Origin of the sequence: Devosia ginsengisoli (assembly GCF_007859655.1) — a bacterium.
Classification (GTDB): domain Bacteria; phylum Pseudomonadota; class Alphaproteobacteria; order Rhizobiales; family Devosiaceae; genus Devosia; species Devosia ginsengisoli.
On record NZ_CP042304.1, the window covers coordinates 2091379 to 2203359 of the forward strand.

Annotated in this window: 110 protein-coding genes and 2 pseudogenes (2 of these 112 cut by a window edge); 52 read left to right on the top strand and 60 right to left on the bottom strand. The window is 64.1% G+C overall.

Features of this window, described 5'->3' with window-relative positions; translation table 11 throughout:
• On the top strand, positions 1 to 48 hold the 3' portion of the coding sequence (locus tag FPZ08_RS10240) for a tRNA (cytidine(34)-2'-O)-methyltransferase (protein WP_246132850.1). The gene continues 450 nt to the left of window position 1, outside the view; the window shows 48 of its 498 coding nt (coding positions 451–498); the start codon falls outside the window, past its left edge; it ends in the stop codon at positions 46 to 48.
• A 5-nt stretch (positions 49 to 53) separates the two neighbouring features.
• On the opposite strand, the gene FPZ08_RS10245 is transcribed toward FPZ08_RS10240, so the two are convergent.
• Positions 54 to 854, bottom strand: a complete 801-nt coding sequence (locus FPZ08_RS10245; RefSeq protein ID WP_146289922.1) for an alpha/beta fold hydrolase — start codon at positions 852 to 854, stop codon at positions 54 to 56.
• Between the two features lie 274 nt (positions 855 to 1128).
• Between FPZ08_RS10245 and hemF the strand changes: the two genes are divergently transcribed.
• From hemF to FPZ08_RS10265, 3 genes are read left to right on the top strand one after another with little or no spacing between them, the layout of a single operon-like run.
• On the top strand, positions 1129 to 2001 hold the full coding sequence (hemF, locus tag FPZ08_RS10255; RefSeq protein WP_210246872.1) for an oxygen-dependent coproporphyrinogen oxidase: 873 nt from the start codon (positions 1129 to 1131) through the stop codon (positions 1999 to 2001).
• Between the two features lies 1 nt (position 2002).
• A complete protein-coding gene (locus tag FPZ08_RS10260; RefSeq protein WP_146289925.1) occupies positions 2003 to 3175 on the top strand; it encodes an AAA family ATPase in 1173 nt (390 codons plus the stop codon).
• Between the two features lie 56 nt (positions 3176 to 3231).
• Complete coding sequence (locus FPZ08_RS10265; RefSeq protein WP_146289926.1) at positions 3232 to 3429, top strand: DUF1059 domain-containing protein; 198 nt, start codon at positions 3232 to 3234, stop codon at positions 3427 to 3429.
• A 148-nt stretch (positions 3430 to 3577) separates the two neighbouring features.
• On the opposite strand, the gene FPZ08_RS10270 is transcribed toward FPZ08_RS10265, so the two are convergent.
• The 3 genes from FPZ08_RS10270 to FPZ08_RS10280 all read right to left on the bottom strand — a co-directional run bounded on the left by FPZ08_RS10270 (position 3578) and on the right by FPZ08_RS10280 (position 6140).
• Entirely contained in the window at positions 3578 to 4762 is a 1185-nt protein-coding gene (locus tag FPZ08_RS10270; RefSeq protein WP_146289927.1) for a CCA tRNA nucleotidyltransferase, read from the bottom strand.
• Positions 4759 to 5385 (bottom strand): CoA pyrophosphatase, encoded by a 627-nt coding sequence (locus FPZ08_RS10275; RefSeq protein ID WP_186767293.1) that lies wholly within the window; start codon positions 5383 to 5385, stop codon positions 4759 to 4761. The genes FPZ08_RS10270 and FPZ08_RS10275 overlap by 4 nt, the downstream gene beginning before the upstream one ends.
• A gap of 197 nt (positions 5386 to 5582) precedes the next feature.
• Positions 5583 to 6140 carry a GNAT family N-acetyltransferase gene (locus FPZ08_RS10280; protein WP_146289929.1) on the bottom strand — a complete coding sequence of 186 codons (558 nt, stop codon included), beginning with the start codon at positions 6138 to 6140 and terminating at the stop codon, positions 5583 to 5585.
• 349 nt (positions 6141 to 6489) lie between these two features.
• Here FPZ08_RS10280 and FPZ08_RS10285 point away from each other — a divergent pair, with 349 nt between their 5' ends.
• Complete coding sequence (locus FPZ08_RS10285; protein ID WP_146289930.1) at positions 6490 to 7449, top strand: glutathione S-transferase family protein; 960 nt, start codon at positions 6490 to 6492, stop codon at positions 7447 to 7449.
• A 134-nt stretch (positions 7450 to 7583) separates the two neighbouring features.
• Here FPZ08_RS10285 and FPZ08_RS10290 read toward each other — a convergent pair whose 3' ends face one another.
• Positions 7584 to 8060 (bottom strand): NUDIX domain-containing protein, encoded by a 477-nt coding sequence (locus tag FPZ08_RS10290; protein WP_246132851.1) that lies wholly within the window; start codon positions 8058 to 8060, stop codon positions 7584 to 7586.
• A 111-nt stretch (positions 8061 to 8171) separates the two neighbouring features.
• Between FPZ08_RS10290 and FPZ08_RS10295 the strand changes: the two genes are divergently transcribed.
• Positions 8172 to 9065 carry a metallophosphoesterase family protein gene (locus tag FPZ08_RS10295; RefSeq protein WP_146289931.1) on the top strand — a complete coding sequence of 298 codons (894 nt, stop codon included), beginning with the start codon at positions 8172 to 8174 and terminating at the stop codon, positions 9063 to 9065.
• 3 nt (positions 9066 to 9068) lie between these two features.
• Here FPZ08_RS10295 and FPZ08_RS10300 read toward each other — a convergent pair whose 3' ends face one another.
• The gene (locus FPZ08_RS10300; RefSeq protein ID WP_146289932.1) at positions 9069 to 9491 is read right to left on the bottom strand and encodes a YciI family protein; all 423 of its coding nucleotides are present in this window, start codon (positions 9489 to 9491) and stop codon (positions 9069 to 9071) included.
• A gap of 17 nt (positions 9492 to 9508) precedes the next feature.
• Positions 9509 to 9931 carry a YciI family protein gene (locus FPZ08_RS10305; RefSeq protein WP_146289933.1) on the bottom strand — a complete coding sequence of 141 codons (423 nt, stop codon included), beginning with the start codon at positions 9929 to 9931 and terminating at the stop codon, positions 9509 to 9511.
• A 146-nt stretch (positions 9932 to 10077) separates the two neighbouring features.
• Between FPZ08_RS10305 and FPZ08_RS10310 the strand changes: the two genes are divergently transcribed.
• From FPZ08_RS10310 to FPZ08_RS10320, 3 genes are all read left to right on the top strand, one after another.
• A complete protein-coding gene (locus tag FPZ08_RS10310) occupies positions 10078 to 11409 on the top strand; it encodes a MurL-like N-terminal domain-containing (RefSeq protein ID WP_146289934.1) in 1332 nt (443 codons plus the stop codon).
• Positions 11399 to 12688: a UDP-N-acetylmuramoyl-L-alanine--D-glutamate ligase gene (murD, locus tag FPZ08_RS10315; RefSeq protein ID WP_146289935.1), complete on the top strand. Its 1290-nt coding sequence runs from the start codon at positions 11399 to 11401 to the stop codon at positions 12686 to 12688. The genes FPZ08_RS10310 and murD overlap by 11 nt, the downstream gene beginning before the upstream one ends.
• A gap of 81 nt (positions 12689 to 12769) precedes the next feature.
• The gene (locus FPZ08_RS10320) at positions 12770 to 13102 is read left to right on the top strand and encodes an SMR family transporter (protein ID WP_146289936.1); all 333 of its coding nucleotides are present in this window, start codon (positions 12770 to 12772) and stop codon (positions 13100 to 13102) included.
• Here FPZ08_RS10320 and FPZ08_RS10325 read toward each other — a convergent pair.
• Positions 13099 to 14814 carry a hypothetical protein gene (locus tag FPZ08_RS10325; RefSeq protein WP_146289937.1) on the bottom strand — a complete coding sequence of 572 codons (1716 nt, stop codon included), beginning with the start codon at positions 14812 to 14814 and terminating at the stop codon, positions 13099 to 13101. The two genes, FPZ08_RS10320 and FPZ08_RS10325, sit on opposite strands and share 4 nt — an antisense overlap.
• Before the next feature lie 280 nt (positions 14815 to 15094).
• On the opposite strand from FPZ08_RS10325, the gene FPZ08_RS10330 reads away from it, so the two are divergent.
• Positions 15095 to 15541, top strand: coding sequence for an ANTAR domain-containing protein (locus FPZ08_RS10330; protein WP_146289938.1), 447 nt, complete (start codon positions 15095 to 15097; stop codon positions 15539 to 15541).
• A gap of 543 nt (positions 15542 to 16084) precedes the next feature.
• Here FPZ08_RS10330 and FPZ08_RS10335 read toward each other — a convergent pair.
• From FPZ08_RS10335 to FPZ08_RS10345, 3 genes are all read right to left on the bottom strand, one after another.
• Entirely contained in the window at positions 16085 to 16570 is a 486-nt protein-coding gene (locus tag FPZ08_RS10335; protein WP_146289939.1) for an MgtC/SapB family protein, read from the bottom strand.
• 28 nt (positions 16571 to 16598) lie between these two features.
• A complete protein-coding gene (locus FPZ08_RS10340) occupies positions 16599 to 17111 on the bottom strand; it encodes a GNAT family N-acetyltransferase (protein WP_146289940.1) in 513 nt (170 codons plus the stop codon).
• 152 nt (positions 17112 to 17263) lie between these two features.
• Entirely contained in the window at positions 17264 to 18310 is a 1047-nt protein-coding gene (locus FPZ08_RS10345) for an NAD(P)-dependent alcohol dehydrogenase (protein ID WP_146289941.1), read from the bottom strand.
• A 188-nt stretch (positions 18311 to 18498) separates the two neighbouring features.
• Here FPZ08_RS10345 and FPZ08_RS10350 point away from each other — a divergent pair, with 188 nt between their 5' ends.
• Positions 18499 to 20715 (top strand): putative bifunctional diguanylate cyclase/phosphodiesterase, encoded by a 2217-nt coding sequence (locus FPZ08_RS10350; RefSeq protein ID WP_186767294.1) that lies wholly within the window; start codon positions 18499 to 18501, stop codon positions 20713 to 20715.
• 74 nt (positions 20716 to 20789) lie between these two features.
• Here FPZ08_RS10350 and FPZ08_RS10355 read toward each other — a convergent pair whose 3' ends face one another.
• Positions 20790 to 21884 (bottom strand): DNA topoisomerase IB, encoded by a 1095-nt coding sequence (locus tag FPZ08_RS10355; protein WP_146289943.1) that lies wholly within the window; start codon positions 21882 to 21884, stop codon positions 20790 to 20792.
• Complete coding sequence (locus tag FPZ08_RS21930; RefSeq protein ID WP_186767295.1) at positions 21884 to 22042, bottom strand: hypothetical protein; 159 nt, start codon at positions 22040 to 22042, stop codon at positions 21884 to 21886. The genes FPZ08_RS10355 and FPZ08_RS21930 overlap by 1 nt, the downstream gene beginning before the upstream one ends.
• Positions 22043 to 22162: 120 nt before the next feature.
• On the opposite strand from FPZ08_RS21930, the gene ade reads away from it, so the two are divergent.
• Together ade and FPZ08_RS10365 are read left to right on the top strand one after the other, a co-directional pair.
• The gene (gene ade / locus FPZ08_RS10360; RefSeq protein ID WP_146289944.1) at positions 22163 to 23872 is read left to right on the top strand and encodes an adenine deaminase; all 1710 of its coding nucleotides are present in this window, start codon (positions 22163 to 22165) and stop codon (positions 23870 to 23872) included.
• Positions 23873 to 23875: 3 nt separating this feature from the next.
• Positions 23876 to 25498 carry a CocE/NonD family hydrolase gene (locus FPZ08_RS10365; RefSeq protein ID WP_146289945.1) on the top strand — a complete coding sequence of 541 codons (1623 nt, stop codon included), beginning with the start codon at positions 23876 to 23878 and terminating at the stop codon, positions 25496 to 25498.
• Positions 25499 to 25640: 142 nt separating this feature from the next.
• On the opposite strand, the gene FPZ08_RS10370 is transcribed toward FPZ08_RS10365, so the two are convergent.
• From FPZ08_RS10370 to uraH, 11 genes are all read right to left on the bottom strand, one after another.
• Positions 25641 to 27800: a malate synthase G gene (locus tag FPZ08_RS10370; RefSeq protein WP_146289946.1), complete on the bottom strand. Its 2160-nt coding sequence runs from the start codon at positions 27798 to 27800 to the stop codon at positions 25641 to 25643.
• A gap of 63 nt (positions 27801 to 27863) precedes the next feature.
• The gene (gene guaD / locus FPZ08_RS10375) at positions 27864 to 29159 is read right to left on the bottom strand and encodes a guanine deaminase (RefSeq protein WP_146289947.1); all 1296 of its coding nucleotides are present in this window, start codon (positions 29157 to 29159) and stop codon (positions 27864 to 27866) included.
• Positions 29156 to 30382, bottom strand: coding sequence for a urate hydroxylase PuuD (locus FPZ08_RS10380; RefSeq protein ID WP_146289948.1), 1227 nt, complete (start codon positions 30380 to 30382; stop codon positions 29156 to 29158). Before FPZ08_RS10380 ends, guaD begins: the two co-directional genes overlap by 4 nt.
• Before the next feature lie 184 nt (positions 30383 to 30566).
• Positions 30567 to 31652: a BMP family ABC transporter substrate-binding protein gene (locus FPZ08_RS10385; protein ID WP_146289949.1), complete on the bottom strand. Its 1086-nt coding sequence runs from the start codon at positions 31650 to 31652 to the stop codon at positions 30567 to 30569.
• 52 nt (positions 31653 to 31704) lie between these two features.
• Complete coding sequence (locus tag FPZ08_RS10390) at positions 31705 to 32628, bottom strand: ABC transporter permease (RefSeq protein WP_146289950.1); 924 nt, start codon at positions 32626 to 32628, stop codon at positions 31705 to 31707.
• Entirely contained in the window at positions 32629 to 33711 is a 1083-nt protein-coding gene (locus FPZ08_RS10395) for an ABC transporter permease (RefSeq protein ID WP_146289951.1), read from the bottom strand.
• Positions 33695 to 35227 carry an ABC transporter ATP-binding protein gene (locus FPZ08_RS10400; protein WP_146289952.1) on the bottom strand — a complete coding sequence of 511 codons (1533 nt, stop codon included), beginning with the start codon at positions 35225 to 35227 and terminating at the stop codon, positions 33695 to 33697. The genes FPZ08_RS10395 and FPZ08_RS10400 overlap by 17 nt, the downstream gene beginning before the upstream one ends.
• Before the next feature lies 1 nt (position 35228).
• Positions 35229 to 36089: a xanthine dehydrogenase accessory protein XdhC gene (xdhC, locus tag FPZ08_RS10405; RefSeq protein WP_146289953.1), complete on the bottom strand. Its 861-nt coding sequence runs from the start codon at positions 36087 to 36089 to the stop codon at positions 35229 to 35231.
• Between the two features lie 175 nt (positions 36090 to 36264).
• Entirely contained in the window at positions 36265 to 38595 is a 2331-nt protein-coding gene (xdhB, locus tag FPZ08_RS10410) for a xanthine dehydrogenase molybdopterin binding subunit (RefSeq protein WP_146289954.1), read from the bottom strand.
• Between the two features lie 289 nt (positions 38596 to 38884).
• Positions 38885 to 40348: a xanthine dehydrogenase small subunit gene (gene xdhA, locus FPZ08_RS10415; protein WP_146289955.1), complete on the bottom strand. Its 1464-nt coding sequence runs from the start codon at positions 40346 to 40348 to the stop codon at positions 38885 to 38887.
• A 1-nt stretch (position 40349) separates the two neighbouring features.
• Positions 40350 to 40706, bottom strand: a complete 357-nt coding sequence (gene uraH, locus FPZ08_RS10420) for a hydroxyisourate hydrolase (protein WP_146289956.1) — start codon at positions 40704 to 40706, stop codon at positions 40350 to 40352.
• Between the two features lie 185 nt (positions 40707 to 40891).
• On the opposite strand from uraH, the gene puuE reads away from it, so the two are divergent.
• Entirely contained in the window at positions 40892 to 42307 is a 1416-nt protein-coding gene (gene puuE / locus FPZ08_RS10425) for an allantoinase PuuE (RefSeq protein ID WP_146289957.1), read from the top strand.
• 382 nt (positions 42308 to 42689) lie between these two features.
• Here puuE and FPZ08_RS21935 read toward each other — a convergent pair whose 3' ends face one another.
• Genes FPZ08_RS21935 through FPZ08_RS10435 form a run of 3 tightly spaced genes read right to left on the bottom strand, consistent with a single transcriptional unit; the run spans position 42690 to position 43756 of the window.
• Positions 42690 to 42866, bottom strand: a complete 177-nt coding sequence (locus FPZ08_RS21935) for a hypothetical protein (protein WP_186767296.1) — start codon at positions 42864 to 42866, stop codon at positions 42690 to 42692.
• Between the two features lie 26 nt (positions 42867 to 42892).
• Positions 42893 to 43255: a VOC family protein gene (locus FPZ08_RS10430; RefSeq protein WP_146289958.1), complete on the bottom strand. Its 363-nt coding sequence runs from the start codon at positions 43253 to 43255 to the stop codon at positions 42893 to 42895.
• 9 nt (positions 43256 to 43264) lie between these two features.
• Positions 43265 to 43756, bottom strand: coding sequence for an SRPBCC family protein (locus FPZ08_RS10435; RefSeq protein WP_425457585.1), 492 nt, complete (start codon positions 43754 to 43756; stop codon positions 43265 to 43267).
• Between the two features lie 50 nt (positions 43757 to 43806).
• Between FPZ08_RS10435 and FPZ08_RS10440 the strand changes: the two genes are divergently transcribed.
• The 8 genes from FPZ08_RS10440 to FPZ08_RS10475 all read left to right on the top strand — a co-directional run bounded on the left by FPZ08_RS10440 (position 43807) and on the right by FPZ08_RS10475 (position 50779).
• Positions 43807 to 44142 (top strand): ArsR/SmtB family transcription factor, encoded by a 336-nt coding sequence (locus tag FPZ08_RS10440; RefSeq protein ID WP_146289959.1) that lies wholly within the window; start codon positions 43807 to 43809, stop codon positions 44140 to 44142.
• A gap of 51 nt (positions 44143 to 44193) precedes the next feature.
• Entirely contained in the window at positions 44194 to 44877 is a 684-nt protein-coding gene (locus tag FPZ08_RS10445) for a glutathione S-transferase (protein WP_146289960.1), read from the top strand.
• A gap of 16 nt (positions 44878 to 44893) precedes the next feature.
• Entirely contained in the window at positions 44894 to 45715 is an 822-nt protein-coding gene (locus tag FPZ08_RS10450) for a bifunctional allantoicase/(S)-ureidoglycine aminohydrolase (protein WP_146289961.1), read from the top strand.
• Between the two features lie 2 nt (positions 45716 to 45717).
• Positions 45718 to 46206 (top strand): ureidoglycolate lyase, encoded by a 489-nt coding sequence (locus FPZ08_RS10455; protein ID WP_146289962.1) that lies wholly within the window; start codon positions 45718 to 45720, stop codon positions 46204 to 46206.
• Positions 46207 to 46384: 178 nt separating this feature from the next.
• Positions 46385 to 47161 (top strand): META domain-containing protein, encoded by a 777-nt coding sequence (locus FPZ08_RS10460; protein ID WP_146289963.1) that lies wholly within the window; start codon positions 46385 to 46387, stop codon positions 47159 to 47161.
• Positions 47162 to 47435: 274 nt separating this feature from the next.
• Positions 47436 to 48194: a trehalose-phosphatase gene (otsB, locus tag FPZ08_RS10465; protein WP_146289964.1), complete on the top strand. Its 759-nt coding sequence runs from the start codon at positions 47436 to 47438 to the stop codon at positions 48192 to 48194.
• A gap of 22 nt (positions 48195 to 48216) precedes the next feature.
• Positions 48217 to 49629 (top strand): alpha,alpha-trehalose-phosphate synthase (UDP-forming), encoded by a 1413-nt coding sequence (locus FPZ08_RS10470; protein WP_146289965.1) that lies wholly within the window; start codon positions 48217 to 48219, stop codon positions 49627 to 49629.
• Between the two features lie 304 nt (positions 49630 to 49933).
• Entirely contained in the window at positions 49934 to 50779 is an 846-nt protein-coding gene (locus FPZ08_RS10475) for an intradiol ring-cleavage dioxygenase (RefSeq protein WP_246132852.1), read from the top strand.
• 177 nt (positions 50780 to 50956) lie between these two features.
• On the opposite strand, the gene FPZ08_RS10480 is transcribed toward FPZ08_RS10475, so the two are convergent.
• Both FPZ08_RS10480 and FPZ08_RS10485 read right to left on the bottom strand, forming a co-directional pair.
• Positions 50957 to 51847, bottom strand: a complete 891-nt coding sequence (locus FPZ08_RS10480) for a 2-dehydropantoate 2-reductase (RefSeq protein WP_146289967.1) — start codon at positions 51845 to 51847, stop codon at positions 50957 to 50959.
• A 92-nt stretch (positions 51848 to 51939) separates the two neighbouring features.
• Entirely contained in the window at positions 51940 to 53451 is a 1512-nt protein-coding gene (locus FPZ08_RS10485; RefSeq protein WP_246132853.1) for a DEAD/DEAH box helicase, read from the bottom strand.
• Between the two features lie 489 nt (positions 53452 to 53940).
• On the opposite strand from FPZ08_RS10485, the gene FPZ08_RS10490 reads away from it, so the two are divergent.
• Positions 53941 to 54882 carry an ABC transporter substrate-binding protein gene (locus FPZ08_RS10490; RefSeq protein ID WP_146289969.1) on the top strand — a complete coding sequence of 314 codons (942 nt, stop codon included), beginning with the start codon at positions 53941 to 53943 and terminating at the stop codon, positions 54880 to 54882.
• A gap of 141 nt (positions 54883 to 55023) precedes the next feature.
• Here FPZ08_RS10490 and FPZ08_RS10495 read toward each other — a convergent pair whose 3' ends face one another.
• From FPZ08_RS10495 to FPZ08_RS10505, 3 genes are all read right to left on the bottom strand, one after another.
• A complete protein-coding gene (locus FPZ08_RS10495; protein ID WP_146289970.1) occupies positions 55024 to 55812 on the bottom strand; it encodes a molybdopterin-dependent oxidoreductase in 789 nt (262 codons plus the stop codon).
• Positions 55809 to 56657 (bottom strand): cytochrome b/b6 domain-containing protein, encoded by an 849-nt coding sequence (locus FPZ08_RS10500; protein ID WP_146289971.1) that lies wholly within the window; start codon positions 56655 to 56657, stop codon positions 55809 to 55811. Before FPZ08_RS10500 ends, FPZ08_RS10495 begins: the two co-directional genes overlap by 4 nt.
• A gap of 85 nt (positions 56658 to 56742) precedes the next feature.
• Positions 56743 to 57117: a hypothetical protein gene (locus tag FPZ08_RS10505; RefSeq protein ID WP_146289972.1), complete on the bottom strand. Its 375-nt coding sequence runs from the start codon at positions 57115 to 57117 to the stop codon at positions 56743 to 56745.
• A gap of 194 nt (positions 57118 to 57311) precedes the next feature.
• Between FPZ08_RS10505 and FPZ08_RS10510 the strand changes: the two genes are divergently transcribed.
• Together FPZ08_RS10510 and FPZ08_RS10515 are read left to right on the top strand one after the other, a co-directional pair.
• Positions 57312 to 57836: a sigma-70 family RNA polymerase sigma factor gene (locus tag FPZ08_RS10510; RefSeq protein WP_186767315.1), complete on the top strand. Its 525-nt coding sequence runs from the start codon at positions 57312 to 57314 to the stop codon at positions 57834 to 57836.
• Entirely contained in the window at positions 57833 to 58465 is a 633-nt protein-coding gene (locus tag FPZ08_RS10515) for a DUF1109 domain-containing protein (protein WP_146289974.1), read from the top strand. Before FPZ08_RS10510 ends, FPZ08_RS10515 begins: the two co-directional genes overlap by 4 nt.
• Positions 58466 to 58599: 134 nt before the next feature.
• On the opposite strand, the gene FPZ08_RS10520 is transcribed toward FPZ08_RS10515, so the two are convergent.
• The 3 genes from FPZ08_RS10520 to FPZ08_RS10530 are packed head-to-tail and all read right to left on the bottom strand — an operon-like array spanning position 58600 to position 60384.
• Positions 58600 to 59247: a ThuA domain-containing protein gene (locus FPZ08_RS10520; RefSeq protein WP_146289975.1), complete on the bottom strand. Its 648-nt coding sequence runs from the start codon at positions 59245 to 59247 to the stop codon at positions 58600 to 58602.
• A 46-nt stretch (positions 59248 to 59293) separates the two neighbouring features.
• Entirely contained in the window at positions 59294 to 59926 is a 633-nt protein-coding gene (locus FPZ08_RS10525) for a class I SAM-dependent methyltransferase (RefSeq protein WP_146289976.1), read from the bottom strand.
• Positions 59923 to 60384, bottom strand: a complete 462-nt coding sequence (locus FPZ08_RS10530) for a GtrA family protein (protein WP_186767297.1) — start codon at positions 60382 to 60384, stop codon at positions 59923 to 59925. Before FPZ08_RS10530 ends, FPZ08_RS10525 begins: the two co-directional genes overlap by 4 nt.
• Positions 60385 to 60694: 310 nt before the next feature.
• On the opposite strand from FPZ08_RS10530, the gene FPZ08_RS10535 reads away from it, so the two are divergent.
• On the top strand, positions 60695 to 62302 hold the full coding sequence (locus tag FPZ08_RS10535) for a bifunctional metallophosphatase/5'-nucleotidase (protein WP_146289978.1): 1608 nt from the start codon (positions 60695 to 60697) through the stop codon (positions 62300 to 62302).
• 260 nt (positions 62303 to 62562) lie between these two features.
• Here the strand turns inward: FPZ08_RS10535 and FPZ08_RS10540 are convergent, their stop codons facing one another.
• Positions 62563 to 62814: a GlsB/YeaQ/YmgE family stress response membrane protein gene (locus tag FPZ08_RS10540; RefSeq protein ID WP_146289979.1), complete on the bottom strand. Its 252-nt coding sequence runs from the start codon at positions 62812 to 62814 to the stop codon at positions 62563 to 62565.
• Between the two features lie 186 nt (positions 62815 to 63000).
• Here FPZ08_RS10540 and FPZ08_RS10545 point away from each other — a divergent pair, with 186 nt between their 5' ends.
• Positions 63001 to 63477, top strand: a complete 477-nt coding sequence (locus tag FPZ08_RS10545; RefSeq protein ID WP_146289980.1) for a hypothetical protein — start codon at positions 63001 to 63003, stop codon at positions 63475 to 63477.
• A gap of 147 nt (positions 63478 to 63624) precedes the next feature.
• On the opposite strand, the gene FPZ08_RS10550 is transcribed toward FPZ08_RS10545, so the two are convergent.
• The 6 genes from FPZ08_RS10550 to FPZ08_RS10575 form a co-directional block, all read right to left on the bottom strand.
• Positions 63625 to 64668: a Gfo/Idh/MocA family protein gene (locus FPZ08_RS10550; RefSeq protein WP_146289981.1), complete on the bottom strand. Its 1044-nt coding sequence runs from the start codon at positions 64666 to 64668 to the stop codon at positions 63625 to 63627.
• A gap of 176 nt (positions 64669 to 64844) precedes the next feature.
• Positions 64845 to 65627, bottom strand: coding sequence for a ThuA domain-containing protein (locus FPZ08_RS10555; protein ID WP_146289982.1), 783 nt, complete (start codon positions 65625 to 65627; stop codon positions 64845 to 64847).
• A 176-nt stretch (positions 65628 to 65803) separates the two neighbouring features.
• Entirely contained in the window at positions 65804 to 66811 is a 1008-nt protein-coding gene (locus FPZ08_RS10560) for an ABC transporter ATP-binding protein (RefSeq protein ID WP_146289983.1), read from the bottom strand.
• Positions 66812 to 66822: 11 nt separating this feature from the next.
• Complete coding sequence (locus FPZ08_RS10565) at positions 66823 to 67668, bottom strand: carbohydrate ABC transporter permease (RefSeq protein ID WP_146289984.1); 846 nt, start codon at positions 67666 to 67668, stop codon at positions 66823 to 66825.
• Positions 67668 to 68648 carry a carbohydrate ABC transporter permease gene (locus FPZ08_RS10570; RefSeq protein ID WP_146289985.1) on the bottom strand — a complete coding sequence of 327 codons (981 nt, stop codon included), beginning with the start codon at positions 68646 to 68648 and terminating at the stop codon, positions 67668 to 67670. Before FPZ08_RS10570 ends, FPZ08_RS10565 begins: the two co-directional genes overlap by 1 nt.
• Positions 68649 to 68738: 90 nt before the next feature.
• Entirely contained in the window at positions 68739 to 70007 is a 1269-nt protein-coding gene (locus FPZ08_RS10575) for an ABC transporter substrate-binding protein (protein ID WP_146289986.1), read from the bottom strand.
• Positions 70008 to 70022: 15 nt separating this feature from the next.
• Between FPZ08_RS10575 and FPZ08_RS10580 the strand changes: the two genes are divergently transcribed.
• The 3 genes from FPZ08_RS10580 (at position 70023) to FPZ08_RS10590 (ending at position 72992) form a co-directional block, all read left to right on the top strand.
• Positions 70023 to 70292, top strand: coding sequence for a hypothetical protein (locus tag FPZ08_RS10580; protein ID WP_146289987.1), 270 nt, complete (start codon positions 70023 to 70025; stop codon positions 70290 to 70292).
• A 214-nt stretch (positions 70293 to 70506) separates the two neighbouring features.
• Positions 70507 to 71529, top strand: a complete 1023-nt coding sequence (locus tag FPZ08_RS10585) for a substrate-binding domain-containing protein (protein WP_146289988.1) — start codon at positions 70507 to 70509, stop codon at positions 71527 to 71529.
• A gap of 47 nt (positions 71530 to 71576) precedes the next feature.
• Positions 71577 to 72992: a pyridoxal phosphate-dependent decarboxylase family protein gene (locus tag FPZ08_RS10590; protein WP_146289989.1), complete on the top strand. Its 1416-nt coding sequence runs from the start codon at positions 71577 to 71579 to the stop codon at positions 72990 to 72992.
• Here the strand turns inward: FPZ08_RS10590 and fabV are convergent.
• Both fabV and FPZ08_RS10600 read right to left on the bottom strand, forming a co-directional pair.
• A complete protein-coding gene (gene fabV, locus FPZ08_RS10595; protein WP_146289990.1) occupies positions 72989 to 74158 on the bottom strand; it encodes an enoyl-ACP reductase FabV in 1170 nt (389 codons plus the stop codon). The genes FPZ08_RS10590 and fabV overlap by 4 nt on opposite strands.
• Before the next feature lie 98 nt (positions 74159 to 74256).
• Positions 74257 to 75138: an aldo/keto reductase gene (locus FPZ08_RS10600; RefSeq protein WP_246132854.1), complete on the bottom strand. Its 882-nt coding sequence runs from the start codon at positions 75136 to 75138 to the stop codon at positions 74257 to 74259.
• 79 nt (positions 75139 to 75217) lie between these two features.
• Here FPZ08_RS10600 and FPZ08_RS10605 point away from each other — a divergent pair, with 79 nt between their 5' ends.
• Entirely contained in the window at positions 75218 to 76108 is an 891-nt protein-coding gene (locus FPZ08_RS10605; protein ID WP_146289991.1) for a LysR family transcriptional regulator, read from the top strand.
• Here the strand turns inward: FPZ08_RS10605 and FPZ08_RS10610 are convergent.
• Both FPZ08_RS10610 and FPZ08_RS10615 read right to left on the bottom strand, forming a co-directional pair.
• On the bottom strand, positions 76105 to 76977 hold the full coding sequence (locus tag FPZ08_RS10610; RefSeq protein ID WP_146289992.1) for a sugar phosphate isomerase/epimerase family protein: 873 nt from the start codon (positions 76975 to 76977) through the stop codon (positions 76105 to 76107). The genes FPZ08_RS10605 and FPZ08_RS10610 overlap by 4 nt on opposite strands.
• Positions 76974 to 77384 carry a MerR family transcriptional regulator gene (locus tag FPZ08_RS10615; RefSeq protein WP_146289993.1) on the bottom strand — a complete coding sequence of 137 codons (411 nt, stop codon included), beginning with the start codon at positions 77382 to 77384 and terminating at the stop codon, positions 76974 to 76976. The genes FPZ08_RS10610 and FPZ08_RS10615 overlap by 4 nt, the downstream gene beginning before the upstream one ends.
• 68 nt (positions 77385 to 77452) lie before the next feature.
• On the opposite strand from FPZ08_RS10615, the gene FPZ08_RS10620 reads away from it, so the two are divergent.
• Positions 77453 to 78100, top strand: coding sequence for a cation efflux transmembrane domain-containing protein (locus FPZ08_RS10620; protein ID WP_146289994.1), 648 nt, complete (start codon positions 77453 to 77455; stop codon positions 78098 to 78100).
• A gap of 18 nt (positions 78101 to 78118) precedes the next feature.
• Here FPZ08_RS10620 and FPZ08_RS10625 read toward each other — a convergent pair whose 3' ends face one another.
• A complete protein-coding gene (locus tag FPZ08_RS10625) occupies positions 78119 to 78406 on the bottom strand; it encodes a putative quinol monooxygenase (RefSeq protein ID WP_146289995.1) in 288 nt (95 codons plus the stop codon).
• A gap of 10 nt (positions 78407 to 78416) precedes the next feature.
• Positions 78417 to 78806, bottom strand: coding sequence for a nuclear transport factor 2 family protein (locus tag FPZ08_RS10630; protein ID WP_146289996.1), 390 nt, complete (start codon positions 78804 to 78806; stop codon positions 78417 to 78419).
• A 68-nt stretch (positions 78807 to 78874) separates the two neighbouring features.
• On the opposite strand from FPZ08_RS10630, the gene FPZ08_RS10635 reads away from it, so the two are divergent.
• Positions 78875 to 79450 (top strand): TetR/AcrR family transcriptional regulator, encoded by a 576-nt coding sequence (locus FPZ08_RS10635; RefSeq protein ID WP_146289997.1) that lies wholly within the window; start codon positions 78875 to 78877, stop codon positions 79448 to 79450.
• Positions 79451 to 79503: 53 nt separating this feature from the next.
• On the opposite strand, the gene FPZ08_RS10640 is transcribed toward FPZ08_RS10635, so the two are convergent.
• The 5 genes and pseudogenes from FPZ08_RS10640 to FPZ08_RS10660 all read right to left on the bottom strand — a co-directional run bounded on the left by FPZ08_RS10640 (position 79504) and on the right by FPZ08_RS10660 (position 85639).
• Positions 79504 to 80406: an alpha/beta fold hydrolase gene (locus FPZ08_RS10640; protein WP_186767298.1), complete on the bottom strand. Its 903-nt coding sequence runs from the start codon at positions 80404 to 80406 to the stop codon at positions 79504 to 79506.
• A 155-nt stretch (positions 80407 to 80561) separates the two neighbouring features.
• On the bottom strand, positions 80562 to 81596 hold the full coding sequence (locus FPZ08_RS10645) for a DUF1513 domain-containing protein (protein WP_246132855.1): 1035 nt from the start codon (positions 81594 to 81596) through the stop codon (positions 80562 to 80564).
• A gap of 60 nt (positions 81597 to 81656) precedes the next feature.
• Complete coding sequence (locus tag FPZ08_RS10650; protein ID WP_146290000.1) at positions 81657 to 82724, bottom strand: imelysin family protein; 1068 nt, start codon at positions 82722 to 82724, stop codon at positions 81657 to 81659.
• Positions 82724 to 84189, bottom strand: a pseudogene (locus FPZ08_RS10655) (di-heme oxidoreductase family protein). The gene FPZ08_RS10650 and the pseudogene FPZ08_RS10655 overlap by 1 nt, the downstream one beginning before the upstream one ends.
• Before the next feature lie 187 nt (positions 84190 to 84376).
• On the bottom strand, positions 84377 to 85639 hold the full coding sequence (locus FPZ08_RS10660) for an imelysin family protein (RefSeq protein ID WP_146290001.1): 1263 nt from the start codon (positions 85637 to 85639) through the stop codon (positions 84377 to 84379).
• 579 nt (positions 85640 to 86218) lie between these two features.
• Here FPZ08_RS10660 and FPZ08_RS10665 point away from each other — a divergent pair.
• The 5 genes from FPZ08_RS10665 (at position 86219) to sseA (ending at position 91314) form a co-directional block, all read left to right on the top strand.
• Positions 86219 to 87322 carry an ABC transporter substrate-binding protein gene (locus tag FPZ08_RS10665; RefSeq protein ID WP_425457600.1) on the top strand — a complete coding sequence of 368 codons (1104 nt, stop codon included), beginning with the start codon at positions 86219 to 86221 and terminating at the stop codon, positions 87320 to 87322.
• 268 nt (positions 87323 to 87590) lie between these two features.
• Positions 87591 to 88451: an ABC transporter permease gene (locus tag FPZ08_RS10670; RefSeq protein WP_146290003.1), complete on the top strand. Its 861-nt coding sequence runs from the start codon at positions 87591 to 87593 to the stop codon at positions 88449 to 88451.
• On the top strand, positions 88448 to 89239 hold the full coding sequence (locus tag FPZ08_RS10675; protein ID WP_146290004.1) for an ABC transporter permease: 792 nt from the start codon (positions 88448 to 88450) through the stop codon (positions 89237 to 89239). Before FPZ08_RS10670 ends, FPZ08_RS10675 begins: the two co-directional genes overlap by 4 nt.
• A 2-nt stretch (positions 89240 to 89241) precedes the next feature.
• The gene (locus FPZ08_RS10680) at positions 89242 to 90297 is read left to right on the top strand and encodes an ABC transporter ATP-binding protein (RefSeq protein WP_146290005.1); all 1056 of its coding nucleotides are present in this window, start codon (positions 89242 to 89244) and stop codon (positions 90295 to 90297) included.
• A gap of 183 nt (positions 90298 to 90480) precedes the next feature.
• On the top strand, positions 90481 to 91314 hold the full coding sequence (gene sseA, locus FPZ08_RS10685) for a 3-mercaptopyruvate sulfurtransferase (protein ID WP_146290006.1): 834 nt from the start codon (positions 90481 to 90483) through the stop codon (positions 91312 to 91314).
• A 3-nt stretch (positions 91315 to 91317) separates the two neighbouring features.
• Here sseA and FPZ08_RS10690 read toward each other — a convergent pair whose 3' ends face one another.
• Positions 91318 to 92367 (bottom strand): MraY family glycosyltransferase, encoded by a 1050-nt coding sequence (locus FPZ08_RS10690; RefSeq protein ID WP_146290007.1) that lies wholly within the window; start codon positions 92365 to 92367, stop codon positions 91318 to 91320.
• A 160-nt stretch (positions 92368 to 92527) separates the two neighbouring features.
• Here FPZ08_RS10690 and FPZ08_RS10695 point away from each other — a divergent pair, with 160 nt between their 5' ends.
• Positions 92528 to 92770: a type II toxin-antitoxin system Phd/YefM family antitoxin gene (locus tag FPZ08_RS10695; protein ID WP_146290008.1), complete on the top strand. Its 243-nt coding sequence runs from the start codon at positions 92528 to 92530 to the stop codon at positions 92768 to 92770.
• Positions 92767 to 93153, top strand: a complete 387-nt coding sequence (locus tag FPZ08_RS10700; protein WP_146290009.1) for a type II toxin-antitoxin system VapC family toxin — start codon at positions 92767 to 92769, stop codon at positions 93151 to 93153. Before FPZ08_RS10695 ends, FPZ08_RS10700 begins: the two co-directional genes overlap by 4 nt.
• Positions 93154 to 93235: 82 nt before the next feature.
• Here the strand turns inward: FPZ08_RS10700 and mmsB are convergent, their stop codons facing one another.
• The 3 genes from mmsB to chvE form a co-directional block, all read right to left on the bottom strand.
• On the bottom strand, positions 93236 to 94519 hold the full coding sequence (gene mmsB, locus FPZ08_RS10705; protein ID WP_146290010.1) for a multiple monosaccharide ABC transporter permease: 1284 nt from the start codon (positions 94517 to 94519) through the stop codon (positions 93236 to 93238).
• Entirely contained in the window at positions 94516 to 96048 is a 1533-nt protein-coding gene (gene mmsA / locus FPZ08_RS10710; protein ID WP_146290011.1) for a multiple monosaccharide ABC transporter ATP-binding protein, read from the bottom strand. Before mmsA ends, mmsB begins: the two co-directional genes overlap by 4 nt.
• A 107-nt stretch (positions 96049 to 96155) precedes the next feature.
• A complete protein-coding gene (gene chvE / locus FPZ08_RS10715) occupies positions 96156 to 97184 on the bottom strand; it encodes a multiple monosaccharide ABC transporter substrate-binding protein (RefSeq protein ID WP_186767316.1) in 1029 nt (342 codons plus the stop codon).
• Between the two features lie 491 nt (positions 97185 to 97675).
• On the opposite strand from chvE, the gene FPZ08_RS10720 reads away from it, so the two are divergent.
• From FPZ08_RS10720 to FPZ08_RS10770, 12 genes and pseudogenes are all read left to right on the top strand, one after another.
• Positions 97676 to 98449 carry a FadR/GntR family transcriptional regulator gene (locus FPZ08_RS10720; protein WP_146290013.1) on the top strand — a complete coding sequence of 258 codons (774 nt, stop codon included), beginning with the start codon at positions 97676 to 97678 and terminating at the stop codon, positions 98447 to 98449.
• Between the two features lie 64 nt (positions 98450 to 98513).
• Positions 98514 to 99472: pseudogene (locus FPZ08_RS10725) on the top strand (sugar-binding transcriptional regulator).
• Between the two features lie 157 nt (positions 99473 to 99629).
• Positions 99630 to 100940 (top strand): ABC transporter substrate-binding protein, encoded by a 1311-nt coding sequence (locus FPZ08_RS10730; protein WP_146290014.1) that lies wholly within the window; start codon positions 99630 to 99632, stop codon positions 100938 to 100940.
• Between the two features lie 309 nt (positions 100941 to 101249).
• Complete coding sequence (locus FPZ08_RS10735; RefSeq protein ID WP_146290015.1) at positions 101250 to 102122, top strand: carbohydrate ABC transporter permease; 873 nt, start codon at positions 101250 to 101252, stop codon at positions 102120 to 102122.
• 175 nt (positions 102123 to 102297) lie between these two features.
• Positions 102298 to 103128, top strand: a complete 831-nt coding sequence (locus FPZ08_RS10740) for a carbohydrate ABC transporter permease (RefSeq protein WP_146290016.1) — start codon at positions 102298 to 102300, stop codon at positions 103126 to 103128.
• Positions 103129 to 103302: 174 nt separating this feature from the next.
• On the top strand, positions 103303 to 104307 hold the full coding sequence (locus FPZ08_RS10745; RefSeq protein WP_146290017.1) for an ABC transporter ATP-binding protein: 1005 nt from the start codon (positions 103303 to 103305) through the stop codon (positions 104305 to 104307).
• Positions 104308 to 104512: 205 nt separating this feature from the next.
• Complete coding sequence (locus FPZ08_RS10750) at positions 104513 to 105988, top strand: mannitol dehydrogenase family protein (protein ID WP_146290018.1); 1476 nt, start codon at positions 104513 to 104515, stop codon at positions 105986 to 105988.
• Positions 105989 to 106048: 60 nt separating this feature from the next.
• Complete coding sequence (locus FPZ08_RS10755) at positions 106049 to 107638, top strand: FGGY-family carbohydrate kinase (protein WP_146290019.1); 1590 nt, start codon at positions 106049 to 106051, stop codon at positions 107636 to 107638.
• Between the two features lie 133 nt (positions 107639 to 107771).
• Positions 107772 to 107933, top strand: a complete 162-nt coding sequence (locus FPZ08_RS21940) for a hypothetical protein (RefSeq protein WP_186767299.1) — start codon at positions 107772 to 107774, stop codon at positions 107931 to 107933.
• 41 nt (positions 107934 to 107974) lie between these two features.
• Entirely contained in the window at positions 107975 to 108133 is a 159-nt protein-coding gene (locus FPZ08_RS10760; RefSeq protein WP_146290020.1) for a DUF3309 family protein, read from the top strand.
• 186 nt (positions 108134 to 108319) lie between these two features.
• Positions 108320 to 108682, top strand: coding sequence for an ElaB/YgaM/YqjD family protein (locus FPZ08_RS10765; protein ID WP_146290021.1), 363 nt, complete (start codon positions 108320 to 108322; stop codon positions 108680 to 108682).
• Positions 108683 to 108684: 2 nt separating this feature from the next.
• The gene (locus FPZ08_RS10770; RefSeq protein WP_146290022.1) at positions 108685 to 109128 is read left to right on the top strand and encodes a hypothetical protein; all 444 of its coding nucleotides are present in this window, start codon (positions 108685 to 108687) and stop codon (positions 109126 to 109128) included.
• Here the strand turns inward: FPZ08_RS10770 and FPZ08_RS10775 are convergent.
• The 3 genes from FPZ08_RS10775 to FPZ08_RS10785 form a co-directional block, all read right to left on the bottom strand.
• Positions 109125 to 110648: a sensor histidine kinase gene (locus tag FPZ08_RS10775; protein WP_146290023.1), complete on the bottom strand. Its 1524-nt coding sequence runs from the start codon at positions 110646 to 110648 to the stop codon at positions 109125 to 109127. The two genes, FPZ08_RS10770 and FPZ08_RS10775, sit on opposite strands and share 4 nt — an antisense overlap.
• Positions 110649 to 110733: 85 nt before the next feature.
• The gene (locus tag FPZ08_RS10780) at positions 110734 to 111651 is read right to left on the bottom strand and encodes a diacylglycerol/lipid kinase family protein (RefSeq protein WP_146290024.1); all 918 of its coding nucleotides are present in this window, start codon (positions 111649 to 111651) and stop codon (positions 110734 to 110736) included.
• Positions 111652 to 111666: 15 nt separating this feature from the next.
• A protein-coding gene (locus FPZ08_RS10785; RefSeq protein WP_186767300.1) for a sensor histidine kinase crosses the window boundary here: on the bottom strand, positions 111667 to 111981 show its 3' portion. The gene runs 1089 nt beyond the window's last position; only the last 315 of its 1404 coding nucleotides appear in the window; the start codon falls outside the window, past its right edge; the stop codon is at positions 111667 to 111669.

Sequence of the window (111981 nt, forward strand, 5' to 3'; positions counted from 1 at the left end):
CTCGGGGAAGCCAGGCGGCAGACCGGCGGATTCGCCGGCCTGCGCTGACGGGCCTATTTCGCGAGGAAGGCGTTGGCATAGTCCGTGGCGCTTTTGGTCGCCTTGAGCATCAGGTCATAATGGGTGGTGTCGGGAATGATCGCGAGCTGGTTGGACGTCGGCCGCAGCGCGCCATCGACACCGGCATCACGCGTGCCGCCACCGAACAGCTTGTAGATTTCCACGATATGCTCGGGATGCATCATGTCGGCATCCGAAAAGATCAGCAGCGTCGGGGCGGTGATCCCCGCGATATCGGCGGACCAGTCATAGCTATGCTGGTTCATCTCGCCGGTCTTGCGGAAGATGGTTTCCCAGTCGGCATCGGGATAGAGCGCGCCAAGCGGCGACTGGGCGACACCCTGCGCGATCTGGGCCGCCATATCAGGCATGGCCTCGAACGCCGCCTCGACCTCGGGGAAATTGCCGTTGTTCCGTACATTCATCGAGATGGCGATGAGCTTGCCCACCCGCTCGGGATGGCGGATGGCCAGTTGATAGGCGACGCCACCACCCAGCGACCAACCCATGACGTCGATCTTGTCGATGCCCAGTGTGCCCAGCAGAGCATCGACGTCATCGGCCATCTGTTCGTAGCTCCAGGGGGCGTCGCTGTCGGTGCTGAAACCATGGCCGCGCATATGGATGGCGATGACCTTGTGGGTCTTGGCCATTTCGGCCAGCGGCGCGCCGAACATGTCGGACGGGTTGACGCCGCCATGCAGCATGACCAGCGGCGAACCTTCGCCGTGGATTTCGTAATACAGCTCGACGCCGTTGACGGCGACGCGATCGGTGGTCGTGGGGGTGCTCATTGTGGTTTCTCCCTGGGCGATGGATGGGGTCGCAACCGCTAGGGCCGCGACGAAGGAAAGGGTGGTCAGCAATTGCCTGAACATGATTGGCTCCTCGTTCGTAACTAAATAGCTATATAACCTTTTAGTTATGGTCAAGGGGGTTTTGTGTACCAATCCGAAATTCGCTTGCGCTGGATCAACGCGCTGGAAGCAGTGACGGCTATGCTGGGGACAGAAAAACGCCGAGCAACAGCTTTACAGGGCTCACATGACGGTCCATTTCACTGACACTATGACACTTCCAGACGACATCGTGGCCAAGCAGGCCACTGCCCAGACCTGGTTCCGCGCCCTGCGCGACCGGATTTTTGCCGCCTTCGAGAGCATCGAAGCCGACGTGGAGGGGCCCAATGCCCATATGCCGGCAGGCCGGTTCGAGATCACGCCATGGGATCGCACCGCCGGCGGTGGCGGGGAAATGGGCATGCTGCATGGCAGGGTGTTCGAAAAGGCGGGCGTGCATATCTCGACCGTTCATGGCGAATTCTCGGCCGATTTCGCCAAGCAGATGCCGGGCACCGAAGAAGGCGCCAAATTCTGGAGTTCGGGCATTTCGCTGATCGTGCATCCGTGGAACCCGCATGTGCCGGCGGTGCATATGAACACGCGCATGATCGTGACGGGCAAGCAGTGGTTCGGCGGTGGCGCCGACCTGACCCCGGTGCTGGATCGCCGTCGGGTGCAGGACGACAAGGACACCGTGGATTTCCACGCCGCCATGCGCGCGGCCTGCGAAGGCCGACCCGGCGTCGACTACCAGCGCTACAAGGACTGGTGCGACGAGTATTTCTTCCTGCCCCATCGCAACGAGCATCGCGGCACGGGCGGGATTTTCTACGACCACCACAATTCGGGCGACTGGGACGCCGATTTCGACTTCACCAAGGCGGTGGGCGAGGCCTTCCTCGGGATTTATCCCGAACTGGTGCGGCGCAATTTCGAGACGGAATGGACCGAAGCGGACCGGCATGAACAGCTGGTGCGTCGCGGGCGCTATGTGGAATTCAACCTGCTCTATGACCGGGGCACCACATTCGGGCTCAAGACCGGGGGCAATGTGAACTCGATCCTCTCCTCCATGCCGCCGGAAGTGCGCTGGCCGTGACATGCCCCTCTCTGCCGTCGAGATCATCGGCTATCGTTCGGTCCGCAAGATCCGGTTTCCGGTGCGGCAATTGACGGTGCTGGTGGGCGGCAATGGCGTGGGCAAGACCAACCTCTACCGCTCGCTGGAATTGCTGCAGGCGGCGGCGCGCGGCACGCTGGCCGACGAAATCGCCCGCGAGGGCGGGCTGGCTTCGATCTTCTGGGCGGGTGGCAGGAACCTGTCGCCCGACGGCAGTTTCGATCCGATGTATCGCACCGACGGCTATCGCAAGGACGAGGGCAACAAGCTGCGGCTGGCCGCCAGTTTCGCCGATCTGGGCGATGGCAGCTTCGATCCGACCTATCGGCTCGAAGCGGGCTTCCCCGCCAAGACGGAAGCGGCCTTTCCGGGCGAAGCACAGGTGCGGACCGAAAGCCTCGACTGGCAGCAGCGCGGCAAGACGGTCAGCCTGATGGAGCGCAAGGGCGGCGTGGCCTGGGCGCGCGACGCGAGCGGGCGCCGCGAGGTGGCCAATGACGACCTGCTGGCCAGCGAGACGGCCTTGGCCGCTTTGTCCGGACGCTCCGAGATTGCGCTGGTGCGCGATGGGCTGGTGGCGTGGCGGTTCTTTCACGGTTTCCGCACCGACGCCGAATCCGCCTTGCGCCGGCCATCGCGGGCGGTGACGGCGCCTTCGCTGGCCTCGGACGGCAGCAATCTGGGCGCCGTGCTGGCGACACTGCACCATATCCGGGGCGACCGGATCGACCTCGACCGGGCGATCGAAGATGCCTTTCCCGGCGCGGAACTGGTCATCCCTGAGGTCGGCGAATTCGCCAGCTTCGGCATGCGCTATGCCGAAATGCCCAAGCGGGTCTTCGAACCGCACGAGCTTTCCGACGGCACGCTGCAATTCCTCGCTTTGGCGGGCGCCCTGCTCTCCTATCGACTGCCGCCTTTCATCGCGCTGAACGAGCCAGAAAACAGCCTCCATCCCAATCTGTTGCCGATGCTGGCGCGGCTGATCGTCAAGGCGGCCGAGCGCAGCCAGGTCTGGGTGGTCACCCATGCCCGCGACCTGGCCGACGCCATCGCCGCCGAAAGCGGCGTGCTGCCGCGCGAAGTGGTGCGCGACGACAACGGCACCTGGCTGGAAGGCCTGGGCAATCTGGGCGAGTTCGCCGACGACTGAGGGGGAACCCCTGCCCTGCCGCGGGCGTTGTGCCTTGGCACAAAGGAGGGAAAGACATGAAACGCTTTGAATCCAGTTCCCTGATTCCCGGCGCCACTTGGCATGCCGAAGCGGAAAGCGAGGCCGAAGTGGTGCGCCGCGCGGTGGAAAACCTTCGGACCTATCACGGCGAAACCGAGGTGCGGCCCGACATGATCGAGCGCATCAAGGAGCGTATCGTCGATGTCGGTGCGGGCAAGGCGACCAAGCACTAAGGGCAAAGACCTCATGGTGAGCTTGTCGAACCACGAGGTCGAGCGAGTGGAGGCTGCAATGCCACGCCCTCGTGGTTCGACAAGCTCACCATGAGGGCTACTGGGCTACCTCACAACGAGGTACCACCTCACCATGAGGGCTGCTGGACTACCGGGATTTCGATCCCGCGTTGACCAGCGCCAGTAGCTCGGCTTTGCCGAGCGTGAAACCACTCTCGATCCAGGCCCCTTCGAGACGGACCAGTTCCTGGCCAAGGGCCGGTCCCGGCGCCATGCCGAGGCCGGCAAGATCGTGTCCGGTGACGGGGAAGGGCGGCACGACAGTGGCGCCCAGCACACGGGCGGTTTCGGCCAGCCGGGCTGGCCCCCAATGGTTGAGGGACGCGGCAGCCGCGAGGCCTTCGACGGCCTGTTCGCCATGGCGGTAGGCGGCTTCGGCGGTCCTGTCATCGGATAGCAATTCGGCAGCGCGGGTGATGGCGCGGACCGTGGCCAGCATCTCGTTGGAAAGCCGCCAGGCCGATTGCAGGGCATCGAGATCGTCGCCGCCGATCAGCGCCAGCCGTGTGGCGGGGCTTTGGCCGCCAATGCTTTCATAGGCCACCAATGCGCGCTGGGTGGCGTCGCCAAGCGGCAGGAGGCGGATTTCCGACATCACCGCCAGCGTCAGCGCGATTTTCGGCAAAGCCAGCATGCGCAGCATTTCGCTGCCGACGCGCTCCCGCGACAGATGGGCGAGTTGGCCCACGGCGGCAGCGCAGGCGGTGAGGCCATCGGGGTCCAGCCGTTCGCCGCCATGGCTGGCCGACAGGCGGAAGAAGCGGTAAACGCGCAGCCCGTCCTCGGCGATGCGCCGGGCCGGGTCGCCGATGAAGCGGATGGTGCCGTTGCGCGCATCCTCGACGCCATTAAGCGGGTCGTAAAGCGTGCCGTCGGCGGCGCAATAGAGCGCGTTGAGGGTGAAGTCGCGGCGGCCGGCATCCTCGACCCAATCGGTGCCGAAGGCCACCACGGCATGGCGGCCATCGGTCTCGACATCGCGGCGCAGGGTGGTGACTTCGGCCAGGGTTTCGCCCAGCCGCAGCGTCACCGTGCCGTGGTCGATGCCGGTGGGGTAGCAGGCGATATCGGCGGCTTTGGCCCGCGCCATGACCTCGTCGGGCAGGAGCTCCGTGGCCATGTCGATATCGCCGCTATGCGGCCGGCCCATGATCGTGTCGCGCACCACCCCGCCCACGGCGCGGGTACGGCGCCTGTCGCCGTCGAGTGCGGCGAAGATGGCCTGTACCTCGGGGCGATTGAGCCATTCGGCATCGCGCAGTGGATCGCTCATGGCACGGCCTCGCTCATCGCCAGTTCGCGGAAGCGGCGGGTGAGATTGGCGGTGATGCCCCAGATGCGGTGGCCATCATGGTCGATCTGCCAGGTGCGGTGTTCCTGGCCATTGCGCTTGATGCGGAACTGGCCATAGGCCTCGTTGGCGAGAATGCGCTGCAGCGGCACTTCGAACACCGAATGCACTTCGCCCGGATTGGGCACGAAGGGGCCGCTGGGCTCGACCGTGGCGACAACAGGGGTGATGAGATAATTGGTGCCGGTGAAATAGGTCGGCATGAAGCCGAGCACAGTCGCGTCCGCGCGCTCCATCCCCACTTCCTCGAAGGCCTCGCGCAGGGCGGCGGCCGCGACGTCAGCATCATCGGCATCCACCTTGCCGCCGGGAAAGGCCACCTGGCCGGAATGGGCCCGGAGATCCGGCGAGCGCTCGGTATAGAGCACGGTATGACCCTCGGGCCGCCGAATCAGCGCGATCAGCACCGCCGCCGGCGTAGGCGGGCGGCTGAACGGCTCCTCCGGCGCCCAATCCGGCACGAGCGCTTCCGCCGCCGGCCAGGGCGGTGGGGCAGTCAGCAGGCGCGTGGCCAGGCGGGTGATGATGGCGTCGTCGGACGACAAGGAGGCACCGGAAAAGGGTTCGGGAGGGGGAGGATAGTGCAGTTCGGGAGGAAATGGCTACCCGAAGGGGGTACCCCCTCCTAGCCTCCCCCTGATAGGGGGAGGAACAGATTGAGTTTGCGGCACAATATTGCCAAGACCACCGCGCGGCTCCTCCCCCTATCAGGGGGAGGTTGGGAGGGGGTATCCGCTAAAAATTACCCCTGGATCCACGCCGCAATCGGGCCGCTCAGCGCGGTGGCGAGGCTTTTGTCTTCGGCGAAGACCAGCACGCGGGTGGGGTCGACCGGGCCGGGGAATTCGATATTGCCCAATGCGGTCGGCTCCCAGCCCAGCGGGCAGTAATAGTCGCGGTCGCCCACCAGCATGACGAACTGGCCGTCACCGCGCGCCAGGGCGCGTTTGGTGACTTCGCGGGCCAGCAGCTTGCCGGCGCCCAGCTTGCGGAAATTGGGATGGGTGGCCAGCGGGCCGAGCATCCAGCCATTGATGCCGCCGATGGAAATCGGCGTCATCCACACCGAGCCGCAGGCCGTGCCATCGACTTCGGCAACGAGGCTCAGACTCGGATCGATGGGAAAGCGCTCGCGGATGCGATAGGCGGTTTTGGAAAACCGGCCGGGACCGAAGGCAATAGCCTGCAACTCCTCGATGAAGGCATCATCGGCGGAAGTGGCGGGACGCACGGTGGGCACACGCAAGGGCGAGGCGGAGACAGCAGCGGCAGCGGCCGAGGGCGCAGTATCGAGGGTCATGACGATGATCCAGAATGAGGATGCGTAAGTGAGACCGGCACCCCTATGGGTACCGTTTCGAAAGACCGCTTACGGTCGTCGTGTCACCAGCAGAACCTTCACCATCCTGGGCGCCTCCACGCCTGAAATTCGCTTAGCACCACAGGGGCTTCGCGTAAAACGAAAAGTCATGGCGGACACCCCGATTTTCAAGAGGCGCAGGCGCCTGTGTCTGAAATGCACAACGGTTCGTTACTCCAGAGCCGCCTTATCGCTCGCGTCGGCAAGGACTATGTGTCAGGCAACGCAACTGACGCTGGGGGATTTGACCCCGACAAGGCGTCGACAACATGACGGAAAGGGCGCGATCATGGGACAATTGATCGACGGAAAATGGTCCACCCAGTGGTATGACACCAAAAAGACCGGCGGCGAATTCAAGCGCAGCCAGGCCGGCTTCCGCAATTGGATCACCGCCGATGGCAGCCCCGGCCCATCCGGCACTGGCGGCTTCAAGGCCGAAGCGGGGCGCTACCACCTCTATGTGTCGCTGGCCTGTCCCTGGGCGCATCGCACGCTGATTTTCCGCAAACTCAAGGAGCTCGAAAGCCTGATCTCGGTCTCGGTGGTTTCGCCGAAAATGCCCGATGAAACCGGCTGGAGCTTCCGTCAGGACGAGGGTTCGACCGGCGACGCGCTCTTCGGCAAGGATTACCTGTGGCAGGTCTATGCCCAAGCCGTGCCGGACTATACCGGCCGCGTGACCGTGCCGGTGCTATGGGACAAGCAGACGGGGCAGATCGTTTCCAATGAAAGCTCGGAAATCATCCGCATGTTCAACTCGGCCTTCAACGAGCTGACCGGGAATACGGACGACTATTATCCCGAGGCCCTGCGCGGCCAGATCGACGAGATCAATACCCGCGTCTATGACGACATCAACAATGGCGTCTACAAGGCCGGCTTTGCCACGACGCAGCAGGCCTATGACGGGGCGGTGGCAAAACTGTTCGAGGCGCTGGACTGGGTCGAGGGTCTATTGGGCGAAACGCCCTATCTGACCGGCAACACCATTACCGAGGCGGACTGGCGGCTGTTCACCACGCTGGTGCGGTTCGATGCCGTCTATGTCGGGCATTTCAAATGCAACCGGCAGCGCATCGCCGACTACAAGAATATCAGCCATTATCTCAAGGCACTCTACGAGGTGCCTGGCGTCAAGGAGACGGTCGATCTCGACCACATCACGACGCATTATTACTGGAGCCACATCACGATCAATCCGACACGGATTATTCCGATCGGGCCGGATCTGCCGTTTTTGAAGTAGAAGCGCCACGCCCTCGTGGTTCGAGGCTCGCGAAGAGCTCGCACCTCACCATGAGGGCTACTGAAACACCGCACCAAGAGTAGCCCTCATGGTGAGGTGCGCTTCTTTAGCGCCTCGAACCACGAGGGCGTGCCTCAATACCCCCAAATCTCGCGCTTGGGGGCGCCGTCGAAATATTCGTCGATCCGCTGGCTGGTGGCCGGCGTCACCTTTTCGGGCAGGGTGCGGCGATCGAACCAGCCGACTTCGGCAATCTCCCGGTCGGGCTTGCGCTCGAAGGCATGCTCGAAGCTCTTGGCCACGTAGAAGGCGACATGGTCGCGATCGGTGACCGTGCTGGCATTGTGGTAGACGCCGAACAGCTCCATCGGCCCCACGACACGATAGCCGGTTTCTTCCAGCGTTTCGCGGGCGCCGGCATGTTCGAGCGTCTCCCCCGGGCTGACACCGCCGCCGGGAAACTGCCAGCCCGGCACATAGGTGTGCCGGATCAACAAGACCTTGTCGCCATCGACCACCATGACGCGCGCGCCCAGCGTCATGCGATGCCACAGGCCCTTGAGGGTCAGGAACACCTTGGCCGTCAGCCGCTGCCTGCCATTCATCTGCATCGGAAATACTCCTTCTGGGCCTACCGGTAGCAGAGACTTGATGACGACAAAATTGAGTGTTGCGGCGATTGACCGTTTTCTTGCCCGTTTCCTTCTGGCATTACGCCCCCGATGATCACCCTCGCCCACATTTCCGACATTCACCTGTCACCCATGCCCGACGTCGGTTGGCGCGACCTGCTGGGCAAGCGGCTCACCGGCTATCTCAACTGGAAACTGCGCCGCCATGACGAGCTCAACAGCGAGACGCTGACCAGCCTGGTCGCCCATCTGCGGGCGCAGAATCCCGATTTCATTGCCGTTACCGGCGACCTGGTCAACCTGGCTTTGCCCTTCGAGATCGACCGCGCTGCCCAGTGGCTGCAGGCGCTTGGCGGCTCGGACAGGGTGGCCGCCTGCCCCGGCAATCACGATGCCTATGTGCCCGGCGCGCTCGAGTCGGCGCAAAAGAGCTGGGGCGAATACCTGCAGGGGGAAACCCTTGACGACGCCGCCTTCCCCTTCGTGCGCCGCGTGGGGGAGCTGGCCATCATCTCGTGTTCAAGCGCCGTGCCGACGCGGCCCTTCCTGGCCGTGGGCCGGTTCGACGAGAAACAGGCCGAGCGGCTGGGCCGGATTTTGCGGCTGATGGGCGAGGCCGGCTATTTCCGCACCGTACTGATCCATCACCCGCCCAATCCGGAACTGCAGCACCCCTCTTTCGGCCTCAAGGGGCACAAGCTGTTCCGCCAGGTCATTGCCGAGCATGGGGCCGAACTGATCCTGCACGGCCACACGCACCGCTCCTCGATCCATTCCATTCCCGGCAAGGACAAGGAAGTGCCCGTGGTCGGCGTCGCCGCCGCCAGCGCCGCGCAGGGTGGCACGCTGGACGACCCGGCGCGCTATAACCTGTTCCGCATCGAACGGACGGGCGATGGCAACTGGAGCTGCACCATGCGCGAATACGGCTTCCAGCGCCTGGGCAGCGATATCGTCATGCGCCTGCAGATGCGGATCTGCTGAGGGCTACCGCCCCTCCTCCTTGTCCCGCACCCGGTTGTGGACCGCTTCGGCTTCCGGGGTCATTGTCTCGGCGAAGTCGCTCATCTCGAAAATCGGGCGGATTTCGATCACGCTTTCTCCGAACATCGGATCGGGGCTGCGCTTGACCCAGGCCACGGCCTCGTCCATGTCGCGCACCTCCCATATCGCATAGCCGGCCACCAGTTCCTTGGTCTCGGCGAAGGGTCCGTCGATGACAGTCCTTGCCATGCCGTCAAAGGCAACCCGCTTGGCCTGCGAGGACGGCTTGAGACCGCCGCCGCTCTGCATGATGCCGGCATCGACCAGTTCCTCATTGTACTTGCCCATGGCCTCGAGCAGGTCGCTGCCCGGCATGACATCGGCCTCGCTCTCCGGCGTGGCCTTCACGAATACCATTACGCGCATGGCTTGCCCTCTGCCGGCTAGCGCCGCTGTTCCTTGTCCCGCACCCGATTGTGAATCTCTTCGGCTTCGGGGGTCATGGTCTCGGCAAAGTCGCTCATTTCGAAGACCGGGCGGATTTCGATCTCGCTCTTGCCCAGCATCGGATTGGGGCAGCGCTTGACCCAGGCTACGGCCTCATCCATGTCGCGCACTTCCCAGATCCAGTAGCCGGCCACCAGCTCCTTGGTTTCGGCGAAGGGCCCGTCGATCACCGTGCGGCCCAGGCCATCAAAGGCCACGCGCCTGGCCTGCGAACTGGGCTTCAGACCGTCGCCGCCCAGCATGATGCCGGCATCGACCAGTTCCTCATTGTACTTGCCCATCTGCTCCAGCAGGTCGCCCGGCGGCAGGACCCCGGCTTCGCTATCCTCGGTTGCCTTGACGAAAACGACCACGCGCATGGATTTTCTCCTCTTTTGAACCCCCAATGGGGCCTGATGATAGTGCGACGAACGAGAAGGGCCAATTTCGACATAAAAAATGCCCCACTCCCGCCACGGCGGCAAATCACCTATATGGTCAATCAACCCCGCGAGTGATCCAGGCCGTGACCGAACAATTCCACATCGAGCGCCCCACTTTCGACCCGGCGACGGGCATAGCCCGCTTCAGCTATGGCCTCGATGGCCTCAACTTCACCGAAACGCTGGGCCTGCCCGCTGGCGCCGACGCGACGGCCGCACAGAGCCCGGCATTCCGCAAGCTGCTGGATCTGACCGCGGTGGTGCTGGGCGTGAGCTATTTCAAGCTCAAGGCCCCCTTCGAGATTGCCGCTCCGGCCATTCCGCTGACCGAGGCCGAGCGCGCCTTTGCCATCGATGTCTACGAGAACGGGCTGGGCGAATTCTATGCCCGCAACAACCTGATGCGCTTCGGCAAGCTGACGATTTCAGCGCCCGATGATGCCGAGGCAACCAGGCCGGCCCCCAGCCTGCCCAACCGGACGCTGCTGCCCATTGGCGGCGGCAAGGATTCGCTCGTCAGCGTGGACCTGCTTGTCCATGCCGGGGTGGAGTTCACGCCCTTTGCGGTCAATCCCAAGGGGCCGATTTTGACCTCGGTGGAGAAGATCGGCACCAAGCCTGTCTATGTGACGCGGACGCTGGACGCCGAGATGATCCGGCTGGGCAAGGAGCCCGGCTATTACAACGGCCACGTGCCCTCGACGGCGATCAATTCGATGATCGCGGCGCTGTGTGCCCTGCTCTACGGCTATAACCAGATCGTGCTCAGCAATGAGCGCTCGGCCAGCGAGGGCAATGTCACCTTCGACGGGCGCGAGACCAATCACCAATATTCCAAATCGCTCGGCTTCGAGCTGCTGATCGCCTCGATCCTGAGCGACGCGACCGGGGGAGCGCTCAAATATTTCTCGCTCCTGCGGCCCTATTCGGAAGCGCGGATCGCTTCGCTCTTCACCCATGAGACCAAGTTCGACCGCGTGTTTTCGAGCTGCAACCGCAATTTCCGGCTTGATGGCAATGATGGTCCGCTCTGGTGCGGGGAATGCCCGAAATGCCACTTCGTCTTCCTGATTTTTGCGCCCTTCATGGCCAAGGATCGGCTGCTCTCCATCTTCGGTAAGGACCTGCTCGATATCGAAGCCAATGAAGGCTCGTTCCGCGAACTGGCTGGCCTCGCCGGGCAGAAGCCATGGGAATGCGTGGGCGAAATTCTCGAAGCGGCGGCCTGCCTCTATACGCTAACCCGCCATGCCGACTGGCATGAGACTGCCGTGGTGCGGGCGGTGAAGGCGGACCTGCTGGCGCAATATGGCGAACCGAAACTGCAACTGGCCATGGCCGAATGCCTGACCGACAGCCACGACCACCACATTCCGCCGGCGCTCGCCGCCAGGGTGGCCGAATATGCGGTTTGAAGAGCCGGTCCTGCTTTACGGAGCGGGCCGCGAGGCCAGTTCGACGCGCGCTTTTCTCAAAGCCCGCCAGCCCGACCTGAAAGTTTTCGTCACCGTCGATAGCGGCGCGGCCGATATTGCCGAGACCGAAATCATCGCCCCGGCCGACCTGCCCGCCGCCATCCGCGCGCATCGCTTCGGGCTGATCGTCAAGAGCCCCGGCGTGTCGCGCTACAAGGACGTGTTCGACATCGCCCGCGATGCCGGCATTCCGGTGACGTCGAACCTCAATCTGTGGGGCGCGGCCTATGGCGCCGACCGCACGGTGATTGCCATTACCGGCACCAAGGGCAAATCGACCACGGCCACTTTGGTTCACCTGATGCTGACGCGCTCCGGCGTGGATGCCGGGCTGGCCGGCAATGTGGGGCTGGCGCCGCTCGAAATCGCCGACCGGCACAAGGTCGTGGTGTTCGAGCTGTCGAGCTACCAGACCTCGGATATGAGCTTCCTGCCCGATATCGCCGCGCTCACCAATCTCTACCCCGAACATGTCGACTGGCATGGCTCGGTGGAGCGCTATTATCGCGACAAGCTGCACCTGATCGACCGCGATGGCGGCTTTGCCGTGGCTTTGGGCACCGCGGCCAGGGGCAATGCGCTGGTGACACGGGCGTTGCGCGATCCGCACCGGCTGGTCCGCGAACTGACGGCGGCAGAATCCGCCTCGATCGACAAGGCCGTGGCCGGCTCGCGCCTCAAGGGCGCGCATAATCTCGACAATGCCAGGCTTGCCGTGCAGATCGCACTGGCCGCAGGCGGCACGCTGGACGGCGTGGTGGCCGGCATCGCCGCCTTCACGCCCCTGCCCCATCGGCTGGAGGAACACAGCTTCGGCGGCATGATTTTCGTCAACGACTCGATCTCGACCACGCCCGAAGCCACCAAGGCGGCCTTGGCGGCCTATCGCGGCCACAGGCTGGCGCTGATCGCGGGGGGACACGAGCGGCAGCAGGATTATGCCGAACTGGCGGGTCTGCTGGCCGGCTATGGCGTCACCACGTTGACCTGCCTGCCCGTAACCGGAACGCGGCTGGCGGCGGCGACGCGCGCAGCCGCACCACAGGTTACCGTGCTGGAAGCGCCCGACCTCGAAGCGGGCATGCGGGCGCTGCACGGACATCGCCAGGATTTTGATGCGGTGATCCTGTCGCCGGGCGCGCCGAGCTATAACCAGTTCAAGAATTTCGAGGAACGCGGGCGACGATTTGTCGAATTGGCGCAAGCCATTTTTGGCTGATACGGCGCAAATAAAGCATGGTGCCCAAAACCGCTTTCCGGCGCTAGATCAGCGGCAAGCTCAACCAGGCAGGGACCTGTCATGAACGGCGCCATCTATCTCGGTATCGCCATTGTCGGCGAGGTCATCGCCACCTCCTTCCTGCGCGCCTCGGCGGGGTTCACGCAATTGGTGCCCTCCATCGTGGTCGTGGTGGGCTATGGCGTCACCTTCTACTTCTTCTCGCTGGCGCTACAGACCATTCCAGTCGGCATCGGCTATGCCATCTGGTCGGGCGTGGGCATCGTGCTGGTCTCTGTTATCGCCTATTTCGCCTATGGCCAGACGCTGGACCTGCCGGCGCTTGTCGGCATCGGGCTGATCCTGGCCGGGGTGCTGGTGATCAACCTCTTCTCGCAGTCCTCGGCGCATTAAAAGCCGCGCACCAGGGCCATGGGCGGAACGCCGGCCTGGATCAGGCCGGTGCGGATCGCATCCAGCAACTGGTCATCGCCGACGCGCTCGCGCAAACGGGGCAGCACGCCCTTGGCGCGGAAGGCCGTAACGTCGAGCACCTGCGGCAGGTAGCGATTGACCACGGCGCTGTCGCCCGCGCGCTGCCCCGCCAAGATGGCCAGGATCGGCCCCAGTTCGTGGTCGGCCTGGGCATAGAGTTCGGCGCAGGCAATGGCCCTGGCAAAATCGCCGTCGCGCAAAGCAAGCAGCGCCGGTACGCCCAGATACCAAGGCGGCGGGCTGGGCGACGCCTCGGCCGCGTCGCGCGCCATGGCTTCCGCATCGGCCAGGTTGCCGCCCAGAGCCAGCAGCCATGCATAGGCGGCCAGCGCATCGACATTGGCGCCGTTGAGCTGCACGGCAGAGCTGAACTCGGCCCGAGCCGCGGCGCGTTCGCCCAGCGTTTCATGCAGGCGTGCCTGCTGCTCCCAGACGAAACTGCTGATCGGATCGATTCCGATAGCCCGCCGGATATCCTCACTCGCCAGGGCAAAGCGGTCTTCCGGCGCCGTCTCGCCGATACCGACCTGCTCGGCCAGCAAGCTGGCCATGGCGGCCAGCACCGGCGGACTTGCCCGCTCGTCCTCGGACAGCGCCGCATAGCAGGCACTGGCGCGCACCGCTTCGCCCGCCCCGCCGGTTTCGCGATAGAGATCGAACAGCACGCGGCAGAGATAGGGGCTGATCCGCCCATCGATCGACTGGGACGAAGCCAGCACCTGCCGCGCTGCGGCATGCAGCGGCCCGCGCGGGCTGCCCAGCACCAGGCTCAGCGATTTCGACACCTTGTCGAGCACGCCCGACTGCAACGCCTCGGCGGCCGGCACGGCAAAGGTCTGGTTCCACACCACGGTGCTGGTGAGGCTGTCGGTCAGGATGGCGCTATATTGCACCACTTCGCCATCAGGCCGGACAATGCCGGTCAGCACGTAATCGCTGGTCGGCAGGCCGGCTACCGCGACATTGGCCTCCCCACCCCCACCATAGCGCACGCCGATATTGCCGAATTGCCCGAGATCGGTCACCAGCTCGATCGCCAGCCCGGCCGCCTGGGGCGGCGCTGCGGTGGCGCCAGCCAGGTTCTGGAATTCGACAATGGTGATGGTTGGCCGCTGGATCGCCCCGGCCGCGCCCGGCCCTAGCCGTGGCCCCCAAGCCGACATGGCATAGGCCGCCATGGCCAGGCCCAGCGCAATGACCGCCAGCGCAAACCACGATGCGCCGAAACTCCACGAACCGAACCATCGCGGCCTTGCCGCCGGCGGCGCAACGGGTTCGGGCTGGCCCGGCTCCACCATGGCAAAATCGGGCACATAGCGGCCGACCGGAAGCTGGATGCGTAAGGCCTCTCCCTGGCCCGGCCCGCGATAATAATCGCCCAGCAGGCTGCGTAACCTGCGTGCCTGCACCCGCACGATGGGATCGGCCTGGGGGTCGAAATCGGCCGTGCGGCCGAACACATCTACGGCGATGGAATAGGCCTTGATGGCCCCCTCATTCCCCTCGAGTGTGCGTTGCACGATATAGTCGAGAAAGCGGCCGAGCTGCGGGGAGCGCGAGATTTCCGGCCACGCGAGCAGCCGCTCGAGTGCCGCCAGGATCGCCTCGCGCTGCGGCGCAGGATCGGTCAACCGCCCCTCCCAGGAACCCGGCGATTGTGACGGTTTACATGTAAAACACAAGCGGATGTTACATTGACTTTACCTGAGCTTGCCTTTTGCGCGGGCGATGAATGGATCATAGGGCGCCAGTCGACGTTCAATACGCGGCGCTGCTTCGTCCGGTCAGGCCCCGGCCGAGCCTCTTGACCACCCAGTTTCGAACAGTAACGCCCGCCGCTCTCCCGGTGTGCAGGCGAGTATTTTCTTATTCGGCATTGTTCCGCTCGCCGGCGGGACAACGAGGTGTGCGTTGAACGATATTGTGGAAAACCTGCCCTTCGTGGCGCTTGTCGATGACGACCGGCACTCCGCGCATCTGCTGACGCGCATGCTGCTCGCCCATGGCGCGCCCGATATCAGCTGGTATGGCGGGGCGGCCGAGGGCCGCCTGGCGCTGGGCAATGTGCTGGCGGACCCGGAGGCCAACTGGCCCTGCCTGCTCATTGTAGACCTAAAGGCCCATAGCGGGGCCAACCTCGAATTTGTAGCCTCGATCCAGTCGCTGGCCCGCCAGAAGGGCGTGCCAGTAGTGGTCATGGCGCCGCCGCTCGACCGCCAGGGCCGCGAGGCCTTGCACGAGGCCGGCGCTTCGGCCGTCTTCTTCCGCCATGCCGAACTCGACGCCTACCGGCGCGAGGCGGCTGGCATTGTCAGTTTCTGGGCGCGCAGTCAGCGCCTCGATGCGGTTGGCATGTAGCTCCTGCGTCCACAGGTTGCATGCCTCGGTCGGGAGGGGCGCTGCATGACGGTTTACGGACCGCTCCTGCATTCCCAAGCGTCCCTCCGGCCACTCCAACCCTCCCCGACCCGCTTGCATCGCGGCCGGGGAGGCCGCCGGCCTCACTCCAAGGGGTCCGGCGCGTGGGCGCGGATGCGACACCTCCCGGTCGCGTTCCGCACGGGGGAGAAGCAATGTCGGCAGCGCGCTCGTCCCTCAGCGCCAGCCGATGACCACCGCTTCTCCCCGCGGCCCCCTTCCTCCTAGTCCTGTGCGTGTGACTCACCCCACCCTCACTCCCTCCCCACAAGGGGGAATGCTCATTTTCGGGTCTCAGGGCTCTTTCCCTTCTCCCCTCGTGGGAGAAGGTGCCCGAAGGGCGGATGAGGGGGCACTGAGCTATCACCCACCATTGATGCATGGGCTAGCGCAGCCCCTCACCCGGAAATCCGCTGAACGCGGATTTCCACCCTCTCCCACGAGGGGGAGAGGGCAGGCCGGCGCCATAGGTTTACCGAGCGCTCAATTCTGCTCGTCGTCGCCCCGGATCACCTTGTGGGCCAGCACGCGCAGGGTGGCCAGCACCAGCACCGCCAGCAGCGCCACGCCGAAGGCGATGAGGTAATAGCCCAGCGCCGTTGCCAGCCCGACCGCGCCGGCCAGCCACATGCCGGCGCCGGTGGTGATCCCCTGCACATTGCCGCCGCTCTTGAAGATGGCGCCCGCCCCCAGAAAGGCGATGCCCGCCGTGACGGCTTCAACCGCGCGGATCGGATCGGCCCGCGTCTGGCCACCCTCGATCGTGTGGAAAATCTCGAAGGCGAGAATGGTGAACAGCGCCGCCGCCACGGCCACCAGGATATGCGTGCGCAACCCCGCCTCGGCCGTATGCCACTCCCGCTCGAACCCGATCATGGCGCCGAGCACGGCCGCGATCAGCAGGCGAATGGCGATGATATGCTGGGGCAGATAAGTCTGGACGAAACCGAATTCATTGCCGACATCCATGGACGCATTCCGTGTTGTGACGCTGCGATCACAACACGGCTTGTGTCGGTTGGGTTCCGAGCGGCTCGGGGCGAAGCAGCGCCTTTTCCATCCGGTAGTTCTCCAGGGTCTCGCCCCGAACGCTCGCGTTGCCCTGGCTCAGCACACGGAAGCCGCGCCGGGCGAAAAACGGCTGCGAGGTGCGGCTGGCTTCCGTATGGATTCTGGCATGGCCCTGCCGAATGGCTTCGGCCTCCACCACCGCCAGCAACGCACTGGCCACCCCGATACGCTGGAAATCAGGGTGTACAAACATCATGTCGAGCAATCCGTCCTTGGTCAGGTCGCTGAAGCCGGCGGCGCGTCCGGCCACCATGGCGATCCATGTCGGCCGGCTCGCGCGCCGCGCGGCCCATGCCGCGTGATCCTGCATCACGTCGGCCCAGGCCAGCGCTTCGGCAGGCGTATAATCCCGGATCGACACTTCGAGGATCGCACGCCGGAAAATGTCAGCCGTGACCTCGGCGTCTTCTGGCCGATAAGGGCGGATTTCGATCGCCATGACTGTCCCTCCTGCCCCTCTGCCACGCCCTCGTGGTTCGAGGCTCGCGAAGAGCTCGCACCTCACCATGAGGGCTACTGGAACACCGAGCAATAAGTAGCCCTCATGGTGAGGTGCGCTTCTTCAGCGCCTCGAACCACGAGGGCGTGGCACTACCCCGCCACCCTGATCTGCAGCTTCACATCGCTCGGCCGCGCTTCTACGGCTCGGTCGAACGCGGCCTTCGAATCCTCGAAGGCGAAGGTTTCCGAAATCAGGGGCTTGAGGTCCACCTTGCCCGAGGCGATCAGGGCGATGGCGCGGTCATATTGGTGGGCATAGCGGAACACGCTTTCGATGCGCAGCTCCTTGACCGACAGTCCGGCAATATCGATCGTGGTGGGCTCGACCGGCAGGCCGACCACCACGATCGCGCCACCGGGTCGGGGCAGGTCCATGATGGTCTTCCAGGCCTGCGGCGAGCCCGAGCATTCGAACACCACATCGACACCCCAGCCATCGGTGAGGTGGCCGACCTCCTCGACAAGGTTCTTTTCGCGGATATTGACCGGGATGACCCCCTGATACTGCGCTGATATGTCGAGCTTGGGCTGGGCCAGGTCGGCCACGATGACCCGCGCGCAGCCACCGGCCAGAGCCGCCAGCGCCACCATGGTGCCGATGGGCCCGGCGCCGAGCACCAAAGCGGTGTCGCCGGGCACGATCTTCGCCTTGGCGGCCGCCTGCATGCCCACGGCAAAGGGCTCCACCATGGCGCCTTCGGCAAAGCTCACATTGTCGGGCAGCTTGAAGGTGTAATTGGCCGGATGCACCACTTCTGCGGTCAGCACGCCATGCACCGGCGGCGTGGCCCAGAATTGCACGGCCGGATCAACATTATACATGCCCAGCCGGCTGGCCCGCGAATTGGGATCGGGAATACCCGGCTCCATGCAGACGCGATCACCCACGCTGAGATGGGTCACCCCTTCGCCAACCGCGGTCACCGTGCCGGCCGCCTCATGCCCCAGCACCATGGGCGCATTGACCACGAAAGGCCCGATCCGGCCATGGGTGTAGTAGTGGACATCCGAGCCGCACACGCCCACCGTATGGATGGCAATCCTGACCATGCCCGGCCCGACATCGAGCGGCAGGTCGATATCGCGCAGGGCCAGTTCATGCTGGCGTTCGAGAACGAGGGCGCGGGCTTTGGTCATGGTGAAATCTCCTGGGACACCTGCATCCGGGCAATCGCCCAGCCGGTGAGCATTTCTAGCGCAGTGGACGCCTGCTTCGCAGCCCCTATTTGCCGGTTTCGGCGCGGACTTAACCTGTCTTTTGGTAACCAGTCCGCAATTTCGTCTGGGCTATGGTCCTTGCTCGCAAGGTTCAAACCGGTCGTCTGATGCAGCCAAAGACATCGACACTCGAACGCTGGCAATTCTCTGCCGCCGTTCTGCTGCCCGTGGTTCTGGCGCTGGTGATCACCGCGGCGGCGGTGCTGGGCTTTGTCTTCTGGTCCACCGCCAATATCGACGAGCGCGCCCTCGACCGGCAAAGCGCCATGTTCGGACAGATCATCGAGGCCCGCCGCGACCAGCTCGAGCATGAACTGGCCAGCGTCGCCGTGCGCGACGACACCGTGGTCAACACCAGGCTGATGTTCAATTTCAACTGGGTCGACCGCAATATCGGCAAGTGGATGCACGAATTCTTCGGCCACAACCGGATCGTCGTGCTCGATACGACAGCCCAGCCGCTCTACATGATGCAGGATGGCGTGGCCGTGGAGCCGCGGGAGTATCGCCGCATTGCCAGCCCCGTGCAGCAACTGGTCAACCGCGTCCGTGCGGTGCCGCCCCGCACAGTGGTTCCCGGCACGCAGCCGCGGCCGATCTCGATTTCCGATTTCGCCCTGGTAGAAGGCCAGCCGGCCATTGTCAGCGTCATGACCATCGTGTCCGACAGCGGCGCCATCATGCAGGCGCCGGGCACCGAACCGCTGATCGCCGCCGTGCAGTTTCTCGATGACGCCACCGCCAGCCGCTTCAACAACGAATATCTGTTCGCCGACGGCCATTTCAGCCTGGTCCGCACCGCCAAGCCCGACCGGGCGACCCATCCCATTCTCAACAATGCCGGCCGCTTCGTCGCCTTTTTCGATTGGGAGCGCGACCGCCCCGGCCTGATGCTGCTGCGCCAGACCGGACCGGCTTTGGCAGCCGCCTTTGCCGTCGCCGCCATACTGGTCTTCCTGTTGCTAAGCCAGTTGCGCCGCTCCTCGGCCGCGCTGGAAGCCGGCCGCCGCCACGCCGAACACCAGGCCGCCCATGACCGGCTGACCGGCCTGCCCAACCGCATGAGCTTCGATGCCCATCTGGCGCATGTGCTGACCGACCGGCAGGGCGCGAATGCGCAACTGTCGCTGCTGATGCTCGACCTCGACCGCTTCAAGCAGGTCAATGACACGCTGGGCCATCAGGCCGGCGACGAGCTGATCTGCGCCGTCGGCCGGCGCATCCGCGGCGTCGTCGGTCCCGGCGTGATGATCGCCCGGCTGGGCGGGGACGAATTCGCCATCCTGGTGCGCGACCGCCAGCAGGATGTGACCGCAATGGCCGGCACCATTATCGAGGCCGTGAGCCATGCCTTCGACCTCAACCATTTCAAGGCCCATGTCGGCGTCAGCATCGGCATCGTCAACGTCACCGGCGGCAATGCCGAGCCGCGCGAACTGGTGCGCAAGGCCGATATCGCGCTCTATGAGGCCAAGGCCAGCGGCCGCAACCGGTCAGTGGTCTACGAAGAGCATATGAACGAGCTGCTGCAGCTCCAGCACACCATCGAGGGCGAGCTCCGCGAGGCGCTGCAGCGCAATGACCAGCTATCGGTGGCCTTCCAGCCGCTGATCGACCAGCGCAGCCGCAAGGTCATCGGCGCCGAGGCGCTGGCGCGCTGGCACCACCCCAAATATGGGCAGATCTCGCCCGCGCGCTTCATTCCAGTGGCCGAGAATACCGGCCTTATCGAAACGCTGGGCGAAGTCGTGCTGCGCCGGGCCTGCGAACTGGGCGCCACCGCGCCGGGCCGCACCATCGCCGTCAATATCTCGCCCACCCAGCTGCGCAATCCGCGCTTTTCCGGGCAGGTCTTCGACATCCTGCGCGAGACCGGCATGCGGCCGACCGATCTCGAGCTGGAAATCACCGAATCCATCCTGCTCGACGACGAACATGTCTCGGCGCAGAACCTGCGCACCTTCCGCGCGGCGGGCATTCACATCGCGCTCGACGATTTCGGCACCGGCTATTCCTCGCTCAGCTACCTCAAGCGCTATCCGGTGGACCGCATCAAGATCGACCGTTCCTTCGTCAGCCAGCTCAGCGAAGGCCATGTCTCGGTCGCCATCACCCAGGCCATCGTCACCCTGGCCCATGCCATGGAAATCGAAGTGACGGCCGAAGGCGTCGAAACCGAAGCCCAGGCCACCATTCTGGGCCGGCTGGGCTGCAACACGCTGCAGGGGTTCCTGTTTTCCGGCGGCGTCCCCGCCGGGCAGATCACCGCCATCTTCGCCGACAAGGCCAACACGCCGGATCGCCGCCGTACTCGGGCGGCGTAATTCCGCTTAGCGTACCTGGCCCCACCCCACCCTCATTCCCTCCCCATCAAGGGGAGGGAGGCGCATGGGCGATGTCAGTGCTCCAATGATGGTTTAGCCACAGAGCAGGCCTCCCTCCCCCTTGTGGAGAGGGGAGTGAGGGTGGGGGTGGCCACACCCACCGCACCACGATAGATCACCCCGCCGCCAGTACCACGCCCAGCCGCTTCTCGCGCTGCAGCAGGCCGGCGCGGCCATTGCCGGCCGCTTCCCACATCGGCTTGAGCTTGCCTTCGCTGAACAGCTTGAACAGGCGCGGCGCGATATAGGGACTTGCGGCAGATGACCGGCGTATTGCGCAGCACGTCGGCCACCTGCCGGGCGACCTGCGCCATCTGGCGGCGACGCATGCTCTCGGAGCCGCCCACCTCCATCTGCGCCAGGGCTTCGCCCGCCATGGCGCTGGCATGCAGGGTCCGGAAATCCTTGGCGGAAATATCGACCCCGGCCAACTCCCGCAGCCAGGCATTGATCGCCCCGGTCTTGATCGGCCGCACCTTGCCCGCCTCATCGCGCCAGACCAGCAGGCGCTTGCCGGGCAGGGTCTTGATGCGGCCGACGGCCTCGGCCAGCCTGCTATCGGTGAGGCAATATTCGGTCCGCTTGCCGCCCTTGGCATTAAAGGCCATGCAGACCTCGTCGCCCTCGACCCTGATATCGCGGGCATAGAGCGTGCCGGCGCCGCGCGTGCCGTTGCTTTCGAGATACTTCTCGCGCCCCACCCGCATCGCCGTCTTGTCGATCAGCGTCGCGGCAATGGCCAGCGCCAGTTCGCGGCTGCCGGTTTCGGCGCCCAGCGCCTCGGCGATCTTCCGCCGCAGGCGCGGCAATACCGATGTCAGCACCGCAAGCCGGCGCTGCTTCTTGCCGTCGCGGCGCAATTCCCAATCGGGGTGATAGATATATTGGTCGCGCCCCGCCTCATCGACACCAAGCGCCTGGATATGCGCCTTGGGACTGGGCGCGATGCGCACATAGCTCCAGGCCGGCGGAATGCCGAGCGTCTTGATGCGGTCACGCGTCGCCGCATCACGGATCAAAACTCCGCCGGCATCGCGATAACAGAAACCCTTGCCGCGCCGCTGGCGGGTCAGCGTCAGCTCATCCCGCCCGATCCTGACCAGCCGCATCAGGTCGGATTGGGCTGGGCGAAGGTGTAGATGAGGTAGACAATGGCAAACAGCACGATGATGCCGAGCATCGACATGAGCAGCACCCGCAAATTCATCTTGCGCGGATTGGCCTGTCGCACATCGGTCGTGCTCTTGTGCGGGTCATAGGTTTCCATGACGCTCTCCTGTGGTTGTCGGAATGCAACGGCGGGGCGCCGCCGAGGTTCCGCGCCGGCCCTTGACGCGGCGACCGTCGCAGCCGACCTTCGGCCATGACCACGCTTCAGGACCGCCCCATGACTTCAGCCGCCACAATCACCCGCATGATCATGGCCGGACAGGGCAAGGAGCCGGCCGACCTGGTCATCAGGAACGTGCAACTGCTCGACGTCATCACCGGCGTGGTGACCCAGACCGACATTGCCATTGTCGGCGACCGGATCGTCGGCACCCATGCCAGCTATGAGGGCAGGACCACGATCGACGGCGCGGGGCGCTTCGCGGTACCTGGCTTCATCGACACCCACCTCCACATCGAATCCTCGCTGGTCACCCCGTTCGAATTCGACCGCTGCGTGCTGCCGCATGGCGTGACCACGGTCATCTGCGACCCGCATGAAATCGCCAATGTGCTCGGCGCCGAGGGCATCCGATATTTCCTCGATTGCGCCGAACGGACGGTGATGGATATCAGGGTGAACCTGTCATCCTGCGTGCCGGCCACCGGATTCGAAACCTCGGGCGCGGCACTGGAGATTGCCGATCTCGAACCCTTCCGCGCCCATGACAAGGTTATCGGCCTCGCCGAAATGATGAACTTTCCCGGCGTGCTCAATGCCGACCCCGGCATCATCGCCAAGCTCGTGGCCTTCCAGGACGGGCATATCGACGGCCATGCGCCGCTGCTGCTCGGCACCGCGCTCAACGGCTATCTCGCCGCCGCCATCCGCACCGACCACGAGGCCACATCGGCCGCAGAAGCGCGCGAAAAGCTCAGCAAGGGCATGGCCATCCTGATCCGCGAAGGCTCTGTGTCCAAGGATCTCAAGGCCCTGGCGGAAGTGCTGGACGAGAATACGTCCAGCTTCGTCGCCCTCTGCACCGATGACCGCAATCCGCTCGATATCGCCGAGGAAGGCCACCTCGATAGCTCCATCCGGCGCCTGATCGCCATGGGACGGCCGCTGCACCACGTCTATCGCGCCGCCAGCCATTCGGCGGCCCGCATTTTCGGGCTGCGGGATCGCGGGCTCGTCGCGCCCGGCTGGCGCGCCGACATCGCCCTGCTCGACAGCCTGGAAGATTGCCGCGTCAGCGACGTAGTGACCGCCGGGCGCCTCGTCGGCCCGGACCTGTTCGCCGCCCGCCAGCCGGTCGAGCCGGTGGGGCTGGCTTCGATGAAGGCGAGGCCCGTTTCGCCCGACGATTTCATTGCCCAGCCCAAGCCGGGCCGCAACAGCGCATCGGTCATCGGCGTGCGGCCGGGCCTGATCCTGACCTTCCGCGACGCCGCGACACTGGATGTCACCGAACGCGGCCTGCAGCCCGACCTGGCCGCCGACGTACTCAAGGTCGCGGTCATCGAGCGGCACGGCAAGAACGGCAATATCGGCCGCGGCTTCGTGCGCGGCTTCGGCCTCAAGCGTGGCGCCATCGCCTCGTCGGTCGGCCATGACAGCCACAATATCACGGTCATCGGGGCCACGGATGAAGACATGGCCGTGGCCGTGAACCGCCTGATCGAGCTGCGCGGCGGCTTCGTAGTGGCCAATGGCGGCAAGGTGACGGCCGAACTGGCACTGCCCATTGCCGGTCTCATGAGTCCCAAGTCCTTCGAGGCGGTAACGCATGACCTGCATGCCCTCAGGCAGGCGGCCTATGAGCTCGACTGCGTCTTGCCCGAGCCTTTCCTGCAGGTTGCCTTCCTGGCGCTTCCTGTTATCCCGCATCTCAAGATGACCGATCGCGGCCTGTTCGATGTCGACAAATTCGATTTCGTGGACTGACGGGTGAGCCTCTCCTCGCTCTATCTGGCCTGGGTCGAAGACCTGCCGCCGCGCCTCAACGGCGTGAAAAAGACCCGCGGCATTGCCTTGACCATGTCCGATGGCGTGACGCTCAAGACCGACCATTACGCGCCCGACAGCACCGGGCCGCACCCGACCATTCTGATGCGCCTGCCCTATGGGCGGCGCGGCTTCGCCCCCATTGCCGAGGCCTATGCCGAGCGCGGCTTTCACGTCGTGATCCAGGCCTGCCGCGGCACCGAGCGCTCGGGCGGAGAATTCGACCCTTTCACCAATGAGCGGGCCGACGGGCTGGCGACGCTGGACTGGATCAAGGCGCAGGCCTGGTTCGACGGAAGGATCGGGCTGACCGGCCCCAGCTATCTGGGCTATGCGCAATGGGCCATCAGCGACGCCCTGCCCCCTGTCGCGGCCATGGCGACCAAGGTGACGACGGCCAATTTTCGTCCGGTGGTGTTTCCATCAGGCGCCTTCCACCTCAATCTCTGGCTGTCCTGGGTGCAGGTGATCGAGGGGCTGCGCGACCGTCCGCTCGCTACCGCCGCCCGCATGTTTTCTGGCGATATCGAGCGCCGCACCGACCGGGCCGCTGCCATATTGCCGCTGGTGGAGGCCGACAAGGTGGCGGTGGGCCACAAGGTGCCGTTCTGGCGCTACTGGTTCGAGCACGCCATCGGCAACGACGATTTCTGGGCCGCGCTCGACCACAGCCATCGCCTGAGCGAAACCACGCCGCCGGTGCACTTCATCTCCGGCTGGTACGATTTCATGCTCGATCCGCTTTTGGCCGATTATCAGCGCCTGGTCGAACTGGGTCACCAGCCCTATCTCACCGTGGGCACCTGGTTTCACATCGCCGAAGAGTTGCAGCGCGACAATCTACGCGAAACCCTGCTCTGGATGCGCGCCAAACTGCTGGGCGACGACACCGGCCTGCGCCGCCGCCCGGTGCGCATCCATATTTCCGGCCTCGACGAATGGCACGAATTCGACCGCTACCCGCCCGGCCCGCCAGACCCGGCCACCTGGCATATCGGCCCCGGTACGATCCTGGCTCAGGCCCAATCGAGCGCGGGCAGCGACACGTATCGCTATGACCCCGCCGACCCGACACCCAATCTGGGCGGCGCCATCTTTGCCTTTACCGGCGCCGGCGCGGTCGACAATGCCCCACTCGAAGCGCGGGATGATGTGCTGGTTTATACCGGGCCGGTGCTGACCAGCCCGGTCACGATTATCGGCCAGTGCCGCATTGCGCTACACGCCCGCGCCAGCCTTGGCCATACCGATTTCTTCGTGCGGCTCAACGATGTTGGCCCGGACGGGCGTTCGGTCAATATCTGCGACGGACTGGTGCGCGTGACGCCGGAAACGCCCCGGGAGCCGGATGGGAGCTGGCGCTTGTCCTTCCCGCTGCATGCCACCGCCCACAGCTTCCGGGCGGGTCACCGCCTGCGCCTGCTCATCGCCTCGGGGGCGCATCCGCGATACGCGCGAAATCTGGGGACGGATGAGCCGGTGGGGACCGCGACGGTGATGGTGGTCAATGATGTGGAGGTGTTCCACGAGGGGACGGGGGTGATTGTGCCGGGTTATAGTTTGTAGCCGACCATTACCCCAACACCGGCGCTTCCCGCGGACTTGATCCGCGGGTCACTCTCAAAACGGTACAAGCGACAAGAGACCCCCGGATCAAGTCCGGGGGAAGCGATTGTGAGTGGGGGAGATTGTGAGCCTGAAGCCGCCCCTACTTCCCGTCCCGCGCCTTCACCTTGCGCCGTGCGGCATGCAGCAGCGGCTCGGTGTATCCGCTCGGCTGGTCGGCCCCATGCAGCGCCAGATCCAGCGCCGCCCGGAAGGCCACTGACTGGAAATTATCCGCCATCGGCCGATAGAGCGGATCACCAGCATTCTGCTCGTCCACCACCGATGCCATGCGCTCGAACGTAGACGTCACCTCGTCGCGACTGACAAGCCCATGGCGCAGCCAGTTGGCCACAGCCTGGCTGGAAATGCGGCAGGTGGCGCGGTCTTCCATCAGGCCGACATTGTTAATGTCGGGCACTTTGGAACAGCCCACGCCCTGCTGCACCCAGCGTACGACATAGCCGAGGATGCCCTGGGCATTGTTTTCAAGCTCGCGGGTAATCTCCTCGCGGCTGAGCGCTGATGGCGCCAGCACCGGCATGGAGAAGAGATCGCCCAGGCCCGGCACCGCCTGATTGTGCCGGCGCTTCTGCGCCTCGAACACATCCACTTCGTGATAGTGCAACGCATGCAGGGTCGCGGCGGTCGGCGACGGCACCCAGGCGGTATTGGCGCCGGCATTGGGGTGGCCGGCCTTGCTGGCCATCATCGCCGCCATGTCGTCGGGCCGCGCCCACATGCCCTTGCCGATCTGCGCCTTGCCGGAAAGGCCGCAGGCCAGCCCGATCAGCACGTTGCGATCTTCGTAAGAAGCAATCCACTTCTCGGACTTGATCTCGTCCTTGCGCAAAACCGGACCGGCTTCCATCGAGGTATGGATTTCGTCGCCCGTACGGTCGAGGAAGCCGGTATTGATGAAGAACACCCGATGGCGGGCCTCGTAGATGGCGGTCTTGAGATTGGCCGAGGTGCGGCGCTCCTCGTCCATGATGCCGATCTTGATCGTATTGGGTTTCAGCCCCAGCATCTGCTCGACCGAGGCGAAGATGGCGCAGGCAAAGGCCACTTCCTCGGGCCCGTGCATCTTGGGCTTGACGATATAGATGGCCCCGGTAGCGCTGTTGACCTTGTCCTGCATGGCGCAGAGCACGGTCATGGCCGCATCCATCAGCCCCTCGCCGATGGGCTTGCCATCGAGCAGCACCGCATCCGTGGTCATCAGGTGACCGACATTGCGCACCAGCAGCAGCGAGCGGCCCTTGAGCACCAGTGGCGCGCCGTTGACGTCCTTGTAGGTGCGATCCGCCTTGAGCTTGCGCGTAACGGTACGGCCGCCCTTTTCGAACGTATCCTGCAGCGTGCCATTCATCAGGCCGAGCCAGTTGCGATAGACGCCGACCTTGTCCTCGGCATCGACAGCGGCGACCGAATCCTCGCAATCCTGAATCGTGGTCAGCGCCGCTTCGACGATGACGTCGCTGAGCCCCGCCTTATGGGTGCCGCCGATGACACTGCCCGGCTCGATGACCAGGATGACATGGATGCCGTGGTGCCGCAGCACCAGCTCGCCGCTGGCCTCGGTGCCGCCATAGCCGACAAAAGCCGAAGGGTCCTTGAGGCCGGTGCGGCCATGGGCGGTGTCGACCTCGAGATGGCGCGTCTCGCCGTCCTTGACCACGTGATAGCCGGTGACATCACGGTGGCTGCCCGATGCCAGCGGGAAGGCCTCGTCGAGGAAGCCGGCGGCCTTGTCGACCACGGCCGCGCCGCGCCTGGCATTATAGCCCTTGCCCGGCGCCAGCTCGCCATCGCGGGCGATGATGTCGGTGCCGTAGAAGGCGTCGTAGAGGCTGCCCCAGCGCGCATTGGCAGCATTGAGGGCGTAACGCGCATTGGAGACCGGCACGACCAGTTGCGGTCCGCATAGCGTGGTGATTTCGGGGTCGAGTCCTGACGTTTCGATGGTGAAATCGCCGGGCTCGGGCACCAGATAGCCGATATCGCGCAGGAAGAATTCATAGCCCTGCGGGTTGCTGGCGACCGGGCCATATTTGTGGTGCCACTCGTCGATCTGTGCCTGCAGCTCATCGCGCTTGGCCAGGAGGCGCGCATTAACAGGCGCATGCTCGGCCACCAAAGCGGCAAAGCCGCTCCAGAACTGCTCAGCGGTTACGGCCAGCCCCGGCAGCGCTTCCTTCTCGACGAAATCGACCAGCAGGGGGTGAACCGAAAGGCCGGATTTCGTCTGGTAGCTCGTCATATCTGTGCTTTCTTTCATGTCGTCGCGGCGCCGCGCGGGCAAACTAGGCCAAGCCTACCGCCGTCACAAGCCGCCTAAAGTCGACTTTGCCTTGGCCCCGGCGACATAGACTTCCGCTATGGCGCGATCGTCGCCCAGCGTCTGCAGCAGGAACAGTTCCTCGGCCAGCGTTTCGATCGTCGCCATGCGCAGGGCCATGGCGGGCGTAGCACCGGCATTGAGCACGACGAGATCCGCCGCATTGCCCGGCGCGATGGCGCCGATCGTACCGTCCAGCGACAGCGCACGGGCATTGCCCAAAGTCATCATGTAGAAGGAGGCGAAGGGATTGAGCCGCTGGCCGCGCAGTTGCAGCACCTTGTAGCCCTCGGCCATGGTTTCGAGCATGCCATAGCTGGTGCCACCGCCAATATCGGTCGCCACCCCGATCCGCACGCTGTGCTTGCTCAACCGTTCGCGGTCGAACAGGCCTGAGCCGAGGAACAGGTTGGAGGTGGGGCAGAACACGGCGACCGAACCGGTTTCCGCCAACACCATAGTTTCGCGGTGGTTGAGATGGATGCAGTGGCCGAGCAGGGTTTTCGGACCGAGCAGGCCATAGTCCTCATAGATGCCGGTATAGTCGGGCGAGCCTGGATAAAGCTCCATGGAATAGGTGATCTCGGCGTCGTTCTCGCTGAGATGGGTCTGCACGTAGCAATCGGGGAATTCCGCCACCAGCGCGCGGGAGGCTTCGAGCTGCGCCGGGGTGGAGGTGATGGCGAAGCGCGGCGAGATGGCATAGAGCGCCCTGCCCTCGCCGTGCCAGCGCGCGATGAGCGCCTTGCTGTCGTCATAGCCGGACTGCGCCGTATCGCAGAGCGCCTCGGGGGCGTTGCGGTCCATCATCACCTTGCCGCCGACCATGAGCATGTTGCGCTTCTCTGCCTCGCCGAAAAACGCATCGACCGAGCGCGGATGGCTGGAGCAATAGGCGACGGCCGTTGTCGTGCCATTGCGGATCAGCTCGTCATAAAAGGCGGCCGACACCGCGCCGGCATGGCCCTGCTGGCTGAATTTCTGCTCTTCCACGAACGTGTAGGTATTGAGCCATTCGAGCAGCGAACCGGCATAGGAGGCGATCATCTGGCTCTGCACATAATGCAGATGCGTATCGATGAAGCCGGGCAGGATGAGATGCGGCCGGTGGTCGATCACCTCTGCTGCGTCGTCTGGCGCGAACTCGCCCACGGCGACGATCTTGCCGCCGTCGATGGTGACGGCCCCGTCCTCGATATACCGATAGCTCGCCGCATCATCGATGGCCTGCGGCTCGCTGACGAAAGTCAGCACCCGCCCGCGCAGAATGGTCCTCGTCATTGCCCCGAGCCCTCGCGGAACCAGGCAACGAGCAGCGCCCGTTCTTCATCGGTCATTTCGGTGGCATTGCCCGGCGGCATGGCATGGGCATAGCCGGCCTGCATGGCGATGTCCCGGGCGTGATTGGCAATGGCCACGTCGTTGTCGAGGATGACATTTTTGGGCGCCTCGAACACGCCGGGCCAGACCGGCTCTGATGTGTGGCACATGGCGCAGCGGGTCTGCACGGTCAGGCTTGCGGCGGCAAAATGCTCTGCTGCCAGAAAGGGCTCGGCCGCCCGAGACGCCACCGCCTCTCCCGCCGACCCGGCGATCTTGGGTCCGGTCGAGAGCCAGGCGATGATGATGAACAGGATGACCGCCACCGCCCAGGTCCAGTGCGGATTGCCCTTCCGCGCATGGCGCGTGTTGAAATAGTGCCGGATGACGACGCCGACGAGGAAGATCAGCGAGGCGATGATCCAGTTCCACTGCGTGGCGAAGGCCAGCGGGTAGTGGCTCGACAGCATGAAGAAGATGACGGGCAGGGTCAGGTAGTTGTTATGCAGGCTCCGCTGCTTGGCGATCTTGCCATATTTGGCATCGGGCACCTTGCCCGCCTTGAGGTCGCCCACCACCACCTTCTGGTTGGGGATGATGATCATGGCCACATTGGCCGCCATGATGGTCGCGGTGAACGCGCCCATATGCAGCATGGCCGCGCGGCCGGTGAAGAGCTGCGTATAGCCCCAGCTCATCGCCACCAAAATGGCGAACAGCACCAGCATCAGCCCGGTAGTGGAGTTGCCGATGTGCGATTTGCATAAGGCATCATAGAGCACCCAGCCCAAAACAATCGAGCCTAGCGACAGCCCGATGGCCTGCCAGGCCGGCACGTCGAGCACGTTGCGGTCGATGAGGTAGATATCGGCCCCGACATAATAGATCAGCGCCATCAGCATGACGCCGGATAGCCAGGTCCAGTAGCTTTCCCATTTGAACCAGGTCAGGTGCTCGGGCAAAAACTCCGGTGCCACCAGGTATTTCTGGATGTGGTAGAAGCCGCCGCCATGCACCTGCCACTCCTCGCCATGGGCGAGCGGCGGCAGGCTCGGTGTCTTGCGCAAGCCCAGGTCGAGCGCGATGAAATAGAAGGACGAGCCGATCCAGGCGATGGCCGTGATGACATGCAGCCAGCGCACGGCAAACATCAGCCATTCATAAGCAATCGCATAATCGGGCATACGTCATCCCCTCAGTAGACCTCATGGTGAGCCTGTTCAGGTGCGCAAGTTGCGCACCGGGAACCACGAGGTCGTGCCGCTGACCGTGCCACGACCTCGTCCTTCGACAAGCTCAGGATGAGGTCTACCGGTGGTCATGAAAAGAGGCGGGCCGAGACCCGCCCCTCCAACAGATTCAAACAGCTTACGCCGGCTGTTCGACGCCTTCGACATACCAGTCCATGCTGAGCAGTTCGGCATCGGTCATGGTGACGCCTGCAGCAACGCGCTCGGCGCCGGTATTGTCGTTGATCGGGCCGGTGAAGATGTGGAACGAGCCATCGATCTGGCCGGTGCGTACCGCTTCGGCGGCAGCGACCACGTCTTCCGGCACCTTGGCGCCATAGGGGCCCATCTGCACCACGTCTTCCTTGAGGCCTTCCCAGGTGTCACCAGGCACCCAGGTGCCGGCCAGCACGGCTTCGGCGGAAGCCAGGTAATGCGGGCCCCAGTGGTCGATGATGGCGGTGAGCTGGGTGTCAGGAGCAAAGGCGCTCATGTCGGCGCCCTGGCCGAAGCCGCCGACAATGCCGCGCTCGGCGGCCACCTGCAGGGCGGCCGGGCCATCGGTATGCTGGGCGATGACGTCGATGCCCTGGTCGATCATGGCGCGAGCGGCGTCGGCTTCCTTGGCCGGGTCATTCCAGGTCGAGATATAGACCGGCTTGATCGTGGCGTCGGGATTGACCTTGCGGGCGGCCAGCACGAAGGCATTGATGCCCATCACCACTTCGGGGATCGGGAACGAGCCGATATAGCCATACTTGCCGGTCTGCGACATGTGGCCGGCAATGGTGCCGCATACGGCGCGGCCTTCATAGAAGCGCGCATTGTAGAGGCCGATATTGGGGCCGCTCATATAGCCGGTGGCATGTTCGAAGGCGACGTCGGGGAACTGGGGCGCAACCTTGACCACCGAGTCGCCAAAGCCGAAGCTGGTGGCGAAGATCAGGTTGCAGCCCTGCTGGGCCAGTTCGCGCAGCACGCGCTCGCAGTCCGGACCCTCGGGCACGTTCTCGACATAGATGGTCTCGACCTTGTCGCCGAGATGCTCCTCGACATAGAGCCGGCCCTGATTGTGGGCATAGTTATAGCCATTGTCATTGATCGAGCCGACATAGATGAAGCCGACCTTGACCTTTTCGAGCTGGGCAAAGGCCTTGCCGGCCAGCAGCGGCAGGGCCATGGCGGCACCACCGACTTTTACGAAAGTACGACGCGAAAGTGTCATTTGTTTCTCCTGGATGACATCAGTTGACTTGAGACGATCATTGCTCGCCGTCTCAATTGGTGGGCAAGAACGGCTTGCCGAGGCAGGCCGGAGCATTGGTGGACGCGTCGCGACGGAGCGAGATCAGCACCAGCACGACGACGGTTGCGATATAGGGCAGAGCGGCCCAGAGCTCGGACGGAATGACGCTCAGCACGCCACCACCCGCCTTGGCATAAAGCTCCATGGTCATGACCAGCCCGAAGAGGTAGGCCCCGGCCAGCAGGCGGAACGGCTTCCAGCTCGCGAACACCACCAAAGCCACCGCGATCCAGCCGCGCCCGGCCGTCATGCGCTCGGCCCATTGCGGGGTCAGCAGCAGCGGGAAACAGGCCCCGGCAATGCCGGCCATGGCGCCGCCGAACATGACGGCGAGATAGCGCACCCCCAGCACCGAATAGCCGATGGAATGGGCCGATTGGTCATTCTCGCCCACGGCCCGCAGGATCAGCCCGGCACGGGTCTTGTGCAGGAAATACCAGATCACCACCACCATGACGAAGGCGAAATAGACCGGGAAGGAATAGCCGAACAGCACCTTGCCAACAGGGTGGTCGGCAAGGCCGGATGGCAGCAGGGGCTGCATCAGCGTGACCGGCCGGGCCGAATAGGACGAGCCGGCCAAAGCCGAAAAGCCGGTGCCGAAAATGGTCAGCGCCAGGCCCGTCGCCGTCTGGTTGGCCGAAAGCGACAGGGTGAGAAAGCCGAAGATCAGCGAAGCGGCCATGCCGGCGGCCGCACCGGACAGCAGAGCCAGATAGGGATTGCCGGTGTGGAACTGCACGACGAAGCCGGCAATGGCGCCGATCAGCATCATGCCCTCGACGCCCAGATTGAGCACGCCGGAGCGCTCCACCACCAGTTCGCCCAAGGCGGCGATGAGGATGGGGGTCGAGGCCCCCACCACGGTGACGATTATGGCAAGCGTGAGCTCCATCTACGCCGCCTCCGCCTGTTGTTGCGGCACCACCCGCCGCAGCCGGTATTTGATGAGGATGTCGCCCGCCAGCAGGAAGAACAGCATCATCGCCTGGAAAATACCGGTCGCCGCATTGGGCAGGCCGATCGTGGTCTGCGCCACTTCCCCGCCCACAAAGGTAATGGCCAGCACCACGCCGGCAATGATCACCCCGAGCGGATTGAGCCTTCCGAGAAAGGCCACGATGATCGCGGTAAAACCATAATTGGTCGGGAAACCCGGCACCATGCGCTGGAACGGCCCGGCCACTTCGAGCACGCCCGCCAGCCCGGCCAGCGCGCCGCTGACCAGCATGGCCAGCCAGATCGTCTTGTGCTCGGAAAACCCGCCATAGCGCGCCGCATGCGGCGCCGCGCCGACCACGCGCATGCGATAGCCGAACACCGACTTGGTCATGATGAACCACGCCACCAGCCCCACCAGCACGGCTATAGGCACACCCAGATGCACGATGGTTCCGGGAATGATGGTGGGCAGCCGCGCCGCTTCGGAAAACAGCCGCGTCTGCGGAAAGCCCAGGCCCATCGGGTCCTTCCAGGGCGCGCGGATCAGATAGTAGATCAACTGCACCGAGGCATAGGTCAGCATCAGGCTGGTGAGGATTTCGTTGACGTTGAGCCTTGTCTTGAGCAAGGCGGGAATGGCGGCATAGGTCGCCCCGCCCAGCACGCCGGCCAGCACCATCAACGGCAGTATCCACCAGCCGGTCATGCCCCAGGTGAGCAAAGCCACGCCGGTTCCGGCCAGCCCACCCATGATATATTGCCCCTCGGCGCCGATATTCCACACATTGGCCCGATAGGCGATGGACAGCCCGACGCCGATGATGATCAGCGGCGCCGCCTTGACCCCGAGATCCTGCCATTTATAGGCGTTGGTCAACGGCGTCAGGAAGATTTCGCGCACCGCGCCGACGCCATTATAGCCGATCAGCGAGAAGATGATGGCGCCCACCACCATCGTGAGGGCCACGGCCGCAACAGGCGTCGCGTAGAGCATGAATTGCGAGGGCTCGCGCCGCTTCTCAAGCCGGAATTGCATCCTGCGCCTCCGTTGCCCCGTGAACCCCACCCATCAGCAGGCCGATCTCCTCCACGCTCACCTCTTTCGTGGGCCGCGCCGGTGATAACCGGCCCATATTGATGACAGCCAGCGTGTCGCAAAGCGCCCTGAGCTCGTCGAGGTCCTGGCTGATCACGACGATGGCCGAGCCGGCCGCCGCCAGGTCCACCAAGGCCTGGTGGATCGCTGCCGCCGCGCCGGCATCGACGCCCCAGGTCGGCTGGCTCACCACCAGCACGCTGGGCTTTTGCAGGATTTCCCGGCCCATAATGTATTTCTGCAAGTTCCCGCCCGACAGCGAGCCTGCCGTCGAAGCCGGACCCAGCGCCTTGACGGCGAAATCGGCGATCACCTTGCCGGTATAGGTCCGCGCGGCGCCCGAATTGATCAGCCCCATCACCACCATGCCCAGCCGGTCGCGGGCGGTGAGAACCGAATTGTCGCTCAGGGTGAAGTCGCCCACCGCGGCATGGCCGTTGCGTTCCTCGGGCACGGCACAGAGCCCGCGCTTGCGCCGCCCCGTCGTATCGAGCAGGCCCAGCGGATGGCCGTCTATGCTGACGGCATTCCTGTCATGGCTGCGGATTTCGCCGGAAAGCGCATCGAGCAAATCGTTCTGCCCATTGCCCGCCACCCCGGCAATGCCGAAGATTTCGCCTGATCGCACGGTGAAGCTGACATCATCGACCGGCACGTCGAAATGCCCGGCCTTCTGCGTCGACAGATGCGACACAACCAGCTTGGCAGGACCAAACGAGCGCCCCTCGGCGCGGGTAATGTCTTTCAGCCCGGCGCCGATCATCTTTTCGGCCATGGAGCGGCTGGTTTCCTGCCTGGGGTCGCAGGTATCGACCAGCTTGCCGCCGCGCAGGATGGTTGCCGTGTCGCATAGAGCTTTGATTTCATGCAGCTTGTGCGAAATGTAGAGGATGGAGCAGCCCTGCGCCGCCAGCTTGCGCAGCACCTCGAACAATTGCTCGACCTCCTGCGGCGTCAGCACCGAAGTCGGCTCGTCCATGATGAGCAGCTTGGGATCGAGCAACAGCGCCCGCACGATTTCGATGCGCTGGCGCTCGCCCACCGACAGGGTCGCCACCGTGCGATGCGGATCGAGCAACAGCCCATATTGCGTCATCACCGCGCGGATACGCGCTTCGAGCTCCCGCGCGGGAATCTTGGCATCCATGCCCAGCGCGATATTCTCGAGCACGGTCAGCGCCTCGAACAGCGAAAAATGCTGGAACACCATGCCGATACCGAGCCGGCGCGCCGCCTTGGGATTGGGGACCACGACGGGCTGCCCGTTCCAGCGAATTTCGCCGGCATCGGGCTGCATGATGCCATAGATCATCTTGACCAGGGTGGATTTGCCCGCCCCGTTCTCGCCCAGCAAAGCATGGATTTCGCCCGGCTTGACGGCGAAACTCACATTGTCATTGGCGAGCACGCCCGGGAAGCGTTTGGTGATACCGGTCAATTCCAGCCGATACGGCATACTAGCGTCCAATCATCACCCCCTTTGATCTGGGGGCGCGTGCCCGCGCAATCTCAGCTTCCCGCTGCCCAATGTGGACCATAATCTCAGCTGCCGCCAGTGCCGCAATAACCTCCGGCCGCTTATCCCCAAGCCCCTGCTGGCCAATGGGCAGCACCAGCCGCTCCAGCGCAAGCTCGTCGCCACCCTCGCCCTTGAACCAACTGGCAAATCTGGCGCGTTTGGTGCGGGAGCCGACCATGCCGACATAGGGCGCATCGGCCCGCGCCAGCGCTTCCTGCGCAATGAGGAAATCCAGCGCATGATCATGCGTCAAGATCACATAGGAACTGCCCTGCGGCGCCGAGCGCACCACCGCCTCCGGCATGGCGACGGCATGCGCCGCGATACCATCAGGGAGCAGGTCGAGTTCGTCCCGCCTTGTGTCGATGACCTGCAGGCGCACCGGCAGCAGCGCCAGCATCTGCGCCAGCGCCCGCCCGACATGTCCGGCGCCGAACACATAGACATGCGGCAAAGCCGCGTCTTCGTCAGCAACCCGCTTTGCCAACTGCTCCCTGATCGGCCCGTCAGCGTAGCGCAGCGACACCGCTACCCGCCCGCCGCAGCACTGGCCGATTTCCGGCCCCAGCGGCACATCCATGGCTTCTTCGGCCTGCCCATTGGCGATCAGCCGGCGGGCGTGTTCGATGACCATATATTCGAGGGCGCCGCCGCCGATGGTGCCGAACAGGCCATGGGCGCCCACCAGCATGAACGTGCCCTGTTCGCGCGGGGATGAGCCACGCACGGAGGTGAGGGTGCAGACGATGGCGTCGGGATTGGCGGCGAGGAAGGTGGTGAGGGCGGCGGGGCGGGTCATGGCAGGTCCACCTCAAGATCGGGGCCAAACCACCCCCACCCTTGATCCCTCCCCACAAGGGGGAGGGAGACGATGGCCCTTGGCACAATGGCTCCACGAGCACGGAGCAGGCTTCCCTCCCCCTTGTGGGGAGGGAGTGAGGGTGGGGGTATTGCGGCCAAGACGACCACCATCCTCACCCCCGCCCCTCCCGTTTCATCCGCTCGACGCCCATCAGCACCCGCTCGGGCGTCACGGGCGTATCGAGCCGCGGCGCCACCCGGTAATCCGCGACACTCGCCACCGCCATGCTCAGCGCCTCGACCACGCTCATGGCCAGCATCAGCGGCGGTTCACCCACCGCCTTGGAGCGGCCAATGGTCGGCTCCTTGTTCACCGACCACTCGGCGATCTTGACGTTGAAAACCGGCGGCACATCGCTCGCCAGCGGGATCTTGTAGGTCGACGGCGCCTTGGTGCGTAGCTGCCCCTTGTCGTCCCACACCAGTTCCTCTGATGTCAGCCATCCCATGCCCTGCACGAAGCCGCCCTCGATCTGGCCGATATCCACGGCCGGATTGAGCGAGCGGCCGACATCGTGGAGGATATCGACGCGATCGACGACATATTCGCCGGTCAGCGTATCGATGGTCACTTCGCTGACCGAAGCGCCATAGGCGAAATAGTAGAAGGGATGGCCGCGGCCGGTCGCACGATCCCAGTGAATTTTGGGCGTCTCGTAGAAGCCGGCCGCCGAAAGCTGCACGCGGTTGAGATAGGCCGACGCGACCAGCTCGGCGAAAGGCACGAATTTCGGCCCGGCCTGAATGCCGCCCGGCACCCATTCAACCTCGGCTTCGCTGACCTGATGCAGCTTGGCCGCATGGCGCACCAATCGTTCCTTGATCTGCCGCGCCGCATCCCAGGCCGCCATGCCGTTGAGATCGGAACCGGACGAGGCGGCAGTGGCCGAAGTATTGGGCACCTTGCCCGTACTCGTCGCCATGATCTTGACCACATCGAGCCCGACGCCGAAGGCATCGGCCAGCACCTGCGCTACCTTGATATGCAGCCCCTGTCCCATCTCGGTGCCGCCATGGCTGAGATGGATCGAGCCATCCTTATAGACATGCACCAGCGCCCCGGCCTGATTGTACCAGGTGGCGGTGAAGGAGATGCCGAACTTGACCGGCGTCAGCGCAATGCCCTTTTTCAGCACCGCGCTGCCCGCATTGTATTTGACTATGGCCGCCCGCCGCGCCTGGTAATCCGAACTGGCTTCCAGCTCATCCACCACGCGATGGACGATATTGTCCTCCACCACCTGGTGGTAGGGCGTCACATTGTCGGTGTCGGTACCGTAGAAATTAGCCTTTCTGACATCGAGCGGGTCCTTGCCCAAGGCATAGGCGATGTCTTCCAGCCAGCGCTCCGCCGCCATCATGCCCTGCGGTCCGCCAAAGCCGCGGAAGGCCGTGTTGCTGACCGTATTGGTATAGAGCGGCTCGCTCCGCACCCGCACGGCCGGGTACCAATAGGCATTGTCGGCATGGAACAAGGCCCGGTCGGTCACCGGGCCGGAAAGGTCCGACGAGAAGCCGGCGCGGGCGCCATAGACGGCATCCACCGCCTGGATTTTCCCGTCACCGTCATAGCCGACCTCGTAATCGACCACGAAATCGTGGCGCTTGCCGGTGGCCGTCATGTCGTCGTCGCGATCAGGGCGAATCTTGCAGGCGCGGTTCCACTTCTTGGCCGCCAGAGCCGCCACCGCGGCAAACAGGTTGCCCTGCGTCTCCTTGCCGCCAAAACCGCCGCCCATGCGCCGTACATTGACCGTCACGGCGTGGTGGCGAATGCCCAGCACGGCCGCCACCATCAACTGCACTTCGCTCGGATGCTGCGTCGAGGCGAAGACGGTCACGTCCTCGTCCTCGCCCGGCACGGCCATGGCGATCTGGCCTTCGAGATAGAAATGGTCCTGCCCGCCAATGGCGATGCTGCCCTTGACCCGGTGCGGCGCACCCGCCAGCCCGGCGGCCACATCGCCGCGTTCCAGCTTGAGCGGTTCGGTGACCAATGTTCCGCCCGCCGCCTGCGCCGCGCGCACATCGAGGGCATAAGGCAGGTCGCGGTATTCCACTTTGACCAGATGCACCGCCCGCCGCGCCTGGTCGCGCGTTTCGGCCACCACCGCAAACAGCGGCTGCCCCCAGAACTGCACCTTGCCCTCGGCAAAGACCGGCTCGTCATGCTTGTGGCTGGGCGAGACATCGTTCTCGCCCGGAATATCCTCGGCGGTGAGGATGCCAATGACGCCGGGGGCCGCCTTGGCAGCGGCGAAATCGACGGAGACGATCTCGGCATGCGCGCGCGTGGACAATGCCAGATAGGCATGAACCGTGCCTTCGGGCTCGATCATGTCGTCGATATATTCGGCCGTGCCGCTGACATGCTTGGGGCCGCTGTCGTGGCGGGTGGCGGTGTGAAGCGAGGCGATGGCGATGGGTGCTTCGTGCTTGTTCATGGCGCAAGTACCCCCTCCCCAGCTGCGCTAAGGCCCTTTGGGCCTAGCTTCGCTACCAGCCATTCAAGCATAGCTTTCATGGCCTCCGGTCCTAAAATCGCTCCACTGGAGCGATTTTGCCTGCGGCCGGCCCGCAGCCCCTCAAGGGGGAGGGTGAGTGCGGTGATGGCGGCAGGATAGAGCCATCGAGTGGAGCCCACCTCCCCCCTTGAGGGGGAGGCAAGCAAAGCTTGGCGCGGAGCGCCTAGCGGCGCTCGGAGGGGGGTAGTTAGCCGCAAGCGCAAGGCCATCATGCCACCTCCCGCCGCAATCTTTGCCCCTGCCCGGTGCTTTCGAGGAAGAACCGCTTGAGCAGGTTCTGTGCCGTCAGCAGGCGATAATCCGCGCTGGCCCGCATGTCCGAAATCGGCTGGTAGTCCTCGGCAAAAGCCGCAACCGCCGTGTCTACCGTGGCCTGCGTCCACGGCTTGCCCACCAAAGCCGCTTCAACCGCCTTGGCCCGTTTCGGCGTCGCCGCCATGCCACCGAAGGCGATGCGCACCGAACTCACCATGCCGTCCTTGATGGACACCCGGAACGCGCCGCATAGCGCCGAAATATCCTCTTCCCGCCGCTTGGAAATCTTGTAGCAGGCGAATTTCTCGCCATCAGGCAGCAGCGGAATGCTCACGCTCTCGACGAATTCGCCCGGCTGCCTGTCCTGCTTGCCATAGGCCAGGAAATAGTCCTCCAGCGCGATCTCGCGCCGCTGCGCGCCCTTGCGCAGCTGCAGCGTGGCCCCCAGCGCGATGAACGGCGGCGGCGTATCGCCGATGGGCGAGCCATTGGCGATATTGCCGCCAATCGTGCCCATATTGCGGATCTGCTCGCCGGCAATGCGGTTCCAGAGTTCGCCCATATCGGGGAAATTGGCCGCCACGACAGGCAGCGCTTCCGAATAGCTCACGCCCGCATGGAAGCGCACATCGCTGTCGGTCACCGTGATGCGCTTCAACTCTTCGAGGTGATTGATGAAGATCACCGGGCCGATGGCCCGCATGAACTTGGTGACCCACAGCCCCACATCGGTTGAGCCATTGACGATGGTCGCCGTGGGATTGGCCTCATAGACCGCGGCAAAATCATCGAGGCTACCAGGTACGATGATGCGATCCGCCCCCTCGCCCAGCTCGACGCGCCTGCCGTCACTGATCGTCCTGATCTTCTGCTTGAGCGCAATGCGCTCGACCCGCAGCGGATCGCCCTCGGGCCAGCCATAGGAGGAAATCGCCTTGCCGGCGCGGATGATTGGCGCATAGCCGGTGCAACGGCAGAGATTGCCCTGCAGCGCTTTCTCGATCGCCACCTGACTGGGGTCGGGATCGCGCATCCACAGGCCATAAAGGCTCATCACGAAGCCCGGTGTGCAGAAGCCGCATTGCGAGCCATGATGATCCACCATCGCCTGCTGCACGGGATGCAGATGCCCGTCCTTGCCACGCAGATGTTCGATGGTCACCACATGCGTGCCGTGCAGGCTGCCGACGAAGCGGATGCAGGCGGTCACCGAGTCATAGATGATCTCATCATCCATCAGTCGCCCGACCAGCACCGTGCAGGCGCCGCAATCGCCCTCGGCGCAGCCTTCCTTGCTGCCGCGCAGCCGACGCTCCAGCCTCAACCAGTCGAGCAGGGTCGTATCCGGCTTCACATCGGAGAGGGTGATCTCCTCGTCATTGAGGATGAAACGGATGGCGTTGGTCACCTCGGCCATCTCAGCTCCCCCGATAGGTCGAATAGGCAAAGGGGCTCACCAGCAGCGGCACGTGATAGTGCTTGTCTTCCGAGATGGTGAAACGGATCGGCACCACGTCGAGGAACGGGTTTTCGAGTTCGACGCCCAGCCGCTCGAAATACTGCCCGACATGGAAGTGGATTTCGAATTCGCCATGCTGGAACTGCTCGTCATCCAGCAGCGGCTGGTCCACCCTTCCATCGGCATTGGTATAGCTGTCGGCGATGTGGTGATTGTGGTCGCCATGCACGAACAGCAATTCGATCCGCATGCCGCGCGCCGGCTTGCCGTGCATCGTGTCCAGCACATGCGTCGTGAGGCGTCCGCTCCCCGCCATTTGCTGCTCCTTCGACATGCCGCCCAAAACTGGAACGGCACATCCAAAATACGTCCCCGGAGAATGAGACTATCGCATCAGGCCCGATGCGCAATGCTCATTTTTTACCAACTGGTCCATTTTTGTGCATCTTGTTCCACAGCACCAGACTCGTACTATTCGGCGACAACAAGACGAGAGACATTATGCGCTACCCTCGCGACATGCACGGCTACGGCCCCAATCCGCCCCAGGCCAACTGGCCCGGCGGCGCCCATGTGGCGGTGCAGTTCGTGCTCAACTACGAAGAGGGCGGCGAAAACTGCATCCTGCATGGCGATGCCAGCTCCGAAGCCTTCCTCGCCGATGTGGTGGGCGCCGCGCCCTGGCCGGGCCAGCGCCACTGGAACATCGAGTCCATGTATGAATATGGCGCCCGCGCCGGCTTCTGGCGGCTGCATCGCCTGTTCACCGAAGCCGAGCTGCCCGTCACCATCTACGGCGTCGCCACCGCCCTGATGCGCGCGCCCGCCCAGCTTGCCGCCATGCAACAGGCCGGCTGGGAGATTGCCAGCCACGGCTATAAATGGGTCGAGCACAAGGATATGCCGCCCGATGAGGAGCGCCGGCAGATTGCCGAAGCCATCCGCCTCCACACCATCGCCACCGGTGAGCGCCCACGCGGCTGGTACACCGGTCGCAGTTCGCTCAACACGGTCGATCTCGTCTCCGAGGAAGGTGGCTTCGCCTATGTCTCGGACACCTATGACGATGACCTGCCTTATTGGCGCGTGCATCAGGGTCGGCCTCAGCTCATCATCCCCTATACGCTGAGCGCCAATGACATGCGCTTTGTCACCGCCTCCGGCTTTGCCAATGGCGAAGAGTATTTCCAGTTCCTCAAGGACAGCTTTGACTGCCTCTATGCCGAAGGCCAGGCCGGCGCACCCAAGATGATGTCCATCGGCCTGCACTGCCGCCTGGTGGGCCAGCCCGGCCGCTATCAGGGGCTGAAAAGGTTTATCGACTACATCAAGGGCTTCGACAAGGTCTGGGTCCCGACCCGCCTCGCCATCGCCGAGCATTGGGCCAAGGAACACCCCTATATCGCGCCCGAAGTCATCCCCTCCGAGCTCGACAAACCCGATTTCGTCGCCCGCTACGGCTCGATCTTCGAGCATTCCCCCTGGATCGCCGAACGCACCTGGGAGGGTGAACTGGCCCCCGCCAACGACACGGCCATCGGCCTCCATTTCGCGCTCCGCAGCCAGTTCCGCATGGCCACGCCGGAAGAACGCCTTGCCGTCCTCCGTGCCCATCCCGATCTCGCCGGCAAGCTCGCCGCCGCCAAGCGGCTGACGGCGGATTCCACCGCCGAACAGGCCTCGGCCGGCCTCGACGCGCTGACCGATGCCGAGCGCGAGCGCTTCACCACGCTCAACGAACACTATGTCGAAAAATTCGGCTTCCCCTTCATCATCGCCGTGCGCGACAACACCAAGGCGTCCATCCTGGCGGCCTTCGAAAAGCGCATCGAGAACAGCGTGGCGGAGGAATTCGCCACCGCCTGCATGCAGGTGGAGCGGATTGCGCTGCTCAGGTTGCAGGTAGTATTGCCGTAACCGCCGTGTGACAGGAGGGGTCTAGTGGAAATTAGGGTTGAGGGGTGGGATCGAGTTGTAGTTGTTCGGGACATTGGTCCGTCTTCACTGGAAGACAGCGTAGCAGACGATGCGGAAGAGTACCCTTACACGGGCTCTCATATGGCCGCTGATGAGCGCGGAATAGCTATTCGATATCGAATGCAAATAGACCAAACAATGAGTGGCGGATACAAGGCAGAAATCTTTATCCCAATCTCAGAAATATTCCTGATGCTTATCAAAGTATCTGCTCACCTAACATTCTATCAATTCACTCATTACTTAAATGGCGGGACAAGAAGGGGGATAACGATGCCTTCTATGTGGAAAGGCCCAAAGCGAGAGTAACCGCCCCCAGTACCTACCCGTTCAACTCATCCCGCTCCAAACCCGCATCCGGGCTTTCGCGGAACAGGCCGAGCATCAGCGCCAGCAGGCCCAGCCACGGCATGTGGTGCTGCAGCCAGGCATGGGGCGCGATCCCGGAAGAGGCATTGAACGGGTCCATCCCCCGAGCATCGCGCGAAAGTTTGAACAATTGGTAACCCTAACAGGGCCTTAGGATCACCAGGCGTCAGGTTCGCGCACCATATGCACGATGCCCGCCGGGTTGATGAACCAGCCGCCGCGGAACCCCTCGCCGAGGTCCTCGATGGCGTCGTTCCGCACCACGCCGGCAGCGCCGAGCCGGTCGGCGGTTGCGGCGAAGTCCGGCGTGAACAGCTCCAGCCACAGCTCGGCCTGGCTGTAATTCTCCACCTTGTCGAGCCACAGCCGGTTCGGCCCATGGATGAACCCGATATTACCAGGCTTTTCCGTGAATGGTTCAAGGCCGAGCGTATCGCGATAAAACGCGACCGTCGCCTCGTACTGATGCGCCGGCACCTTCATGGCGATGTTGATGCCACCTTCGATCGATCGAGTCACCCTGCCCTCCTACTTGTAAAAGCCGTCACGCAGGTTGATGCCGTGCTCGATATAGACCTTGAGCGCGCACAGCATCCCGGTCCAGCCCTCGCAATTGCCAAAGGCTGCCTTCTGCGCGGCGGCATTGTCGCGCCAGCCGGATTCGCCAATGGTCACAAGCGTGCGGCCATCCTCGAGCGCGGCAAAACTCATGGTCACCGTCGTATCGTAGCTGCCGCCCTGGTCGGGCGAGCCATCGGCCGCGCCCCAATGCAGCACGATTTTCTCGTCCGGCACCACCTCGACCACATGCACCGGAAACGCGCCCGGAAAGTCCGCGAAATCCCAGGTCACGGTAGCCCCGGTTTCGAGACGCCCCTGCGCGCCGCCGGTGGTGAAATAGCCGCTCAACTGCTTGGGATCGACCACCGCCTCGAACACCTCATGCACCGGCTTGCTGATCCGGCCCGACACTCTGAATTCCGGCGCCACCTGGGCGCCCTTGCTTTCTGCGGCCTGCATTTTTTAACTCCATACTTGACTGCATCCACCATATGTTATAAAAATATAACATGTCAACCGAAGACGAAAACGACCTGATTTTCAAGGCTTTGAGCCACCGCACGCGGCGGCAGATTTGCGATCTGCTGAAAAGCGAGCCGCGCACGACAGGCATGTTGTGCGACCTGATGCCGGAGCTGGATCGCTGCACCGTCATGCAGCATCTGGGCGTGCTGGAAGAAGCCGGGCTCGTGGTTGCCGAGCGGCGCGGCCGCGAGCGCTGGAACCATCTCGACGCCCTGCCCATCCACGCCATCCACGAACGCTGGATCGGCCCCTACGCCGCCTATGCCACATCCATGCTGGGCAAGCTCAAGCGCCAGGTGGAAACCCCGGCCGGGGCCTGACTTGCGGCGCACCCGGCAAGGCGCTATGCGCGGGGGGATTGGAGGGCTCCCATGGTCACACTCTACGTCGCCAACAAGAACTATTCGTCCTGGTCGCTGCGCCCCTGGATACTGATGCGCGAACTCGGCATCGCCTTCGATGAACAGGTCCGCCCCTTCACCGATGGCCCCGCTTTGGCCTTTGGCGATGTCTCGCCCAGCGGCCGTTTCCCGTGCCTGGTCGATGGAGAAACCGTGGTCTGGGACTCCCTGGCCATTGCCGAATATCTGGCCGAAGCCCATCCCCAGGTCTGGCCCGCCGACAAGCAGGCCCGCGCCTTCGCCCGCTCGGCCGCAGCCGAAATGCATTCGAGCTTCCCGCATCTGCGCAATATCTGCGGCATGAATGTCGGCATTCGCGTCGAGCTCAGGGAAATCCCCGCCGGCCTTGCCACCGACATCGCCCGCCTCGATACGCTGTGGACCGAGGGGCTCACCCGCTTCGGCGGCCCCTTCCTCGCCGGCGATAAATTCACTGCCGTCGACGCCTTCTACACGGCTGTCGCCTTCCGCGTGCAGACCTACGACATCAAGCTCAGCGCCCCGGCCGCGGCCTATGCCAGGCGCCTGCTGGCCCTGCCCGCCATGCAGGATTGGTACGCAGCCGCGCTCAAGGAAACCTGGCGCAAGCAGGCCTATGAAAACGAGGCCCTTGCCGCCGGCCGCATCGTCGCCGATTATCGCCAGACCGCCTGATTTCTCCGGGATCACCATGGCCGATACACCCTATGCCACGCCGTCTGCCGGCCTGCCCCCGCAGGCCGCGCTCCATACCGGCCGCGCCGTCTTCACCGAAGCCTATGCGGTCATCCCCCATGGCGTGATGCGCGACATCGTCGCCAGCGCCCTGCCCCATTGGGACAAGACCCGGGCCTGGATCATCGCCCGGCCCATGACCGGTTTCTCCGAGACCTTTTCGCAATATATCGTGGAAGTGGCGCCCGGCGGCGGCAGCACTCGGCCCGAACCCAATGCGGCAGCCGAAGGCGTGCTTTTCGTGGTCGAGGGCGAGGCCAATCTGACCATCGAGAGCAAGCCGCATGTGCTGCGCCCCGGCGGCTACGCTTTCCTGCCCCCGGGCTGCAACTGGTCGTTCTCCAACACCGGGGAAACCCCGGTCCGCTTCCATTGGGTGCGCAAGCGCTACGAAGCGGTCGAGGGCATTGAGAAACCCACCGCCTTCGTTACCAATGAGCAGGACGAGCCCATCCGCTGGATGGCCGACACCAATGACACCTGGGGCACAACGCGCTTCGTCGATCCGACCGATTTGCGCCACGACATGCATGTCAACATCGTCACCCTGCAGCCGGGCGCGGTCATTCCCTTCGAGGAAACCCATGTCATGGAGCACGGCCTCTATGTGCTCGAAGGCAAGGCCGTCTATCGCCTCAACCGCGACTGGGTCGAGGTCGAAGCCGGCGATTTCATGTGGCTGCGCGCCTTCTGCCCACAGGCCTGCTATGCCGGCCCCAACCGCTTCCGCTACCTGCTCTACAAGGACGTCAACCGCCACGCCCGGCTGGACCTCTAGCCATGGCCAGCCTGGTTATCGAGCCCCTCTCTGCCGCCGCCTTCGCCCCCTTCGGGCAGGTGATCGAAACATCAGGCGCGCAGCACTATCCCATCAACAATGGCATGACCGAGCGCTACCACGATCTGGCGCGGATCGAACTGGGTGGCGCCCAGCCCCGCCCGCTCGTCTCCATCTTCCGCGGCCAGCCCTATGCCCTGCCGCTCAGTCTCAAGCTGGTCGAGCGCCACCCGCTGGGCAGCCAGGCCTTCTATCCGCTCTCGGCCCATCCCTGGCTGGTCATCGTGGCCGAGGACGATGGCGGCACCCCCGCCCGCCTCCGCGCGTTCCAGCCCACCATCGGCCAGGGCGTCAACATCGCCATGAACACCTGGCACGGCGTCCTCACGCCGCTGGAGGCGGCAAGCGACTTCCTCGTCGTGGATCGCGGTGGCGAGGGGAATAATCTGGAAGAATATCACTTCGATGAGCCGTGGACGGTGACGCGGTAGACCCACAGTAGCCCTCATGGTGAGCGTGTCGAACCACGAGGGCGTGGCACCATGCCTCCACTCACCCGACCTCGTGGTTCGACAAGCTCACCATGAGGTCTCAGGAGATATCCGCTACCCGTCTCGCAACCGACACAGCCCTGCGCTAGTTTAGCTGCCAACGGATGGAGAGATCGCCATGTTGCCCACGAGGCTCACTCGCTTTGCCCTGGCCCTGCTCGCTTTGCTCATGGCCGCCCCCGCCTTTGCCGAGGATGTGACCTTTACCGGCCTCGTCAGCTGGCGCGAGCGCATGGCTCTGCCACCGGATGCGGCGCTGACTGTCAACCTGGTTACAATGCCCGGCCAGCAGCGCATCACCGGCGCTCACGCCAGTCTCGGCGGCAAGGCCGGCTCGCCCATCCAGTTCACGCTCAATGTGCGTAGCGACGTCCTGGCCGGTGGCGGCAGTTTCGGCCTCGTCGCCGAAATTCGCAGCCAGGGCTATGTCATCTTCCGCAACTGGCAGCCCGTGCCGGTCGATGCGCTGATGCCGTCGGGCATCCTGATCCCGGTGGAATTCTCCCCGCCCCCGCCGCACGATCCGCCCGAACAGGTACTGCCGCCCGTCGAAGCGCCCAATCCGCTGCTCGATGTGGTCTGGACGCTGACCAGCATTGGCAGCGATCCCGTCCTCGCCGATACCGCCGTCACCTTCTCCATCGCCGCCGATCATCGCGCCGGCGGCAATGGCGGCTGCAACAACTATTTCACCGAAGCCAGTTTCGAAGGTCCGCCCCTGAGCTTCGGACCCGTCGCCGGCACCCGCCGGGCCTGCGCCCCCGATATCATGACGCAGGAAGCCCGCTTCTTCGCCGCCCTCGCCGCCACCAGGGGCTACGAGCTGGCCGGCAACGGCCTCCAGCTCGTCGACGCCGCAGGCGTGGCGCTAGCCGGACTGGTGCAGACGCCCTGACGCTTAGGCAAACGACGCCGCGACCGTCAAAAAGCTGAGGGCAAGGGCGAAAAGCGCGGTGAGAAGAAGCTGGGACATCGGGTTTCGATCCGCATGGCGTTGACGCTGGCCACCGCCTTAGCCGCCACGCATTGAACGCAGCGGGAATGCCCCGTTAATTTCCCATTCAGCCGGCGCGCCTGCATGCCAGCCATGCCCGGTCGAACCAAACCGCACGCCGCGCGTTGCATCAGGGTAATTTCCCCGCAGAAGGTCCCCCCGATGGCGCAGATCGATGCCGTTGCCCCCCCTTGCCATTCCCCAATTGGCCATTTTCACCGATTTCGACGGCACGCTGGTCGAGATCGCCGAAACCCCCGATGCCGTCGAGGTGCCCGACACTTTGGCGAACCAGCTCGAACGCGCCGTGCGCGAGCTCGACAGCGCCTTTGCCGTGCTGACCGGTCGCGAGATCGCCGATATCGACCGCTACCTGGCCCCGCTACACCTGCCCATAGCCGGCGCCCATGGCACCCAGCGCCGCCGTGCCGATGGCGTGGTGGAAACCATAGACCCTGCCGCCATTATCGGCGCTGAGGAGATCGCCCATGCCGTCTCCCCGCTGGTCGTGGCCAATCCGGGCCTGCTGCTGGAAACCAAGGAAGGCGCTGTCGCCCTGCATTACCGCCAGGCGCCCGAACTCGAAGACGCCGTGCGCATTGCCATGGAAGAAGCGGTGCACAGCGTCACCGATTTCACCCTGGTCGATGGCAAGATGGTGCTCGAAGCCCGTCCCCGCGCCGCCAGCAAGGGTCAGGCCCTGCGCGCCTTCATGCGCGAGGAACCCTTTCTCGGCCGCACGCCGATTTTCATCGGCGACGACACCACCGACGAGGATGCCTTCATCGCGGCCCAGGACCTGGGCGGCGTCGGCATCAAGCTGGGCGAAGGCGACACCGCTGCGCGCATGCGCATCGCCAATGTGGCCTCCGTCCACGCCCTCATCCAGGGTCTGGGCGATATCGCGGCGCGCGACCGTGTCCTGACCAATTGACTGGAGTGACCGGGGGCACCGCATGAGCCGTATCATCATCGTATCCAACCGAACGCCGGGCAAGGGCCCGGCGGCTGGCGGCCTGGCCGTCGCCCTGCGCGACACGCTGGCCGCCCGCGAGGGCTTCTGGTTCGGCTGGTCCGGCAAGCTGGTGGACGAACCATCCCCCAAGGCCAAATTCGATTCCATCGACGGCCTCTCGGTCGCCCAGGTCGACCTCACCCGCGAGGATTACCAGGCCTATTATGCCGGTTTTTCCAATTCCATCCTCTGGCCCAGCTTCCACCTGCGGCTCGACCTCGCCACCATCGAGGCGCATTGGTATGAGGGCTATCGCCGCGTCAACACCCAGTTCGCCCGCGCGCTGCTGCCTTTGCTCAAGCCCGACGACATCATCTGGGTGCATGATTATCACCTGATCCCGCTGGCCAGCGAATTGCGTCAGCTCGGCGCCCGCAACCGCATCGGCTTCTACCTGCACATCCCCTTCCCGACGTCAGACGCGCTCTACGCCATTCCGCACCATCAGGAATTGATGCGCGACCTGTCGCGCTACGATCTCGTCGGCATGCAGGCCAACCGGGACGTGACCGCCTTTACCGAATTCGCCGAACATCAGGCGCCCTCCACCCTGGCCGGCTCGCCCCTCAAATCGGTGGATTTCGGCCGCACCGAAGTCGCTGCCTTCCCCATCGGGTCCGATCCCGATGCCTTTGCCCGCCTCGCCGCCAGCCCCGCCGCCATCAAGATGATCAAGCGCATGGAGCGCTCGCTGAACGGCCAGCAACTGATCCTGGGCGTCGACCGGCTCGATTATTCCAAGGGCCTGCCGCAGCGCGTCGAGGCTTATGAAAAGCTGCTGGCCAACAACACGCGGTTCCGCCGCGAAGTTCACATGCTGCAGGTCGCTCCGCCCTCACGCGACAGCATCAAGGAATACAAGCAGACCAGCGACGAACTGGACGCCATTTGCGGCCGCGTCATGGGGCGCTTTGCCGAACCCGACTGGCAGCCCCTGACCTATGTCAAGCGCGCCTATGGCCAGCCCAGCCTCGCCGGTCTCTATCGCCTCGCCCGCGTCGGCCTCGTCACCCCCCTGCGCGACGGCATGAACCTGGTCGCCCACGAATATATCGGCGCCCAGGACCCCGCCGATCCCGGCGTGCTGATCCTGTCGCGCTTCGCCGGCGCCGCCGAGATTTTCGAGGACGCCATCCTGGTCAATCCCTTCGACACCGACGAGACCGCCGAAGCCCTGCGCATGGCGCTGGACATGGACCTGCCCGAGCGCCAGCGCCGCTGGCAGCGCCTGATGAAAGCGGCGAAGAAACACAATGTCGAAGACTGGTCCAAAGCCTTCCTCGACCGCCTGGCCCCGGCATCCACGGCCGGGACGGGAACGCGGGATATCCTGTACCTGGCCTCGGTGGCCTGAGGGCTCTCCCCTCTCCCCTTGAGGGAGAGGGCGGCAATTTCTTCGTTCAGAAGAAATTGCCGGGTGAGGGGTCCTGCGCTATCCCATGCTTCAATGTCGGCGGATAGCGCAGGACCCCTCATCCGCCCCTTCGGGGCACCTTCTCCCTCAAGGGGAGAAGGGGAACCACCCCTTACCAAACCGTCATCCACCTCTCCCCCTTGTAACGCCCATTTCCCACTCTCGTGCGTTATCACCCGATCACGCCGCCGGTGTTGAGCGGACCTGTCCGATCCGGCCATCCGAAAGGGGATACGAGATGAAAATGAACCGCCGCACCGCCTTCAAGGCCGTCGCCGTCACCGCTTCGGGCGGCTTGCTGATGAGCCAGCGGGCCTTTGCCCAGGAAGCCGGCGTCAGCGCCAGCCAGACATCAGCTCTGCTGCAGGGCGCCGATGTCTGCGCCATCATCCCTGAAGTCACCGAAGGCCCCTATTACTTCGACCCCGCCATGGAACGAACCGATATCACCGAAGGCCGCCCCGGCATTCCCATGCGCGTCCGCCTGCAGGTGGTCGATGCCGCCTGCGTGGCCATGCCGGGTGCCCGCGTCGATATCTGGCATTGCGACGCGACCGGCGTCTATTCCGGCTATGCCAATCAGGGCGATGACGGCTCGGTCGATACGAGTGGCGAAACCTTCATGCGCGGCACCCAGTTTGCCGACGACAACGGCATTGTCGAATTCGAAAGCGTCTATCCGAGCTGGTATCGTGGCCGCACCACCCATGTGCATTTCAAGGTCTTCCTCGACGAGACCAATATCCTCACCGGCCAGATCTTCTTCCCCGATGCCTTGAGCGAATACATCTATCTCAACGTCGCGCCCTACAATGACCGCGCCAGCCAGCGCGACACGCTCAACGCCAATGACGGCATCGCGCAGCAATCGACCCGCGCCGCCTTCGCCTTCATCAAGGAACTGGACGAGGAATATCTCGTCGCCATGATCGTCGGCGTCGATCCGGCCGCGCAATCGGCCGTCGGCTTCTCCATGGGCGCCCCTGGCGGCGACCGCCCCGAGCCGCCTCAAGGCGGCACGCCACCCGAAGGCGGCCCCACCGGCTCAGCCGATCGCACCACGATGACTCCACCGGTCAAGGGGCTTTAAGCTCTTCCACCGGCTACCCCTCTCCCCTTGCGGGAGAGGGTGGTTTTCCGCGTTCAGCGGAAAACCGGGTGAGGGGGCTGCGCGTGTCCATGCTTCAATGCTTGTAGATAGCTCAGCGCCCCCTCATCCGCCCTTCGGGCACCTTCTCCCACAAGGGGAGAAGGGGGGCACGGTGGGTTACCTGGAAACCCACGGGCTCCCGGCCCCCGCCAGCAGCGTCACCAGCACGCGGTTCATCGGCGTCGCAATCCCGTGCGTCTCGCCCAGCCGCACGATTACCCCGTTGCGCGCGTCCACTTCCATCTGATGCCCCGCCAGCCGGTCGGCATGGATGGAGCCGGCAATCGAGCCTTCCCGCGAATTGCGCGCATTGGCGACGGTCGCCTCCACCACGCTTTGCGGAATCTCCGCCCCTTCGGCGCGGCCCACCGCGGCGCATTCCTCTGCCAGCCCGCGCACAATGGCTTCCATGTCCGCGCTCCACACCGGCCCCGGTGCCCGCAGCGTCAGCGCCGGCACGATGGCCCCACAATTGCTGGTCAGCTTGATCCAGGCCTGCGACAGGAAATCGGCATGCGCCGCCGCCTCGATTTCCGTATGACCGAACAAGGCCACCAGCTCATCGCCATTGCGCCCCGCCGGCACGGCGATAATGCCGTGGCCACGCTGCTCGATCCGCCCCGGCGCGCTGCGCACCGCCGGCAGGTTGATCATGACCGGCACAAGCCGCTCTTCGGGCACCAGATGGGCGAACAATTGCACATGCTCCACCCCGTTCTGAATGATGGCGACGCGCGTATCGGCGCCCACCAGTCGCTCGAGCCATGGCCGGGTGGATTCCACGTCATAGGTCTTGGTCGCCACCAGCACCCAATCGACCACCCGCGCCTTGGCGGGATCGGTCAGCACCTCCGGTTGCGCCGTGATCACCCCCTCGGGCGTCTCGACCCGCAGGTCATCCAGCGGCGTGCGCGCACAGAGTACGAGCGAAAAATCCGGCTTCTGCGCCAGCCACGCCGCAACCGTGCCCCCGATCGCGCCGGGTCCGATGACCGCAATTGTCGTCATGCTGAAAACTCCAAAACAAAAAGGGCGGCCACCAGGACCGCCCTTTTTTCTATCTGATTCCCTCGGCGCATTTTCGCGTGGAGGAGAAAGCCCTACGCGTTCGCGCTGCGCCGGGTTTTGGAGGCATCCTTGCGGGCCTTGCCCCAGCGCTGCTTGTTATTAGCCGCGGCGGCCGGCTTGCCATCCACGCGCTTGGCCACCGGCTTGCCGGTCTCGCTGTCGCGGCGCACGCGGTTCACCTGCCCGTCATTGCGCGCCCGCGGCGCCTCGGACGGCTGGTGATGCGGCTGCGGCTGGCTCTTGCCGCCCAGTTCCTTGGCGAAATCGGCAAACGGACGACGCTCGGCCGGCGAACGACGATCAGCCTGCGGCTGGCGCGGATTCTTGGCCGAACGCGGACCCGGCCGGCCACCATTGGGCTTCTTGTAGGCCGAGCGCGGCGCTTCGACGACACCGGTGTCGTTGCCGGTATGTAGATCGCCGGTATAGGGCAGCGTCCGGCGGATCAGCCGTTCCACGTCGCGCAGCTTGCCGCGCTCGGTGCCGTCGCACAGCGTGATCGCCGTGCCCGAAGCGCCGTTTCGGCCAGTGCGGCCGATGCGGTGCACATAATTCTCCGGATCGTCGGGCAGCTCGTAATTCACCACATGGGTGATACCGGGCACGTCGATGCCGCGCGCCGCGATATCGGTGGCAACCAGAATGCGCACATCGCCTGAGGCAAAGCCCTTGAGCGCCGCTTGGCGGGCATTCTGGCTCTTGTTGCCATGAATGGCCGCAGCCTTGTGCCCGTCGATCTCGAGATTCTTGGCGACGCGATCGGCGCCATGCTTGGTGCGCGAGAAGATGATCACGCGTTCCATATTCTCTTCTTGGCTGGCCAGCAGCTCGTTGAGCACGCCACGCTTGGCCTTGGCACCGGAGAGGATCACGCGCTGGTCGATCTTGACCACGGTGGAACCGGCCACCGACGCATCGACGCGCACCGGATCCTGCAGCAGGCTTTTTGCCAGATCCGCCACTTCAGGCGCCATCGTGGCCGAGAACATCATGGTGTGGCGTTTGATGCCGATGGCCTTGGCCACCGCGCGCACCGGGGCGATGAAGCCCATGTCGAGCATGCGGTCGGCTTCATCCAGCACGAACCAGCGCGTCTCGTTGAGCCGGATCTTGCCGTCATCCATCAGGTCCTTGAGGCGACCAGGGGTGGCGACGGTAATATCGACGCCGCGCTCCAGGCGCTTGACCTGATGGTAGCGCGACACGCCGCCCAGCAGCAGCACGGTATCGAGCTTCATCTTGGAGCCGGCGAACTTGCGGATGGCTTCGTCGATCTGCACGGCCAGTTCGCGCGTCGGCGCCAGGATGAGCGCGCGGGTGGTCAGCGGCCGCGGGCGACCATTGAGGGTCAGCAGCCCCGCCAGGATCGGCAGGCCGAAAGCAGCGGTCTTGCCCGAGCCGGTCTGGGCAATGCCCATCATGTCCTTGCCCTCGAGGAGCTTGGGAATGGCCTGGGTCTGGATTTTGGTAGGCTCGGTGAAGCCGCCGGCAGTCAGGCTGTCGGTGAGAATGGTCGGCAGGCCGAGAGAAATGAAGTCGTTCAAAAGACACGTCTTTCTGCGCCGATACGGCGCTTGCAGGCGCGCAGGACAATGCAGCGCGCTTGTCGCCGAACGCATGGGCGTCGGCGGGTCAACAGGTGCAATCGGGCGATAAGATTGGGCTATCGCGCGGGTGCTGGCTCGAACCCGGACGGAACTGGCAATGCCAATCTGGTTTCCGGGCTGACTTCGCCGCTCACCGCATGGGATAAGAAGAGAAGTCCGTCACAATAATCTAGGTGCCGGACACTGCCGGCTGCGACGATGGCGCTGATATGGGGGAGAGCCGCCGAAATAGCAAGGAAATTCGGGAATCCGCCACGCATGGTGGGGTTGCAAAGCGGATACCCCCTCCTAACCTCCCCCTGATAGGGGGAGGAACAGATCGAGGTACTTGGCACGATCTTGCCTCACCCACCAGCCGGATTCCTCCCCCTATCAGGGGAGGTTAGGAGGGGGTACTTCACGCATGCCCGTGCTAGAACCCCTCTCATGTTTCGCACCCTCCTCGCCCTCATTCTCCTCGTCTCCCCCGCCCTCGCCGCCGAATGGACCTATACCGACGGCGCCGGCAAGACCGTCACCCTGCCCGAGCCGCCCAACCGCATCATCGCCCATATCAATGCTGCGGCCGCCCTCATCCCGCTCGGCATCAAGCCCATTGGCGTCTTCCTCGATGGCCCACCCTCGGTCGACCGCGCCATGGAAGACCTAGATCTCACCGGCGTCGCAATCGTCGGCCGCGGCTGGTATGAGCTCGATGCCGAAGCCGTGCTGGCGCTCGACCCCGACCTGATCATCACCGAATACTGGCCGCGCGAGGGCTTTTACGGCGGCGCCGTGGGCGATGTCGCCATCACCGGCCAGATCGAATCCATCGCACCCATTGTCGGTCCGGCGCAGGGCAAGTCCATCCTGACCATGCTCGATGATTTCGCCGCCCTGGCCACAAGCCTCGGCGCCGATCCCGACGCGCCAGCCGTACTGGCCGACAGGGCGGCCTTCGACGCCGCGCTGGCCCGCTTCAAATCCACCGTCGCGGCGCATCCAGGTCTGACCGTCATGGCCGCATCACCCGGCTCCGGCGGCCTTTCTGTCGCCGCGCCATCAGAATTCGCCGAACTCTCCGATTTCGCCGCCTGGGGCCTCGACCTTGTCGTGCCCACCACCGACCCCGACAGCAGCTACCAGACCCTGAGCTGGGAAAACGCCAATCTCTACCCCGCCGACATCATCCTGCTCGATGATCGCTGGGGTTCCCGCACCGCCGAAACCCTCGCCGCCCAGCCCTTGGCCGAACGCCTCCCCGCCGTCGCCGCCGGCCAGGTGGGCGACTGGCCCGCCGGCTGGATCAGGAGCTATCGCGTCTATGCGGAGCAGTTGGATGAGCTGACGGACCTGATCGAGCGGAGCGATGCGGGATTGGTGGACTGACGCGCCTGCTCCCCAAGACCTCATGGTGAGCTTGTCGAACCACGAGGTCGAGCGAGTGGAGGCCTCGGTGCCACGCCCTCGTGGTTCGACGGGCTCACCATGAGGTCTACTGACAGGTCGCTCCGACCCGCATGTTAGGGACTAAATCCCCCCATACCAGTCATATCCATTATCCGGCCAATAGCCGCCTTTGCCCTGCCCGAACGGGCTGAGGTCATCCACTAGCTCGATCGTGTGCAGGTATTTCGGCTGCTTGTAGCCCAGCGCCCGCTCGATCCGCAGCCGTATCGGCGCGCCATTGCTGACCGGCAGCACCGCATCGTTGAGCCCATAGCTCAAAATCGTCTGCGGATGATACGCATCCACCAGGTCCGAACTCTCGTAATAGAGAATGTCCCCGGTCAGCGTGCGCTGGATATTGTCGTAGCAGTGATAGACGCAGAACCGCGCTTGCGGCTTCACCCCCGCCATGTCGAGAATGGGTCCGAGCGGCGTGCCCGTCCATTTGGCGATGCAGCTCCAGCCCTCGACGCAGTCGTGCCGCGTGATCTGGCTGCGAGAGGGCATGTTGCGCAGCTCCGCCAGCGAAAAGCTCACCTCACGCTCCACCATGCCCTTCACCGTCAGCCGGTACGGCTCGAAATTCTGCATCCGGAGGAACATGTATTCGGGCGTACTCGGCTCCACCGAACCGTTGGGCTTCATGCCCTGGCGGATTTCGCTGGCCGAATATTCCCGCGCCAGTGCCTGGTCGCCGATCAGCGCGCGCTGCGCCCGATAGGTCAGCACATTGGCCTGCTCCATGACATGGCGCACCGGGTTGCTCTTGTCGCCGAGGAAATTGAACTGGTCGCAACCGGCCAGCACCAGCCCCGACCCCGCCACGGCCGAGCTGCGCAGGAAATTGCGGCGTGTGATCAGCCTGCTCATGGCCTGTCTCCTTCAGCGCCCGGCGTACCGGGGCTGGCGCGATACCAGCCAGTCACCATCGAGCGCAGTTCATTGATCGGTCCGGCCGCGAAGACCATGATGATGTGGATGATGAAAAACGCCACCAGCAGCAGCATGACCGTGAAGTGGATGGTCCGCGCCGTCTGCCGCCCGCCGAAAATATCCAGCAACCACGGCCAGGCCGTATCCATGCCCGGGCTCATCGTCAGCCCCGTGGCGACGATCAGCGGGAACAGGATGAAGAACACCGTGAAATAGCTCAGCTTCTGCAGCGGCCCATAGCTGCGGCCGTGGCGGAAGCGCAGCGTCGCATGCGCGGCCACATCCCGCGGCACGCCCGCTATGTCGGCCGGCTTGGGCACGATGTCCCGCCTGATATGACCGTTGATGAAGCTGGCGACGAACCAGATCAGCATCGTCGCGACGAAGATCCAGCCGAAAAAGAAATGCACCACGCGCCCGGTGCCCAGGTCGCGATAGGAGGGAATGGTCACTGCTCCCGGAAACGCCGTGAATGTCGGACGCGCCGCATCCCCGCTCATGCCCAGCACCCCCGTCGTATCGAACGTATTGCCGAACAGGATCGTCCGCCCCCGCGGTCCCTCCGCACTATTGACCGCCCCGATTTCGAGAATGGCATTCTCATATTCGAAGCCCGATTCATTGCCGATATAGAGCGCCGGATGCGCATTGAAGATCTGCAGCCCAGTCAGCAGCAGGAAAAATAGGCAGATCGCCCACACCCAATGGGTCACCCGCGTCCAGATCGACTGGCGATAGATCAGCGGACCTTTGCTATCAGGCAATTCAGTGGCGTCGCTCATCTTCTCCCCCGGAGGCATCGAGGCCATCTGCCCCGCGCGAGCAGTAACGGTGCCGCGCGGGACAAATGATGCATAGCACGGATAATTATTTCGTTGCGGGCGCCATTGCGTCGGTGGACATCGCGTCAATGGCCATGGCATCCGCAGGGCTGCTCATCTCACCCAGGCCCAGCGACTCGATGGCGCCCATCACATCCGCGCCCTGGTGCAGCCCATGGCAGGCGGTGGCGGCGGCAAGCTGCGCCGCCGGAAAGGTGATGCCGCCAGCCTGCTCCATGCACAGCTTGAACTCGTCGTCAGTCAGTGGCGTCGCCGCCGCCGGCGCCATGGCGTCCGTCGCCATCGCATCAGTGGACATCGCATCAGTGGACATCGCGTCCTGCGCGAAAGCAGCCGGAGCGACGGTGAAAGCAATGGCGGCAATAGCGGCCAGCGACAGGCCGCGCAGGGCAAAGGTCATGATTTATCTCCCGAAATCGACCACGCCCCCGGCGCGGTTCATGCCGGGCCATTCGCCATGCCCCGCCTGCCGGTTACGTCCTCACGCCGACGTGATGCCCACTTGCCCATTCCCTCCCCCGCCCGGCCCATGTAACCATGCCGCCATGCCGAGCGAATGGACTGGCAATGCAGACTGATCCGACCGAGACGCGATTGCGGGAACTGATGCTCGCCTCGCTCGACGGCGATGCGGCCGCCTATCGCACGCTGCTGTCGGAACTCGGCCGTCACCTGCGCGCTTATTTCACCCGGCGGCTCACCCCCGCCTTTGCCTCGCACGCGGAGGATCTCGTGCAGGAGACCCTGCTGGCCATTCATAGCCGCCGCATGACCTATGATCGCAACCGCCCCTTCACCGCCTGGCTGCATGCCGTGGCGCATCACAAATTCGTCGATCACGTCCGCCGCCAGTCCATCCGCCTGACCGTGCCGCTCGAGGACGACGCCCCCATTTTCGCCCATGACGACAATGCCGATGCCCTGGCACGGCGCGATCTCGATGTCGTGCTCGACACCATTCCCGCCCGCACCGGCGACCTGATCCGCCGCACGAAAATCCAGGGCGCCTCGGTGGCCGAAGCCGCCGCCGCCCATGGCATTTCCGAAACTGCCGCCAAGGTCTCCATCCATCGCGGGCTCAAGTCGCTGGCCGCGCGCTTTGCGGGAGGCTCGAAATGACCGATGACCTGATCGCCCGCCTTTCCGCCGATCTCAAGCCGGTGCGCCGCATGGCCATGCAGCGCCTGCTGTTCGGTGCCCTGCTGCTTAGCGGCGTCGTCGCCGCCATTGCCATGCTGGCTTTGCTCGGCATGCGGCCCGACATGGACGTGGCCACCACGACCATGACCTATTGGACCAAGTTCGGCTACACTTTGGCCTTCGCCCTGCTCGGCCTCGCCGCCACATTAGTGCTGGCCCGCCCCGACGGCCACACACGCTGGCCCTGGCTGCTGGGCTTCGGCCTGCTCGACCTGCTGCTGGTCTTCGCCGTAGTCCAGCTTGCCCGCGCCGACGACATGATGCCGCTCATCATGGGCTCGTCCATCCTGCGCGCGCTGACCTATATCCCGGTTTTTGCCTTGCCGGTCCTGCTCGCCGCAATCCTCGCCCTCCGCCGCATGGCCCCCGCCAACCCGACTCTGGCCGGCTTCGCCGCTGGCATCATGGCCGGCGGCACCGGCGCCTGGATCTACGCCTTCGCCTGCGACGAAACCGGCATGATGTTCCTGGCGCTCTGGTACACGCTGGCGATGGTCATCGTGGGTGGATTGGGCGCGGTGCTGGGGCGGTTTTTGCTGCGCTGGTAAGGGGATACCCCCTCCCAACCTCCCCCTGAGCAGATCGAGCTTGCAGCACGATATTGCCCAATCACCGGCCGGATTCCTCCCCCTATCAGGGGGAGGCTAGGAGGGGGTATCCGCGAAGACTCGTCTTCGCCGCCCTACTCTTCCCGCGCCGCCCAGTTCATCCCGCGCCGCATGATCGTCGCCATTTCCAGCACGTCGAATTCCTTGGCCTGATGCCCCAGCGTCGAGTGGAACACCTTGCCCTTGCCATGCATCCGCTTCCACGCCACCGGCATTTTCACGCCCTTGATCCAGGGCGCATGCTCGCCGCTGAATGTCGTCGTCGCCAGCACATGGTTGGAGGGGTCGACATGCATGTAATATTGCTCGGACGTATAGGCGAAGGACTTGATCCCCGCCATCACAGGGTCGAGCGGATCGGCCACGTCCACCGTATAGTCGATAATCCCGCCCGGATGGGCCACCCACTGCCCGCCCACCATGAACTGATAGTCCACCGCGTCGCGGAAGGCGTCGCTCATGCCGCCGTGATGTCCGGCCAGCCCCACCCCGCCCTCGACCGCCTTGGTCAGGTTCTCCACCTCATCCTTCTCGATCTTGCTCATGGTGAAGATGGGGATGATGAGGCTCAGGTCGTGGATGGCCGGATCGGCAAAGGCCTTGGTCTCGGTCGCCGTGCGCACCGAAAATCCGTCCTCGTGCAGCCAACGACGATAGATGGCGGCGCATTCCTCCGGGTCATGCCCGGACCAGCCGCCATAGACGATCAATGCACTTTTCATGCCGCAGACTCCGCAAATCGATTGGCGCGGAGAATACCCGACTGGTTCAGTATTGAAACCCCATCGGCCGCAGCAGCGCCACGAAGTGCAGCCGCCGCCCGAACCACCAGTCGAGCGGCGCGCCATAGAGCCCGACCCTGTCGGTCCAGCTCTCCCGCACCAGCCCGGAGCGCGCAAAGGCCTCGGTCCACTGGCCGCCATCGAGATAATTATAGGGCAGCCGCACATCGTGCCCGCGATTGCCCACCCAGTCCATCAGCCGCAGCGTCGGGCCGGCCAGCAGGCCCTCGCGCAGATGGTCCTTGATGACAACGCCACGCCGCGCCACGCGCCCGGCCTCGGCCAATACGGCCGCCGGATCGTCGGTATGGTGCAGTACATCGACAATGGTGACATAGTCGAAACTGTCATCGCCGAAAGGCAGCGTTACGCCGTCATACAGCGTCACCGGGATATGCGTCACCTTCCGGCGCAGCACGTCGACGCCTTCCACCCTGAGGTCGGGCCGCAGCGCCACCAGGCCCACCGCCACCTGCCCGTCGCCGCAACCAAGATCGAGCACAGTGCCGCCCTCGGGAATGGCCGCTGCCAGCGCTCCCGACAGCACTTTCACGCGCCGCCCGAACACCGCCTTGTCATGCACCCTGTTGAGCAGCCCCTTGGCCGAATGCGCGATCATGCCGGAACGGCGACGCCCCAATGCGCGCGGGCAAAGGCCCAACTGCGCAGCACCATGAAATTGACCCCCGAGGTCAGCGCGATCACCAGGATCGAAGCCGGCAGCGTGGGCATGGCCAGGACGCCATGCACCACGAAGGAAAACAGCGCCGCCAGCAGCAGCGCCATGCCCTGCACCGCCATATAGCGCGGCAGCGCCCATCTATGCGGCGCATCGGACGCAAACGAATAGCGCCGATGCAGCAGGTAGATCGGCACGATCAGCCCGGCATAGCAGGCCGTGTTGACCATCCAGTCGGCAAAACCCGTATCGAGCCAGATCAGGGCGGTCGTCAGCACCACGAAAGTCGCTGCGCCCACGCCGCCAATGGCGATGAAGGCAACCAGCCCGCCGAACAGCGGCGCTTCCGGCCGCATCGGCGGCACGTCACGCATCAGGCTCTGCAAGGCTGCACTCATGGCCGTTTCGATCCTCTCGCGGCGGCTGGTATGGCCCCAACCATAGCCCCACCGCCTTTCCCGCTTGTTTATCCGGGCCAGGGCGCCGAACTGTTTTGCGCCATGGTTGACGGAAGTTGAACCGCCATAGGCGCATGCCGAGCATGAACACAGCATGACGGTCGAAAATTGACCAAAAGGTCCACTTTTCACTGTCACAAAAGACTGGTTAACTCATCATTCGCCGTGGCTGACCGGACATACGGGATGAGGACCATCCGACGGCTGCGGGAACTGGTCTGAAGTCAAGCAAAATCAAAAGGATACAGGGATGAAAAGATTACTTCTCAGCGCCTCCGCGCTCACCCTCTGCGCCGGATTTGCCGGCCCCGCCTACGCAGATTTCACGCTCAACATCCTGCATATCAACGACTTCCACTCCCGCTTCGATCCCATTACCGGCACCGATTCCAACTGCGATGCCGAGACCGACGCGGCCGGCGAATGCTTCGGCGGCATTGCCCGCCTCAAGACCATCATCGACGACACCCGCGCCAAACATGCCGACGGCAACTCGCTGCTGCTCTCGGCCGGCGACAATTTCCAGGGCTCGCTCTACTACACCACCTACAAATCCAAGGTCGTGTCCGACTTCTTCAACCAGATGGGCTTCGACGTGGTCGCTACCGGCAATCACGAATTCGATGACGGCCCCGAAGAATTCATGAAATTCATCGAGGCGGCCGAATTCCCCATCATCGGCGGCAATTTCGACGTCACGCGTGACCCCAACCTGGCCGGCAAGATCAAGGGCTCCATCGTCATCGAAGTGGGCGGCGAAAAGATCGGCATTATCGGCGCCACCACCGAGGATACGCCTGAAATCGCCTCACCCGGCGACAATGTCGAATTCACCGATGTCATCCAGTATGTCCGCGGCGCGTCCGAAGCGCTCGATGCCGCCGGCGTCAACAAGATCATCCTGTTGAGCCACATCGGCTACACGGTCGACATGGACGTGGCCGCGGCCCTGCCCCTGGTCGACGTCATCGTCGGCGGCCACAGCCACACCTTGCTCTCCAACACCGCCGAAGGCGCCGCCGGTCCCTACCCGACCATGGTGACCAACCCCGATGGTGTCGAAGTGCCGGTCGTGCAGGCCAACCAGTATGGCAAATATCTCGGCGATATCGCCATCACCTGGGATGACAATGGCGTCGTCACCAAGGCCGAAGGCGAACCCTTCCTGATCGACGCCTCGGTCATCGGCAACGAGGATTTTGCCGGCCAGTTGGCCGAACTCGCCGGCCCGATCGAAGAGGCCATGGGCGTGGTGATCGGCACCAGCACCGAGGCCATCGAAGGCTCCCGCGAAGTCTGCCGCGCCATGGAATGCTCGATGGGCAACCTGCTCGCCGATGCCATCCTTGATCGCGTGGCCGACCAGGGCGCCACCATCGCCTTCCAGAATGGCGGCGGCATCCGTGCCTCCATCGATGCCGGCGACATCACCAAGGGTGACGTGATCACCGTACTGCCCTTCTCCAACACCCTGGCCACCGTGCAGATCAGCGGTGCCGATGTCATCGAAGCGCTCGAAAACGGCGTCAGCGATGTTGAAAACGGCGCCGGCCGCTTCGCTCAGGTCGCCGGCCTCAAATACAGCTTCAACCTGGCCGAACCGGCTGGCAGCCGCGTCAGCGACGTGCTGGTCAAGGGCGAGGGCGATGCCTGGGTGCCGATCGACGAGGCCGCGACCTACACCATCGTCACCAACAACTATGTGCGTGGCGGCGGCGACGGTTACGGCACCTTCGCCGAAGGCGACAACCCCTACGATTTCGGCCCGCCGCTGGAAGAAGTGGTGGCCGACTACATCGCCAAGCAGGGCGGCACCTACACCCCCTACACTGACGGCCGCATCACCGAGATCAAGTAATCCCTGCAATGATAAAAACACGAAGGGCGCCCACCGGGCGCCCTTTTTCTTTCTTCCTTCTCCCCTTGTGGGAGAAGGTGCCCGAAGGGCGGATGAGGGGTCCTGCGCTCTCTGCCAGCACCATCCACCCCACCCACAATCGCCTCCCCCGGACTTGATCCGGGGGTCTCTCGCCGCTTGTGCCGTGTGGAAAGCGACCCGCGGATCAAGTCCGCGGGAAGCGCCGGTGGTGAGGAATCATCGTGCCTCGCAGGCCAAGCTCAAGCCCGCCGCGCAATCTGCCCCCAGGCCAGCAGAATAATCACCGCGCCCACGATGGAAGCGATGAAACCCGCCCCGTCGCCCGGCCCATACCAGCCGATGGCCTGGCCCAGCCAGGTGGCCAGCACCGCGCCGACAATACCCAGCACCGTGGTGAGAATGAAACCGGCAGGCTTCTTGTCGCCCGGCGTGATCCACTTGGCGATGACGCCCGCGAGAAACCCGATGATGATCGCCCAGATGATACCCATGATGACGCTCCGTGTTTGGTCATTGGGATAAGTCGGAAGCCGCCCATCCGGTTGCAAGCCTGCACCGCTCGCGGAGCCGTGACGGATTAAATTCCGATTGTGATCAGATTACGCGCAACCCTTCGCCGCCAGCACCCGTTGGGTCGCTGTTCATGTGGGGAGCACAACTCACCAAGGAGTTTCAAAATGAAAAAGACCTTTGCCACCACAGCCATTGCCGCCCTTCTGGCCGCGACCGCCCTGCCCGCTCTGGCGCAGGATGCGGGTGTCGGCGTCGATGCCGGCGCCGGTGTCTCGGTTGAAGCCCCCGCTGTCGATGCGGCTGTCGATGCCGCCGCCGAGGCCACGGCCGATACCTATGACTCGGTCACCGCCTCGATTGCCGGCTCGGCCAGCGCCGATCTTTCCGGCGTCACCGAAGAGACCCAGGTGACCATTGTGCTGCTGTCCTCGCTCGAAGGCGATGCGGCCGCCGGCGGTACGGCGCTCGATGAGGCCCTCTCGGCCAATGCCGAAGGCATGACCACTTTGCAGGCCAACATCGACGGCAATGCCACGATCAAGGCCAAGCTCGAAGCCGAAGGCCACATGCCCAGCGACGTCGTCGCCGTCAAGACCAATGCCGACGGCTCGGTCACGGTCTACGTAGACGACCGCGCCTGAGACAGGGCGGATACCCCCTCCTAACCTCCCCCTGAAAAGGGGGAGGAACAGATCGAGTATCGGGCACCATCCTGCCCCACCCACCGCACGGATTCCTCCCCCTATCAGGGGGAGGTTAGGTGGGGGTACTCCGATCTCCCGGTCCAATCACACCGTATGTTCCATCCGGTCCCGATCGGTCACCGTGGCCAGATCAAGCACTTTCTGGATGTTGGTGGCGTGGCGGAAGCTCGGCTCCAGCGTCTTGCCCGCCTTCACCGCATCAGCGAAGCGCATGTAGTTGGTCGGCACGGCATCCACGGCCACTTCCGTCCAGGTGCCCGTCTCGGCATCGTCGCCCAGGCAGGTGAACAGCTTGCTCCAGTCATGCCGGTGCTGGATTTCCACCGACCCCAGTTCGCCATAGACGCGCAGCCGCAATTCGTTGAAATGCCCCGTCGCCCAGCGCGTGGCATGGATCACGCCCAGCGCGCCATTCTCCAACTGCGCCGTCATGGCGAAGCTGTCATTGGCATCGAGATCATATTCGCCGATCTGGTTGTTCTCGGCCTTGTCGAACGTCTCCAGCCGGCAGAACACCTTCGAGAAATCGCTGCCCGCGCCATAGGCGGCAAAATCGAGGATATGCACCCCGATATCGCCCAGCACGCCGTTGGAGCCGTGCTTCTTGCTCAACCGCCACAGCCACTGGCTTTCCGTGCGCCAGTCGCCCCAGGCCTTGGAAACCAGCCAGGACTGCAGGTAGCTCGCTTCGAAATGCTTGACCTTGCCGACGGCACCCGACTGCACGATTTCGCGCGCCTTCTGCAACTGGCTCACATTGCGATAGGTCAGGTTGACCATGTTGACCAGGCCCAGCCGCTCGGCCGTCTCGGTCATTTCCATGGCCTTGGCATGGTCGGTCGCCAGCGGCTTTTCGCAGAACACATGCTTGCCCGCGGCCAGCGCCGCCATGGTGGTGGGATAGTGCACGCTATCAGGCGTCACATTGGCCACCGCGTCGAACTCGCCCCAGGCGAGCGCCGCATCCAGCGAGCCGAAGCCCCGCTCGATATTATGCGTCGTGCAGAACGCCTCGACCCGCGCCGGATCGACGTCCACACCGCCCGCCAGGGTCACGCCCTCGATCGCGGCAAAATGCTTGGCATGCTGATTGGCCATGCCGCCGGTTCCCAGAATGAGGATCCGCATATTCGTTATTCCTTAAGCGGCGCGCTGCGGCCGCGAAGTACAATGAGGCTCGATCTACCAGTAGACCTCATCCTGAGCCTGTCGAAGGACGAGGTCGTGGCCGACGCGGGAAGGCCCGACCTCGTGGTTCGACAAGCTCACCATGAGGTCTCAAGGGCTTCGCACCGCCTCATGCGTTACCGGAACCCCTCTTCCCGGCCGTGATGCAGTTTCGGCCCGCGCTCCACGATCTTCTCGATCGCTTCATCCACCGGCGTATTGGGCGCGTCGAGCAATTGCGGGAACTGGTTGGCATTGTAGGCCCAGTTGACCGCATTGCGCAGCACCAGCCCGACCGTGTCGTCGTGATAGGTCGGATACGTCTCGTGGCCCGGCCGGAAATAGAAGATATTGCCGGCGCCACGCCGATAGGTCAGGCCGCTTCGGAACACTTCCCCGCCCTGGAACCAGCTCACGAACACCGTTTCCAGCGGCTCGGGCACGCTGAAGGGCTCGCCATACATTTCTTCCATTTCGAGCTCGAAATAGGCCGGCAGGCCCTTGGCGATGGGATGGCCCGGATTGGTCACCCACAGCCGCTCGCGCTCGCCCGCCTCGCGCCAATGCAGCGCGCAGGGCGACCCCATCAGCCGCTTGAAAATCTTCGAAAAATGCCCCGAATGGAGCACGATCAGCCCCATGCCTTCCCACACGCGCTTGGCGATGCGCTCGACGATTTCGTCCTGCACGTCGCCATGGGCGGCATGGCCCCACCATACCAGCACGTCGGTTTCGGCCAGCGCCTCGACCGTGCAGCCATGCTCGGGCTCCTGCAGCGTCGTGGTCTTGGTCACGATATTGCCGTCGCTGCTCAGCAGCTTGGCGATCTGGTTGTGCATGCCGGTGGGGTAATTGTCGGCAACGATCTTGTTCTTCTGTTCGTGGACGTTCTCGCCCCAGATCAGGGTACGGATCGGCATGGATAGTCTCCTAAATTGGCGGCCCGGTGGGGAGGCACCGGCCATTCCGTTACTCTCCGTCTCGCACCCACAGACACGGGAACCCCAGTCGCGACAACGGAGGTTCCCGCTGGCGCGGGAATGACACGGTGGATGATGTCGGCGGCGGCTATAAGGCCACCGCCAGTCTTGACCGCCTAGCGGATCGGTTTGCCGGCTCCGTCGAAGCGGTGAATCTTGTCTTCCATCGGGGCGATATGCACCACATCGCCGCTCTTGTAGTCATTGGCGCCATCGAGGCGCACCACGACCGGCTCCTCGGTGCCCATTTCCAGATAGACGTAGGAATCGGCGCCCAGGTTTTCGGTATGGATGACAGTGCCGCTCCAGGTGCCGTTATCGGGCATGATGGTGATGTGCTCGCCGCGGATGCCCACCGTATCGGCATTGAAAGCCTTGGCCTTGTCGCCCGAAATGAAGTTCATCTTGGGCGAACCGATAAAGCCGGCCACGAACACCGAATTGGGGTTCTCGTAGAGCTCCATGGGCGAGCCCACCTGCTCCACCAGCCCGTCGCGCAGCACGCAGATGCGGTCGGCCAACGTCATGGCCTCCACCTGGTCATGCGTCACATAGATCATGGTGACCTGGTTCATTTCCTCGTGCAGCTTGGCAATCTCGATCCGGGTCGCCACGCGCAGGGCGGCGTCGAGGTTGGACAGCGGCTCGTCGAACAGGAAGACTTTCGGGTCGCGGGTAATGGCCCGGCCGATGGCCACGCGCTGGCGCTGCCCACCCGAAAGCTGCTTGGGCAGCCGGTCGAGATACTGCCGGATTTGCAGCATGTCGGCGGCCTTTTCCACGCGCCGCCTGATCTCTTCCTTGCTCTGGCCCTTTTCCAGCGTCAGCCCGAAAGCCATGTTCTCGTAGACCGTCATATGCGGATAGAGCGCATAGCTCTGGAACACCATGGCGATGCCGCGCTTGCTCGGCGCCAGGGCATTGACCACCTTGCCGTCGAACAGCATCTCGCCCGAGGTGATGTCCTCCAGCCCCGAGATCAGCCGCAGCAGGGTGGATTTGCCGCAACCCGACGGGCCGACAAACACCATGAACTCGCCCTTGCGGACCTCCAGGTCCACCCCCTTGATGACTTCCACCGCGCCAAAGGCCTTGCGGACGTTGCGAAGCTCTATGCTAGCCATTGTTTAGCTCCTTAACCCTTGACGCCGCCGGCGGTCAGGCCGCTGACGATTTTACGCTGGAAGATTAGCACCAGCACCACCAGCGGCACCGTCACGATGACGGACGCGGCCATGATGATGCCCCACGGAATTTCGAACTGGCTGCCGCCCGACAGCAGCGCGATGGCCACCGGCACGGTGCGGGTGTCGTTCGATGAGGTGAAGGTCAGCGCGAACAGGAACTCGTTCCAGGCCGCGATGAAGGCCAACAGGCCCGTGGTCACCAGCGCCGGCCACATCAGCGGCAGGAAGACGCGAGTGATGATGACCCAGGGACTGGCCCCGTCCACGATTGCCGCCTCCTCGATTTCCACCGGCAGCTCACGCATGAACGTGGTCAGCACCCACACAGTGAAGGGCAGCGTGAAGATGGTGTAGGAGAAGATCAGCGCCCAGGGCGTATTGTAGATGCCCAGCGCCCGGATCACTTCGAACAGCCCGGCCAGAACAGCCATCTGCGGGAACATCGACACGGCCAGGATGGTCATCAGCAGCAGCCCACGGCCGCGGAACCGCACGCGTGACAGCGCGAACGAGGCAGTCACCGCAATGAACAGCGCCCCGATGACCGTCACTGCCGACACGAAGACCGAGTTCAGCAGGTTGCGCGGGAAACTGCCCTGGTTCAGGACCGAGGCATAATTGCCCAGGTCGAACGAGGTCGGCCAATAGGTGATGCGGAACAGGTCCGTGCCCGATTTGAGGCTGGTCAGGATCGCGTAGTAGAACGGGAATACGCTCACCACGACGATGAACACGACCAGCGCATAGAACAGCACCGATTTGGTGAGCTTCCACAGATCGAAGGTGGCGGTCATCAGCGGTCTCCCCCGTCGAAGCGCACCTTGCCAAGCCAGATATAGAGCATGGTCAGCACGGCGATGAGCAGGAACAACAGCGTCGATTGCGCCGACCCATAGGCGAAGTTGTCGAAGTCGAACAGGTTCTCGCGGGCCAGCACGGACATGGTCTTGGTCGCCACGCTATTGGGCGTCAGCACATAGATCAGGTCGAAAATGCGCAGGGCGTCGAGCAGGCGGAAGATGATCGCCACCATGAGGGCGGGCCTGACGAGGGGGAGCGTGATGCGGAAGAATTGCTTGACGGGATGCACCCCGTCGATATCGGCGGCCTCGTAGATATCCTTGGGGATCATCTGCAGGCCGGCCAGGATCAAGAGCGCCATGAAGGGCGTGGTTTTCCAGATATCGACCACCAGCACGGCGGTCATCGCCGTCTCGGCCTGCGCCGTCCAGGCGACTTTCTGGCTCAGCAGGCCCAGCCGCATGCCCAGGTCGTTCAGAATGCCGAACTGGTCATTGAGCATCCAGGCCCACATCTTGGCCGACACGATGGTGGGAATGGCCCACGGAATGAGGATGGCGGCGCGCACGATGCCGCGCCCGCGGAATTCGGCATTGAGCACCAGGGCCACGATCATGCCGAAAATAGTTTCGAAGAATACCGAGGTGAAGGCGAAGCGCACGGTGTTCCACACCGCATTCCACCACGCCCCGTCGACCAGCAGGCCGCGCCAGCGCACCGTGCCACTCTCCAGCACCTGCCAGCGCAGGTAATTGCCGAAGCCGATCCATTCGGCGCCATAGAGGTTGTTCAGCGAAGCGTCGGTGAAGGAGAACCAGATCGAGCGGAGCAACGGCCATCCGGCCACCACCGCCAGCGCGATCAGCATGGGAACGAGGAACCAGCGTGCCGCCCGCAGGCGCTGCTGTGTCAGTTCTGACTTGATCCGGGAACCGGCCCCCGTGGCCGGTGGCGCCAACGCCTCTGTCGCCATTCTCGCTTCCTCCCCTGTTGTTGACCGATCATTGCGCAAAGCGGGCGGCGGGAAAAGCCCGCCGTCCGCTCTGTTGGGCGCTGGGAGGACTTACCAGGCGTCGCCCTTGAGTTCAGTCAGGTCGGCCTCGAGCAGTTCGAGGTTTTCCGCGGCAGTGCCGTTACCCGAAAGGGTATTGTGCACGGCGCTCCAGAACATCGACGAGACCTCGTTGTAATCGGTCTTGGTCGGAGCCGACGGACGCGGCACGGCATTCTGGAAGATTTCCTTCCAGGCCGGGATGATCGGCTGTGCGGCGGCGATATCGGCGTCGTCATAGAGCGCTTCGATCGTCGGCAGGTTCGACTGGTTGATGGCGCGTTCCTTCTGCACTTCGGCCGAGCTCAGGAAGAGCGCGAGTTCGATCGCGGCTTCCGGATCGGGCGAGTACTTGGAAACGGCGACATTCCAGCCACCGAGCGTCGCGGCCGAACGGGCGCCTTCGCCGTCACCGGCCGGCAGCGGAACCACGTCGAACAGGCCCTTGATCGGGCTGTCGTCGCCATTGCCGAGCGAATAGGCATAGGGCCAGTTGCGGTGGAACACGGCATTGCCGAGCTGCCAGACGCCACGGCTTTCCTCTTCCATATAGGCGAGGTTGCCTTCGGGCGAGATCGTGCCGATCCAGCCGGCAGCGCGGTCGATGGCGGCCGCGGCCTGCGGGTTGTTGATCGAAATGGTGCCGTCGGCTTCGACGATCTGGCCGCCGCCATTGGACATGACCCATTCCAGCGCATCGCAGGTCAGGCCTTCATAGGCATTGCCCTGGAACACGAAGCCCCACATTTCGGGGTTACCGTCGGCGCGCTCGCCATCCATGATTTCCTTGGCGGTCGCTTCCATTTCGGCCCAGGTGGTCGGCGGCGTCTTGCCGTACTTTTCCAGCAGGTCCTTGCGGTAGTAGAGCGCCGGGGCGTCGGTGAAGGCCGGCAGGGCGACGAGCTTGCCGTCCACGGTCTGCGACTCGATGATCGAGGGGAAATGGTCGCCCACGACGTCCTTGGCGGCCTCGGTGAGGTCGAGGAACTGGTCGGCGAGCTGCGGCGCCCAGATCACGTCGGTCTGGTACACGTCGATATCGGTATTGCCGGCGGCGAGCCACAGGCGGTACTGGCCGAACTGGTCGGTGGTCGAGGACGGCATCGGCACAACGGTCACGGTATGGCCGGTATCGGCTTCGAACTTGTCGAGCTGGCTGCGCAGGAAGGCCAGGCCATTGCCTGTGTCACCCGACACGATCGACAGCTCGGCCGCCTGCGCGGACCCCACTACCAGCGTCACGCTCGTCAACAGACCAACGAGCAGCGTGTTGATTTTCATTAGATATCCTCCCGAATGAACCAAATGTCGGGAAGGCATGCCTGCCCGGACCTGCGCAATCGCGCCGATCCCGGATCAAGCTTTTCCTCCCCACAAAAGCGCTGGTTTCGGCGGCTGTTCCGCCTCCATTTCCAAAGCGCTTTGAATGAAAAGGAACCAGAGCGGACTATTTCTGTCAAGCGCCTCGTCATCGCAATTTTAACGAATTTTCCGGCCTCGATCAATTATCCATTACACTACAATGACTTACCGGTACGCCAACGCGACATTCGTAAACAATACTGACATTTCTGCTGAGGTACGCACCTCAGAAAATCACTGCAGATTTCGGCTCTTGCATCAAAATTTGAAATCGCTTTGAATAACCCGCGGAGGAGGAAGCAGGAACCGCTGTTCAAGGCGGCCTGTGTGCCCTAAAGGCAAGCGGGACCGGGTATGCGCCCTTGCGGCGCAGGCCCATAAGCGTTGGTCATGTCGTGCCTTGGGGCCAGTTGCAGCCATGAGACTGAAGGATCTGGCCGAGCATCTCGGCCTGTCGCAAACCACTGTCAGCCGCGCGCTCAATGGCTATCCCGAGGTCAACGAGGCGACCCGTCGCCGCGTGGCCGAAACCGCGGCGCGCCTGGGCTATCGCCCCAATGCCAGCGCTTTGCGCCTCGCCACCGGCCGCTCCGGCGCGGTCGGCCTCGTGCTGCGCGGCGCCGAGGAACTGGGCCCCCATATGAGTGAATTCCTCGCCGGCATGAGCGGTCGCATGGGCACCGAGGAAATCGACATCATCGTCACCACGGTGGATTCCTATGCCGAGGAAGTGGCCGCCTATCGCCGCATCGCCGCCAGCCAGAAGGTCGATGCCATCGTGCTCCACTCCCCCACCCTGCGGGATGAGCGGGCCGAAATGCTGCTCGACCTCAAGATCCCCTTCGTGCTGCATGGCCGTACCAATATCGACAAATCGGTGGCCTGGCTCGATATCGACAATACCGGCGCCGTCGAGCGCGCCACCAGCCACCTGCTCGATCTCGGCCATCGCCGCATCGTGCTGCTCAACGGGCTCAAGGGCCGCACCTTTGCCGAGCATCGCGAGATCGGCTATCTCGCCGCCCTCTCGGCGCGCGGCGTGCCCTTCGATCCGGCGCTGATGGGCAATTCGGTCTTCACCGACGAAGTCGCCTTCCGCCTGGCTCAGGCGATGCTCGAACTGCGCCCCCGCCCCACCGCTTTCCTGGCCGGCTCGATGATGACGGCGCTCGGCGTCTTCCGCGCCATTCGCCAGGCCGGGCTGGAGCTGGGCCGCGACGTCTCGATGATCGCCCATGACGACGTCTTCCCCTACCTCAACGCCGACAACATGTATCCCTCCATGTCCACCACCCGCTCCTCGATCCGGCAGGCCGGCATGCGCATCGGCGAACTCATCCTGCAACTGCTCGCCGGCAAACCCCCGGCCGATATCCACGAGCTCTGGCCGGTCGAACTGGTGCTGCGCGAAAGCTCGGGCCCGCTTCCCGGTACCCGCTGAACCGGCAAATCGGCTATAGCTCCTGCCTCAGCCGGGAGGGTCCAGAAATGAGTCGCGATATCGGACATCTGCTCGCACGCGCTACCGCCAGCGCCGTGCGTTACAGGACGAACCTGGACAATGCCCCTGCCCGGTCGCTGCTCGACTATCATGCCATGCGCGAACGCTTTGCCGCGCCCCTGCCGGAAGCCGGCTCCGACCCTGCCACCATCCTCGACGAACTGGCCGCCCTGGCCGAACCCGGCCTGATGCCCACCACCGGCCCACGCTTCTTCGCCTGGGTCATGGGCGCCTCCCACCCCGCCGGCGTGGCGGCCGACCTGCTGGTCAGCGCCTGGGGCCAGAATGCCGGCTACCAGTCCACCTCGCCCGCCGCCGCGGCCATCGAGGAAGTCGCCGAAAGCTGGCTGCTCGACATGCTCGACCTGCCCCGCGACAGCGGCATCGGCTTCACCACGGGCGCCACCGTCGCCAATGGCACATGCCTCGCTGCCGCCCGCACCGGCACCCTGCGCGCGGTGGGCTGGGACCCTGATGAAGATGGCCTGTTCGGCGCGCCGCCGGTCCATGTGCTGATCGGCGCCGACGCCCATTCCTCGCTCTATTCGTCCCTGCAACTGATCGGCTTCGGCCGCAAGCGCGTCATCACCATCGAGACCGACGAATTGGGCCGCATGCGCCCCGCCGCCCTCGAAGCGGCGATATCCGGCCTCACCGGCCCCAAAATCGTCATCGCCCAGGCCGGACAGATCAATACCGGCGCCTTCGACTCCTTCGCCGACATCGTCGCCATCGGCAAGGCGCATGATGCCTGGGTCCATGTCGATGGCGCCTTCGGCCTCTGGGCCCGCGCCACGCCGTCTCACAAGGCGCTGACATCTGGCATCGAACTCTGCGACAGCTGGGTCACCGACGGCCATAAATGGCTGCAGGCCCCCTATGATTGCGGCTTTGCCATCGTTCGCGACAAGAACATCCTGCTCGGCGCCATGTCGCAATGGGCCAGCTATCTCCCCGCCATCGCCCAGGGCGACCGTGTTCCCTCCAACTATGTCCCCGAACTCTCCCGCCGCGCCCGCGGCATTCCGGTCTATGCCCTGCTGCGCACCTTCGGCCGCCAGGGCATGGCCGAGCTGATCGAGCGCCATTGCCGCCTCACCCGGCTTTTCGCCACCCGCCTGGCCGCCGAAGCCGGCATAGAGGTTGTCGCCGAGCCTGTTATCAACCAGCTCATCGTCAATTTCGGCACCGGCGACAGCGCGGCCCGCAAGGCGCAGACCGAGGCCGTCATCGCCCGTACCGTCGAGGACGGCACCTGCTACGTCGCCGGCGCCTCCTGGCGCGGCGATTGGGTCATGCGCCTTTCCGTCACCTCGGTGGAAACCACCGAGGCCGATATCGACCGCTCCGCCGACGCCATCATCGCCGCCTGGCGGCAGGTCCGCGCGGAAACCCGATCCTAGCCGATATCGCGCGGGTCCACATCCGCGCCATAATCCACCCCGCTCAGCCCAAAGCCGAACAGCCGCAGGAACTCGGCGCGGTACTTCTCCAAGTCCGCCAGATTATCAAGCGTTTCGGTGGAGAGCAGCGGCCAGCGCCTGGTCATCTCGTCCTGCACCGCCTTGGACAGCTCCCAGTCATCCACCCGCAGGCGATGCGCCTCGTCCAGCGCCACCGGCGCCTGCAGCTTGACGCGGAACAGCCGGTCGATCTGCTCGATACAGCCTTCGCCCAGCCCCATATCGTCCATCACCTGCAGCAGCATCGTGCCATAGAGCGGCACCACGGGAATGGCCGAGCTGGCCTGCGTCACCACGGCCTTGAGCGCCACCACATAGGCGCTCGCATCGCCGAACTGCGCGCGGATGGCGCTCGCCGCCCGGTCGAGGTCGGCCTTGGCACTGCCCAGCGTACCCTTGTGGTAGATCGGCCAGGTCAGCTCGCTGCCGAGATAGGTATAGTTCAGCGTGGTGAACCCGTCGGCCAGCACACCGGCTTCCGCCAGTGCCGCGATCCACAGTTCCCAATCCTCGCCGCCCATCACCTTGACCGTGGCTTCGGCTTCTTCCGCCGTCGCCGGCTGGATTTCGACCTCCGACACTTCGCCCGTGCCGGTATTGAGCGTCTTGGACTTCACGGGTGCATGCATCGGCTTGATCGCCGAGCGATAGACTTCGCCAGTCTTGGGGTCGGTCCGAACAGGCGAGGCCAGGCTATAGACCACCAGGTCCACCTGCCCGAGATGCTCGCGGATCTGCGCCACCGTCTCGGCCTTGATCGCGTCGGAAAACGCATCGCCCTCGACAGTCACCGCAATCCGGCCCGCCGCCTGCGCGCGCTTCTCGAAAGCCCGGTTATTGTACCAGCCGGCCGAAGCCGTCTTGCTTTCGCTCGGCTCCTTCTCGAACGACACGCCGACCGTATCGGCGCCCGAACCGAACGTCGTCACGATGCGCGAGGCCAGCCCGTAGCCCGTCGAACATCCCAGCACCAGCACCCGCTTGCGCGCTGATTCCACCGCCCCCTTCACCACCACATGGTCGATCTGCCGCTGCACATTGGCCGCACACCCGATGGGATGGGCCGTCGTGCAGATGAAGCCACGGATTTTGGGTTCGATGATCATTCGCATTCAGCTCCAGAGCGCCAATTGTCCTTGTCGCCTTTTAATGCGCGCCGCCGCGAAAGGCGAGGGATCAACGCAATCGAACGCTCGCTCCCGCCTCACGCTTCGGGAATTGCTCTGCCATAGGCCTCGATTGTAACGCTGTCGGGCTCCGGTCCGCCGCGCATCCCCGTATCGAGCGCGTCCACCGCCGCCACCTCTTCGGCCGACAGCGTAAAGTCGAACACGTCGAAATTCTCCGCGATCCGCTCCTTCTTGATCGATTTGGGGATCACCGACCGCCCCTCCTGCAGGTGCCAGCGCAGCATCACCTGCGCCGTCGATTTCCCATGCGCCCGCGCGATATCGAGCAAAATCGGGTCCTCCAGCGTGCTCCGGCCACTGCCCCGATAGAAGGTGATGCCCCCGATCGGCGACCACGCCTGGGTCAGGATGCCGTGCCGGGCATGCGCCTGCTGCAGCGCCTTCTGCTGGAAATAGGGGTGAACCTCGATCTGGTTCACCGCCGGCACGACGGTCACCTCGGGCAGGAACCGCTCCAGATGCTCGGGCATGAAATTGCTGATCCCGATGGCGCGCACCCGCCCATCGCCCAGCAGCGTCTCCAGCGCCCGATAGGCCCGCAGCGTACGCTCGAAAGCCGTCGGCAGCGGCTGATGCAGCAGCAACAGGTCGAGCTGCTCCACGCCCAGCTTGCGCACGCTCTTGTCGAAGCCATGCAGCGTTTCGTCATAGCCATAATCGCTGATCCAGATCTTCGTCTCGATGAAGATCTGGTCGCGCGCAACGCCCGAGCGCCGTATGGCTTCGCCCACTTCGCGCTCATTGCCATAAGAGGCAGCGGTATCGATATGGCGATAGCCCTGCGCCAGCGCTTGCTGCACGGCTTCGGTCGTCACCTCGGGCGGCGTCTGGAACACGCCGAGCCCCAGGGCGGGCATCTCCACACCATTGTTGAGGGTAAGGGTCGGAACGGCCACTTCAGTCTCCTGTGTGAAATCGCCCCCTATGATTAGATGGCAAGATCGACATGAGCTTATGCCTGGAAAGCAATAATCCATGCGGGACAATATCAGCGACCTGCAGGCCTTCATCGCCGTCGCCCGCGACCGCAGCTTCACCCGGGCAGCGGCCCGCCTGGGCGTCTCGCAATCCGCCCTCAGCCGAACCATCGGCAAGCTCGAGGAACGCCTCGGCCTGCGCCTGCTCGCCCGCAGCACCCGCAGCGTCGCGCCCACAGAGGCCGGCGAACGCCTGCTGCAATCGGTGACCCCGCGCCTCGATGAAGTGGCCGCCGAGCTGGAAGCGCTGACCGAACTGCGCGAAAAGCCGGCCGGCATCATCCGCCTCAACGCCGCCGAACATGCCTTCCAAACCGCGCTCTGGCCCCGGCTCGACGGCTTCCTGCGCGACTTCCCCGATATCCGCATCGATATCAGCCTCGAAAACGCCCTCACCGATATCGTCGCCGGGCGCTTCGATGCCGGCATCCGCCTGGGCGAACTGGTGGCCCGCGACATGATCGCCGTCCGCATCGGTCCCGACTGGCGCCTGGCCGTCGTCGCCACGCCAGCCTATTTCGCCACTCATGCCCCGCCGCAGACGCCGCATGACATTGCCGGACACACCTGTATCAATCTGCGTCTCGACAGCTATGGCGGCTATTATGCTTGGGAGTTCGACGAAAACGGACGGCGGCTCAATGTGCGCGTCGAGGGCCAACTGGCCTTCAACAGCACCCGCCCCATCCTCACCGCCGCCCTTGCCGGCCATGGCCTGGCCTGCGTGCCCGAGGACATGGCCCGCCCTCACCTGGACAGCGGCGAACTGGTCGAAGTGCTGGCCGAATATTGCCCGACCTTCACCGGCTACCACCTCTATTATCCCAGCCGCCGCCAGGCCTCCCCCGCCTTCACCGCCCTGCTCGACGCCCTGCGCTATCGCCCCTAGCTCACGCCCACGCCCCTCGCCATCGCCTTGATATGCGCCAGCCCCCGCCGGTAGCCCGCCACATCGAAATGCTCGAGCATCAGCGGCACCTCGCGCCCCAGCTTCGCGATTTCGGTGACATAGGCGGCATAGTCGAGATTGCCCTCGCCGGGCGGCACCTCATCGAGATGGAACGAGATCGTCCCCGGCCCGCCTTGCAGCACGATATCCTTGGCATGGCATGACACCACAAACGGCCCCAATAGCGCAAAGGCCTCGCGGATCATGCGCCCGCTGTTGAAATAGAGCCGCGGCGTGATCACCATGTTGACCGCGTCGATATGGGCGCCGAATTGCGGCCGGTCGATCGCCTTGAGCAGCTTGAGATAGTTTTCCGGCGTATCGGTCACCAGCCACGGCACCATTTCCAGCGAAAACTTGGACCGCTTCGGCTTCACCGCATCGATGACATAACGCGCCGTATCCACCGCGCGCTGGAATCCCGCCGCGCTCTGATTGTCCGGATGCGGCCCGTAGTCAAAATTGTCGCTGAGCTGCCACGCATCGCCCGCATGGCCCACCGTGCCGTGAAACGCCACGCAGGCCCGCGCACCCAGCTCATCGGCCAGCGCCAGTTGGTGCACGGCATAATCGAGATTGGCCTGCCGCACCGTCTCGTCATGCGCGATGAGGTTCTTCCACGCCCCGCCCTCGGCAATCACCACATCGGCCTCGGCCATCGCCTTGATAAGCCCGGCAATCTCGTCGCTGCTGTCGAGGCTGATATTGGGCATGTAGGCGGCATTATAGCCAAACGCCACATGCGCCCGCGCATAGGCCTCCGGGTCCCCGTCATAGTCGATGCCATAGCCGCCCAGCCGAAACGTCATGCGCCGATCTCCCCGCCGCCCAGCGTCTCGATCACCCGGCATTGCGCCACCTGCCCGCGCCGGCATTGCTCCAGCATGCCGGCCAGCTCGGCCTTCAACGCCATCAGGCTGGCAATGCGCTGCTCCACCTCCACCAGCCGCTCCGCGGCGATGATATCGGCCTCGCTGCACGACTGCTCCGGATGGTCCTGCAGCCGCAACAGCGCCCTGATGGCGTCGATCTCGAAGCCCAGTTCGCGCGCATGGCGGATAAAGGCCAGTCGCTGCACCGCCCGCTCGTCATAAAGCCGCCGATTGCCTGCGCTGCGCCCCGGCCGCCCGAGCAGCGCAATCTCTTCGTAATAGCGGATGGTGGGCACCTTCACCCCGCTGCGCCGCGCCGCTTCGCCAATGGCAAATTCCGTCATTTTCCCCTTGCTCCTCTAGTCGCTGGAGATTGTAGCATCCTGGCAGAAGCGAACGAAAGACCCCGACCATGAGTGCATCCTGCTGCAACCATCACGACCCCGCCGAACAGGCCGCCCAGCGCCTGCGCGACAAGGCCTATCGCCGCGTCCTCTGGGCCGTCCTCGCCATCAATGCGATCATGTTCGCCGTCGAGATCGGCGCCGGCATCACCTCGCGTTCCGCCGCCTTGCAGGCCGACTCGCTCGATTTCCTCGGCGATGCCGCCAATTACGGCATCAGCCTTTTCGTCGTCGGCATGGCGCTGCACCTGCGCGCCCGCGCCGCCCTCGCCAAGGCCCTCACCATGGCGGTGTTCGGCCTCTGGGTCATCGGCGTTGCCGGCTGGAACCTCTATGCCGGGGTCACGCCACATGCCTATTCCATGGGTGTCGTCGGCATCACCGCCGCTCTGGCCAATGCCGCCTCTTTCGGCCTGCTCTGGCGCTTCCGCGCCGGCGACAGCAACATGCGCTCGGCCTGGATCTGCACCCGCAATGACGTGCTCGGCAATATCGCCGTCATCCTCGCCGCCCTCGGTGTCTTCGGCACGGGCACCGGCTGGCCCGATATCGCCGTCGCCGCCATCATGGGCGTGCTGGCCCTGCAGGGCGCCGTTACCGTGTCGCGCCAGGCCCTCGCCGAACTGCGCCCCGCCACAGCCCTGCCGGCCCGATAACCGGCAGGTAGCAGCTCGTCAAAGCCGTTCGGCCTTGTCGCTCTGATAGAGGTTCACCTGGTTTTCCGTGGCGCGAACCTTCAGCCGCGGCGCCTTCGCCACCTTGCGCCAGGCATCCCATGCCGCCTTGTCGCGCCAGCATTCGAACAGGTTGCTGCGTTCCGGATCGAGCGCATCGGCGCTGATCGCCATGTCCACGCAGCCATCGGCCTGCCGCGCTCGGCCGACCATGTCGGCAAATGCCGCCACCGCCGCGTCCCGCTCGATGCCGTCCTTGTACCGTGAATAGCCTGCAATGATGATCATGGTCTTTCTCCTATGATGTGGCCACGTCGGGCAGCGGCGCCGCCTGGCCCGGTGATTTCGCATAGCCCAGCGCCTCGACAATCTTGCCGTCGCGAACCCGCATCAGGTTCACCCCGCGCACCGAACCGCCATCGCCGAAATTGAACCGCCAGCGGATCACCGCCCGATCCCCCGCCACCATCGTGTCCTCGACATCGAAATAGGCCACGGGGTCCTCGATGATCGCCACCCAGAAGGCCATGCATGCATCATGGCCTTCATAACGCGTGCCATTGGGCGCCGGCTGGATCGACTCCATGACGCAGTCCGGCCCGATCACCGCCTTGAGCATCGCCGCATCGTGTTCGAGAAACGCCTGATTATAGCGGCGCATGATGTCGCTCGTCTCATCGGTCTGCATGATCTTCTCCTTTAGGTAGACAGGTCTGTCTATGCACCATACAGATCTGTCTGCTATAGAGTCAAGCCATGAGAAAAACAGCGTCATCCGCCGAGCCCGTCAGCCCCGCCCGCCGCCGCCTGCTCGATACCGCCACAAGACTTTTCTATGCCGAGGGCATCCATGCCGTCGGCATAGACCGCATCATCGCCGAGGCGGGCGTGGCCAAGGCGACCTTCTACAATCACTTCCCCTCGAAGGAGGATCTGGTCCTCGCCTATATCGAGGAGCAGGACCAGATCGGGCGCGACGCCGTCGCCGCCTTCCCCAGGCAGCCCCCGCGCCAGATGATCGCGGCCATATTGGGCCGCATCAGCGCCGCCGCCGTCGGGGGCGGTTTCCGCGGCTGCCCCTTCCTCAATGCGGCCGCCGAATATACCGACCCCACCAACGTCGTCCGCCAGGCCATCGACGCCCGCCGGGTCTGGTATCACGACACGCTGCAGCAGCTTCTCGCCGCCGACGGCGACCCCACGCCTGCGGTCACCGCCTCGCTCCTCGTCGCTCTGTCCGACGGCCTGCTCGAAATCGCCTATCTGGACGATCCCAGGGAAGTGCCCGCTTTGGTCGATGCAGCCCTGACCCGCCTGCTCGTCCGCCGCTGATCCACGATGTCATTCCCGCGAAAGCGGGAACCTCCGTTCCCGCTTCGCTCCGATCAGGCAGCCGCCGCCGCTTCCTTGTCCAGGAAGGCCGGGATCATTACCCCGAGCACATCGACCTGGTATGGCGTGGTGATATGCGACGCGCCCGGCAGGATCGCCAATTGCGAGCGCGGCAGGCCGGCCGGCGTATCGCCGAACATATCCCCGCCCACCAGGCGGAAGAACCGCGCCAGGTGATCCAGCGCCGGCAGGTCCGAATCCCCGGCAATGATCAGCACCGGCTGGGTCAGGCCCTGCACCTCTGCATCGGTCAGGTCCTTGATGGTCTTGTCCATCTCGGCCTTTTTCCAGAACATCGCGTCGAAATCCGGCTTGGGGTTGAGTTCCAGATATTCGCTATGCCATGGCGTGCCATGCAGCATCGAAGGCTGCATCTCGCCCATGCCATCCATCAGCCCGGCGCGCACCCCGTCCAGCCGATAGGTAACCGACATCGGCACCAGCTTGCGGACCCGTTCGGGATGATGCACCGCGACTAGCAGCGCGATCGCCGCGCCGGTCGAATAACCCAGCAGGTCGATCTGTTCGATGCCGAACGCATCCATGGCCGCCACCACGTCGTCGGCAAGGCTCTCCAGCCGCAACGGCCGCTCGATATCGGCCGTGCGGCCATGCGCCTGCAGGTCAAAGCCGATGACTTCGCGCCCGGCGCTCAGCGCCGGCAGCAGCGGGCCGAACGAATTGTGGATCGAGGCAAACGCCCCATGCAGCAGCACCAGCGGCACGCCGCCGCTGCCGTGCCGCTCATAGTACATGCTGAGGCCATTCACCTCGACATAGCCGGTCTGCGGCGCGCTGGCCGCGGCGCTCGTGTCCTGATTGCCGGTTTCGGCCTGGACCATGGCCGGCGCTGCAAGCGTTGCAGCGGCTGCGGCGAGCAAAGTTCTTCTGCGCATCCTGTGTCTCCCTGGCGGCGACGCGCGTCGCGTTCGCTGGTCAATCATTGACCCTCGCAAACACGACGAGCGAACCCGTGCCGGTTCGACATGAACTTGGATTTTTCGGTGGCGGTCGGGGGGCTCACCACTCCGGTCATGCCGAAGGCTGCCGCCTACCCTACCCGCAACATATGATTGTCGAACAGGAAGTCGAACCGCCGCGCCTCCCGTTCGGCCCCGGCAATGCCGATCATCTCGCCATTGCCGCTGGTCGCCACGAAGCCGGCATCGTCGGCCGCCAGCCCGCAGCCATTGCGCAACGTATCGACCAGCACCGGCCGCTTGCCCTCGGTATCGATGGCCACCAGCAGGTCGCCTTGCGGCGAGGACACCGCCACCATGCCTCCATCGGCAGAAGCCGCCACCGAGCCCACATAATTGCGCAGGTCGGCCAGCGTGCCCGGCGGCAGCTCCACCAGTTCGATCGCGCCATCCATGGTCGCATAGCCCACGAGTTGCGGGCTGTTATCAGGCGCACCCTTATACTGGCAGCCGAACCACACCCGGCTTCGCCCATCGATCGCCATGTGGCGGATGGAAAGCTGGTGCAAACCCGCTTCCAGCCGCAATTGCCCCACCAGCCGCCCGTCGCGTCGGTCCACGAACACCACCGAAGGGTCCATGGTCTCGATATTGAGTTCGGCCCGCCCGAAATCGGGATGCGTCTCGATCCCGCCATTGGCCACCACGAATGTCACGCCGTCAGGCATCAGCAGCATTTCATGCGGGCCGGTGCCATAGGTAGGAAATTCCCCCACCCGTCTATAGCCATCCGCCGCGTCATAAATGCCGATCACGCCCTGCGCCGCCTCGAAATCGCTCTCGGTGGCGTAGAGCAGTTTCCCATCTGGCGAGAACACGCCATGCCCGTAGAAATGCCGCCCCGCCACGCTGGTCAGCGTCACCGGTGCCGCGCCTCCATTGGGGTCGAAGACCAGTGCAAACGTCCCCGGCTGCCGCGCGAACACCACGCCGCGCCCGGCCTCGCGGCTGATGGTGATATCATGCCCCCGGTCCGGCAGGTCGATACTGGCGATCAGGTCGCCCCGCTCCCCCAGCAACACCGCGCCATAGCCGCCGCTGGCCGTCTGCACCGCGCTGGCAAACACCAGTTCGTTCCGCTCCAGCGCCAGCACCTGTCGTGGCATGAGACTCGCCGCAAACCCCGCACCGGCCGCCTTCAGAAATGCGCGCCGCTGCCACATGGGTCAGTCCCCATCCAACGAGGAAAAGCCGACCGACAGGCCCAAAGCGGCGGACAATTGCTCCCCGACCATCGCCTGCAGCGAGCCGGTCACGATCACCAGATAGTTCAGCGCCTTGACTTGGTCCTCGTCCGCCAGCGCCTGCTCCACCGGCGACGTCACCAGCGCCAGGGCCCGCGCCGCATTGCGGAATTCGAAGTCGATGGAATTGCCCAGCCCGCTGTGATCCGCATCCACCGCGCCGGCAATGCCCGACTGGTCCAGCAGCCGCTGCATGCCATCCACATTGGCGCCGATCATCTCGAAGCTCAGCCCCGAACGCCAGAACAGCGCCTCCTTGGGCCGCGCCGCCCGTTCCGCCGTCGGCAGGAACGGATTGATGCGCACATCGCGCACCGCCTCCATGCCATGCGACACCAGCCCCACCAACGCCTCCAGCGCCTCGGTTTCGGTGCGATAGTCGGCATAATCGGCCCGCGGCGCCGTCAAATGGTCGGCAATACCCTCAGGCGCGAACCAGCCATTCGCCAGCTCGCCGGCAATTCCGGCAATATTGGCCGCCACCGCCCGCCCATAAGCGCAACGGAATTCCCCCTCCGGCCCCGGCAACACCTCGGCCCCTGTGCCATAAAGCACGAATTCCAGCGCCCCAAACCCCTGCACCGCCACGCTCTTGGCGCGCAAAGTGTCCAGCGCCGTGGCACTCGCATCTTCCTCGGCCAGGATGGCCTGCACCTGCCGCAGCCCGATCCCCCGCCGGTCCGGCCAGAACAACAGCCGATCGGCCCTGTTATCCGCCATCAGCGGCCCGATACGCAGGAATTCCACCCGCCCATAGGCCAGAGCCGCCTGCCGGAACTGCCCCTTGACCAGGGCCAGCGTCCCTTCCGACGGCGCCCGGCACAGCGCATTCATGGCAATGGATAGCCCGCTCGCCCGGCTGGTGAATTCCAGCACGCCCGGCCGGATCGCCTGGCTCACCGTCGCCTGCAGCACCTGGCCCGGCGTCGTGGTCTGCGCCATGGCCGGGCCGGCCAGCAGCAGTGTCAGGGCAACAAGCACAATCCGCATCACAGCGATTCCAGAAAGGCGACAAGATCGTCGCGCGTGGTTTGGGACATCGCCGCGAATGCATCGCGCGCGGCCTGCGCTTCCCCACCATGCCAAAGAATGGCCTCGACGAGATTGCGGGCCCGCCCATCATGCAGGAAAAATGTGTGCCCCGATACAGTCTCGGTCAGCCCGATCCCCCACAGCGGCGGCGTCCGCCATTCAAAGCCATCCGCCTGCTCTTCCGGCCGATGGTCGGCCAGCCCCTCGCCCATGTCATGCAGCAGGAAATCCGCATAGGGCCAGATCAGCTGGAAGCGATGCGCCGGATTATCCGCCGTCCGGCTGGTGACGAATTTCGGCACATGGCAGCTGGCGCAACCCGCCCCATAAAACGCCGCCTTGCCCCGCAACACGGCCGGATCATCCACGTCCCGTCGCTCCGGCACGCCCAGCGTCTGCGCATAGAATGTCACCAGGTCCAGCACCGGGTCCGGCGCTTCCGACACGCCCAGCCGCGCCTGCTCCCCGGTCGGCATCGCCAGGCACGCCGCCTGACCTTCGGTGCAATCCCCGAACGGCCGGTTCACCAGCGGCGTCGAAATCCCGATATCGCCGGCAAAGGCCGAAGCCGACTGGCTCCGCACGCTGGCCATCCCGGCCTTCCAGCCGAACCGCCCCAGCATCTCAGTCCCGGTTTCCGGCGCAATCACCCAATTCGCCCGCCCCGAAATCCCGTCACCGTCCCCATCGTCAGGATCGGCCAGCGCAAGAATATCCTCGGCCGGAATCTGCTCCACCAGCCCCAGCCCGATCATCGGATTGGCCACCCGCGGCGACAGCATCACATCCTCAGCCAGCGGCCCGTAGTTGAGATCGGCCACCGAATAATGCGGTTCCCGCAGGCTCACCACCGTGCCATCATCAAGCGTCACCGGCACCTCGACATAGTCGATCACCATCCGCCCCTCGGCCATCAGTCCCGGCACCGCGAAATCCTGCAATTGCCCGCCATAGACCGGATCGCCGGACCCATCGGGCACCGACAGCCGCAGGAACATCGACACATTCTCCGCCTGCCCCTCGAAGGGCGGATGCCCGCGCCCATCCTTGATATGGCAGCTCTGGCAGCCCCGCGCATTGAACAGCGGCCCCAGCCCGTCCGAGGCCTGCGTCGAAGACGGCGACGACACCCAGATCTTGCGGAACAGCGCATTGCCCAGCTTGAACTGCTCTTCCTGCTCGAAACTCAGATTGTCGAGGAAATGGCTGAACGATCCGCATTGGCGGCAAACGTCGTCGTCCCCGCCCCCGCCGGCTTGCTCTCGAAATTCTCCGCCCGCGAAAAATCCGTCGCCGGCGCCGTTACCATCAGCACCCGCGCCAGATCCTCCGCCGTCAGATCGCCCCGGTCAGACCCATCCTGCGCAAAAGCCAGCCCGCCAGCCAGCAGCGCGACAAGGATGAGGGTGAGACGCAGTTGCATAGATCAATCCACGACGTCATTCCCGCGAAAGCGGGAATCCATTCTTCCGGGAGGATACCCCCTCCCAACCTCCCCCTGATAGGGGGAGGAGCCGCCCAGCGCCAGCGGCACCATCGTGCCAAACATGCGATCTGTTCCTCCCCCTATCAGGGGGAGGCTAGGAGGGGTATCCCCTCGAAAAGTGTCCTTACTGGAACACCGCATCCGGATTGCTCAGCGAGTCACTATCCTCAATAGTCACATTATCCAGCTCCAGCAGCGCCACGGCCCGTTCGATGCCACGCGTTTGCGCGATCAGCCCGTCGATCGCTGCCTGCACCACGGCATTGCCTTCCGCATTGCCCTCGCCGATCTGCTGGTCATAGGCCTCGCCACCCTCGGCCCGATCAGCCATGACATGCATCTTGGCAATCGTATCGTCCAGCAACCCCTTGATCTCGGTGTCGAGATCAGCATCCTTGGCCGCGATCACGTCGGACAGCGACGGCCCCTCGATCACCGAACCATCCACCCGCACATATTTGCCGAGATAGACATTCTGCACGCCGACCGCGTCGTTGAGATGGGACACATGCGTATTGTCGGAGAAGCAATCATGCTCCTCTTCCGGATCGTGCAGCAGCAGACCCAGCTTCATGCGCTCGCCCGCCACTTCGCCGAAGGAGAGCGACCCCATGCCGGTCAGGATCGCCGAAATCCCCAGCTCCGGCAAAGCCGCCCGCGCCGCGCCGTCTGCCGTCCAGTTGCCCACCATCTCTTCGAGATCCGAGACCAGCAGCGAGGACGCCGCCTTGAGATAGGCCGCCCGCCGGTCGGCATGCTCGGCCGTCGAATAATCGGTAAATTCCCGCGCCCCGGCGCCCGGCCCGGTCCCGTTCAAATCCTGCCCCCAGAGCAGGAATTCCACGGCGTGGTAGCCCGTCGCCACATTGGATTCAACGCCCGCCGCTTCCTGCAAATTGTCCTGCAGCAGCGCAGGCGTAATCTCGGTCGCGTCCAGCTCCACCCCGTCGATGACGATCGTCGGATTGGCGATCACATTGGCCACGTAAAGCGCATTGCTGTCACTCTCGCTGCCATAGCTGGCATCGACATAGTCGATCAGCCCCTCATCCAGCGGCCAGGCATTCACCCGCCCTTCCCATTCGTCGACGATTGGGTTGCCGAAGCGGAAAGCCTCGGTCTGCTGATAGGGAATGCGCGCCGCCTTCCAGGCCTCCTTGGCCGCCTGCAATGTCTCCGCGCTCGGATTGGCAATCAGCGCATCCACCGCCGCATCGAGCAGCTTGGCGGTCGCCAGCGAGTCCTCATAGCCCGCCAGCGCAATATCGGCATAAGTAGCCAGCACAGCGGCCTCATCGGGCGCCTGCGCATAGGCGGCGACCGGCGCCACCGACAGGGTGAGAGCAATGGCGAAATGGCGCAAACCGCGCTTGCCGAACGAGATCATGGGCGACCCTCCAGGATGATTTTTTCAAAACCGGACTACGCCTCTCAAGTTAGAAAATCAAATGGAATTCAATAGTTTGGAAAGGGTCTAAAGTGGAGCCGTCCCCAAGAGTGGAGCCACCCTCTCCCGTTGAGGGAGAGGGTGGTTCTTCCGCGTCCAGCGGAAGAACCGGGTGAGGGGTGCCGCGCTATCCCATGCTTCAATGCTGATGGATAGATCGGTACCCCTCATCCGCCCTTCGGGCACCTTCTCCCTCAAGGGGAGAAGGGACTCCGTGCTTGTGGCACGACAGAGCCAAACCCACCGAACCCACCCTCCGAGAACGCCCACCCCAAAATTTTTGACCATCTGGACTAAACTGTCACAAACGGGCACTGTCCTATCTGCAACTGGGAGGATGCGGCTTGGGCGGAGGATCGCGCGCAAACGGTTGAACAGCGGGCATTCCCGGCCGTCATGCGCCGGGCCGACCCGCCGTCATCGCGCTGTCACACCACCACACTACTTGCCTCCACAGTTCGCCGGATCGCCCCCAGACGGGCGCTCACGAACGACTTTTCAGGGAGACTGAACATGTCCATCAAGAAGACCCTCGGCGCATCCGTTTCGATGCTTGCCGTGCTTGCCGTTTCTGCCCCCGTCTTCGCCCAGGCCGATCTCGACGCGCTTTATGAAGCCGCCAAGGCCGAAGGCCAGCTCACCACCATCGCCCTGCCCCACTCCTGGTGCAATTACGGCGGCGTGATCGAGAGCTTCAAGGCCAAGTATCCGGGCATCACCGTCAATGAACTGAACCCCGATGCCGGCTCCGCCGACGAGCTCGAAGCCGTCCGCGCCAATATCGGCAACACCGGCCCGCAGGCCCCCGACGTGCTCGATATCGGCCTCGCCTTCGGCCCGCAGGCCAAGGATGAAGGCCTGCTGCAGGCCTACAAGGTCTCCACTTGGGACGAAATCCCCGACGACGCCAAGGATGCCGACGGCTTCTGGTATGGCGACTATTACGGCGTGCTCGCTTTCGGCATCAACAAGGACATCATCACCGGCGACAACCCGGCATCCTGGGCCGACCTGAACAAGGACGAATTCGCCAATTCGGTCGCCCTGGCCGGTGACCCGCGCACCGCCAACAATGCCATCATGTCGGTCTTCGCTGCCGGTCTCTCCACTGGCGCCGCGCAGGATGCCGCCGCCCAGGCGGGCCTCGAATATTTCAAGGCCCTCAACGACAAGGGCAATTTCGTCCCCGTCGACGCCGAAGCCGCCGCCATCGCCCAGGGCACCACGCCCATCGCCATCAACTGGGACTACAACCTGCTGGCCGCCCGCGACAACCTCAACGGCAACCCGCCGATCGACGTCGTCGTGCCGTCCGATGGCGTCGTGGCCGGCGTCTATGTCCAGGCCATCTCGGCCCATGCGCCGCACCCGAACGCCGCCAAGCTCTGGATGGAATATCTCTATTCCGACGAAGGCCAGCTCGGCTGGCTCGCCGGCTATTGCCACCCCATCCGCTTCAGCGCCATGGCCGATGCCGGCGTCCTGCCGGAAGACCTGATGGCCAAGCTCCCCGCCGCCGAGAACTACGCCAAGGCAGTGTTCCCGTCGATCGAAGAGCAGAACGCCAACAAGACCACCATCACCTCAGGCTGGGACACCACTGTTGGGGCGAGCGTGCAGTAAAGGCACGATCTGAACCCGACCACCGCGTTCACCCTCCCCCTTGAGGGGAGGGTAGCGACGCTAGGCCCGACGGGCCGTAGCAAAGCTAGGGAGGGGGTGTCGAACCTCCAGCATACGCTGATGGCGCAGCACCCCCACCCTGCTCGATCACGAACTTAGCTAACGCTAAGTCCTATCTCGCTTCCCTCCCCACAAGGGGGAGGGTGAGCTCCACTCGGTGGCGCCATTGCGCCACGGAGACGGCTAAGGAGGGGGTATCCGACAAAAAATGACCACAGCATCACCCCGCCGCATCCCCTGGGACGCCCTTGCCGTCGCCCCCTTCATCATCTTCGCGGTGATGTTCCTCTTCCTGCCCACGCTCGGTATCGTCAGCGCCGCCTTCACCGACCGCGCGGGCAATTTCACCTTCGACAATATCTTCGGCCTCTTCACCGACCAGATCATCGCTGCCTACTGGATTTCCATCCGCATATCCGGCGCCTCGGCCTTTTTCGGCGCGCTGATCGGCCTCGCCATCGTCCTCGCCATCATCCGCGGCCGCCTGCCCGCGCCCCTGCGCTCTGCCGTCATGACCTTTTCCGGCGTCGCCTCCAATTTCGCCGGCGTGCCCCTGGCCTTCGCCTTCATTGCCACGCTCGGGCGGCTCGGCCTCGTCACCATCGTGCTGAAATTCCTCGGCCTCGACATCTACCGCTCCGGCTTCAACCTACTGAGCTTCTGGGGCCTCACCCTCACCTATCTCTATTTCCAGATCCCGCTGATGATGCTGACCATCGCCCCGGCAGTGGATGGCCTCAAGAAAGAGTGGAACGAAGCCGCCCAGATGCTCGGCGCCAGCCAGTTTCAGTTCTGGCGCTATGTCGGCCTGCCCATTCTCTGGCCCAGCTTCCTCGGCACACTCAGCCTGCTCTTCGCCAACGCCTTCGGCGCCATCGCCACCGCCTGGGCCCTGACCGGCTCCAACCTCAATATCGTGACCGTCCTGCTCTACAACCAGATCCGCGGCGATGCCCTGCAAAATCCCGGCCTCGGCGCCGCCCTGGCGCTGGGCATGATCGTCATCACCTCACTGGCCAATGTCATCTATCTGGTCGTTGCCAACAGGGCCGAGAGGTGGATGAAATGAAGACCAACCGCTTCTGGCCCTGGCTCACCTTCGCCCTCGGCGCCGCCTATTTCATCATCCCGCTGCTCGCCACCTTCGAATTCTCCCTGCGCATGCGCCGCGGGGAATACAGCTTCGACGCCTATGCCTCGGTCTTTGCCGATCCCTACTTCGCCTCCAGCTTCAGCTACTCGGTCATTATCGGCCTCGTCACCATCGTAGTCGGCGTCCTCGTCGTGGTCCCGGCGGTCTATTTCGTCCGCCTGCGCATGCCCTGGCTGCGCCCCTTCATGGAATTCATCACCCTGCTGCCGCTGGTCATCCCGGCTCTGGTGCTGGTCTATGGCTATATCCGTCTCTACAATTCCAGCTCCATCATCCCCTTCACCGGCAGCGCGCTGGGCACCGACATCCTGCTGACCGGCGCCTATGTCACCTTGGCGCTCCCCTACATGTATCGCGCCGTCGATAACGGCATGCGCACCATCGATATCGGCACGCTGACCGAGGCGGCGCAGATCATGGGCGCCAATCAGGCCCAGATCATCGGCCGCATCATCCTGCCCAACATTCTCGTCGCCATCCTCTCCGGCGCCTTCCTCACCTTCGCCATCGTCATCGGCGAATTCACCATTGCGAGCCTCCTCAACCGACCGGCCTTCGGCCCCTATCTCGTCGGCATCGGCACCAACCGCGCCTATGAGCCGGCCGCGCTCGCCATCATCTCCTTCATCATCACCTGGGGCGCCATGGGCATGATCAATGTGCTCGGCCGCTTCGCCCCTCGCACCTCGGCCCGGACCGATTGACCATGGCTTTTCTCGACGTCCAGAACCTCACCAAGACCTTCGGCCAGACCACTGTGGTCAAGGGCGTCAGCTTCGCCTTCGACAAGGGCGAGTTCATCTCCCTGCTCGGCCCCTCCGGCTGTGGCAAGACCACCATCCTGCGCATGATCGCCGGCTTCGAGCGGCCCACCTCGGGCAGCATCGAGGTCGACGGGCAGGACATCACCCATCTCAAACCCAACCAGCGCCAGCTCGGCATGGTGTTCCAGGCCTATGCGCTCTTCCCCAATCTCAATGTCGGCGACAATATCGGCTTCGGCCTCAAGATCGCGGGCATGCCCGCCGAGGAGCGCCGCGCCCGCATCGATGAAATGCTCAAGCTCATCGGCCTGTCCGGCTTCGACAAGCGCTATCCCTACGAGTTGAGCGGCGGCCAGCAGCAGCGCGTTGCCCTCGCCCGCGCCATCGCCCCCCGCCCGCGCATGCTGCTGCTCGACGAACCCCTCTCCGCCCTCGACGCCAAGATCCGCGTCAGCCTGCGCGAAGAAATCCGCGCCATCCAGCTCGACCTCGGCATCACCACCGTCTTCGTCACCCACGACCAGGAAGAGGCCCTCTCCATCTCCGACCGCGTCGTGGTGATGAATGCGGGCAATATCGAACAGCTCGGCGCGCCGCACGAAATCTACAACAAACCGGCCACCCGCTTCGTCGCCACCTTCGTCGGCCAGTTGAACAGTCTTGAAGCCACCGTTCTCGATCCGGCAACAAAGACCGTTTCCATCGATGGCCAGACCGCGATCATTCCCCAATTGCCCGCTGATGCTACCGTCAATGCTAACAGTGTGCTGACACTAAGGCCCGAAATGGTCACCATCGGCGCCCGCGAAGGCAACGATATAACGCTGACCGGCACCATTGCCGACGTCACCTTCCTCGGCTCCGTCATCCGCCTCCGCGTCGCCCTCGGCAAGAATGTCCTGAGCCTCGACACTTTCAACGATCAGCGCACCGCCCCACCGGCTCGCGGCGAAACCGTCACCATCAGCCTCGCCAGCCAGCACCTGCTGGTGCTCTGATGACTCGGCCCCATCCCGGCCCCAATCACTCCCCATCAAGCGCACACCGGTCTCCCGGCTCCAGCACCACCCTCCCCCTTGTGGGGAGGGAAGCGAGATAGGACTTAGCCCTTGCTAAGTCCGTTGAATCGAGCAGGGTGGGGGTTTGGGAGCCACAGTGCCGGTTCAGAGGAGTCGCATCGCATGGAATCCCCCTTCGTCACATCAGACTGGTTGGCCACCCATCTCACCGACCCCGACCTCGTCGTGGTCGATGGCTCCTGGCACATGCCCAATGCCGCCAGGAACGCCCAGGCCGAATACCTGGCCGGCCACATCCCGGGCGCCGTCTTCTTCGATATCGACGGCATTGCCGATACCACAACCGACCTGCCCCACATGCTCCCCGCGCCCAATGATTTCGCCCACATGGTCGGCGCGCTGGGCATTTCCGACACCATGACCATTGTCATCTATGACGAGCTGGGCCTGTTCTCCGCCCCCCGCGTCTGGTGGACCTTCAAAGCCATGGGCGCCAGCGATGTCCGCATTCTCGCCGGTGGGGGCCCCAAATGGCGCGCCGAGCGCCGCCCCACCGAAACCGGCCTCGTCACCCGCAAGCCGCAGGTCTTCCACACCGATTTCGATCCCGCCCGCATGGCCGACTTTGAAACCGTGCGCGACCGCAGCCGCGACCATGAAGCCCAGATCGCCGATGCCCGCCCGGCCCCCCGCTTCCACGCCGAAGTCCCCGAGCCCCGCGCCGGCCTGCGCGGCGGCCATATCCCCAACAGCCTCAACGTCCCGGTAAGCCTGCTCACCGAAGCCGGCCAGATGAAATCGCCCGCCGAACTGGCCCAGCTTTTCGCCGACCGCGGCCTTGCCCTCGACAAGCCGATCATCACCTCCTGCGGCTCGGGCATCACCGCCTCTACCCTGGCCCTCGCCTTGCAACTGGCCGGCGCAGATGACGTCGCGGTCTATGACGGCTCCTGGGCCGAATGGGGCTCCCTCAAGGATGCCGATATCGAGACCTGATCCCTAGCGGATCTTGATCAGCAGGATGACCAGCAGCCAGATGCTGGCGACGTGGATCAGCAGAAACCGCAGCAGCACCTGGGCATTGGACCAGTGCAGGTTCTTGCGCACATGGTCGTGGAATGGAAACCGCACCGAACCGAGGATGCGCCAGCCGAAGAGCCGCATCAGCGCCACCTTGGCCAGCCCCGTCGCCCCGTTGAACAGCAGCAGCGCACCCACGAAAAACACCGTCGCCGGATTGCCCGTCACCACCACGCACATGCCGACGAACAGCCCGATGGGCCGCGATCCCGCATCGCCCATCAGAGCCGCGCTGGGCGGTGCATTGTGCCAGAGGTAGCCCAGAATCGCGCCACAGAACACCGCCGCCGCCAGCGCCCAGCTCACCGCATCGGGGTTGTACGGGATCAGCAGATAGCCCGCATTGGTGACATCGCCCACCACGGAATAGAGCAGGAAACCAAGCACGCAGATGGTGACCGCGGAGAGTGTGCCCGACACCCCGTCCACCCCGTCATTGCAATTGACCGCATTGATGCACAGCCACACGATCGGCGTGTAGAGCAGCACCCCGCCCCACCACGGCAACATGATATGCGCCGAGGTAAACGGCAGCCACACTTCGGTGGCACTCCCCTTCATCAGCACGATGCAGACGAAGAGCGAGATCGCCAGGTCCGTCAGCCCCAGCGTCAGCTCGCTCAGCCCGCCCGGCTTGCGATCGTCGATATAGCCGACGCAGGAGGCGATCAGCAGCGCGCCCAGGCAGAAATAGATTTGTGGATCATAGGGCAGGCAGATCACCAGCACGCCCACCGTGATCAGCACGATGAACAGCCCCACCCCCACCGGTTTGCCGACGCTGTCCTCCGCATTGACCGCATGCGCCCGGCCCTTGTCCTTGGTCAGCACATGCCACACGCGCGGCAGCACCAGCAGCGACAGTATCGCCGACAACAGCGCCCCCACCGTGGCCAGCACGGTATAGGAAGTCAGCAGCCGCGCCGGCCCCCAATAGGGCGCGATGAACTCGGACAGATAGGTAAGCATGGCGGGCCGATCACTGATGAACCGCCGGCCAATGAGTCGGACCGGCCCCGCATGATCGCCTCTGCGAGTCACCAGATCAACGCCCGCCCTCCTCGGCGCAACTTGCTTTCACCAATCAGTTGAACTAAGTTCAATGAACTAAGCCGTATCGGAATAGCCCATGGCCAACACTGTCAACATTCATGACGCCAAAACCCATCTGTCGCGCCTGGTTGACCAGGCAGCGAAAGGCGAGCCGTTCATCATCGCCAAGGCAGGCAAGCCACTGGTCAAGGTCATCCCGCTCGATCAACCGGTATCGGCGAAACGCCTTGGCTTCATGAGCGGGCAGTTTTCCGTTCCCGGCGACTTCGACACCTTGGGCCAGGCGGAGATCGAAGAGATGTTTGGCACGCATTCATGAAGGTGCTTCTCGACACGCATATCCTGCTCTGGGCGGCGGCGGAACCCCACCGCCTGCCTGCCGCAGCGCACAGCCTGCTCGATCACCCTGAGACCGAGCCGGTCTTCAGCCCCGCAAGTATCTGGGAAGTCGCCATCAAGGCCGGCCTTGGTCGCGAGGATTTCCAGGTGGACCCCCGGCTATTGCGCCGGGGATTGCTCGACAACGGATATGCCGAACTGCCGATTAACAGCGAGCATGCTGCAGGGCTTGCGAGCCTTCCGCCTATTCACAAAGACCCATTTGACCGCATGCTGGTCGCTCAGGCCATCGCCTCCGGTATGGAACTGCTGACAGCCGACGGCATCGTCGCCCAATATCCCGGGCCAATCCGGCGCGTCTGAGCGCCCCACGCGCCGGCCTCCCATCGCTCAAACAAAAAAGCCGCCGGTCTCCCCGGCGGCTTTATCTTTCCCGCCGCCAGCCCTACGCCGAGCGGTTCTTGTTGTACAAATCGAAGAACACCGCCGCGAGCAGCACCACGCCCTTGATCATCTGCTGCCAGTCGATATTGACGCCCATGATCGACATGCCATTGTTCATCACGCCCATGATGAAGGCACCGATGACCGCGCCGGCCACCTGGCCCACGCCGCCCAAAGCCGAGGCGCCGCCGATGAACACGGCCGCGATCACGTCCAGCTCCAGCCCCTGCCCAGCCTTTGGCGTGGCCGAATTGAGCCGCGCCGCATAGATCATGCCGGCCAGGGCCGCCAGCGCACCCATGATAGCGAAGACATAAAAGGTCATCCGCTCGGTCTTGATGCCCGACAAGGCCGCCGCCTTGAGGTTGCCGCCCAAAGCATAGATGCGGCGGCCGAACGTCATGCGCTTGGTGACGAACACGAACAGCGCGATCAGCACGCCCATCACCACCAGCACATTGGGCAGGCCGCGATATGAGGCCAGCATATAGGCGAAGAACAACACCAGAGCCGCGATCACCACATTCTTGACCACGAACAGCCCGAACGGCTCGCTCTCATAGCCGCGTGCCTTGCGCCGGGCGCGCCCGCGAATGGAGAAGAACACCATGGCCACCACGCCCACGATGGCCAGCACCATGGTCGTGGTATGCAGCATCAGCGGCTGCACGCCTTCGCTGGCGGCCACCAGCGTCGTCGGCCCGATCACGTCAGGGATGAACCCCGCCGACAGCAGTTGGAATTCGGCCGGGAATGGCCCCACCGACTTGCCGGCGAGAATGGCCAGCGACAGCCCCTTGAAGATCAGCATGCCCGCCAGCGTCACGATGAAGGCCGGAACGCGGTGATAGGCGATGATATAGCCCTGCGCCGCCCCGATCGCCGCCCCGGCAATCAGGCATATGGCTCCGGCCACGAAGGGATTGGCCAGGAATGCCAGTTCGGGCGGAAAGTCCCAGCCCACCATCAGCATGGCGGCCAGCGCCCCGACAAAGCCGGACACCGAGCCCACCGAAAGGTCGATATGCCCGGCCACAATGACCAGCAGCATGCCCAGGGCCATCACGATGATATAGCTGTTCTGCAGGATGATATTGGTCAGGTTGACCGGCTTGAACAGCACGCCATTGGTGAAATACTGGAAGAACAGCATGATCAGGATCAGCGCCAGCAGCAGGCCATAGTCACGCATATTGGCCTTGAGCGCGCCCCACACGCTGAGTTCCTGGATCTTGACCTGTTCGCCGGTCGCGGAGATGCCCGGCTGGGCGGTTTCTGTGGTCATGATGCCTTCCCTTCGGCGCGCACGATCGAGCGCATGATCTTTTCCTGGCTGGCTTCGCTTGTGGCCATTTCGCCCACGATGCGGCCTTCGTTCATTACATAGAGGCGGTCGGTAATGCCGAGCAGCTCGGGCATCTCCGAGGAGATGACGAGGATGGCTTTTCCCTGTGCCGCCAGCTGGTTGATGATGGTGTAGATTTCATATTTGGCGCCGACATCGATGCCCCGCGTCGGCTCATCAAGGATCAGCACGTCCGGATTGGCGAACAGCCACTTGCTCAGCACAACCTTCTGCTGGTTGCCGCCGCTCAGATTGCCGGTGACCTGATAGACGCTCGAAGAGCGGATATTGGTCTTCTTGCGATATTCGTTGGCAACGTCCATCTCGGCCAGGTCATCGATGACCCCGACCTTGGAGATACCCATCAGATTGGCAATCGTGGTGTTGTGCTTGATGTGGTCGATCAGGTTCAGGCCATAGGTCTTGCGGTCCTCGGTGGCATAGGCAATGCCATGCGCCACCGCCTTTTCCACCGTCGACGTATCGACCTTTTTGCCATGCAGGAACACCTCGCCAGTGATCTTCTGGCCATAGGATTTGCCGAACACGCTCATGGCAAATTCCGTTCGCCCCGAGCCCATCAGCCCTGCAATGCCCACCACCTCGCCCTTGCGAATATTGAGGTCGATCGTCTTGATCACCTGCCGGTCGCGGTGCTGCTGGTGATAGACGCTCCAGTCCTTCACCTCGAACACCACGTCACCGATGTCAGGCTTGCGGGACGGGTAACGGTCGTCCAGCGCCCGGCCCACCATCAGCGTGATGATGCGGTCCTCGCTGATATTTTCTTTGGTCAGCGTCTCGATGCTGCGCCCGTCGCGGATCACGGTGATGCGGTCGGCCACCTTGCTCACTTCGTTGAGCTTGTGGCTGATCAGGATCGAGGTAATGCCCTGCTTGCGGAATTCCATCAGCAGGTCGAGCAAAGCCGCACTGTCCTTTTCCGACAGGCTTGCGGTGGGCTCGTCCAGAATGAGCAACTGCACCGACTTGCTCAGCGCCTTGGCGATTTCCACCAGCTGCTGCTTGCCCACCCCGATATTGGTCACCAGCGTATCGGGGTCTTCGCTCAGCCCCACCATGCCGAGGAGCTTGCGCGCGCCATCGCGCGTCTCGTCCCAGTCGATCACGCCGCCGCTGGCCTGTTCGTTACCCAGGAAGATGTTCTCGGCGATCGACAGCAGCGGCACCAGCGCCAGCTCCTGGTGGATGATGACGATCCCCTTGTGCTCGCTGTCGCGGATCGATTTGAAATGCTGTTCTTCGCCCTTGTAGATGATCTGGCCATCATAGCTGCCCGAGGGATAGACCCCGCTCAGCACCTTCATCAAGGTCGATTTGCCCGCCCCGTTCTCGCCGACAATGGCGTGGATTTCTCCCTCGCGGACATCGAGATTGACATCCGACAGCGCCTTGACGCCGGGAAAGGTCTTGGTGATGCCGCGCATCTCCAGAATGGTGTTGGTCATGCTGGCTCTGTCATTCAGTAGACCTCGAGAAAGTCACCATGAGGTCTTGCGTAAAATTTGGAAAGGGCCCCGCGTCACCGCGGAGCCCCTGTTCCCGCAAGCAGAGCTTACTGGAGTTCTTCAGCCTTGATGTAGCCGCTGTCGATGACGCGGGCTTCATAGTTGTTGGCATCTACTTCATACGGGGTCAGCAGGATCGACGGCACGACCTTGACGCCATTGTCATAGGTGGTGGTGTCGAGCCCGGCCGGGGTCCCGCCGGTCAGCACGGTGTCAACCAGTTCGGCCGTGATCTGGGCCAGTTCGCGGGTATCCTTGAACACGGTCGAATACTGCTCGCCAGCAATGATCGCCTTGACCGAGGGAACTTCGGCATCCTGGCCCGAAATGATCGGCCACGGCTGGTCGGCCGAGCCATAGCCCACGCCGCGCAGCGACGAGATGATGCCGCGGGAGAGGCCGTCATAGGGCGACAGCACGGCATCGACGCGCGAACCGTCCGAGTAGTTGGCCGACAGCAGGTTATCCATGCGGGCCTGGGCCACGGCGCCATCCCAGCGGAGGGTACCAACGGTTTCCATGCCCTGCTGGCCGGACTTCACCACCAGCGTGCCGTCATCGATCAGCGGCTGGAACACGCTCATCGCGCCGTCATAGAAGAAGAAGGCGTTGTTATCATCGGGCGAACCGCCGAACAGTTCGACATTCCACGGGCCCTTCTGGTCAGGATAGCCGAGACCCTTGAGGATCGACGAAGCCTGCAGCACACCCACTTCGAAATTGTCGAAGGTGGTGTAGTAGTCGACATTGGCGCTTTCGCGGATCAGGCGGTCATAGGCGATGACCTTGATGCCGGAATCGGCGGCCTGCTGCAGCACGGCTGACAGCGTGGTGCCGTCGATCGAAGCGATGACCAGGGCCTTGACGCCCTTGGTGACCATGTTCTCGATCTGGGCGAGCTGGTTCGGGATATCGTCTTCCGCATACTGCAGGTCGACGGTGTAGCCCTTGGCCTCGAGAGCCGCCTTCAGCTCATTGCCGTCGGAGATCCAGCGCAGCGAGGACTGGGTCGGCATGGCAATGCCGATCTGGCCCTTGTCCTGGGCGAAGACCGCGGTGGAAGCGGTCAGCGCCATGGCGCCGACGGCCAGCACGGTGGCAAGCGTCTTGAAAATCTTCACGTCTCGACTCCCTTTGTATTTTTCGAGTTCAGAAGCGTTGGATGGTCGTCAGGAGAGAGGTCCCGGAGCCCTTGCATGCGCCGCGCCGGGGCGGCAGATCGCCGGACGAGCCATGCTCGCACGGACGACCGAAAACCAGTGCGGACACCCGAAGGCGTGCGGCCAGCCTGTCATGCATGAAGTTCTCCTGCAGGGCGGCGCCTGCCGCCATGGACCCTCCCAAACCCACGGGCCGGAACCTAGGATAATCAGATACCAGTGTAAAGCCGATTCCCGGCGCCTCACGAATTTTTTCGACATTCGAATATTAACGTAAATCCACGTTTCAGGGCGATTGCGGCTGCGTGACGCGGCGGCTATTATGCTTTTGCCTGTTAAGGTACGTACCCGGAAAGATCGCGAAGCGACGCAGGAACGACAAAGGTATCAGATACCTTGGAGGAAACGTGACCCCATCGGATGGAGCCCCACGCCCCGATCAACCGACCGCCGCCATGGCGGTTGCCGAGGCGCTTGCCCGCCATATCCTGGGCGAGCTAGCCCCCGGCTCTACCTTGCCCAGCGAGGCCGAACTGGCCAGCCAATACGACGTCAGCCGCCTCACCATCCGCGAGGCGGTGAAGCTCCTCGAAGGGCGCGGCCTGCTCGCCATTGCCCGCGGCCGCAAGGCCGTGGTGCGCGAGCCCGACGGCGCCGCCTTCGCCGATTTCCTGACCTCGGTCATCCGATACGATTCCAAGGGCCTGTTCGATCTCGTCGAGGTCCGCCTGTCCCTCGAAGTGCAGTCGGCGACCCTCGCCGCCAAGCGCGCCACCCGCGCCGGCATCGCCGCCATCGAGAGCGAATTGCAGGGCATGCGCGACACGGTCGGCATTCGCGGCGAGCCCATGACCCACGAGCAGGAACTGGGCTTCCACACCCACGATGTCGGCTTCCACGAAGCCGTGGCCCTGGCCAGCGGCAACCGCGTCATGGGCTTCCTCTTCGAGGCCATGGCCCAGCCCTTGCGCGAAGGCTTCTTCATCAGTCGCCGCGGCCACGAGCAGCGCGGCCACAGCCTGCATGACACGATCGAGGCCCATCAGCGCATTCTCGACTGCATCAAGGCTGGCAATGGCCGCGCCGCCGGCGAAGCCATGCGTCTCCACCTCAAGGATACCGAGCGCGACATCCGCGTCGCCCTGAGCCAGCTCGCCCACCGCCCAGGCCCGCGCATCTGAGAAACGCCTTGCGACATCGCTCGCCTTAGCCGAATAATCCGCCGCGAATTTCGTGGACGGGCCAATGGCGCAGAGAATCGACACTTCGATCAACCGGCTGGACGACGCCGCCCGCGCCGGCTGGCTCTATTACGTCGCCGGCAATACCCAGGAAGAGATCGCCGCCAAGCTCGGCATCTCGCGCCAGTCCGCCCAGCGTCTCGTCTCGCTCTCGGTCAGCGAGGGCCTGATCAAGGTTCGCCTCGATCACCCCATCGGCCGCTGTATGGATCTCGCCAGCCAGCTCGCCAGCCGTTTCGGCCTCGACCTGGTCGAAGTCGTGCCCTCCGACCCATCGAGCCAATCCACCACCATCGGCCTCGCCGAAGCCACCGCCGCCGAAATCGAACGCTGGCTCAAGCGCACCGACCCCATCACCATGGCCATCGGCACCGGCCGCACGCTCAAGGCGGCGGTCGAACAGCTCATGCCCATGGATTGCCCGCATCACAAGGTCGTCTCGCTCACCGGCAATATCGCCCCCGACGGCTCGGCCGCCTATTACAACGTCATCTTCAACGTCGCCGACGCCGTGAAGGCCCGGAGCTTCCCCATGCCCCTGCCGGTCATCGCCTCCTCGGCCCGCGAGCGCGAATTGCTGCACGCCCAGCCCATGATCCGCGAAACCCTGGCACTCGCCGCCCAGGCCGACGTGACCTTTGTCGGCATCGGCGATATCGGCCCCGACGCCCCGCTCTACCTCGACGGCTTCATCACCGATGCCGAACTCAAGGCGCTGCAAAGGCCGGCGCCGTCGGCGAGATTTGCGGCTGGAGCTTCGATGCCGATGGCAGGATGATCGACGGCCCCACCAATGATCGCGTCGCCTCGGCCCCGATTCCCTCCCGCGAAAGCTCGCTTGTCGTGGCAATCGCCATGGGCAAGCGTAAATTGCCCGGCATTCGTGCCGCGCTTAATCGCCGTCTGGCCAATGGCCTCATCACCGATGAGCGCACTGCCGAAGGCCTGCTGCAGATTTCGTAATCCATTGATCCGATTACGATAAAATCCACCCGAAATCGATTTCCACCCTGTGTGCATCCACCGATGCGCGCATACCCCGCTTGACTCTGCTGCATGAGTTGTGAACATTTGCCCATCGCCGGAACAAATGCCCGTTTCGGTTACTGGGAGGTATTTGATGAAACTGACACCCATTCTCGTGGGCGCCTTCACCCTTGCGCTGGCGGCTTCCGCTTCGGCGCAGACGATCACCATCGCCACGGTCAACAATGGCGACATGATCCGCATGCAGGGTCTGTCCGACGCTTTCACGGCCGATACCGGCATCGAACTCAATTGGGTCGTGCTGGAAGAAAACACGCTGCGCCAGAACGTCACCACCGACATCGCCACCAATGGCGGCCAGTATGACGTGATGACGATCGGCACCTACGAAGTGCCGATCTGGGCCAAGCAGGACTGGCTGGTGCCGCTCGACGCGCTGAGCAGCGACGCCGACTATGACGTCGATGACCTGCTGCCGCCCATCCGCGACGGCCTTTCCGTCGATGGCAAGCTCTATGCCGCGCCCTTCTACGGCGAAAGCTCCTTCATCATGTATCGCAAGGACCTGATGGAAAAAGCCGGCCTTACCATGCCGGAAGCCCCCACCTGGGAATTCATCGGCGAAGCCGCCCGCGCCATGACCGACCGCGCCAATGACATCAACGGCATCTGCCTGCGCGGCAAGGCCGGCTGGGGCGAGAACATGGCTTTCCTGACCGCCATGTCCAACTCCTTCGGCGCCCGCTGGTTCGATGAAAACTGGCAGCCCCAGTTCAATTCGCCCGAATGGAAGTCGACCCTCGATACCTATCTGGGCCTGATGGCCGATGCCGGTCCCGCCGGTGCCTCGTCCAACGGCTTCAACGAAAACCTGACCCTGTTCCAGCAGGGCAAGTGCGGCATGTGGATCGACGCCACCGTCGCCGCCTCTTTCGTCACCAACCCCGCCGATTCCTCCGTCGCCGACCAGGTCGGCTTTGCCCTGGCGCCCGATAACGGCCTGGGCAAGCGCGGCAACTGGCTCTGGGCCTGGTCGCTGGGCATTCCCAAGAGCTCCCAGCAGCAGGATGCAGCCGCGTCCTTCATCAAGTGGGCCACCGACAAGGCCTATCTCGAAACCGTCGCCGCGCAGGATGGCTGGGCCAACGTACCCCCCGGCACTCGTATCTCGCTCTACGAGAATCCGGAATACCAGGCCGCTGCGCCCTTCGCGGAAATGACCATGGGCTCGATCTACGCTGCAGACCCGACCCATCCCACGGTCGATCCGGTGCCCTATGTCGGCGTGCAGTTCGTCGCCATTCCCGAGTTTGCCGGCATTGCCACCAATGTGGGCCAGCTCTTCTCGGCGGCTTTGGCCGGCCAGATGTCGGCCGACGACGCCCTGGCCCAGGCTCAGGACGCCACCACCCGCGACATGACCCGCGCCGGTTACATCAAGTAAGTCTCTCCTCCTCCGAGGAACTCCTGCGGCCGGGCGCTCCGGCGCCTGGCCGCAGCCTTTCGCCTTCGGACGCGCTGCCGGTCGTTTAAGTCCTCCCGCAACCTGTCCCAAACCGGAGCCGCCCGGTCAAAGGTCCCCTCTGGAGACCGGGCGGTTTCACCCATGAGACCTCATGGTGAGCTTGTCGAACCGCGAGGTCGGGCGCACTGATCGAGCCACGACCTCTTCCTTCGACTGGTGTGCCTGTCGAACCATCAGGATGAGGCCGACTGCAAGATCACCGGATCAACCGGTTTTGGGGAGATCAAGATGGCCACCGCACAGACCCGCACCTTGTCCCGCGTCATGATGGCGCCAGCCGTCATCGTGCTGCTGATCTGGATGATCGTGCCGCTGGTCATGACCCTGTGGTTCTCCTTCCAGAACTACAGCCTCATCAACCCCATGATGACCGGCTTCGCCGGCTGGGGAAATTACCTCTACGTCATCGGCGACCCCAGCTTCACCCAGTCCCTCATCAACACATTGATCCTGGTCGGCGGCGTGCTGATCATCACCATCGTGGGCGGCACATTGCTGGCGCTGTTGCTCGATCAGCCCATCTGGGGCCAGGGCATCCTGCGCATCATCGTCATCTCGCCCTTCTTCGTCATGCCGCCCGTCGCGGCGCTGATCTGGAAGAACGGCTTCATGCATCCCGGCTACGGCATGCTCGGGCATTTGTGGAAGGCCTTCGGCCTGCAGCCGGTCGACTGGTTCAACCAGTATCCGCTGTTCTCGGTCATCGTCATCGTCGCCTGGCAATGGCTGCCCTTCGCGACCCTGATCCTGCTCACCGCCCTGCAGTCGCTCTCCGAGGAGCAGCGCGAGGCCGCCGAGATGGATGGCGCCAATGCCATCAACCGCTTCTACTACATCATCATGCCGCACATGGCCCGCTCGATCACCATCGTGATCCTGATCCAGACCATCTTCCTGCTCGGCATCTTCGCTGAAATCCGCGTCACGACAGGCGGCGGCCCCGGCTATGCCTCGACCAACATCGCCTTCCTCGTCTTCCGCACCGGCATCTTGTCCAACGACATCGGCGCCGGCTCGGCCGGCGGCGTCGTCGCCGTCATCATCGCCAACATCGTCGCCATCTTCCTGATGCGCGCCGTGGGGAAGAACCTCGATGCGTGAGCTTGCGAAACACCCCCACCCTCATTCCCTCCCCACAAGGGGGAGGGAAGCCTGGCCAGTGATTGGTCGGACATTGTGCACGCCGGTGGTGCAGTCGTCTCCCTCCCCCTTGTGGGGAGGGATCAAGGGTGGGGGTTCTCTCCACATACTCAAAACCTCGGCGGAGAAGCACTAAATGGCCCGCACCGTCCCCGCCTCCACCCGCATCGGCTTCACCGCTCTTGCCTGGCTCATCGCGCTCCTGCTGTTCTCGCCCATCCTCTGGGTGCTGCTGACCGCCTTCAAGACCGAGGCCGAGGCCATTGCCGCCTCGCCCACCTTCTTGCCGCAGAATTTCACGCTGGAGAATTTCGCCGCAGTCCAGGATCGCTCGGACTATTTCAAGCACGCCACCAATTCGATCATCGTCTCGGTCGGCTCCACTCTGCTCGGCCTCGTCATCGGCATTCCCGCCGCCTGGGCCATGGCCTTTGCGCCGACAAAGCGCACCAAGGACGTCTTGATGTGGATGCTCTCCACCAAGATGATGCCCGCCGTCGGCGTGCTGATCCCGATCTACCTGATCTTCCGCGACCTGCGTCTGCTCGACACCGTGCATGGCCTGACGCTGATCATGACGCTGATCAACCTGCCCATCATCATCTGGATGCTCTACACCTACTTCAAGGAAATCCCGGTCGATATCCTGGAAGCCGCCCGCATGGATGGCGCCGAGCTGTGGAACGAAATCGTCCACGTCCTCGTCCCCATGGCCGTACCCGGCATCGCCTCGACCCTGCTGCTCAACGTGATCCTGGCCTGGAACGAAGCCTTCTGGACCATCACCCTGACCTCGGGCCGCGCCGGCACGCTCACCGCCTTCATCAGCTCGTTCAGCTCCCCCCAGGGCCTGTTCCTCGCCAAGCTCTCGGCCGCCTCGCTCCTCGCCATCGCCCCGATCCTGCTCATGGGCTGGTTCAGCCAAAAACAGCTCGTCCGCGGCCTGACATTCGGTGCGGTGAAATGACTTTGTGCTCGTGGTCCCACCCCACCCTCAATCCCTCCCCATCGAGGGGAGAGAAGCGCCAGCTCCGGCGTCAGTGTTCATCGCCTCCCTCCCCCTTGTGGGGAGGGATTGAGGGTGGGGGTGATCTCTCCACCAGCACCATGTCCGTTCTGCAAAGCTAAAGGACCACTGAAAATGGGCTCCATCTCCCTGCAACACGTCAAGAAGTCCTTCGGCGAAGTCCAGATCATCCCGGACATCAGCCTCGACATCAACGATGGCGAATTTGTCGTCTTCGTCGGCCCCTCCGGCTGCGGCAAGTCTACCCTGCTGCGCCTCATCGCCGGGCTGGAGGACACGACATCGGGCCAGATCCTGCTCGATGGCGAAGACATGACCAAGGCGCCGCCGGCCCGCCGCAGGCTCGCCATGGTATTCCAGTCCTATGCGCTCTATCCGCATATGACGGTGCGCGACAACATTGCCTTCCCGCTCAAGATGGCCAAGGCGCCCAAGGAGCTGATCGACCAGAAGGTCGAATATGCCGCCCGCACGCTGAACCTGAGCTCCTATCTCGACCGCCGCCCGCGCGCTCTCTCCGGCGGCCAGCGCCAGCGCGTCGCCATCGGCCGCGCCATCGTGCGCGAGCCCAAGGCCTTCCTGTTCGACGAGCCCCTGTCCAATCTCGACGCCGCCTTGCGCGTCAACATGCGGCTCGAAATCACCGAACTGCACCAGCAGCTCAAGACCACCATGATCTACGTCACCCACGACCAGGTCGAAGCCATGACCATGGCCGACCGTATCGTCGTGCTGAATGCCGGCAATGTCGAGCAGTTCGGCTCCCCGCTCGATCTCTACAAGAAGCCCGCCAATCGCTTCGTCGCCGGCTTCATCGGCAGCCCGAAGATGAACTTCATCGACGGCCCCGAAGCCGCCAAGCACAATGCCCATTCCATCGGCGTCCGCCCCGAACACTTCAAGCTGGCAACGACGGCCGCATCAGGCACTTGGAAAGGCAAGGTCGGCGTCGCCGAACAGCTCGGCTCCGACACATTCCTCCACGTCCATGTCGAAGGCCTCGGCCTCATGACCATCCGCACCGACGGCGACCAGACCTTCAACCACGGCGACGACGTCTACCTCACCCCCGACCCCACCCGCATCTATCGCTTCGACGCGTCGGGCGTGGCACTCTAATCATGCTCCAGACCCAATCCATCGCTCTGCCTACCCTCCCCCTTGAGGGGAGGGTAGCGCCGCTAGGCCTGAAAGGCCGTAGCAGAGCTAGGGAGGGGGTCGCTTATCCAGTGCGCCTCGGTTTCAAAGCCCACCGCACCACCCCCTCCCCGACCCTCCCCTCAAGGGGGAGGGAGGCCCATGCTGCGGCAGCGAGGACCAGACCATGACCACCAAACTCTCCACCGCTGCCCTGCCCGCCATATCAACGGCGTCAGTCCCCGCCTATGACCGCAGCGGCCTGACCGTCGGCATCGTGCATTTCGGCGTGGGCAATTTCCATCGCGCCCATCAGGCCGTCTATCTCGACGACCTCTTCGCCACCGGTTCCGACCACGATTGGGCTCTGGTCGGGGCCGGGGTGCGCGAGGCCGACGAGGCCATGCGCCAGAAACTCAAGGCGCAGGATTGGCTGACCACCGTGGTCGAGCAGGAAGCCCATACCAGCGCCGCCCGCGTCACCGGCCCGATGATCGACTACATCAGGCCCGGCGACAGCGCCGCCGTCATCGCCCGCCTGTTCGACCCCGCCATTCGCATCGTCTCGCTGACCATCACCGAGGGCGGCTACTACATCGACCCGGCCAGCCAGAAATTCGATCCAGCCCATCCTGACATCACATGGGATGCCGCCAACATGGCCGCCCCGAAGACCGCCTTCGGCCTCATCCTCGCAGGCCTTGTCGCCCGCCGCGCCGCCGGCATCCCGCCCTTCACCGTCATGAGCTGCGACAACATTCCCGGCAATGGCCACGTCACGCAAAATGCCGTAGTCGGCCTCGCGCAATTGGTCGACCCTTCTCTCGCCCAATGGGTCCGCGACAACGTCGCCTTCCCCAATGGCATGGTCGACCGCATCACCCCCGCCACCTCGCCGCGCGAGATCGCGCTGCTCGCCGAGAATTTCGGCATCGACGACAATTGGCCGGTCTTCTGCGAGAGCTTCCGCCAATGGGTACTCGAGGACAATTTTCCCGCCGGCCGCCCGGCGCTGGAAAAGGTCGGCGTGCAATTCGTCAGCGACGTCGCGCCCTACGAGCACATGAAGATCCGCATCCTCAATGGCGGCCACGCCACCATTGCCTACCCCGCCGGACTGATGGACATCCACTTCGTCCACGAGGCCATGGCCCATCCCCTCGTCTCGGCTTTCTTGAAGAAGGTCGAGCACGATGAGATCATCCCCATCGTGCCCCCCGTGCCCGATACCAATCTCGCCGACTATTTCGCCCTGTGTGAAAAACGGTTCGCCAATCCCAAGATCGGCGACACCGTCCGCAGGCTGGCGCTGGACGGCTCGAACCGGCAGCCGAAATTCATCATTCCATCCGCACTCGACCGCGCTCAACGTCAACAGTCCGTTAGCGGATTGTCACTCGTGTCAGCGCTTTGGTGTCGCTATTGCTACGGCACATCAGACAGCGGCGCCGTCATCGAACCCAACGATCCAAGCTGGGATCGCCTCACCGCCCAAGCCAAACGCGCCAAGGCAAATCCCGCCGCCTGGCTCGAAATGACCGACATCTACGGCGACCTCGCGCAAAGCCCTGCCTTCATCGCCGCCTTCGCCAACGCCTTGAAAACCCTATGGGAGATCGGCACCGAGGCAACGCTGGAGCGCTATCTCGCCCACCGCCTCTAGCCACCTCACGCCCCTTCGGCTACCTTCGCGCCCGAACCGGGAAGAGGGCGCTCGATCTCTATGCAAAGCCTCCTTGTGGCAGTGGACGTGGGCACGGGCAGTGCCCGGGCCGGCGTGCTGACCGCACAAGGTAACCTGTTGGCACGGGCCGAATTTCCGATAGCCATGAACCGCCCTGACGCCAATCATGCCGAGCATGACAGCACCCAGATCTGGGCCGCCGTCTGCGCCGCCGTGCGCGAGGCCATGGCCAATGCCGGCGCCGATCCCGCTCATGTCGTCGGCCTCAGCTTCGACGCCACCTGCTCCCTCGTCGTCCGCGACCGCGATGGTCAGCCCGTCACCGTCTCCACCAATGGCGAAGACCGTTGGGATACCGTGGTCTGGCTCGATCACCGCGCCCTCGCCGAAGCCGAGGAATGCACCGCCACCGGCCATCTCGTCCTCGCCTATGCCGGCGGCGTCATGTCACCCGAGATGGAGGCGCCCAAGCTTATGTGGCTGAAACGCCATATGAAAAGCTCCTGGGATCGGGCCGGCATGATGTTCGACCTCGCCGATTTCCTCTCCTGGAAAGCCACCGGCTCGCTCGCCCGCAGCCAGTCCACCCTCACCTGCAAATGGACCTACCTGGCCCATACCGAAGCCGGCTGGCAGCCCGATTTCCTGGCCTCCGTAGGCCTCGAAGACCTGCTCGACAAGGCCGCCTTGCCCGCCAAAGCCAGCCCCGTCGGCACCGATCTCGGCCCGCTGACCGAAACAGCCGCCGCCGAACTCGGCCTCACCGCCGCCTGCCGCGTCGGCGCCGGCCTCATCGATGCCCATGCCGGCGCGCTGGGCGTGCTCGGCGCCTTCACCCACGATGTCGGCACCATCGACCGTCACCTGGCGCTGATCGCCGGCACCTCAAGCTGCGTCATGGCCCTCTCGGCCGAAGACCGCCCGACATCAGGGGTCTGGGGTCCCTATTTCGGCGCCGTCCTGCCCGGCGTCTGGCTCAACGAGGGCGGCCAGTCCGCCACCGGCGCCCTGCTCGATCACATCATCCGCTGGCACGGCGCGGGCGGAGAACCCACGACGGACATGCACCACGCCATCGCCCGGCGCATCATGGAACTGCGCCAGCGCGAGGGCCTGACGCTGGCCGATCGCCTGCATGTCCTGCCCGATTTCCATGGCAACCGCTCGCCGCTCGGCGACCCCTTCGCCCTCGGCGTCATCTCGGGCCTCACGCTCGACAGCGACTTCGACTCCCTCTGCCGCCTCTATTGGCGCACCGCAGTCTCCATCGCCCTTGGCGTCCGCCACATCCTCGAAACGCTGAACACCCGCGGCTATGCCATCGACACGCTCCACGTCACCGGCGGCCACACCAAGAATGCCGTGCTGATGGAACTCTATGCCGACGCCACCGGCTGCACCGTGGTCGAATCCTCGGCCAAGGACGCCACCCTGCTCGGCATGGCCATGGTCGCCGCCACCGCCGCGGGCCTCTATCCCAGCCTCGACGCCGCATGCCTTGCCATGCAGCAGGCAGGCAGCACCCGCGCCCCGGCGCCCGCCGCCCGTGCCCAGTTCGACAAGGACTATCGCATCTTCCTCGAAATGCTGCGCCAGCGGCAGGTCATCGACGAGATGGTTTCGCAATAGCCAGCCATCGCTGGATTGCTCCTGGCTGAACAGGCCCCTCCATTTGTTTCATTTACCGCGACGGAACCAAAGTTGATCAGCGCCCGTTCTTTGGGCACGCGCAACATTGCGCAAGATCACGGCGGAGACGGACATGACGCACATGGAAATCAAGGCACTGGAGAATGCGGGCCGCACCACGGTGTGGACCGAGGGCTATGATGGGGAAACCCACTACGGCGACGTGTTCAAGGCCCTGACCCCCGCGCTCTTCATTCTCGCCACCGCTGCCGCCCTGATGCTGGCGATCCTCTAGCCAGCAGTTCAAAGCGTCACAAGAACAACAGGAGAGCTACCATGGGTCTCGGTACAATTCTCATCATCATTCTTATTCTGCTGCTGATCGGCGCCTTGCCCAATTGGGGCTATTCGCGCGGCTTCGGCTATTTCCCGTCAGGCATTCTCGGTGTCGTGCTGATCGTCATCCTCATCCTCGTTCTGATGGGCCGCATCTAGCACCTCGCCAACCATAACCGGCGCCTCACCCAAGTGAGATGCGCCCGCGGGTCGGAAGTTGCCCCACTTTCACCCGCCCCTGTCGCCCCGATGCCCGGAACCCGCGCATTGGGGCGTCACTTTCCAGAGCCCTGGAACCGTGCGGTTTTTCGCACGTTGATCATACAACATTGACAGGAGCGTCACATGGCTACCACTACCGACCTCGCCCCGGGCCGCAAGCCCGCCGCTGCCCGCGCCGCGCGTGCCAGCAGCAAGGCCCGCGAAGCACAGCTCGAAGATCAGGTCGCCCAGCTTCAGACCGATATCAAGGCCATCGCCGCCACCCTGGCGCGCTTGAGCAATGACAAGGTCAAGGAAGTCAAATCGGTCGCCAAGAGCGAAGCCCATAACCTGCAGCGCCAGGCCGAGCACGTCGTCGAGGACGTACAGGACCAGGCCAGCGCGCTGGAAAAGCAGCTCAAGGATACCATCCGCGAAAAGCCGCTGACCGCAGTGGCGAGCGCCGTGGGTATCGGCTTCATTCTCGCTTTGCTGTCCCGGCACTGATCATGAATCTTCTGGCTCCGCTGGCCGCCCTGCTCGGCATCGAGGTCGAAGCGATCACCGAACGCGTCCGCAATACGCTCATCATCAACGCGGTGATGATCGGCCTGGCTCTGGCCGGCGTGACCTTCCTGGTAGTGGCAGGCTTCTTCGCACTCGCCGAGCTCTATGGCGGCATCTACGCAGCACTGATCCTTGCTGCCGCGTTTCTCGTGCTGGCGCTGGCCGTGTTTCTCGGCACGCGCATCGGCGAAAGCCGCCGTCGGCATGAGCGTGTCGAAAAGCGGCGCTCCAGCGAAACCGGCGCTCTCGTCACGACGGCGGCGCTGACCGCCTTGCCGGTGCTGCTGAAATCGCCGCTACTGCGCACGATCGGCCTGCCGGCCGCCGCCATTGCCGCCTACCTGCTGGTGCGCGGCGGCAGCGACCATAGTGACGACGCCGCTTAATCCTGCTCGGCCGGCAACGGCATCCAGATATGGGCCACCACGCCGCCGGGCTCGAAGCTGAGCTTGACCTCGCTGTCGAGCACCTTGGCAAGACTGCGCTCGATCAGACGCGCGCCCATGCCATACTCGGCGGGCCTGGACACTTCCGGTCCGCCGCTTTCCCGCCAGGTGAGCGACAGTCCATGCGCCGGCCGGCGCTTGATTTCCCAGTCGATGCTCACCATGCCCTCGTCGCCCGACCAGGCGCCATAATGGTGGGCATTGGTGGTCAATTCATGCAGGATTAGGCCCAATCCCAAGGCATGATCGGCCGGCAGCGTCACGTCCTCACCCCGCACCTCGGCCCGATCAGGGTCGGTACGGAAGCCCGGCCCGAACTGTGAGGCAATGACCTCATAGAGCTGCACGCCCGACCAATCGCGGTCGGCCAGCAGAACATGCGCATCCGAAATGGTGCGCAACCGGCCGGAAAAGGCCTCGATGAAGTCCTGCGGATCGGGGTTCTGCCTTATGGTCTGGCGCGCCACCGACTGGATCATCGCCAGCGTATTCTTTACCCGGTGATTGAGTTCGCGCAGCAGTAACCGCGTATGCTCGGCACTCTGCCTGCTTTCGGAAATGTCGATGCCGACGCCCATCATGACCAGCGGATTGCCTTCGGCGTCGCGCTGATAGACCCGGCCACGCATGGACATCCAGCGCCCGGTCTCGGCTATCCGGGCTTCGGCGCTGAAATCCTCGCCCTCGCGGAAACTGGCTTCAATGCTCGCCTCGATCATGAGCCGGTCGTCCGGATGGATCGCCGCCAGCACATTCTCCATGCGCACGGCTTCCCCTTCGGCCAGTTCATACATGCGCCGGAACATGTCGTTGCAGGCCACCTCGCCCGAGCGCACATCCCACACCCAACTGCCCACCTTGCCCGCTTCCAGGGTCAGCGCATGGCGCCACTCTTCCCTGACCAGCGCGGCGGCCGTGCGCGCGCGGACCCGCGCCTCATCCTTGAGCGAAAACAGCGCCGAGGTCAGCCCCGCCAGGTTCACCAACTGCTCGACAAGGCCCGGCTCAACTGTCGCGCGCGGCTTGGTGTCGATGACACAAAGCGAGCCCACTTTCTGCCCGTTCACCACCACGGCAACGCCGGCATAAAAGCGAATTCCCGGCCAGCCAGTCACCAGCGGATTATCCTTGAACCGGTCGTCGCCCGTCGCATCGAGCACGACAAGTGCATCCTCATCGCCCGGCAGGGCAATGGCATGGGCACAGAACGACGTATCGGTCGGGGACTCGGTGATATTGTCGATGCCGAAGCACGCCCGGAACCATTCGCGCTCCTTGTCGATGAGCGTCACCAGGGCAATCTCGGCCTTGAAAATGAATGCAGCGGTCCGGCTTAGCCGCTCGAAATCAGCATCCGCGTGGCTATCGACCACTTCCAGCGCCGCCAGCACGCTCAAGCGCGCCGGATCATCCACGACCTTCCGCACCGCGTCTGGAAGGTGAGCCCCCGTATCTGTCACTTCCCGTCCTGACGCTTCTGCAATACCTGAACTTACCGGCTAACTGCCCGTAACGTCCTATTCGGGAAATAGGTTCCAAACATTTTTACGCTGTTTCGGCGGGCAAGACGACCTTGGGCAGGACCACCTTGAGCGCGGCCGGATGCATCCTGAGCGTGACCGAGCGATCGAGCTTGATCAACTCGCCGTCGATCACCGCACGGGCACCCCTTTTCCGCTTGGGAAAGTGCAGCGTCACCTCGGCAATTTCCCTCTCCGAGACCATCGGACTCGCCCGCCAGGTGCCCATGAACACGTCCATCGCCAGCCTGAGCAGTTCCGAGGTCGAAACCGCCGCCGCAACATAAACGCCCAGCATGCCGGTATTGAGCCTGTCGGCATGGATCATGCCGTCGCCCAGCGGATTGTTGGAGATCGCAATGCCCGATACGCGGCGCTTTTCGATACCCTTGGGCAGATGGAATTCGGCATCGAATTGCGGTGGGTTGATCGCCGCCGCCCCGATCGCCCGCAGGCTCGCCAGCATCTTGCCCACCCGGCTGCCATAGCTCATGTTTTCGCGGATACGCACCAGCCGCGCATGGATGCCCACCCCGAACTGATGGACGAAGGGCCGGTCATTGGCCGTGGCAATATCCACTGCACCGATGGCGCCGGCGGCCAGGGCCTCCAGGGCCTCATCCAGCACCAGCGGCACCTTGAGCGCCCGCGCGAACAGGTTCATCGTCCCCACCGGCAATACGGCAAGCGGCATCCCGGTTTCATAGGCGATCGCCGCGGCCGCGGAAATGGTGCCGTCGCCGCCCCCGGCCATCACGGCATCCACGCCTTCGCTGGTTGCCGCCTCGCGTAGGGCCGCCTCGACCTTGGCGCCGGCCACGGTCCGGCATTCGAGCTGATGGCCGTACCGCGCAAAGGTCGCGACGGCATGCGCGCAGAATGCGTCGAGATCCATGGTTCGCAGCGTTCCGCCATCGCGGTTGAGAACGGCAATGATGTGCAAGGGGTTTGCTCCTGGTCAGCCGGCGTCCGACGACGCGACGTCTTCAATGCCGGGCAGCGACAGGCTGACGCTCAGCCCACCGCCGTCCCGCCGTTCATAACGCGGTTCGCCGCCAAGCTGGTTGGCCAGCTGCCGGACGATGACCGAGCCCAGCCCGCCCTCGCCCGGATCGCCGGCAATACCCACGCCATTATCGGCCACGCTGAGCCTGGGCACACCTGTGTCGTCGCGTTTCAGCGCCACGGTGACCGTACCGCCGCGACCGGCGGGGAAGGCATGCTTGATCGCATTGGTCACTAGCTCGCCGACCAGTATGCCGACCGTAGTCGC

What these genes read in the sequence shown, in the direction of transcription:
- FPZ08_RS10245 (WP_146289922.1), bottom strand. Translation starts at nt 854, where the DNA reads ATGAGCACCCCCACGACCACCGATCGCGTCGCCGTCAACGGCGTCGAG.
- hemF (WP_210246872.1), top strand. Translation starts at nt 1,129, where the DNA reads ATGACACTTCCAGACGACATCGTGGCCAAGCAGGCCACTGCCCAGACC.
- FPZ08_RS10260 (WP_146289925.1), top strand. Translation starts at nt 2,003, where the DNA reads ATGCCCCTCTCTGCCGTCGAGATCATCGGCTATCGTTCGGTCCGCAAG.
- FPZ08_RS10265 (WP_146289926.1), top strand. Translation starts at nt 3,232, where the DNA reads ATGAAACGCTTTGAATCCAGTTCCCTGATTCCCGGCGCCACTTGGCAT.
- FPZ08_RS10270 (WP_146289927.1), bottom strand. Translation starts at nt 4,762, where the DNA reads ATGAGCGATCCACTGCGCGATGCCGAATGGCTCAATCGCCCCGAGGTA.
- FPZ08_RS10280 (WP_146289929.1), bottom strand. Translation starts at nt 6,140, where the DNA reads ATGACCCTCGATACTGCGCCCTCGGCCGCTGCCGCTGCTGTCTCCGCC.
- FPZ08_RS10285 (WP_146289930.1), top strand. Translation starts at nt 6,490, where the DNA reads ATGGGACAATTGATCGACGGAAAATGGTCCACCCAGTGGTATGACACC.
- FPZ08_RS10290 (WP_246132851.1), bottom strand. Translation starts at nt 8,060, where the DNA reads ATGCAGATGAATGGCAGGCAGCGGCTGACGGCCAAGGTGTTCCTGACC.
- FPZ08_RS10295 (WP_146289931.1), top strand. Translation starts at nt 8,172, where the DNA reads ATGATCACCCTCGCCCACATTTCCGACATTCACCTGTCACCCATGCCC.
- FPZ08_RS10300 (WP_146289932.1), bottom strand. Translation starts at nt 9,491, where the DNA reads ATGCGCGTAATGGTATTCGTGAAGGCCACGCCGGAGAGCGAGGCCGAT.
- FPZ08_RS10305 (WP_146289933.1), bottom strand. Translation starts at nt 9,931, where the DNA reads ATGCGCGTGGTCGTTTTCGTCAAGGCAACCGAGGATAGCGAAGCCGGG.
- murD (WP_146289935.1), top strand. Translation starts at nt 11,399, where the DNA reads ATGCGGTTTGAAGAGCCGGTCCTGCTTTACGGAGCGGGCCGCGAGGCC.
- FPZ08_RS10320 (WP_146289936.1), top strand. Translation starts at nt 12,770, where the DNA reads ATGAACGGCGCCATCTATCTCGGTATCGCCATTGTCGGCGAGGTCATC.
- FPZ08_RS10335 (WP_146289939.1), bottom strand. Translation starts at nt 16,570, where the DNA reads ATGGATGTCGGCAATGAATTCGGTTTCGTCCAGACTTATCTGCCCCAG.
- FPZ08_RS10340 (WP_146289940.1), bottom strand. Translation starts at nt 17,111, where the DNA reads ATGGCGATCGAAATCCGCCCTTATCGGCCAGAAGACGCCGAGGTCACG.
- FPZ08_RS10345 (WP_146289941.1), bottom strand. Translation starts at nt 18,310, where the DNA reads ATGACCAAAGCCCGCGCCCTCGTTCTCGAACGCCAGCATGAACTGGCC.
- FPZ08_RS10350 (WP_186767294.1), top strand. Translation starts at nt 18,499, where the DNA reads ATGCAGCCAAAGACATCGACACTCGAACGCTGGCAATTCTCTGCCGCC.
- FPZ08_RS10355 (WP_146289943.1), bottom strand. Translation starts at nt 21,884, where the DNA reads ATGCGGCTGGTCAGGATCGGGCGGGATGAGCTGACGCTGACCCGCCAG.
- FPZ08_RS21930 (WP_186767295.1), bottom strand. Translation starts at nt 22,042, where the DNA reads ATGGAAACCTATGACCCGCACAAGAGCACGACCGATGTGCGACAGGCC.
- ade (WP_146289944.1), top strand. Translation starts at nt 22,163, where the DNA reads ATGACTTCAGCCGCCACAATCACCCGCATGATCATGGCCGGACAGGGC.
- FPZ08_RS10370 (WP_146289946.1), bottom strand. Translation starts at nt 27,800, where the DNA reads ATGACGAGCTACCAGACGAAATCCGGCCTTTCGGTTCACCCCCTGCTG.
- guaD (WP_146289947.1), bottom strand. Translation starts at nt 29,159, where the DNA reads ATGACGAGGACCATTCTGCGCGGGCGGGTGCTGACTTTCGTCAGCGAG.
- FPZ08_RS10380 (WP_146289948.1), bottom strand. Translation starts at nt 30,382, where the DNA reads ATGCCCGATTATGCGATTGCTTATGAATGGCTGATGTTTGCCGTGCGC.
- FPZ08_RS10385 (WP_146289949.1), bottom strand. Translation starts at nt 31,652, where the DNA reads ATGACACTTTCGCGTCGTACTTTCGTAAAAGTCGGTGGTGCCGCCATG.
- FPZ08_RS10390 (WP_146289950.1), bottom strand. Translation starts at nt 32,628, where the DNA reads ATGGAGCTCACGCTTGCCATAATCGTCACCGTGGTGGGGGCCTCGACC.
- FPZ08_RS10395 (WP_146289951.1), bottom strand. Translation starts at nt 33,711, where the DNA reads ATGCAATTCCGGCTTGAGAAGCGGCGCGAGCCCTCGCAATTCATGCTC.
- FPZ08_RS10400 (WP_146289952.1), bottom strand. Translation starts at nt 35,227, where the DNA reads ATGCCGTATCGGCTGGAATTGACCGGTATCACCAAACGCTTCCCGGGC.
- xdhC (WP_146289953.1), bottom strand. Translation starts at nt 36,089, where the DNA reads ATGACCCGCCCCGCCGCCCTCACCACCTTCCTCGCCGCCAATCCCGAC.
- xdhB (WP_146289954.1), bottom strand. Translation starts at nt 38,595, where the DNA reads ATGAACAAGCACGAAGCACCCATCGCCATCGCCTCGCTTCACACCGCC.
- xdhA (WP_146289955.1), bottom strand. Translation starts at nt 40,348, where the DNA reads ATGGCCGAGGTGACCAACGCCATCCGTTTCATCCTCAATGACGAGGAG.
- uraH (WP_146289956.1), bottom strand. Translation starts at nt 40,706, where the DNA reads ATGGCGGGGAGCGGACGCCTCACGACGCATGTGCTGGACACGATGCAC.
- puuE (WP_146289957.1), top strand. Translation starts at nt 40,892, where the DNA reads ATGCGCTACCCTCGCGACATGCACGGCTACGGCCCCAATCCGCCCCAG.
- FPZ08_RS10435 (WP_425457585.1), bottom strand. Translation starts at nt 43,756, where the DNA reads ATGCAGGCCGCAGAAAGCAAGGGCGCCCAGGTGGCGCCGGAATTCAGA.
- FPZ08_RS10440 (WP_146289959.1), top strand. Translation starts at nt 43,807, where the DNA reads ATGTCAACCGAAGACGAAAACGACCTGATTTTCAAGGCTTTGAGCCAC.
- FPZ08_RS10445 (WP_146289960.1), top strand. Translation starts at nt 44,194, where the DNA reads ATGGTCACACTCTACGTCGCCAACAAGAACTATTCGTCCTGGTCGCTG.
- FPZ08_RS10450 (WP_146289961.1), top strand. Translation starts at nt 44,894, where the DNA reads ATGGCCGATACACCCTATGCCACGCCGTCTGCCGGCCTGCCCCCGCAG.
- FPZ08_RS10455 (WP_146289962.1), top strand. Translation starts at nt 45,718, where the DNA reads ATGGCCAGCCTGGTTATCGAGCCCCTCTCTGCCGCCGCCTTCGCCCCC.
- FPZ08_RS10460 (WP_146289963.1), top strand. Translation starts at nt 46,385, where the DNA reads ATGTTGCCCACGAGGCTCACTCGCTTTGCCCTGGCCCTGCTCGCTTTG.
- otsB (WP_146289964.1), top strand. Translation starts at nt 47,436, where the DNA reads ATGCCGTTGCCCCCCCTTGCCATTCCCCAATTGGCCATTTTCACCGAT.
- FPZ08_RS10470 (WP_146289965.1), top strand. Translation starts at nt 48,217, where the DNA reads ATGAGCCGTATCATCATCGTATCCAACCGAACGCCGGGCAAGGGCCCG.
- FPZ08_RS10475 (WP_246132852.1), top strand. Translation starts at nt 49,934, where the DNA reads ATGAACCGCCGCACCGCCTTCAAGGCCGTCGCCGTCACCGCTTCGGGC.
- FPZ08_RS10480 (WP_146289967.1), bottom strand. Translation starts at nt 51,847, where the DNA reads ATGACGACAATTGCGGTCATCGGACCCGGCGCGATCGGGGGCACGGTT.
- FPZ08_RS10490 (WP_146289969.1), top strand. Translation starts at nt 53,941, where the DNA reads ATGTTTCGCACCCTCCTCGCCCTCATTCTCCTCGTCTCCCCCGCCCTC.
- FPZ08_RS10495 (WP_146289970.1), bottom strand. Translation starts at nt 55,812, where the DNA reads ATGAGCAGGCTGATCACACGCCGCAATTTCCTGCGCAGCTCGGCCGTG.
- FPZ08_RS10500 (WP_146289971.1), bottom strand. Translation starts at nt 56,657, where the DNA reads ATGAGCGACGCCACTGAATTGCCTGATAGCAAAGGTCCGCTGATCTAT.
- FPZ08_RS10505 (WP_146289972.1), bottom strand. Translation starts at nt 57,117, where the DNA reads ATGACCTTTGCCCTGCGCGGCCTGTCGCTGGCCGCTATTGCCGCCATT.
- FPZ08_RS10515 (WP_146289974.1), top strand. Translation starts at nt 57,833, where the DNA reads ATGACCGATGACCTGATCGCCCGCCTTTCCGCCGATCTCAAGCCGGTG.
- FPZ08_RS10520 (WP_146289975.1), bottom strand. Translation starts at nt 59,247, where the DNA reads ATGAAAAGTGCATTGATCGTCTATGGCGGCTGGTCCGGGCATGACCCG.
- FPZ08_RS10525 (WP_146289976.1), bottom strand. Translation starts at nt 59,926, where the DNA reads ATGATCGCGCATTCGGCCAAGGGGCTGCTCAACAGGGTGCATGACAAG.
- FPZ08_RS10530 (WP_186767297.1), bottom strand. Translation starts at nt 60,384, where the DNA reads ATGAGTGCAGCCTTGCAGAGCCTGATGCGTGACGTGCCGCCGATGCGG.
- FPZ08_RS10535 (WP_146289978.1), top strand. Translation starts at nt 60,695, where the DNA reads ATGAAAAGATTACTTCTCAGCGCCTCCGCGCTCACCCTCTGCGCCGGA.
- FPZ08_RS10540 (WP_146289979.1), bottom strand. Translation starts at nt 62,814, where the DNA reads ATGGGTATCATCTGGGCGATCATCATCGGGTTTCTCGCGGGCGTCATC.
- FPZ08_RS10545 (WP_146289980.1), top strand. Translation starts at nt 63,001, where the DNA reads ATGAAAAAGACCTTTGCCACCACAGCCATTGCCGCCCTTCTGGCCGCG.
- FPZ08_RS10550 (WP_146289981.1), bottom strand. Translation starts at nt 64,668, where the DNA reads ATGCGGATCCTCATTCTGGGAACCGGCGGCATGGCCAATCAGCATGCC.
- FPZ08_RS10555 (WP_146289982.1), bottom strand. Translation starts at nt 65,627, where the DNA reads ATGCCGATCCGTACCCTGATCTGGGGCGAGAACGTCCACGAACAGAAG.
- FPZ08_RS10560 (WP_146289983.1), bottom strand. Translation starts at nt 66,811, where the DNA reads ATGGCTAGCATAGAGCTTCGCAACGTCCGCAAGGCCTTTGGCGCGGTG.
- FPZ08_RS10565 (WP_146289984.1), bottom strand. Translation starts at nt 67,668, where the DNA reads ATGACCGCCACCTTCGATCTGTGGAAGCTCACCAAATCGGTGCTGTTC.
- FPZ08_RS10570 (WP_146289985.1), bottom strand. Translation starts at nt 68,648, where the DNA reads ATGGCGACAGAGGCGTTGGCGCCACCGGCCACGGGGGCCGGTTCCCGG.
- FPZ08_RS10575 (WP_146289986.1), bottom strand. Translation starts at nt 70,007, where the DNA reads ATGAAAATCAACACGCTGCTCGTTGGTCTGTTGACGAGCGTGACGCTG.
- FPZ08_RS10580 (WP_146289987.1), top strand. Translation starts at nt 70,023, where the DNA reads ATGAACCAAATGTCGGGAAGGCATGCCTGCCCGGACCTGCGCAATCGC.
- FPZ08_RS10585 (WP_146289988.1), top strand. Translation starts at nt 70,507, where the DNA reads ATGAGACTGAAGGATCTGGCCGAGCATCTCGGCCTGTCGCAAACCACT.
- FPZ08_RS10590 (WP_146289989.1), top strand. Translation starts at nt 71,577, where the DNA reads ATGAGTCGCGATATCGGACATCTGCTCGCACGCGCTACCGCCAGCGCC.
- fabV (WP_146289990.1), bottom strand. Translation starts at nt 74,158, where the DNA reads ATGATCATCGAACCCAAAATCCGTGGCTTCATCTGCACGACGGCCCAT.
- FPZ08_RS10605 (WP_146289991.1), top strand. Translation starts at nt 75,218, where the DNA reads ATGCGGGACAATATCAGCGACCTGCAGGCCTTCATCGCCGTCGCCCGC.
- FPZ08_RS10610 (WP_146289992.1), bottom strand. Translation starts at nt 76,977, where the DNA reads ATGACGTTTCGGCTGGGCGGCTATGGCATCGACTATGACGGGGACCCG.
- FPZ08_RS10615 (WP_146289993.1), bottom strand. Translation starts at nt 77,384, where the DNA reads ATGACGGAATTTGCCATTGGCGAAGCGGCGCGGCGCAGCGGGGTGAAG.
- FPZ08_RS10620 (WP_146289994.1), top strand. Translation starts at nt 77,453, where the DNA reads ATGAGTGCATCCTGCTGCAACCATCACGACCCCGCCGAACAGGCCGCC.
- FPZ08_RS10625 (WP_146289995.1), bottom strand. Translation starts at nt 78,406, where the DNA reads ATGATCATCATTGCAGGCTATTCACGGTACAAGGACGGCATCGAGCGG.
- FPZ08_RS10630 (WP_146289996.1), bottom strand. Translation starts at nt 78,806, where the DNA reads ATGCAGACCGATGAGACGAGCGACATCATGCGCCGCTATAATCAGGCG.
- FPZ08_RS10635 (WP_146289997.1), top strand. Translation starts at nt 78,875, where the DNA reads ATGAGAAAAACAGCGTCATCCGCCGAGCCCGTCAGCCCCGCCCGCCGC.
- FPZ08_RS10640 (WP_186767298.1), bottom strand. Translation starts at nt 80,406, where the DNA reads ATGCGCAGAAGAACTTTGCTCGCCGCAGCCGCTGCAACGCTTGCAGCG.
- FPZ08_RS10645 (WP_246132855.1), bottom strand. Translation starts at nt 81,596, where the DNA reads ATGCCACGACAGGTGCTGGCGCTGGAGCGGAACGAACTGGTGTTTGCC.
- FPZ08_RS10650 (WP_146290000.1), bottom strand. Translation starts at nt 82,724, where the DNA reads ATGCGGATTGTGCTTGTTGCCCTGACACTGCTGCTGGCCGGCCCGGCC.
- FPZ08_RS10660 (WP_146290001.1), bottom strand. Translation starts at nt 85,639, where the DNA reads ATGATCTCGTTCGGCAAGCGCGGTTTGCGCCATTTCGCCATTGCTCTC.
- FPZ08_RS10670 (WP_146290003.1), top strand. Translation starts at nt 87,591, where the DNA reads ATGACCACAGCATCACCCCGCCGCATCCCCTGGGACGCCCTTGCCGTC.
- FPZ08_RS10675 (WP_146290004.1), top strand. Translation starts at nt 88,448, where the DNA reads ATGAAGACCAACCGCTTCTGGCCCTGGCTCACCTTCGCCCTCGGCGCC.
- FPZ08_RS10680 (WP_146290005.1), top strand. Translation starts at nt 89,242, where the DNA reads ATGGCTTTTCTCGACGTCCAGAACCTCACCAAGACCTTCGGCCAGACC.
- sseA (WP_146290006.1), top strand. Translation starts at nt 90,481, where the DNA reads ATGGAATCCCCCTTCGTCACATCAGACTGGTTGGCCACCCATCTCACC.
- FPZ08_RS10690 (WP_146290007.1), bottom strand. Translation starts at nt 92,367, where the DNA reads ATGCTTACCTATCTGTCCGAGTTCATCGCGCCCTATTGGGGGCCGGCG.
- FPZ08_RS10695 (WP_146290008.1), top strand. Translation starts at nt 92,528, where the DNA reads ATGGCCAACACTGTCAACATTCATGACGCCAAAACCCATCTGTCGCGC.
- FPZ08_RS10700 (WP_146290009.1), top strand. Translation starts at nt 92,767, where the DNA reads ATGAAGGTGCTTCTCGACACGCATATCCTGCTCTGGGCGGCGGCGGAA.
- mmsB (WP_146290010.1), bottom strand. Translation starts at nt 94,519, where the DNA reads ATGACCACAGAAACCGCCCAGCCGGGCATCTCCGCGACCGGCGAACAG.
- mmsA (WP_146290011.1), bottom strand. Translation starts at nt 96,048, where the DNA reads ATGACCAACACCATTCTGGAGATGCGCGGCATCACCAAGACCTTTCCC.
- chvE (WP_186767316.1), bottom strand. Translation starts at nt 97,184, where the DNA reads ATGGCGCTGACCGCTTCCACCGCGGTCTTCGCCCAGGACAAGGGCCAG.
- FPZ08_RS10730 (WP_146290014.1), top strand. Translation starts at nt 99,630, where the DNA reads ATGAAACTGACACCCATTCTCGTGGGCGCCTTCACCCTTGCGCTGGCG.
- FPZ08_RS10735 (WP_146290015.1), top strand. Translation starts at nt 101,250, where the DNA reads ATGGCCACCGCACAGACCCGCACCTTGTCCCGCGTCATGATGGCGCCA.
- FPZ08_RS10740 (WP_146290016.1), top strand. Translation starts at nt 102,298, where the DNA reads ATGGCCCGCACCGTCCCCGCCTCCACCCGCATCGGCTTCACCGCTCTT.
- FPZ08_RS10745 (WP_146290017.1), top strand. Translation starts at nt 103,303, where the DNA reads ATGGGCTCCATCTCCCTGCAACACGTCAAGAAGTCCTTCGGCGAAGTC.
- FPZ08_RS10750 (WP_146290018.1), top strand. Translation starts at nt 104,513, where the DNA reads ATGACCACCAAACTCTCCACCGCTGCCCTGCCCGCCATATCAACGGCG.
- FPZ08_RS10755 (WP_146290019.1), top strand. Translation starts at nt 106,049, where the DNA reads ATGCAAAGCCTCCTTGTGGCAGTGGACGTGGGCACGGGCAGTGCCCGG.
- FPZ08_RS21940 (WP_186767299.1), top strand. Translation starts at nt 107,772, where the DNA reads ATGACGCACATGGAAATCAAGGCACTGGAGAATGCGGGCCGCACCACG.
- FPZ08_RS10760 (WP_146290020.1), top strand. Translation starts at nt 107,975, where the DNA reads ATGGGTCTCGGTACAATTCTCATCATCATTCTTATTCTGCTGCTGATC.
- FPZ08_RS10765 (WP_146290021.1), top strand. Translation starts at nt 108,320, where the DNA reads ATGGCTACCACTACCGACCTCGCCCCGGGCCGCAAGCCCGCCGCTGCC.
- FPZ08_RS10770 (WP_146290022.1), top strand. Translation starts at nt 108,685, where the DNA reads ATGAATCTTCTGGCTCCGCTGGCCGCCCTGCTCGGCATCGAGGTCGAA.